A 115,343-nucleotide genomic window follows, 5' to 3' on the forward strand; every position below is an offset into this window, starting at 1 on the left:
CCCCTTCCGGACACAACGCCAGAACTTTGGGCAGATGCGGATAGATCGGGAACAGATGGAAAAACTGATAAAACCGCTGTGAAATCAGCTGAGTCATGAAGTGTTCCTGAGCCACCGAAGCCCTGCCTTGCTCCCATGCATCTCCAACCCGAACCAGTATGGGAACCAGCACATGATAGAACATCGAATCGTACCCGTACATGGTGAAACCAAAATCAATCAAACCATTGGCACGTTCACCCTGAAAGTTGTAGAGCGAGTCATAGATCTGATCTGCCATCCGTTCGTATGCTTCTTCCATTGAAGGCACCGGAGCCATGATCGGAATAGGCGCAGCTGCCTCGGGTGGGTTTAATTTGTTTACTTTCAACATCCGTACCGCTTCCGAGATATTAGTCTGATGCAGCTCTACCTGTTCTTTCAACCAGCGCAGATCCTCAACATTCTCTTCGGTATACATTCGATAACCCGATTCCGTCCGCTCAGGGGTGACCGCATTATACCGATTCTCCCAAGCCCGGATTGTTACCGCCCTGATATCGAGCATGGCTGCGACTTGTTTGATGGAATACACCTTATTACCCACTTTCTTTCCTAATTGTCCAGATTTCACAGGTTATATCCTTGGTTCCCCGTCCTTGTCAGGCATATGAAAACCCTAACATTCTACAAAAATAATACACTCATTATACACAACGCTCAGACACCTGTCGATTGCATCCTGCCAATTTGCTATATGTACTATACGCCTACATTCGTTATTCTACCGGGTTATCCTGCGTCAACGTTATCATCCGTGTGGTAATAGAACTCAGCACGTACAGAAAGGGGAGTCCACCGTTGGTCTCATTGCGCCGCCATACATCAGACCGCAAGTCTTCACGCGGCAAATTTCCATACATACGAACAGGGATCGCCCTATTGGTCCTATGGCTCATCGCCGTCATGCTCTATCAGACCTATAAACCATTGCCACCGGGCATTTCCTACGAAAGCCCGGAGTATCATGTGGATCAGGTCGAATTCCTGCATGACCTGACCTATCCTTCCTCCGACGGACAGATGCAGCATGAACAGCAGATCTTTCAGCGCATGATGCAGATTGTGGAGGAAGCAGAGCAGTTTGTCCTGGTCGATATGTTCCTGTTCAATAATTATCAACACAAGGGACAGAACTTTCCTCCCGTAAGTACTGAATTTACCGAAGCTCTGGTCGCCAAAAAAAATCAGCATCCTGATATGGACATTTTGTTTATTACAGATGAAGTAAATACCAACTATAACTCAGCACCGAATCCGTTGCTGGAACAAATGAAACAAGCAGGCATTCATGTAGTCATTACGGATGTGGACCCTTTGCGTGATTCAACTCCGGTATACTCTGCGGTCTGGCGAACCTTCTTCCAGTGGTTTGGCCAATCCGGGGATGGCTGGATCAAGAACCTGATGGCCACAGATGGTCCAGATGTCACTGTGCGTTCCTATCTCAAGCTGCTCAATGTGAAGGCGAATCACCGCAAAGTTGTTGTTAGTGAAAAGACGGCGATTGTCTCTTCCGGCAATATCCATGATGCGAGTGCTTACCACTCGAACATTGCATTTGAAGTAACAGGTCCAGTCATAGGGGATATTCTGCAATCAGAGCAAGCTGTACTTGATATCTCGGGCGGAGGCCAGGTTCCTGCCTACACAGCTCCTTCGAAGGATTCAAACACGGGAGATTTGCGAATACGCTATTTAACTGAAGGCAAAGTGAATGACGCTGTTCTCCATGAAATCAATCAGGCTGGCAAAGGTGATACCATATGGATGGGCATGTTCTATGTGGCCTCTCCGAAAGTATTGGAAGCCCTGCTCGAAGCCGAAAAACGAGGAACCGACATCCGGCTTGTACTTGATCCTAATGAGAATGCTTTTGGTCAGGAAAAAATCGGCATTCCTAATCGCCCTGTTGCCGCCGAATTGCATGATAAATCCAAGGGTAAAATACAGATCCGCTGGTATAACACCACCAAGGAGCAGTACCACACCAAGATGATCTATATTGCCAAGGCAAGCGGAGATCATATCGTGCTCGGTGGTTCAACCAACTTCACACCCCGAAACATGAATGACTACAATCTGGAGAATGATCTATGGGTTGCTGCACCTCCAGACAATAAGTTCACGCGCGATATCGCGAATTATTTTGAGCGTATTTGGAATAATGATGATGCCGAGTTCACGTTGGACCTGGATGAGTTTCAGGAGAAGACCACGTTCTTGAAAGGTATCCTTTATAAGTTACAGCTGATTTTGGGTCTTACGACCTTTTAGACAAGCACCATATTCATACCTGTATCCGCCTGTACTCTCGTGTGCAGGCGGATATTTTCATCTTGACAGGTGATGTGAAGTGTGAAAATATAATTACCTAACGACCGTTAGGAAGGTGATCTAATGACTGCACAATCCATTCGGGATGCAGCCCTGTTCCATTTTGCCAGAGATGGCTATGAGGGGGCTTCACTACGAGCTATAGCTGATGAAGTCGGGATTAAAAAACCGTCCATATATGCACATTTCAGCTGCAAGGATGACTTGTTTTTGCACACCCTGGCGTTTGCTTTTCACGAAGTAACACGGCACACACTCGAATATTTCCGTGATCATGAGGATCTGCCATTGGAGCAGAGGCTGAAGGGTTTGCTGATCTGGTTCGAACAAGAATACAATGCACACGCCTCTGCTCGCTTGATGCTGCGCAATTGTTTCTACCCACCACTTTCCCTTTATAGCGAAGTGATGGATCTGGTGTATCCGTTTATCGATGGTATGGAACGTGCGCTAACTCGTTTGCTTCAACGGGCAATACGTCATGGGGATATTTCACCCATTCCCGCGGAGCAGGCCGCCATTGCATTCATGACGTTTCTCGACGGGATTACCGTTGAGATCATCTATGGAAGTTCCCGTCGGTACAAGAGACGGTTGGAAGCATCCTGGCCTGTCTTCTGGCATGGCATTCATCATCTGAACGAAGAGGCACGAAGTGTTGTGCCGGAAGGAGATTCAACATCATGAACCGCAACTGGTTATATGTATTTGTCGGTGGCATTATTGAGATTGTCTGGGTAAGCGGACTGAAACATGCCTCGAATGCCTGGGAGTGGACTTTGACGGGGATTGCCATCGTGATCAGCTTTGGACTGATTATTGCTGCTTCCAAAAGACTGCCTGTCGGTACGGTGTATGCCGTCTTTACGGGAATTGGTACGGCAGGTACCGTCCTTACGGAAATGGTCTTATTCGGCGAACCGTTCCGCTTGGCCAAAGTATTGCTCATTGGATTGTTGCTCTGCGGCGTAATCGGACTGAAACTGGTTACGGATCAGCAAGAAGCCAAAGGAGGTGCAGTATAATGGCTTGGATGGCAATTGTAGGTGCAGGCATATGTGAAATTTTCGGAGTAATCGGTATTAATGGTGCTTCTACTCGTAAAGGCTGGCCTTATATCGTACTGATGCTGGTATCGTTTGTGTTTAGCTTCTCGCTGTTATCTTACGCCATGACGTCCATTCCCATGGGCACAGCGTATGCGGTGTGGACCGGAATCGGGACGGTAGGCAGCACGTTAACAGGCATGTTCCTGTTCGGTGAACGGAAAGAAGCGAAGCGTATCCTGTTTATCGCGATGATTTTGGTTGCAGCGGTTGGTTTGAAACTGATCACGTAACGGAACAACTGAATTACACTTTATAACTCCGATTGCAATACCACTTTCCGACCGCTGTTATCCCCAGATTTCTTTGATTTCCTTTGAAGAGTGATAAATCCGGTGATAGCATATGCTTCCGAAGAAGCTTTCTTACAGAAAGCTTTAAGGCGAACACTCCGTTTCTTCAAGTTGGTTCTGTAATCTCCGTTATCGTGTACTTCTTAGCTTCCATTAGGATATCTATTAAATTCTGTAAAATAAAAAAGACGACTTCGATCAGGAAGTCGTCTTTTTTCGGATATGATAGAAATAGGGAACCTCCCTATACACTGCTACGTAAGAAAGGAGGGTGTAATGTTGAAAAAATTATTGGCACGCTTTGGCTCTTATACTGGGTATGCCCTGCTGATCGGCATGGCTATCTTCTATCTCATCGCGCTAGTCGCCATTATTATACTCGCCTTGTACGCCTTCACTGGAGGAGCCTAAATTAAACGTTCTTGATAGCAACACCCCATCGTACATACAGGCTACACCTTGTTACATGTTGTTCTTTTTCCCTTTGATCATCCTCTTTCCTCCATATTATTTTTCCAATTTACTCCCATTTGAATTCCTTTAACGAGATCGTTTATACTTGGTTTGACCTTAAAGTCAATTCAAGAACTCACAAGTTCCCTGATGAGGTGAATGTATCGTTAATGAACCCTATACATGAGATGAATGAGAAGAAAAAACTCATCATTACTACAGCACTCAAGCTATTCTCATCCAAAGGCAGTGCTGCAACATCCATGCAAGAGATTGCTGAACTATGCGGGATGTCCAAAGGCAGCCTTTATATCATGTTCAAATCCAAAGAGGAACTGGAAGCCAGTACGCTGGAGTACTGCATGTACACGCTGATGGACGAGATGACGCAGATTGAGCATGAAACCAGCCTCTCCCCGCGAGAACGCCTGCACAAGCAGATTGAAACTCTGCTCATTCATGTAGCCGAATTCAAGGAATTTTTGCGGGTACAATTGCGAAGCATGATGATGGATGATGAACAGCAACGCAAGGAACAATGCCATCCACAGCAAAGAGATCTGGAGATCCGTACCTTACATTGGTTCAAGGATAAGCTGGAAGAGCAGTATGGACCGGAGATTGAACCATATACGATTGATCTTATTTTGTTGACACACGGACTGTTCCTCTCCTACGTCAAAATCTGGTTTACAGAGATGCCTTCTCTCACCGTTACCAAAATGGCAACAAACTTGCTGCAAATGATGGATTATGCCGCACATGGATTCCTTAACCAACGACCTGAGCCTTTGATTCCGTTGGAGGAATGGCCTGCCTGGATTACCGAGGCCCATCCAGATTCCACGGTGATGCGACATCCTATCCATATCATCAAACAAATGCAGGATGTCGCCGCCTCCGATTTGCCCGCAGGGCAACCGAAGAATGATGTACTTGAAACCATTGCCATTCTCAGACAGGAGATGATGGAATTCACGCCGCGACGCGCCATTATTCTGGGCATGATGCACAATCTGGAGAACGTAACTGCCATTCAACCCTTGCATTCCGAGCTTCAGCATATTTTGGATGCCATGTATAGCCGGTTCATCCCTGCTGACTCGTCACACACATAAACAGGAGAAACAGAGAGGAGAAGAAACCATCGTATGAAAGGTATTATTAATTTTTCACTGAACAACAAGTTTGCGATCTGGATTCTGACAATCATCATCTCATTCGCAGGTTTGTACAGCGGATTGACGATGAAGCAAGAGACCATTCCGAACATCAACGTACCGTTTCTGAATGTCACTGCCATTGATCCGGGGGCTGCACCGGAGGGAATTGTTGAAGATGTCACGAAGCCGCTGGAAGTAAAACTGCGGAATGTTGATGGCGTTAAGACGGTTACCTCCACGTCCATGGAGAATGCAGCATCCATCACACTCGAATTCGATTATGGAACAGATCTGACCAATGCAACGGCAACCGTTCGTGAGGCACTGAATGAAGTACAACTGCCTGACAGCGTACAGAAGCCGACCATTTCCAAGTTCAGCATTAACTCGTTCCCGGTCGTATCTCTAAGCCTGTCCGACAAGGACGGTGGTGACCTGGAACAATTGACACGACTGGTTGAATCGGATATTCAGCCTGCACTCGAAGACATTGAAGGTGTAGCTCAGGTTCAGGTGTCAGGTCAATATGTAAAAGAAGTTCAATTGAAGTTCGATCAAGCCAAAATGGCCGAGCTGGGCCTAACGGAAGACACGGTAAACGGCATCGTTCAAGGTTCATCCATTCGTGTGCCCCTGGGACTGTTCGAACTGGATAAATCCCAGAAAGCCGTTGTCGTAGATGGCAACATCGTCGACATCGATGATCTGAAAAACCTTGCCATTCCAGTCGTACCCGGCGGTGCTGGCGCTTCTGCAGGCAATGGCTCAAGCGCAGCTCCACAAGGCTCTGGAGCACCAACAGGTGAAGGCTCCGCGGCTGGTGATGCAGCCCAAGGTACAGCTCCTGGCTCTGCACAAGGAACAGACCCTGCCGCAGGCCAAGCTACTGGCGGTAACGCCAGTGTAGGTAGTCCTTCTGGTGCTGCCAATGCGCCGGGCATTCCAACTGTAAAACTAAGTGAAATTGCCAAGATCGAAGTCATCGGTCAAGCGGAATCCATTTCCCGGACAGACGGCAAGGAATCCATCGGTATTTCCGTTGTAAAATCCAACGATGCCAACACGGTTGATGTCGTGAATGCAGTCAAAGACAAAGCGGAAGAATTGCAGAAGCAGTTCAAAAATGCAGACCTGACTGTACTTCTCGACCAAGGTAAACCGATTCAGGACTCGGTGAACACGATGCTGGGCAAAGCTGTTTTCGGTGCTTTGTTTGCTATCCTGATCATATTGCTATTCCTGCGTAATATCCGTTCAACCATTATCTCCATCATCTCGATTCCGCTCTCCTTGCTCATGGCATTGACTGCACTCAATATGATGGACATTACCTTGAACATGATGACGCTCGGTGCCATGACGGTGGCCATCGGACGGGTTGTCGATGACTCCATCGTTGTTATCGAGAACATCTACCGCAGACTAACACTCAAAGGTGAGAAACTGAAAGGCCGTGAATTGGTCCGCGAAGCAACGCGTGAAATGTTCATTCCCATTCTTTCCTCTACCATCGTAACGATTGCGGTATTCCTGCCACTGGCATTGGTAAGCGGTATGGTGGGCGAGCTGTTCCTACCATTTGCATTGACCATGGTATTTGCCTTGCTGGCATCCCTGATCGTTGCCATTACCATCGTGCCGATGCTTGCGCATTCCCTGTTCCGTAAAGGGCTGAAGAACAAGCAGAATCACGAAGAAAAACCAGGCAAGATGGCCGAAGGTTACAAACGCCTGCTGAACTGGACCCTGTCACACAAACTCATCACGGTTAGTATTGCAGTAATTCTGCTGGTCGGCAGTTTGTTCCTGTACCCATTCATCGGTGCAAGCTTCTTGCCAGAACAACAGGATAAATATGTGACGATTACGTACAGTCCACAAACCGGATCTTTGCGTGAGGATGTAGAAAAAGAAGCACTCGTTGCCGAGAAGTGGTTGTTGAAACAACCAGGTCTGGAGAAAATGCAATATTCCATTGGCGGCACGAATCCACTGAGCAGTATGGGAGGCGGTGGCGGAAACTCAGCGCTATTCTATATTGAATATAACGAAGATACGAAGAACTTTACTCAAGTGAAGGAACAGCTTGTCGAAGGTTTGAAAAAAGAAGTTACCGTAGGAACCTGGAGTGAGCTCGACATGTCCGGCGGTCTGGGTGGCAGTGGTCTGAGCCTATCCATCTATGGCGATAATGTAGAGCAACTCAAACCTGTATCGGACGAAATTCTGAAACTGGTTGAAGCGGATACGGATAATTTTGAAAAAGCAGACACAACACTAGCTGACACCTACGGGCAGTATACGCTCGTGGCAGATCAGGAGAAATTAAGTTCCCTGGGCTTGACTGCAGGCCAACTGGCTATGGCATTGAGCCCGGCACGCGAACGTCCTGTGCTCACGGAAGTTGATATTGATAACAAAACGTATAAAGTATATGTAGAAACCGACGATAAAACATTCAGCAGCATTAATGAGATTGAGGATGAAACCGTCACTTCACCGCTTGGCATCGAAGTACCGATCAAAGATGTTGCCAAAGTGGAAGAAGGTACATCCCCGAACTCCATCATGCAAATTGACGGTAAGGTTGTTGTACAAGTGACAGCCAACATCCTGGCTTCGGATGTAACGAAGGCTTCAAATAACTTACAGGCTGAGATCGACAAGTTGGATCTTCCTGACGGCGTTGAAGTGAAGTTCGGCGGTACAACCGAACAGATTAATGATACCTTTACTCAGCTTGGTCTCGCCATGCTGGCAGCTATCGCCATTGTATACTTCGTGCTTGTTGTAACATTCGGCGGCGGTTTGGCACCATTCGCCATCCTGTTCTCCCTGCCATTTACGGTGATTGGTATTATGGTAGGTCTGTTCATCGCTGGGGGTACGCTTGATGTCTCCGCCATGATGGGTGGATTGATGCTCATCGGGATCGTGGTCACCAACGCCATCGTGTTGATCGACCGAGTTATTCACAAGGAAAAAGAGGGTATGCCTACCCGTGAAGCTTTGCTGGAAGCCGGTGCAACTCGTCTGCGTCCAATTCTGATGACCGCTCTCGCAACGATCGGTGCCCTGTTGCCATTGGTTACGGGCCTCGAAGAAAGTGCAGGGATCATCTCGAAAGGACTCGGAATTACCGTAATCGGCGGTCTGATCAGCTCCACGCTGCTTACGCTGGTTATCGTACCGATTGTGTATGAGTTCCTGATGAAATTCAAAAAGAAAAGAATTGAAGATTAATAAGTAGAGAGTTGTTCTCATATAACGGTTCGAGTACAACTTCGATACAGACTATACGTTCTAACCTCTTGCCCCTTAGCGCATATTGGAATGATTGAATTCCGATGTAATGCTAAGGGGCTTTTTTATGTAAATTCAAACGAGATATTGACCTTCAGAAACATAGACCTCGCTCTCATTGGAGTAGAGAACGCGTCACATTGAATGACATAGAAACATATCTTTTTAATCAAAATTACAAAAAGAAGAGACCTATTTGTCATTTAAAACAAATGAACGTGAGATTTCAGCCCATCTCCTGTAAATCGACTTATAATATGGATTAATTATGCAAGTTAACGGATTCCAGCTCCAGATAGATCACATGTATTGGGGAAGGACGGTGGTTGTGTGGGGGAGACAACGCTTCATATTCAAGTCAGAGACATGTTAAAACGTCCCGTGTTTCGCAAGGCAGAGGTTCTGGCCAGTGATCGTGCGCTGGAGCGGTATGTTCGCTGGGTTCATATTATGGAAGTACCTGAGGTTGGGGATTTGCTCAATGGCGGGGAATTGGTGCTGACAACAGGCATTGGCTGGCAGGAAGGTGAGCAGCAAGGTCTGTCTTTCCTGCGTCAGCTAATTGCACGTGGGGCTGCCGGACTCTGCATGGAACTGGGGGATCACACCAAGTCACAGCTCGGTGCCATGAAAGAAATTGCAGTCGCAGCGGATTTCCCATTGATCTGGTTCCACGAACAAGTCCGTTATATTGATATTACACAAGACCTGCATTTCACCCTGATTCGCAGTCATCAGCGGATGATCGCCGAACTCGATCATCTCACCACCTCGTTTAACCAACTTCTTCTGAATGGAGATGGCGTACAACCCTTACTTCGATTGCTATCACGAACAACCGGATGTGCCGTGGCGTTATACCCACTTGAAGGGGAAGCAAGTAGCGTTCCCTATTGCTCGCCAGAGCAGCTGGAGACTCGGCGGCAGGATTGGTTTTTGCAGCGAGGACGATCGGATCAAGTAGATATTTCGAAGGAAGCCCCACTAACCAGGAACGCTTGCCATCTATACTATCTGCCTGTTCAGGCGTTGGACTACACCTTTGCCGACCTTGTGCTGATGCACCAAAAACTGCCGGAGCATGATTCAAATATACCTATCAATCCTTCGGATGAATTCGTCATTCAGGCACTGGAACGTTGCGCGGCAGCGATCGCCCAGGACTGGATGCGAACCAAATACATGGAAGAGAAACGTCGCTACAAAGAAGATATGTGGGTCATTGACTGGCTTAACGGACATCACTCCACGAAGGAAATCCATGAATATGTCTCCACGGTCAATCCCCTTCTTGCAACGAGCAAAGCGAACATCATCCTATTCGACAGCAACCCCGCATACACAGATAGTCTCAGACTCCAGAAGATATTAATCCAACGCAACATCGTCGCCCGTTCCGTGTTCGCCCGGGAGAACTTCACCCTCTACAGCACCGTTCTGAACCACCAGATCATTCTTATCATTCTCGACCCACTACCTGGATCTCAGCGCAAAAGCAGTCTCTGGCGCTGCATTGAACAATTGCAGCAGCACGAGCAGGAACAGACCCATCGTCTCTTCTCTGGTCTGTTCGCTATCGGTCATAGCTGCGCGAATCTCTCCCGTCTAAAGGAAAGCCTGGAATCCGCAAAAGAGACACTGCGGATTCAGAAGGACATCGGCGAGATGCAGCAGCCCTTTTACAGTAATCTTCATTGTTATCGCATCATTGCCAACATGAAGCAGAGCGGTAATCTGGAAGATTTTATCGAAGAATATCTGGGTCCTCTTATCCGTTACGATATGGAGAAAGGAGGCCAATTACTGCGCACACTCAAGCAATATTTCGTATTGTGCTGTTCCAAGCAAGAGACGGCTACCGCTCTTTATATTGTCAGACAGACACTCTATCACCGTTTGGACAAAATCGAAGCGCTTCTGGGAGAAGATTATATCCTCCCCGAAAAGCGAGTTGCGATTGAGCTCGCGATCTATGCGTATGAGTATGTTCATGGCCCCTTAGGTTGATCTGTTCTAAGCAATTCCAGCTCCCCGCTGCTCCTGAAGCTGGCGAATCAGGATATGACTGAACCACTTCCGTCCAGATGCTGTACCCACGTATTGCTCTTGTTTCTCCTCGGGAAGATCCGGGTGCTCCCATATGACATGAGCACCCTCCAGATGTTCCCGTACCGCATAGATTCGATACCCCTGCGCAACCATTCGCTCGATGGCGATCCTCTCGGCCTCAAACACATCATGATCCGACATCAGCTTATCCCTCCATTCACTGCCGCCACAGGCTGTTTCAATGGCATGGGTACACCTGCATCATATTTGTTGCGCTTCACATATTGCCCTGCTCCCGCTGTCCCGGCATACTGCCGATCTCGAATGACATACTCCCCACGGCACAACACCGTCACCGGACAACCCTGTACCTGCATGCCTTCAAATGCACTGTAATCAACATTCATATGATGCGTATCTGCCGAGATCACCCTGTTTACAGAGGGGTCAAAAATAACGATATCCGCATCTGTCCCTACAGCCAGAGTCCCTTTCTGCGGAAACAATCCAAATAACTTACTTGCTCTTGTCGAACATAGATCAACCCATTGATTGAGCGTAATCCGCCCTTTGACTACACCTTCCGAATACAGAATACTGAGGCGATCTTCAATGACAGGCCCTCCGTTCGGAATTTTGCTGAAATCATCCTTGCCCAGATCCTTCTGCCCTTTGAAATTAAACGAGCAATGATCAGAGCCAATCGTCTGCAACTGACCGCTTTTCAATGCATTCCATAGTACTTCCTGATGCGCTGCTTCCCGCAGCGGCGGTGACCAGACATACTTTGCACCCTCGAAGTCTGGCTGATCCATGATCGACTGATCCAACGTCAAATACTGAGGACAGGTCTCCCCCCAGATTCGGTAACCCATTTCACGCATACGCGCGATCTGCTCCACAGCCTCCGCACAGGTCACATGCACCACATACAACTGTGAATCCGCAAGTGCAGCCAGTCGTGCTGCTCGGCCTGTCGCTTCTCCCTCCAGCATGGATGGACGAGTCAGTGCATGATGAATTGGCTCCGTGCGCCCTTCGGCGAGTGCTTGTCGAACCAGCAGGTCAATAACATCCCCGTTCTCGGCATGCACCATGACGAGTGCGCCATACTCTTTTGCCTTTTGCAACGTCTGGAAGAGAATCCCGTCATCGGCTTGAAACTGGTTTTTATACGCCATGAACACCTTAAAGGATGACACACCCTCTTCTTCAATGATCTGCGGTAACTCCCCCAACACCTGATCATTCATCTCCCCGATCATCAGATGGAAACCATAGTCGATAACGGCTTTACCCTCGGCTTTGGCATGCCATTCCTGGAGAGATTCGATTAATGGACGGCCTTTTTGTGTCAGGCAGAAATCAATAATCGTCGTTGTACCGCCAAAGGCTGCCGCTGTCGTTCCCGTTGCAAAATCGTCCGCTGTTACTGTTCCACCGAATGGCATATCCAGATGTGTATGCGGGTCGATACCGCCCGGAATAACGTAACAGCCGGCTGCATCCACCATTTCCGTTCGTTCGTCAGGCACCAGTCCGATGCCAATCTGTGTAATTTTACCCTTTTCGATCAAAATATCTGCTTCAAAGGTATCTGACGCTGTCACCAACACACCATTACGAATCAATTTGCGGGTACTCATGATATCGCCTCCTTGGTTGATTGATCTCTGACCGATTGCAGCATGGCAATCGCAGACTGACGTTCATTCCAGGTTACAGGTTCCTGCTCAGGCACAAGCTCCACCATCTCAATCGCCCCATCCACCGGGCAAACGATCGAACACAGATTGCAGCCAACACAATCCTCCTCCACCACTTCCAGATAGGCACCGGACGGGTCGGTCAACATATCAATACACTGGTGCGAAGTGTCCTCACACGCAATATGGCATTTGTTGCAATTAATGCAGACATCGCGGTTGATGCGAGCGACCACTTTGTAGTTCAGATCAAGATTGCCCCAATCCGAATATCGCGGAACCGTCTGGCCTACCAACTCTGCTACGCTGCTCAGACCCTTCTCATCCAGATAGTCATTCAGCCCATCAATCATGTCCTCTACAATGCGGAATCCATGATGCATCGCTGCGGTACATACCTGAACCCCTGTAGCACCCATAAGCAAAAACTCTGCCGTATCCCGCCAGTCGGATATGCCACCAATACCCGAGATTGGCACACCCACCTCCGGATTACGTGCGCACTCGGCAACCATGTTCAGTGCAATTGGCTTCACAGCTGGGCCACAATACCCGCCATGCGCTCCTTTGCCGCCTACATGTGGCACGGTATTCCACGAATTCAGATCCACACCTGCCAGGGAGTTAATCGTATTGATCAGGGAGATCGCATCTGCGCCGCCGCGAACAGCTGCCCGGGCGGTTGCCGTAATATCCGTGATATTCGGCGTGAGCTTCACAATCACTGGTGTGGTCGCCACTTCCTTCACCCACATCGTCTGTAGTTCGACCAGGTCAGGTTGCTGACCAGAGGCGGCTCCCATACCACGTTCAGCCATGCCATGCGGGCAGCCAAAGTTCAGTTCCAGACCGTCGACGCCGACGGCTTCCACCTTTTTCACAATCTCATGCCACTTCTCCCGCGTAGGTTCCACCATCAGTGAAGCGACAACCGCGCGATCTGGGAAGCGTTTCTTGGTCTCGGCAATCTCCCGCAGATTCACTTCCAGCGGACGATCGGATATCAATTCAATATTGTTAAACCCCGCCACCCGCTGTCCGCCGAAATGAACCGCCGCAAAACGCGAGGATGTATTAATAATCGGCTCACCCAGTGTCTTCCACACCGCGCCGCCCCAGCCCGCTTCGAACGCACGCTGAACCTGATACCCCGTATTGGTCGGTGGTGCAGAAGCCAACCAAAATGGGTTGGGTGATCGAATACCTGCCAGATTAATGGATAAGTCAGCCATAACGATCCCTCCTTGGTGTTTGACCTTATTAGTTACACTGAACAATCCGATGACAGAACAACCTTCCGATCGCTGTTATTCCCAGATTTTTTTGATTCCTTTTCTAAAGGGAAAATCCGGGAATAAAGGCGAGCACTTCGTTTCTTCAGGTCCTTTCTGTCCTCTCCGTTTCGTGTAAATGTTTAGTTCAATGTATACCGTTGTATTGGATATTTGGTCGTGCTCAGGATCTCTGCGTAGTATCGGTGTTGCTGGATAGCACCTGTAATCTAACGAACCGTACACCTCTTATTCGACTCATTTGCGGCACTTTCAAAATCTAACGAATCGTAGAAAGCTTATTGGGCTGTAATCGCTCATTTAGGCTTTATTTCGACGGTTTTTTGTCAACATAAGACGTGTGAGATTCGTTAGATTTTTCAATCCTCCATAATTGCCTCCATAAGGTGTGTAAGATTCGTTAGCGCATCAGGGACACGAGGATGCGGGGGTTCGATGCACCACTTACGCCGTCTCTTCCACCTGCCCAGGCAATGCCTTCATGACTGCGGCGGCGGCCAACTTACCCTGCTGGGCAGCCGAGACAACCATCGCCTCACCCTGGCCCTGACCAAAAATAACATCTCCTGCCGCATAGATCTGAGGATGCGAGGTACGGTACGTGTGCGGCTCAATCTCGACAACGCCCCAGTGATGACGCAGTCCAAACGCTTCGATTAATGGTAATAAACGATGCTGTCCAATCGCCCGAATGACCGTATCACATTCAATCATGAACTCCGATCCCTCCACAGGCACAGGCAATGCACGCCCACCTCCAGGCGGAGTAATCAGTTCCATTTTCACACATTCTACAGCCTGAACCCGACCGTTCTCGTCTCCAATAATACGCTGCGGCATCGTAAACCAGCGGAACTCCACACCTTCCTGCTTGGCAAACGTATATTCAAACGCATACGCCGTCATCTGGCTTTCCCCGCGCCGATATAACATCTGCACCCGCTCGGCACCCAGACGCACCGAACAGGTCGCTGCATCTACCGCCGTATTGCCCGCGCCAATCACGGCGACCTTCAGACCATTCAGTGCCGGCGGAACACCCTGCTTCGTAGACTCCACCAGTTCAATCGCATCATAGACACCTTCCAGTGTCTCTCCTTCAATGCCCAGCATGGGCACCGATCCCATGCCGCAAGCCAGAATGACCGCTTCATGCTGCTCCAGCAACTGCGTAGCAGGAATATCTACACCAATGCGCACCCCGTAACGGATCTGCACACCCAGCGCTTCCACCTGCTCCACTTCCCATAACGCAACCGATTCGGGCAGACGGAAGGATACGATGCCGTACGTGTTTAGCCCACCGCCTTTGGGTTTGGCTTCATAGATCGTCACCTCATACCCTGCGCGCCCCAGTTCACGTGCCGCCGACAGTCCAGCTGGCCCCGCTCCCACAACAGCGACGGTTCTCCCATTGGCAGGTGCCGCCTGGAATAACGGCTCATTCTTCGCCCGCGCCCAGTCGGTGGCGTAACGCTGCAAATCACCAATGCGAATCGGCTTCGACGATTCATTTAGCACACATGCGCCTTCACACAGTTCCTCTGTGGGACAGACACGTGCGCAACTGGCTCCAACCGGATTCGCATCCATGATGGTGCGGGCCGATCCTTTCAGGTGCCCTGTTGATATTTTGCTAATAAAAGACGGGATATTAATGTCGGTTGGACAAGCCTTGATACAAGGTGCATCGTAACAGTACAGACAGCGGTTCGATTCCTCCATCGCTTCCTTACCTGTCATGGCGGGTTTCATCTCGGCAAAATGACTCTCCCACCCATAATCGGATAACGTTGTTCCTGAGCTGTTCATCAATGTCATGCACCTCCTGGAGAATGATCTACGCTATCTCAAACTCGAACAAACTTGCGTGCATTATACGTTCAACCCCGCTGACAGAATCACTTACCGATCGCTTGTTGCCGCTTCCTACAGGCTAACCAGATGTTCGTACGTTTCCGGCCTGCGATCACGGTAGAACTGCCATACATTACGTACCTCACGAATCATCTCCGTATCCATCTCGCCAATGACGACCTCATCCTGATCCCTGCTGCCGATGGCAACCATTCTGCCTCGTGGATCGACCAAGTACGACTGCCCATAAAATTCACCCATATTCCACGGAGCTTCCACGCCGACCCGGTTGATGGCTGCCACATAATAACCATTAGCTACTGCGTGAGCGGGTTGTTCCAGTTTCCACAGATATTCCGATGTGCCTGCAACCGTAGCCGACGGGTTAAACACAATCTCCGCCCCTGCCAGCCCGAGCAATCGTGCCCCTTCCGGAAAATGACGGTCATAACAGATGTACACACCAACTCTGGCGTAAGCTGTATCAAATACCGGATACCCGAGGTTGCCTGGTTTGAAATAATACTTTTCCCAGAACCCATTCGTACCCTCACCTGCTTCCACATGCGGGATATGATGTTTGCGGTATTTGCCCAGATACGTACCATCTGCATCAATAACGGCTGCCGTATTGTAATACGAAGCAATGCCCTCCACCTCGTACACCGGCAGAATAATCACCACCGCAAGCTCCTTCGCCAGCTCCTGAAACAGCTTGGTCGTAGGTCCTTCCGGCACGGGTTCAGCGGATGCATACCATTTGGGATTCTGCTCTGTACAAAAGTACGGCCCATAAAATACTTCCTGCAATCCAATGATCTTGGCCCCTCTTGCAGCCGCTTCACGGACCAACGTGATGTGCTTCTGAACCGCAGCCTCTTTGTGAACTTCAACGGGAGCCGAACCTTCAATCTCATGTGATGCCTGGATTAATCCGATGCTGATTTTTCCCATATCGTCACAACGCCTCCTCAGGTAAAATGGTTGGTTGGTTCACTCCACCGCACATCCTTCGAATGGTTCGATACAGCACTTCCGTGCCGAGTCCAATATCCTCCGGAGAGGAATATTCGCTGGGATGATGACTGATGCCGTCCTTGCTACGGACAAAGATCATGCCATAATCACACACACGTGAAAGGGCCAACGCATCATGGAACGGACCACTCATCAGTTCTGGCAAAGTAACCCCGACCTCTGCCGCAGATGAACGAATCACCGATTGGATTGACTCTGCACAATACCTAGGCTCACTGTTCGTATCCTCGGTCAGCGAATACGTTAGACCATATCGGGAACTCACTTCATCCAAAATGTTCATCAATCGGGCTTCCAGCCGGTTCCTGCGTTCCATCTCCATGTCTCGTAAATCAACCGTGAAGCTGACTTCCTCGGGGATGATATTACGCGAATCCGGAAACACTCTCAGACTTCCTACCGTACCTACCGTTGGAGCTTCCGGGTCTTCTCTCACCATATCGTCAAAAGCGGAAATAACTCTGGCGCTGCCTGCCAGAGCATCATGCCGCATGCCCATCGGAACAGAGCCGGCATGACCCGCCATACCTTTCATCGTAACCGTAAGCCACAGCGGGCCCGAAATGCCCGTCACCAGACCTATCGGAGCATTCAGCGATTCCAGCACTGGCCCCTGCTCAATGTGCAGCTCCAGATAACTGCCTATGGAATCTGGCGGATAGATCGCTTCTTCAAAATCCGAAGGAGAACAGCCGAAGGCTTCCAGCGCCTCCCGGCGAGTCACACCGTTTTTATCCTGCCGCTCCAGTTCGCCTTCTTCCAACTGACCGGTTATACCACGCGAGCCGAACAGGCCTTTGTTAAAACGGGAACCTTCTTCATCGCAAAAGGCAATCACCTCAATCGGCATACGGGGCTGAATGCCATTTTCGATCAGGCATTGCACGGCTTCGAGTGCACCGAGCACACCAATCGCTCCATCATATCGACCGCCGTAAGGCTGAGAGTCGATATGGGAACCAATCATGAGGATCGGCAGCGCCTGATCCGCACCTTCCAGACGACCAATCAGATTGCCGAAAGGGTCAAGTCGCGTCGTCAGACCGGCCTTTTCCATCCACAGGCGAACCTGTATGATTCCGTCCATATCTTCTGGGGTCAGGGCAAGTCGACAGACGCCCGTCTCTGCGATTCGCCCAATCTGTGATAACTGCTCAATTCGCTCATTCAACCGAAGCTGATTGATGAGTTTGCCTGTTGTGGTCTGCATCGTCCCTCACCTCCTTGTGCATTGTTATCACATCATGTGTTGAAACACTTTATTTTGCTTAATTTTGCTTGCCAACACTTCTGTCGTACTTGTCGTACATGTGTGTTCTCATCCATATCCAGTTACTAACTCGCATCCAGACTTCGCAACGCAACGAACAAACTTCCAGCGATCAGATCCAGTTCTTCCTCCGTGGTGACAAACGGCGGGGAGATCGTCAAAATATTCGCAAACCCTGGCACGGTATCTCCGTTCTTGCCGATCAGAATGCCATCACGCTTACAACTGGCGAGCACCTTCATTACTTTATCCGCTTCCGCAGGAGACCCGTCTGCTTCAATCAATTCCACCCCACAGGCGAATCCGAATGAACGGATATCCCCCACAATGGACAGCTCCAGCAATGGTTCCAGCTTCTCACGAAGCAGGTATCCCAGTTCCTCCGCCCGGCTGACCAGATTCTCTCGTTCCAGAATTTCCAGATTCGCCAGCGCTACCCGACAGGACACCGGATTCCCACCAAATGTATTCACATGACGAAAATGCGCATCTGTTCCGGGTTGCCGGAACGTGTCATACAGATCGGCTCGCACCGCCGTTGCGGATAGCGGTGAATAGGCACTGGTCATGCCTTTTGCCATCGTCACCATATCTGGCTGAATACCATAGTTCTGATGACCAAACTTCTGCCCCGAGCGGCCAAAACCACAGATGACCTCATCGACAATGAGTAGCACGCCATAGCGCTGACAGATCTCTTGCACGGTGCGCATATAATCCGGCGGAGGGACAATCATGCCACCCCCAGTGATCACCGGCTCCATAATCACTGCGGCAACCGTCTCAGGACCTTCCCAACGAATCACCTCTTCATAGATGGTTGCACACTCGAGTCCGCATCCATCCTTGTTTCGCCCAAACGGGCAGCGGTAACAATACGGTGGTGGAACATGAGAGAAACCTACGCCGAGCGGTTCATATTTGATCTTGCGGGCGGCTTGCCCGGTGGCGCCCAGTGCCCCCATGGAGTTACCGTGATAGGCACGGTGACGGGAGATGAATTTGTGCCGAGTAGGCTCACCATTCTGATGGTGATACTGACGGGCTATTTTGAAAGCCACCTCATTCGCATCTGAACCCGAGTTGGAGAAAAAGATTCGATACTCTCCCTCCAACCAGTCATTCAACTTCTCCGCCAGCAAAATTGCCGGTTCGTGACTCTGCGTCATCGGTACATAAGCGAGTGCTTTCATCTGTTCGTAGGCACTTTTCGCAATTTCCTCACGGCCATGCCCCACATTCACACACCACAGTCCAGACATTGCATCCAGATAACGTGTACCATCCTGATCGGTAATCCAGCTGCCCTCCCCGCTTACTGCAATCATCGGATGATCGTTATGAGGCGAGATGTGATGCCATACGTATTTGCGATCTTTCTCCAGCCATTCTTCCTTCGTACCGCCAAGCGGCTGAGGCTGCTGATCCACAGAACTCATTCGTCATCCTCCTCCACACGTTTATTTCACCGCTTCTTCATAGATGCTTTTCTCCAGTGCTTCATCCAGGTTGGCGGCTTTTTTAATCAGGCCATATTTCAGCGCAATATCCGCAGTTCGGGTAAATGATTCATCTACAAAACTGCCGACTTGCTGCTCCGTAAATCCTTCCGGGCGAATCAGCTTTGCAATCTCTTCCAGCATCGTGACCTGATGCTCACGAGTGGTGCTGCCCTCCGTCACATTACTCATCACGATATCCACTGTCTCATTCTGATTGTCGATGGCGTAATTCCAGCCCTTCAGAATGGCACGGGTCACTTTGACCGCAAGCTCACGATTGCTGTCTACCCAATCTTTCTTGGCAATCAGCGTATCCTCCAGCATGCCAACACCGGCATCTTCAATGTTGAACACATCCAGATCGGATTCTTTTGTTCCACTTTCCAACACCACGTGGTATTCGTTATAGATCGTTGCTGTCGCCACATCTACCTGGTCATTAAAAAACTGATCCATCGTGAACCCTTGCTTCACCAGTTCAATATCTTTCTTCGGATCCAAGCCGTTCTTCTCCATGAACGCGAGCACTTGAAACTGCTGACTGCCGAACCACGTACTAACCTTCTTGCCTTTCATCTGAGCGGGATCGGTAATACCTAGCGACTTCTTGGCGATCAAGCGATAACTGCTCTTCTGTGAGATCTGGGCGAGTGAGACGAGTGGTAGACCGTTATCCCGGCTGACCAGCAGACTGTCCACTCCGGTGATCCCTACATCGGCGGCGCCATTGACCACCTGCTGCTCAATCACGATATCCGGGCCACCCGGAATAATCTCGGCATCAATGCCTTCATCTGCAAAAAAACCTTTTTCCTTCGCTGCATAGATCCCGGCAAATTGCGCCTGAGGCACCCATTTCAGTTGAATTTTCACTTTGGTTAAGGGTTGATCTGCTTCGCCCGCCCCTCCTGAACTTGCAGCAACAGGTTCAGCGGCCGGCTCGGACTTCGTAGAACATGCACTCAGCATCGTAACAACCAACAGGACCAATACCAGCAAACCCGGCTTCAACGTTTTGTACATGGACAGAACAACCCCCTGTTTATATACGATTTATCAATCATCAGTCCGTGTTCAAAAAAGTCTGGTTTTCAGTACCGTGGACTTATTGAACAACCTCAATCACGTATTACGATCTATGGTTGATACCCTGATGTACGTTAGTGATCTGTGCGTGCACGATTCCACGGAATGAGTCGCTTTTCTGCCAGGACAACCGCTTCATACAACACAATACCGAGCGCGGCGGCGATGACAATGCAGGACCAGGCCAAGGGCATGTTCGCCAATCGAATCTGATCGGAGAGTAAGTACCCCAGCCCCTGGGAGGCGATGAAAAACTCACCCACAATGGCCCCGATAATACTGGTCGACATGTTGATCTTCAGACCTGCAAAGAGGGAAGGTATAGCATGAGGCAGTCTCAGCTTCCAAAAAAACTGCATCCTGCTTGCGGCGAGGCCACTCAGCAGATCACTGTACTGCGGCTGAATGGAGGTCAGCCCCTTAAACAAGCTGACCGCCATAGCCGCCATCGTAATGACGGTGATGACTGCAATACGCGACCAGATCCCGTCACCGAACCAATTGTTCATAATCGGGGCAAGAGCCACGATCGGAACAGCGTTCAGTGCCGACAGAACCGTAACCGCCGCCCTGCCACTTGTGGGAAAGAACGATGCACCCGCTGCCGCCAGAGCGCCCAACAGGGAACCGAGCAGGAATCCCCCCAGCATTTCGGTTCCACTGTACATCGCATATCGAAAGAGCATATTGGCATTTTCCTGTATCGATGCCGCAATCGCGGAAGGCACAGGCAATTGGTAACTTTCCAGCGAGAATATCCAATGAAACAACCTGAGCTGCCAGAGGGAGAGAAACAATACACCCGCACCCCAAGGAAGCATGCTCAGTGCAATCGATCGCCTGCGAACGCCGGTGCCCAATCTTTCCTTTTCGGCTTGTCCCGGTTGTCCATGGATTTCCGATCCGGGAGCAGATGTCATCTGTGAACCAGGGAGGGGCGTAGCAGTTCCCGTTACAGCAGCAATTGCCACACCTTCATCACGTTTCCGCTGCATTACCCTACCTTCACTCATGTGGCATCGCCCCCTTTGGCCCTGAATTCAGGCTGCCAGGGGGTTAGCCAACGTTCGGCCAGACTGATGACCAGATACGAGATCAGGCCAATGCCAATGCTAAGCATGATGGTTGCCCAGAACATGCCCACTTGGGCATGGCCGTAATATAACGAACTAACCATCAGGACACCGAGTCCGTCAGGGGCACCCATCAATTCCACAACGATAGAGGAGGTCACCGCCAGCGGAGCAGCTATTTTCATACCTGAAAATAATCCCGGCAGTGCTGAGGGCAACAGACATTTGATATATCGTGCAGTCAATGAAGCTCCACAGGAACGCATCAGTTCCAGATGCTCTGGCGCTGCACTTTTTAATCCTTTCAACGTATGGATGATGATCGGGAAGAAAGTTACGTACGCCGCCATAACCATTCGGGCCCATTCCGCGTTGTGAATGATGCCGTACACAATTGGTGCGAGACCAATAACCGGAACCATCTGTGAGGAGACTATATATGGCGATAACGTGCGCTCCAGCCATACAGCTCCGCTCATGAGCAGAGCCAGACCCAGGCCCAGCAGCGTTCCCCCTGCAAAACCAATGGCCGCATTGCCAAACGTGACCGCCCCCTGCTCTGCCAGCGTACCCGAGTAACGAAACAAGGCTGCAAGCACATCATGCAGATAAGGAAGGCGAGACGCCGCCTGCTGGGGTGACAGGAATAGTTGGAGCATCCAGGCGATTCCCTCCCACAGCACCAATACGGCCATAATCCAGATGACGACCCAGGATCGATATCCCGGTTTAAAGAACCGCAGGGACATGAGATTCATCACGCTCCTCGTAGAAGCAATTGCGAATGGTTGTGATCATGTGGTAGAAAGCATCCGTTTCTCTCAGTTCGCTATGGCGTTCAGAGGACAGATTAACAGAATGAATGGAATGCACTTGCCCTGGATGTGCAGAGAGTACAATGATTCGGTCGGACAGAAATACGGCTTCAGGGATGCTGTGTGTGACAAAGAGGAAGGTCTTGCCTGTTGAGCGCTTGATCTCAAGCAGCTCCAATTGAAGCTTTTCTTTGGTGAATTCGTCCAATGCGGAGAAGGGTTCATCCATGAGCAGCAGTGGCGGATCAAGCGCAAGGGCACGTGCAATGGATACACGTTGCTGCATGCCTCCACTGAGCTGCCACGGATAATGGTCGGCGAAGCGGGTTAGTCCTACCATTTCAAGCAGTTCACTGCTAATGCGGCGGCACTCCTTCCGGCGGGTACCCAGCAGTTCCAAGGGCAATTCCACATTGTGACGAACGGTGCGCCAATCGAACAAGGCGGGTGTCTGGAAGACAATACCGAACTGTCGCTGTAGTCGAGCCCGCTCAGGCTCCTGACCGGCAATGCGAACGGTGCCTGAGGTGGGCTGAAGCAGATCACCCACTAACCGGAGCAAGGTCGACTTGCCACAGCCGGAAGGGCCCAGCAGAGAGACAAACTCATTGGACTCGATCTGGAATGTAACATCCGACAAAGCAGTGACTTGTTGTGTACCTGTGCCAAAGACAACGGACACATGATCTACATCAATATGGCAGGCTCCAGGGACTGTAGCTGAGGGTGCGGAGGACATGGGCATTCTCCTTTGTGGAAGTTATTTTCATGGCACACAAGGCTGAATGGGAGGTTTATATACACGAACGTAACAGGTTTGCTTGTTAGATAATACTATATCGCTTTGGGCGGGGATTACATTATACAGTGTGTTTTGAGTATGGGCCTGTTCATGTTACACAATGTAAAATGAGATGTATTCTCAGATATATCCATGTGAGTTTTCCTCGTATTTAGCTAACATACATTTCACTTAACAACAAACGCACGATCATTTGTATTTATTGAATAAATATTCGGAAAATATGACATATGCCCTCGTATTCTTGTCCATTTTCTTGTATAAAGATTGAATAGACGTACAAGGGCTGCACCTCCACGTGTCACGGCTCCTGAATGATGAAGGCGGTATCACTATTCCGGATCAATCACCACGCAGGCTGGCTTCCTTTGTCATATATCACTTTGAAAACCACATATGTAGGTCTATCCAAAGATCAGTAGAACGAAGCTTTCAAATCCAGAAATCGGGGTGGTCATGATGTTTGATTGGCTGGGATGGAGAAAAGGATTGCCGCTGTGGCGATCGTATCGGTTGAACGCACATATGAAGGAAGATGTGGAACAGATTTTTGAGGGAATTGCCGAAACGAGACGGCAGATTATGATGGACTGGGCAGATGAACAGTGGAACCACCTGGACCGTTTGCTTCAACAGATACAGTCGCTTCAATTACAGGATGTATTACAAGGTACACCGCAAGGAAGCAAACTAGATGCATGGTTTCAAGCCAGTTATATTCGAGCTGTTGATAGTACGGAGCTATTCATGCTGAACGAACAGAATCAGGTGGTATTCTCTACATATAAGAAACATATTGGACAGATCTATGAGGATCACGAAGCTTTAATAGGACCAGGATTGAAGTACTCCAGAGCAGGTCAGCAGGAAAAAAAATGCTTGTTTGGTCCTTACTCTGATCCCCTGACGCTGGATATTGGTCCACGCTCGTCCGCTTTTCACGATGATGTCACCTTGCTGTTTATCTCCCCAATTCTGCAGGAAGGTCGCTATGTCGGTTCGTTATGCAGCCGTGTCCCCGGGGATGTACTGGGTGACCTGATTCAACGAGAGTCCGGTCATATCTATCCTGATTCCGGTGACAATTACCTCTTTATGGCCGAGTCGATATTACGGCCTCATCTGCAACCCGGCACTGCCTTATCCCGAAGCCGCTTCGAAGACCGTACCTTTACGCATGGGGAAAACCTCAAAGATGGCGTCACCACCGAATGGGGCATCGTTTCCGTTAAAGAGCATACCGAGCTGGAACTGATGTTCACCGATCCATCGACCGGAGAACTGCACCCCGGAGTAGCAAACACCATTCAGAATGGTTCCAATCTGTTCGTAGCCTTTCCCGGCTACTCGGATTACCGACATATTTCTGTAATCGGCAAAGGCATCACCTTCCAGCTGCCACACTGTCCTGATCGCTGGGGCATGATGTGTGAAGGGGATTTAGAGGAAGTGTATCGGATACGAAATATCGGCTGGCGCCAGTTCAAGCAGCATAGTCTCTTCACGCTTTTGTCAGGCGTTGCAGGAACTGCCCTTGTCTATGCCTTCACCGGAAGTGGATGGAGCGCTGCAGCAATAGCAGCATTTAACGTGTTATTCGGATTCTTCACTGCATTGCAGCTGCATCGTAGCCAATTTCGGCGGGTTCATGAAGACTTGCGGCGCATCAGCCGTTTTATTCGAATTAATGCGGAAGGCAGGGGGGATCTGACCCAGCGCCTGGACACGTCTTCTTTTGCCCAAGACGAATCGGGTGAACTGGCGAAATGGATCAACAACATGATTGACTCTCTGGAGGGCATTATGCTGAAGGTACAACTTGCCACCGTAGACGTTATGGACAACCAGGTTCAGATGCGAACTTCAACAGAGACAACCCAGGGCACGACTGAGCGTGTGAACCACAAGCTTGGTTCGATGATTCAGGCCATTCGCACCCAACTGGAAGATCTGGATCAGGCCAGAATTGCTGCCGATCACATGCGCATAACGCTGCAACAACTGGAGACTTCTGCAACCGAACAGATCGGCGTGGCCCAGCAGGAAGTGGAACGAATCGGCGATAAAATGACCCAAATCTCGGGAGCGGTATCCGATACCAATCGTACCATCCTGTCCTTTATGGATACGATGAAAGAGATTTACCGCGCACTGGCTGTCATTGACGAAATTTCAGCTCAGACCAATCTGCTGGCTCTGAATGCTACCATTGAAGCTGCACGCGTGGGCGAACATGGCCAGGGCTTCTCGGTCGTGGCAGGGGAAATTCGTAAGCTGGCTGATTTATCCCGTTCTTCTACTGAAAATATTCATCAGATTCTGGACCGAATCTCAACAGCAGCAGGAGCTGCGTCCCAATTAATCACAGAGGGTGATCAGGTACTTGCTGAAGGAACGACACTGGTTCAGGCCGCTTCGCAACTTCTGAAAAATGCTACCGCTGAAGAACCTGAGCGCACACAAGTCGTAGATCAAGTGGTCATGCTGATGGAAAATATCGCTGCAATCAGCCATCAAAATCGGGCGACTTCCGCTGAGGTAGAAGCCGAGATGATGGAGCTGATTCGTGATATGTTACAGGTTCAGCATTCTTCGCATAATGTGGAAGCCATTACAGTCTTTCTGCAACAACTCGTGGGACAATTCCACCTGAACCACCCCGCCAAAAATGCTGTCATCTGACGTTATCGTTGACGCGGATTGGAGAAATAGCTAAAATTTGATGCAACTGTTCCTTTTGAAATTGTCGTATCATTTATAATAGAAGATTTCCAATCTGAACCGATGAAAGGGTGGTCTGCATGGAATTGCTTCAGGATTCATTTGGCCGAATACATGACTACATCCGTATTTCTGTTACGGACCGCTGTAATTTACGCTGTGTGTATTGCATGCCCGCAGAGGGCATGGAGTTTGCTCCACATGATGAGATTATGAGCTACGAAGAGATCGCACAGGTACTGAAGGTGCTCGCTCCGATGGGCATGCGTAAAGTTCGGCTCACCGGGGGCGAACCGCTGGTGCGCAAGGATCTGCATAAGCTCGTCGGCATGATCTCAGCGATTGACGGTATTGACGATATTGCACTGACGACCAACGCTCTCCTACTGGATAAGCAAGCTCAAGCATTGAAGGACGCTGGATTGAACCGGATTAACATCAGTCTGGATTCCCTACGCGCTGATCGTTTCTCCATGATTACCCGGGGCGGGGATGTGAACAAGGTACTGAAAGGCATTGAAGCTGCAACAGCCGCTGGCCTTGCTCCGATTAAGCTAAATGTCGTGCTAATGAAGGGTATCAACGATGATGAGATCAAGGATTTCATTGCAATGACGATGGATCAACCTCTTCATGTGCGTTTTATTGAATATATGCCGATTGGACACGCTTCGGATTCATGGCGCAAATCTTATTTGCCGCTGGAAGCCGTGACAGATGTATGCGCTGAAGCAGGCTGGACGGTAGAAAATACAACAGGCCCTGCGGGCAATGGCCCATCACGCAATATGAAAATTGTGGGCTCCGAAGGCACATTCGGATTGATTCATCCCGTGAGCGATCACTTCTGTGATAATTGCAACCGACTTCGGTTGACCGCTGACGGACATATCAAAGCCTGTCTGTACTGGTCGGATGAGTATAATGTTCGCCGTTTCGTGGATGATCCGGATGCCATGGCGGCACTCTTCCTCAAAGCGCTGGGTACGAAACCGAAGAATCATGAAATGGCTCTGGCTTTGGAGCAAAAAATGCAATCTCATACGCCGACTGTACGACGCATGTCCCAGATTGGCGGATAATAAAGCAGACGAGAACTTGATTGTTCTCGCCTGCTTTTTTGTCATGTTTTCATAAATTTCTGAAAATAATCCAATCTCCTGTTTCATTTATTAAAATTTTAATTAATATATGTTATTGCCCTTGTTGGGTCTTCAAGATTCCGCTAATTCTGACGATGTATATACAATACATCTAGATGATATGCACACATACACTATAGGAGCTGAACCTTATTGAACATTGTTGAAGCACTCGTTGCAGCGAGTCCGTATTTTAAAATTATGCTCAAAGAACACGATATCATGATTGCAGTAACCGATACGGAGAAATTCTGGTATTATGTTCCCAGCAACGAGCTCGATCTGGGGATCAAGGCCGGAGATCCCGTTTCCCTCGATGACCCTACACTCCGCCGGGCACTTATACACGGAGAGACTTCAGCAAACCGAATTGATGCAAAATTCTATGGCACATCAATCAATTCGGCGGCCACCCCACTTCGGGATGAGCAAGGAAATATTGTGGGCACACTTGCCATTGGTTTCTCTCTTCAGAATGAGGAGAAACTGGAGTATTTCACTGAATTAATCGGTGGGATCAGCGGCAGATTGACGGATATGGTACAGACGGTAGCCGCTCAATCCGAACAATTGACAGCCTCATCTACACAGATTTTGGACAATACGCGTATGGCAGTGCAGAACTCAGGCGAGGTTAACAAAGTCGCCGCATTCATCCGTGAAATCTCAGAACAGACCAATCTACTCGGTCTGAACGCGGCTATCGAAGCAGCCCGAGCAGGCGAAGCCGGTGCCGGATTCAGCGTCGTTGCATCTGAAGTGCGCAAACTTTCTACAGGTACCAAAGAAGCCACGGTAAATATCGAACGTTCCTTGAAGGATGTGCAGCATTCCATCCAGCAGATGGAGCAGGAGATCACTTCCATCTCACAGTCTAGCAACCAACAGGCTGTGATGGTAACCGAGTTCAGCGAGGTCATTGATCAGTTGAATAGTGTAAGCCGTGACCTGAAAGTGTTTATTGAATCCATGCTGCTGAAGGCAGAATAAATTCGAAACGATGACCCTTACTTAAATGATTAACCATATATAAAAGACGCAACACCGAAGCGTTATCAAGCACTACATGTTTCATATCAATAACCAGGTCAGCAGGCATCTATTGATAACCAAATTCAGCACCTACATAAAACTCCCCATGTGATTAACGTCACGGGGAGTTTTCTAATTCCAAACAAAATAAGCCACATCACGTCCTTCTATGCATAGATGAGTTTCCACAGCATCATAACGGCCAGCCCGACCATGACCACAGCGGACAATCGATTAAACACCAGACTGATGCGTCCAGTTCGATCCGTTCTCCCAATCACCCTACCCGCACCTGCAAGTCCCAGAAACCATATCCAAGATACAACTGCGGCTGTCAGGGCAAAATACATACGCTCCACGCCCACATACTGAAGTGAACTGGTGCCAATCACGGCAACCGTATCCAGTAGCGCATGGGGATTGAGTAGAGATACGGATGTAGCGAACGCAATCTGTCGTCCCGCTGACATTACCGTCTGCGAACCTTGCACAGATTCGGACGACCTCCAGATACTCCATGCCATATACAGCAAAAACAAACTTCCTGCGGCATACAACACATTCGCCAGCATCGGCCATTGCAGCAAAATAAGCGACACCCCTCCAACGGCTGCCCCGATCAACAACGTATCACTGACCCCTGCGGTTATTACAGCAGGCAGCGCATGTATATAACGCCTCTGGCTCATGCCCTGATTAAAAATAAATACATTCTGCACACCCAGTGGCAAAATCAGCCCAAACGCCAGAATCACTGCGTGAATAACAACCTCCATCGTTCTTCCCCCTTATCTCTGTATTCCATGGTAGGGCAGATAATGGCTGACGTAACCAACCACTTGGATGGCATCAGACCCAACCAAATGTTATAGTGTTGGTTAAAAAGACAAACAGAGGTGATTCTGCCTGTCATGGAACGTTCTGATTCTCGACTAAACATGGGATGGAAGCCAAATCCTTCTCTCGACTTGCCCTTATATCGCCAGATTGAAGCCTATATCCGCCAGAAAATCACAACAGGTGAATGGTCCGCAGGATACCGTCTCCCCTCACAGCGAATATGGGCTGAGTCCATGGGGGTAAACCGCAGTACATTGGTCACTGCCCTTGATAATCTGGCCGCCGCGGGTCTGATTGAAGGCAGACATGGCGGGGGAACTTATATTTCTGGCTCCGGTTGGCATGGCATGGCTCACGGAGCGATGCCCAACTGGAATGAAGCCATTGAGGAGGGTTGGTATTATCCCAACCTGCCTGAGATCCAACAGATTAATCAGGCTGAATTTCGGCTTGGCATCATACGTCTTGGTACAGGGGAGCTTGCCCCGGAGCTGATGCCTCAGGATGCTTTTAACGACATCCTGTATGACCTGTCCCAACGTTCTCGTACACTGAACTACCTGGAACCTCAGGGAAGTCTGGAGCTTCGTGAGGCTTTATCCGTCCATTTGCAGACAGCTGGCATTCAAGCCTCTCCAGATTCCATACTGATCGTATCCGGGTCTCTTCAGGCATTGAACTTAATATCGGTCGGACTGCTCCCTCGCGGATCAGCAGTTCTATTGGAAAAACCATCGTACCTGTATTCGATTCACGCCTTTCAATCGGCAGGGTTGAAAATGAGCGGAATCCCGATGGACGATGAAGGACTGCACATTGCACGCCTGGAAGATGCCTCACAGCATGTCAAAGCTCAAGACCACATCTCGCTTCTCTATACTATTACGAGCTTTCACAATCCCACGGGCTCTGTGATGAGTGATCCCCGCCGGGATAAACTGATGGCCACCGCTCGAACGCTAGGCATCTCCATTCTGGAGGATGCGGCCTACAGTGATCTGTGGCTGGACAACCCACCTCCGCCATCACTGAAGGCACGTGACCAGGAAGGACGGGTGCTGCATATGGGAACCTTGTCGAAGGCAGTCAGTCCCGGCTTACGCCTCGGATGGCTGGTAGGGCCAGAGCCGGTCATACGCCGGCTCGCAGACATCAAGATGCAGACCGATTATGGTACCAGCTCACTCGCGCAAGAAGCCGCTGCCTTGTGGTTCGCAGAAGGACATCATGCAGAACATATGGAACGCCTTCGCCCTGAGTTACGCAGACGCAGAGACTTCATGCTGGATCTGTTGCAACGTCACTTTCATGGAATTGCGGAATGGAAAATACCTGCTGGCGGCTTTTATATCTGGCTGCAATTCACTGTGTCCCCTCTCTCTATCCGCCAATTGTTCCATACCTGTCTGGAGCAGGATGTGCTTATCCACCCGGGCTACCTATATGACCGGCTGGATGCGAGTCACATTCGGCTGTCTTACGCCTATGCTTCTTCTGAGGAGATGGAGCGTGGACTACAATGCCTTGCAGAAGCTGTACACAGGCTCATGGATTCTGGTTCCTGAATTCGAATGTGGGTTCCAGATTTCACAACCAAAAAACAGCCTTGACCTGAAAGGACCGAGTCCTTTAGATCAAGGCTTTTTGCGTTAGTTTTGTACATTTGGACGAATACCAAAAGCGGGTCGATACCAATAGCGCTCTGGGATTTCATCGTTTCATCCTGCTATTCGCTATCCTTTTACAGCACCCTCTGCAATCCCCTCCATAATGAACTTCTGGAAGAACGCATAGATCAGGATAACCGGGATCGCAGTCAGAACCAAGGATGACAGAATCAAAGGCCATTCCTTGTTATATTCACCAAACAACATGTTCGTGGACAGAATCAGCGTATACCGATTCACATCAGTCAACATGAGCAGTGGCAACAAGAAGTCATTCCAGATCCACAGGAAGTCCAGAATCGCGATGGTGACTGTGATTGGAAGCAAGAGCGGGAAGATAATCTGGAAGAACGTCTGGAACTCGTTACATCCATCAATCTGAGCCGATTCCTCCAATTCACGCGGAATGGACTTGACAAACCCGTGATAGAGGAAGATGGCCATGTTCACACCAAGCCCGATATAGATTAAGGCCAATCCGTACGTGCTTCCCTGTACACCCATGCCTTTGGCTACCCGTGTCAGCGGAATCATGATCGAATGGAACGGCACTAGCATGGATGCCACAAACAGGAAGAAGATCAGATTGCTCAGTCGACCAGAGGTACGTGACAGCTTGTATCCAGCCAATGAGGCACAGAAGACGATACCACCAATCCCTAGAAAGGATACAATCGCCGAGTTCATCGAACTACCCAACAGATTGATTTTGTTAAATGCGTCCGAATAATTCTCCCAGTGCAGCGTGGTCGGCAGTGCGATAAAGGATTGGAACATCTCTCCTTGTGTTTTAAAAGAGTTCACTACCGCCATGTAGATCGGCAGCATGGCCACAAGAGATCCCAAGATCAGCAGCAGGCGGATCAGATAACTGTTCAGTCGTTGCATCCTCATGCTTCCACCTCTTTCTTCTTCATGACGGTGATCTGGATGAGTGTGAAGATGAGAACGATGATGAACAGCACAACCGATTTGGCACTCGCATAGCCGTACCTGAAGTTATTGGAGAACGCTTCTTCATAGATATTCATCGTGATAACCTGTGTAGCACGGCCCGGTCCACCACCAGTCAGTCCATACACCACTTCAAACACTTTAAATGCTCCATTCAGCGTCAGGAAGAAACAGATGGTCACAGCATGAGTAATCATTGGCAGCACCACATTGCGCAGCACTTGGAACGCGTTGGCGCCATCAATGACAGCCGCTTCCTTGAGACTTTTTGGCACACCTTGGAGAGCGGCCAGATAGATGATCATCATATACCCCACACCGTTCCAGAGCGATACGATCAGAATGGAGTAAAATGAAAACTTCGGATCTCCCAGCCATTGCTGGTCCAAGAATGAAATGGCCAGTTTCTGTGCGAGCTGTGGCAGCACCTGAGAGAAGATGAATGTCCACATGAAGGCACTAATGATTGTACTGATCATGTTAGGCATGAAGAACAAGGTCCGGAATAGCCCTTTGCTGCGCGTCCGTGATTCGATCAACACGGCGAGCAGCAAGGCAATTCCATTTTGCAGAATGAGCATAAATATTACATATTTCATCGTGAACCACAGGGAGTTCAGAAAGTCCGGATCTTCTTTGAACAATTCCACGAAGTTGCCCAGACCGATAAAGCTGTAATCCCGATTAAGTCCGTTCCAATCCGTCAGACTATAGAACATGCCACTAAACGTAGGGTACAGCAGGAAAATCGCATAGATGACAAAGGCAGGCGCAGTGAACGCAAGCAATGACAGATACTTCTTGAACACATTCGTAGCCATAGGTTCTCCCCCTTTTCACTCGAAGCGGATAATCGATTGTAAACGGGGGAACGAAGAACGTTCTGCCAGCCGTTTCATCTGCTTGGGCCTCGCAGCTCCTTACTTGTTGACTTTGTTGTAGGATTTCCACGCTTTGTCGAGCGCATCGATAACCTGCTGTTGATTTAATTGCCCGGAGTAGTAGCCTTGTAACGCTTTGCCTGATTCATCTTTAACTGCTTGAGGGATAGAAGGGTCCTGATAGGCTTTGCCTTCGTTCACATATTTCAGTGCATCGTCTACCCATGGGAAGCTCTTGAAGTCATGGATCTTGGCAACCGGATTGAATTTGAGTGCTTCATAGAAGGCACTTGAATCCTTGTCATCGAGAATGTAGTTCACGAAATCGAGTGCCACTTCTTTATTCTTGCTGGATGACGATACTGCCAGTGAAGTGGACGTACTCAGATTGATTTTAGTATCATCCGGGTTATCATTGATCGGCATCGGTGCCACACCAAAGTTCAGGTCCGGGTTGGATTTCAGAATCGTCTCGGCAAACCATGGTCCCTGAATCCACATCGCTGCGCTTCCTGAAGCGAAGGCTGCTGAACCATCATCTCCGCCGACTTCCAGCGCTTTCTCTGTACCATTCGCATTGACCAGATCGAAGACATCGAACAACGCTTTCATATCCGAGAAGGAGCCTTGATCCTGATTCATCTTGTCGATGAAGTCTTTGTGCTCCGACTGTGTTAAAGCCCCCACAGTGAGCGGCAGGAATAATTGCGGAATCCAGGATTCTTTGTAGGACAGTTCAAACGGTGTGATGTTGGCTGCTTTCAGTTTCTCCACGACCGCCTTCATTTCTGTTAACGTTGTTGGTACTTCCAGCCCTTGCTCTTCGAAGATATCCTTGTTGTACAGATAGCCCCATGATAACGTTTCCAATGGAACAGCTACGACTTTGCCCTCCGCATTGGTTACGGAAGGTTTCACCGAATCCAGTAATTTATCGACAAAAGGTTGATCCGACAGATCTTCCAGATAACCAGCTTTGCTGAACGGTGGAATCTCATTGACTGCATGCAGGGCGAACACATCCGGTGCATCATTGGAGGCGAGACGTGTCTTCAGAATCTGAGGTGCATTGTCTGCTGGCGGCATCTCCAGTTGCACGTTCACCTCAATGTTTTTCTCTGCTTTCTCCTTGGCTTTGAACTGTTCTATATATTTATCGTAGTGTTCTTTCAGCCGAGGTTGTGCAACGAATACTTTGAGGGACACCGTGCTGCCTGATGCCGATTCTTCCTGCCCATTGTCCGTTCCTGCATTGGAACCGCAACCTGCGAGCAGAACACTGACCAGTACCGCACTTGCTACGCTTTTCCATACTTTCATCTCTTATGACCTCCCGGTGTGTGACTGGTTTGTCTTTCATAGGCTCATTATATATCAGAAAATGAAAGCGCTTCATTGGACAAAATTAGACTTGTGTATTGGATTATTTTAAACCTTAATCCAGCCCAAAGGGCTTTCTTGAACGGCTCATTGCGTGCCACTGCTTGAATTGCCTGGCATACGCGATAGTCCCTTGCGCATCTCCCCCGGTGAAACTCCGAAATGTTTCTTGAATACCCGATAGAAGTAGGACACATCCTCATACCCCGCCATCTCGGCAATATGTTTGAACGGAATCTGATCATCCATCACCCATTCCTTCGCTCGTGTCATGCGTAACTGGACGACATAATCGGTCACATTCACCTCATACTCTTTCTTGAATACCTTGCTGAGATATTCCTTGCTGACAAAAAAGATCTGGGCGAGCTGCTCCAGCGTAATCATCTCCATACAGTGCTGCTCCATGTATTGCTTCACTTCCTCCAGGTTCAGCTTGTTCTTGAATTTGCGCTGCGCAATGAGTTGCTCGAGAGCCTGGTAATATGGGGCGGATATCCAGGCAATTGTGGATTCTATGGAAGCCAGCGCTGTTGAAGGGGGTAACACCGTTGCTTCGCCCCGCTCGTACAATCCATTGGAGACACAGAGTTCATCCAGCAAAGCCTGTAGTTCATAGGCCACTCGTCCAAGCTGCCGGGGTCTGTTAATCTCGCTGCGTTCCAGCTTCTGCTGCAGTTGCTGGAACCATTCCCGCAGACTTTGAATGTTCAGGTCATTAAACCGCAAACGAGCCTGCTGTTGAAACAAAGAAAAATCACCAGCAAAGGAAGGCGGATACGCTTCCCATGATTCCGGCGCAGATTGAACCTTTTCCAATTCTTTGGCACATTTGGCTAGTACACCATTCAGTTCATCCGGATTCACCGGTTTGAGCAGATAATCCGCAGCCCGATGGCGGATCGCATGTTTGGCATAATTGAAGTCATCATATCCGCTCACCACGATCACCTTGATCTGTGGGTACTGTCCGCTCAGCGTCTGTAGCAGCTCCACACCGTCTGTGCCGGGCATGCGCATGTCCGTAATGATAATGTGAGGCTGATGCTGCTTGACCAGTTGTATGGCCTGCTCACCATCCTCTGCTTCACCTGCAACCGTCATTCCGAGTTCACTCCAATTCCCCAGGTTGCGCAAAATATCCCGGTTCCACGGTTCATCATCCACCAGCAGTACTCTGTACAGTTCCTTGTTCACAAGGCTTCGCCTCCTGTATTGCAGGGAATTCGTACTGTAACACTCGTCCCCTGTCCGTATTCACTTTCCATGCTCATCCCGTATTCAGGTCCAAAATGCATTACCATTCGTGAGGCTGCATTAACCAGTCCAATACTCGTCCCTGAACTCCATACCCGATCAGCCTCCCAGGTAAGTCGCTCCAGCCTGGACTGCATCTCCGCTAGTTTCTCAGCATCCATACCCACACCGTTATCACGAATTCGAATCGTTACCTCTTTAGGTTCACAGACGACCTCAATGCCCAGCTTCCACTCCCCCGGTTTCTTCTCCAGACCATGCAAAAATGCATTCTCCACAATGGGTTGCAAAGACAACTTGGGAATATAACACGCCCGAAGTTCTCCGGTAATCTCCAGTGTATATTCAAGCTTGCCCCCAAAACGCTGCTTCTGAATGAGCATATAATGTTCCAACTGATCGAGTTCAGACTGTAAAGGGACAAGTCCATCCGGCGCTCTCACAATATAACGAAACATCTCGCTCAAGGCTCGAATGACTTTATAACTGTCTGCCGGTTTTTGCGAGTAGACCATGCCGCCAATCATCTGCAACGTATTTTGCAGGAAATGCGGATGGATCTGGGATTGCAGAGCTTTGAGCTCCGCCGTCTGCTTCTCCAGATTCATCAGGTAGTTGTCCCGAATGTGTTCCCGTATACGGCTTGACATGCCATGCAGATTTTTCTCCAACAGACCAATTTCATCCACCCGGCCGCTTCGTACCACTTCTCTGTCCTTAATCAACTGAATACCCTTCATGGAATTGGCCAGTCTGACAATGGGCTTCGATGTACGCCAGGCCACGAGCGCAGCTATTCCCACAGAAATGACGGTTGCCAGGCCACCTACAACCAGTCCGTATTTCATCGTTTCCAAGGCACTCTCGTTAATCACATGGGCAGGTACAATCTTGATCACACGCAGTCCTGACGGGTCGATGGAATGATAGAATACGTATTCCTTGGCTGTACGGATGAAACCGGAACTTTCTTTGGCGCCTGCCAATTGTTCCAATGCTTCAGCGGACGGCTGGATGTTTTGATTCGGCTGATAGACCGGGTTGCCCGCACTGTCGGCGATGTATACTGCATAATCCCCCCTGCTATCCAGCAGCTCAAGGGTCTGATTGAACTCAGCCCACTTGACCTCCAGACTGATGGCGCCGATCTGTGCCTGATCCTCGAAGCGATTCATGCTGCGAGTCATGTGAAACTTTTGCGGATCGTCCGGATCATTGATAATTGTAAAATCTTTATGTTGTGCAAAAAGCTCATGATACCCTTCTGGGATTTCCGATACCGTTTTGATGCGAGAATCCATGGAGTTGAAGGTGAACAAGGTGTCCAGTTCCTTCAGATACAGTTCAACGCCAAACACATAATTGCCAGCGGAATAATATACACTGTTCAGCATATTGAACATGGCCTTCTGTTCGTCAAATCGGCTGGCTGCTGGCGCTTCCTGATTCAACGCCAGATACTGATGCAATTCGTCACTGATCTGAATCGAATAGATAATATTGTTCATGCGAGCGAACTGTTCGCCCAGATAGATGGAGGCCCAGTTCATATTGGCACGGTTGGTCTCCATAATCTCCTCTTCCATGGAAGAGCGGGTATTCTCAGCTGCCATAGCGGTCATGGCAATGACGGGTAGAACAGCCAGCAGCGTCATGGTAAGAATCAATTTATTACGAATGCTGCGTTTGAAAGGATCTGTCAGCTTCCGATAACATTCAGTAAACACAGCGCATCCACTCCTGAGCTAAAATAGACAAACGCCCCAGCATGGAAGCCGAGGGCGCTTTGGTCTTGATATTCATTTTGATATGTTAAAATATCACGTTATACACTAGAATGAATGGTTACACGAGATCACTACGCGGTCAGAACAACCCTCTGATCGCTGTTATCACCGGATTTTTTTGATTCCCTTTCTAAGGGGAAAATCCGGTGATAAAGGCGAACGCTCCGCTTCCTCAGGTTATTTCTGCCCTCTCCGTTAACGTGTACATGTTAAATTCATCTTATATACCTATATTTATTATTTCCTATTATTGTTCGATAATCCGTACGCCCCATGGTTCCAGTCCGATCTTCTCTCCCGCAGCAATCGGAATTCCTTCCAGAAGTTCGGTCCCTTCCCCATAGGCATTCACGAAGGATGTCGCCTCATCCGCATAATTGAAATAGTAGCGAATCGTATTTCCCTGATCGTTCACACCTGTCTTCACAATGATTGGAAAAGCCAGTTCCTGCTCAGCTCCCCATACACCCGCTTCCTTCATGACACGTTCCAGTACCTTACGGATCACCGCAGAACTGGTGTAACAGCCGACATAGGTTGCTTTGCCTTTTCCATAGGCATTCTGGGTAATTGCCGCATATTCACCCCAATGTGGATGATCATACCAAGCAAGTACTTCAGCCGTTGTCGGTGTAATTAATTCCATCCAGGTGTGGATCTGATTCTGCTCTTCACCAACCCCAAATGGATCATCCCGCAGCGAAACATGTTTTGGCTCTACAAAAAGGTTATAGCTGATTCCGCATGCCTCACTGATTAGGCCAGGCTGGCGGCTAGAGCGTACCTTGATATGCTCATTTGCAAAGCCGCTCTTGAACGAGTAGACGATATGTCCGCCATCCTGTACGAATTGATTCAATTTTTCCAGCAACGCATCCGATGCAGCATACAGAGCAGGTACAACGAGCACGTCATACGCCGCATAATTCTCAACAGACGGGTCGATCAGGTCACAGCCAATATTCATTTTATATAATTCATCGTACATCCAGCGAACCACATCATTATAATTCTTGTCACTGGTGAAGTTAAAACCAAACCACTTGATTGATGTCAGGGCCTCATTGCTGAACAGCACAGCCACCCGATTTTTTTTCTTCAGATTAACGAGCTTTGGACTCAGACGGGCAAAATCCCTGCCAATGGTCTTCGCTTCGTTGTACACCGGATTCGGTTCAAAGTCATGACTGAGCAATCCTTTCCAATACGTCTCAAACGAATTATGCAACGAATGCCAGTGCCAGTAGGCGACCATGTTCGCTCCGGATGCCAGATGACTGAATGCCTGCAACCGAAGTTGTCCCGGATAGGGAACCCAATGCCAGAATGCCTGCGCTTCGGTCTCCAGTACCAGATAATTGGATTGTTTGGTGGAACGAGCCACATCCCCGCCGAATGAAATCTCAATGCCTGTCAGATCATCCTGGGAAGGATGGTAGATATCCACACTGGTGATGTCAAAAGGTTTCGATGCGGCAAAATGATCCACATCCCCTTGAATGCCGTAGGAATATCCACGCCAATCGAAATCAAAGTTCTGGGTAACAAACTGTCCTTCCTGTTTGTATTCATTCACGATCCCCACTTGCCAAGCCAAAAAGTTGGTTACCAGCTGCCGCTGGAACTTGGCAAACTCAGCACCCAGACTACCGTTAATCGTTCCTACAACAGACGGGAAGTCTTCCCAGCTATTGATCCGATTACTCCAGTAATCGAGGCCAAATTCCTTGTTAAGCTCATCCAGAGAGCTGAACTTGTTCCGCATATATTTGACGAATTGCAATTGTACATTATCTCCGGCCGTATTGTAATGTTTCGTCTCGTTATCCGTCTGATAACCGATGACCGCTGGATGTGTGCTTACCCTTGATATCAGCTTGCGGATGATCCGCTCGGCATAGAATAGATAGGTTGGATGTGTAATATCCATGATCTGTCTTGCACCATATTTACCAGGTCCCTGTGAGGTAGTAGCCAGCACGTCTGGATGTTCCTTGACCATCCACGTTGGAACAGCATACGTTGGTGTTCCTACGATGACCTGAATCCCCGCTTCATGCATGGCGTCCAGCACACGGTCTACCGAAGAGAAGTCAAATACGCCATTCTGCGGTTCATGAGTACTCCAGGTTGATTCTGCAATGCGGACTACGTTGATCCCGGCATCCTTCATCATCTGAATGTCTTTGTCCAATCTTTCGTAAGGCATATATTCATCATAGTAGGCCACACCATATAATAATTTGTCCATGATTTAATCTCCTTTTTAAGTGGAAAATATAATGATCTTGACGTGTGCAAGAGTTGACATATTCCAAGTTGGAATGGTAGCGTTTACATTATTATCGGTTGAAGAACTTGGATTGTTCAGTAACCTCTTCAAACGCTGATATGTTCCATGGATTATCCATGCTGGCGTTAAACTGATTATAATGAAGTATACTAAGGGTGCCGATTGTATAAGGCGAGTTGTTTTTACCCTTTTCCGAGGTGAATATTATGGATATCCGATCACAGCTCCGAGAAATGCCTCACCATACGCTAGCCCACTGGCTGCCTATTATCGACTCCAACATCAAATTCTATGGTGCGCACAGCCAACAAGTACCCCATGGATGGGCGATGCCGGAGGAATCACATCCGGGTTTTGAGATTATGTTGATCATCCAAGGTACTCAGGAGAGTGTGATTCACGGTTATACCTATACCGTGGAGGAAGGTTCCATTCTTCTCATTCCTCCCGGGTTCAAACATACGAATCAATGTGTATCGACGGAAGGCATGACTTATTTTAGCGCTCACTTTAATGTGGATGATCCGGTCTTTACCCTGAAGCTAATGTCACAGCATAGCCAAATCTACGCAGCAGGTACGGCCGTTAATCGGAAGATGCGCGTTGTGCTGGAGAGTTGGATGAGCATGATTAATGTATCCGAAGCCTACACATCCACGGACAAAATGATCATGCAGGCACGCATGTTTGAACTGTTCGCCCTGTTGTCCCAGGCCGCTGACAATGAACCGGAATCCACAACTTCCGTTGCTGCTTCACATGCACCAGCTCCAACAGCCATGCATTATGCGGGAGCTATAGCGGAGGCAATCAAGCAGGCATTCCATGCCCAGCTTCGAACCAAGGAAAGCAGTGTATCCACGGTCAAAGTAGAGCAGATTATATCCTCGTTTGGCATCAGCCCGGGATATGGTCTACAGGTCTTTCGCAAGGTGTACGGGCGATCACCCAGGGCTTACCTGTCCAGCTTGAAATTGCAGGAGGCCAAGGTACTGATCGAACAGCCTGAGCTGTCGCTCGGGGAAATTGCGTGGAAGCTCGGCTACACCCATCTGTCCCATTTCAGCAGACAATTCAAACGTTGGACAGGCCAAAGCCCGCTGCAATACCGCAACCATCATGCAGATGAATCAGGTGATCCTGTATCCTATAGATCTGAAGCAAGTCCGGAATCTTGATTGCGTATACGCTCATACTCTTCCGGCGTGTTCATATTACTCATTTGCATCGCTACTTGATGGACACCTGCGCTCTCAAGCTCTTCCACTTCCACATAGCGGCAACCGATCTCTTCAAGCCATCGCATGACTCGAAGATGATCCTGGTTCAGACGCTGCTCCAGATCAGGGAGCACTCGCTTGTGGTAGGCCCCTGCAAGAGGGTGGACATGCCCATCCACGCGTGGAACGATAGCAGAATATGAGTTATGCGATTCGACCAGCTTTTTTATTCCATCGAAAAAAGACGTTTGCAGGAGCGGCATGTCGCAAGCGCATACCAGATTCCAGTCTGTATCGGAAGCTTCCAGCGCCGCGTGAAGACCGGCGAGTGGCCCCTTCCCCGGATAGTGATCCTGAACGCAGTCGTAGTCCATTGCACTGTAGGTTGTCACATGGGGTCCGGCAGCCACGATGATACGCGATACTGCGGGTCTCAAGGCCTTTGTGACATGTTGCAGTACAGCAGAACCGTTTAGTTCCAGCATGGCCTTGTTGGTCCCCATGCGGCTGGATAAACCTCCTGCCAATATGATGCCTGTCCATTCCCTTGAGTTCATGATGGCTTGTTCCCTCCTGGTAACGATATGAGCTTGTTAAATCAATGGATCAACATTTTCTATAGATTGAATCCCCTTTCAACAAATGATACATTGAACAATATGCATTTGAAAGGAATGGCTTAATTGGACAGACCTGTACCTTCAAAAGGTAATCCCTCATTGGGATCTCTGAAACTATATAACTTTTTCATATATGGCGCCATCTCCATCTTTGCCGGATTCCTGCAGTTATATCTGCAAGAGATTGGCATGACCAAACTGGAGATTGGCAGTCTGATGGCGATTGGACCTTTTGTCTCCTTGTTCGCCAACCCGTTCTGGGGTTTCTGGAGCGATAAATCCCGCAATATTCGCATCATTCTGATGATTATGATGGGAGGCACTTTTGTGCTCGCCCAAGGTGTATTCTATGCGCCCAGTTATACATGGATCTATGTAGCCATGATCTTTTTTTATTTTTTTCAAAGCCCATTATTTGCTCAAACCAATAGCCTGATTCTCGGATATATCGATGGCACAACCCAGAAGTTTGGATCATTCCGGCTCTGGGGTTCACTCGGTTGGGCACTGACTGCCGTTGCAGCCGGCCCGCTCATTGACCGTTTTGGTATCGGCAGTGTATCGATTATCTTTGCGTGCATGATTACTGTCGCCTTCGTGTTATCCGTGTTCCTGCCCAGACAGCCTATTGCTTCCGATACACCCGTGGTGACTTTTCGGCGGTTTGGCAAAGTCATGTTCAATCCGTATTTTATGACATTTATCGGTCTTGGCGTACTGGTCTCGGTACCCAATGCCATGAACAGTACATTTATGTCCTTATATATTGTAGAGATGGGTGGCGACAAACAGATGGTCGGCTGGGCCATCTTCACCTCATCCATTCTCGAAGTCGGTGTATTCCTGCTGCTCGACCGCTTGCTCAAACGCAAAATGAGCATGCTTCTGGCCTCTCTCATCCTGATCAGTCTGCTGTTTGCACTGCGCTGGCAGCTTATGGCACTGGCCAGCAACCCGATGGAGATTGTATTCATTCAGCTGATGCATTCCATCACGTTCGGTGGGTACTTCTATGTAGGCACCCAACTGACCATGCTGTTCATTCCAAGACCCTATCGTTCCTCCGGTCAAGCGGTCTATACGATGGCCTGGGGTGGTCTCTCAGGGGTTATTGCAGGTCTGTTTGGCGGCTGGCTGTTCCAGAACTTCGGGGCGGAAGTCATGTACAGTATTGGCGTATTCTTCTCGCTCATCGGTGCTGTTGGATTCAGCATCATGTGGTTGTCGAACCGCCGTAACGGCTATCAGCCGGTTGTGTTGACGGAGATGGGCAATATGGATGAGGACAGATAATCTTTTGTTAGAAAGAGTTGAGAGATAGAGTTACACTAGAGCACTACGATGACAGAATACCCTTCCGATCGCGGTTATCCCCGGATTTTTTTGATTCCCTTTTCAAAGGGTAAAATCCAGGGATAAAGGCGAACACTCCGCTTCTCCAGCTTTCTTCTGTCCTCTCCGTTATCGTGCAAATTAACGTTCAAACATTCAAACAAAAGATTATGGATAGTAGTAGTAAAGAGAAAGGAGTCTAAGGTTTGTGTTCCTTACGAACCTTAGACTCCTTATTTGCATCAATTTCACCTAATGCTAAAGCTAAGGAATCTCAGTCACGTTATATCGCATAAAAAACACTAAAAATCTCGAAAAGACAGGATAAATGAGGAAATAAGGTGTCTACGATTCGTTACGTTGCTGGAATGCCCAAATACACTTAAATAGCGTGCCCTCGGTTCGTTAGATTTTTACCACATGCGTACATGTATGCTTCAGCTCATGTTCATGCCATATTATATGCTCGGTCTAAAACTAACCTAACTATATGTTGAAAAACAAAAGGGCATCCTTCGCCATGATCATGACGAAGGATGCCCTTGCTTTAACATATCATTTGTCTGCTTGCCAGCACTCCGATGAACAGAGCTTAAGCTGATTCATCGAGCTTATGCCTTCGGCAGTTGGAATGAGCTTTTCAGGGATACAACCCGGTTAAATACCGGACGACCTGGCTCGGAATGTTTCGGATCTACGCTGAAATAACCGTGACGGAAGAATTGGAATTTATCCTGAGCGTTCGCTTCCTTCATCTCTTGCTCCACATACCCGTGAACAACCTCAAGGGAGTTCGGGTTCAGTTGATCCAGGAATGTTTTCTCCGGTTGCTCTTCCACAACCTCCGTTTCAGCCCCAGCTACAGCCACTTCAACCTCAGCTTCTGGTGCTTCATCCATGATCAAAGGCTCATACAGACGGAATTCAGCAGGTACCGCTTGAGTCGCTTCTACCCAGTGAATCGTACCTTTAACTTTACGGCCAGTGAAGCCACTGCCGCTCTTCGTCTCCACATCATAGGTACAATGAATCTCGATCACATTGCCTTCTGCATCCTTGATTACATCGTTACATTTGATAAAGTATGCATGTTTCAGACGAACTTCGTTGCCAGGGAACAAACGGAAGTATTTATTCGGCGGATTTTCCATGAAATCGTCTTGTTCGATATAAATCTCACGAGAGAACGGAATTTGGCGATTCCCCATCTCCGGGTTCTCCACATTGTTCTCTGCTTCGAGCCATTCCACTTGCCCTTCCGGGTAGTTGGTAATAACCACTTTGAGCGGGTGCAGGACAGCCATCGTGCGTGGAGCTTTCAGTTTCAGGTCTTCACGTACAAAGTGCTCCAGCGTTTGCAGGTCGATGACCCCTTGGCTCTTGGAAATGCCTGTTTCGAATACAAAATCACGAATGGCTTCCGGCGTATATCCCCGGCGGCGCAGACCCGAAATGGTCGGCATACGAGGATCATCCCAACCATCCACATGGCCTTCGTCCACGAGCAGTTTCAGCTTCCGCTTGCTGGTCACCATCTGGGACAGGTTCAGGCGGCCAAATTCATATTGACGCGGTTGGCTCTCCATCTCACATTCTGCAATAACCCAATCATAGAACGGGCGTTGGTCCTCGAACTCCAGGGAGCAGAGGGAGTGTGTTACACCTTCAATGGCATCTTCGAGCGGGTGAGCGAAAGCGTACATCGGATAGATGCACCATTTGTCGCCCGTGTTATGATGATGTGCATGTGAAATTCGGTAGATCACCGGATCGCGCAGGTTGATATTCGGTGCAGACATATCGATCTTGGCACGCAGTACTTTCTCCCCGTTCTGGAATTCGCCTGCACGCATACGTGTGAACAGGTCGAGATTCTCTTCCACCGAACGATCACGGTACGGGCTGTTCTTGCCCGGCTCTGTCAGCGTTCCGCGCATTTGACGAATTTCGTCGGCGCTTTGGTCGTCGATATAGGCTTTACCTTTTTTAATTAACAAGACCGCACGGTTGTACATCTCATCAAAATAATCCGAGGCAAAACGTTTCTCGTTCCACTCGTATCCGAGCCATTTCACATCTTCCTGAATCGATTGAACGTACTCTACATCTTCCTTGACCGGGTTCGTGTCATCAAAGCGCAAGTTCGTTTTGCCGCCAAATTCGCCGCCCAGCGTAAAGTTAATCCAGATCGCCTTGGCATGGCCGATATGCAGATAACCGTTCGGTTCCGGAGGAAAACGGGTAATAACTTCCTGGACTTTCCCTGACCGGAGATCTTCGGTAATAATATTTTTGATAAAGTTAGGTGGGGTTGTACGATTGTCCACAGGTATCAAACCTTTCATGAATTGATTGGAACTTTCAGTAATTGCAACGCGTTTCATTTAAATATACCTTTAACGGGGGAGGAGTTCAATAAAGAAGGCACCAAAGTCAGGTACAGCTGCGCATAAATAGGCCCAAAACCATTTTGACGGGTTCGCTCGAATCATGTAGCATGATAGTAAAATAAAATTAAAGGGAGGGTTTCCCATCACATCAAATTCGCTTAAACTGACCAAAGAACAGCAGGATGAAGCCATTCGTACCATCCAGTCGTATTTCGAAGAGGAACGTGGCGAAGAACTGGGTGATCTGGCCGCTTGGGGTGTCCTCGACCTGTTCATGACACAGCTCGCTCCCTACATATATAATCAGGCACTCCGTGACGCGCGCACAACGGTCAATCAACGCATGGCATCGATGGAAGAAGACCTGTTTGCACTGGAACAAAAGTTACCCAAGACTTCCCGTTAATTCACTAATTTATGAAGAAAGAAGGTTGCATTCATGTTTACCTATTCATTGGATGAATATACCGAACTCCGGCCGCTGGCCATGGAACACACCAAACCGCTGTTCGAACTCACGGATCGTTCACGGGATCAACTGAGACATTGGTTACCGTGGGTTGATCATGTGACAGAAGTGGAACACACCTCAAACTTCATTACTAATGCATTAAAACAAGGTGCTGAAAATGGCGGCTTCACCGCCGGTGTGTGGTTAAAAGGTGATCTTGCCGGCATCATCGGATTCCACGAGATTAACTGGACCAACCGCTCGGTGAGCATCGGATATTGGCTTGGGAAAGGTTTTGAGGGTCAGGGCTTGATGACAAGCGCTTGTCGCGTTCTGGTTGATTATGCACTGGTCACACTGGATCTGAATCGCGTCGAGATTCGCTCGGCAACGAACAACAAACGCAGTCGCGCTATCCCGGAAAGACTCGGATTCGTTCTAGAGGGTGTCATTCGTCAGGCAGAGAAGCTGCCTAAAGGTTACGTGAACCATGCAGTATACGGCATGCTGCAGCATGAATGGGAACTTTTACGCTAATTTGTTTACATAATTGAGTTAAAATTTAACTAAGACCAACCGTATGCCCCTTTCCTGTGTACATTTTAAACACGGGTGAGGGGCATTCTTGGTTATTGATCCATTTTTTACTGACAATTAAGGTTCCTCTCAGCCTCCCTTCATTCTTGCTCTCTAATATAACGTTGTGGGTGAACACCCATACACCCATACCAACCTACAGAAGAAAGAAGGATGATCCAGGATGAAGAGAGCCAAAACATCAAGAACAGTAGTGGTTACCAGCGCAATGGCTATGACGATTGCACTCGGTGGAGGCATGTTTGCACATTCAGTAGCTAATGCAGATCCGGCAGCAAACCCTTCAGGCCAGACGGACAACGCTCCTACAATAAATTCACATAAAATAAAACCAGAAGACGGGGTTAGAGGTTTGGGGCCCGGGCTGGAGCGCTATTCGGACGAACTTACCTCCGTGCTTGGCGTGTCTGCCGATGAGCTGAAAGAAGCGCGCAGGTCAGGCAGCACCATTGCCCAGATTGCAGCAACCCAAAATGTAGATGTACAGACCGTCATTGATCAACTGGTCGCAGCGGAGAAAACAGAACTCCAGCAGCAGTTGACCAATGGCAAAATCACACAAACCCAATACGATGAGCGTGCAGCTACAATTACACAACGTGTGACTGACCTGGTAAATGGTAATAAGAAGGACGTTGGAGCAGGTGGGCGTGGTCGGGGTGGATTTGGTGGACCAGGAGCAGAACGTTATACCAAGGAACTGACCTCCATCCTCGGGGTTACAACGGAAGAACTGAAGGAAGCCCGTGAAGCAGGCAGCACTATTGCCGAGATTGCCGTCACCAAGAACGTGGACGTGCAGACGGTTATTGATACACTCGTTACTGCCCAGAAAGCAGAACTGCAACAACAGTTAACCGACGGCAAGATCACACAAAGCCAATTCGATGAGCGCGAGGCAGACATTACTCAACGAGTTACTGACCTCGTCAATGGTAAACAGCCAGAAGGTCCAGCAGGTCACATCCATGATCATGGAGCAAAACCAGACGGCAAACCCAAGACAGTGCCGATTCCGGATTCCGGCAAAGTCGACAAGTCAACTAATGACAGCAGCAAAGACTTATCTTAACAAAGGATTAGGCCCAGAACGCTAGGCAAGCACAGGCTTGTTTATACACCCGGTTTAATGCATGAATCAAGATAAAGCCCCTCCTACTCCACAACAAGTGGACATCAAGGAAGGGCTTTGTTTGGATATCGCAATCCGTTTCCATATCACTTTAAATCTGTTGATCAAACTTCTCCCTTAGAGGGCTCGGACCATACCACCATCCACGATCAATGAGGTTCCGGTGATGTACGTATTGGCCCCGGATAACAGGAATACCACCGCTTTGGCAAACTCCTCTGGTTGACCATAACGGCCGAGTGGAATCTCCTTTTGGAACTGTTCCGAGACTTCATCCTCACTGACTCCGTTCTGCTCTGCCCGTGCAGCGTCCAGCTCACGAATGCGGTCTGTGGCAATACGTCCTGGCGCCACCGTGTTGATTAAAATTCCGTATGGAGCCAGCTCTTGGGATAACGTCTTCGCCAATCCAAAAACGCCGGTACGGAACGTGTTGGACAGCACCAGACCCGGAATGGGTTGCTTCACGGAAGTTGAAGCGATATTCACAATGTGTCCTCCGCTTTCTTTCATATAAGGAAGAGCACCGCGAATCAGCCTTACATAACTGAGTACATTTAATTCAAATGCACGCTCCCAGTCTTCATCCGTCAGTGACTCAAATGAACCCGAGGGTGGCCCACCCGAATTGTTCACCAGAATATCAATCTGCCCGAACAGCTCTGCTGTCTTGTGAATCAGCGCCTCAATATCTTCCTTACGTGTCACATCGGTTGCATGATATTCCACACGTCCACCACCACCAAGCGCCAGAAGCTCCTGCTTCACGGCTGCGAGCTTTTCTTCGCTCCGGCTGGCGAGCATGACGTCAGCACCTTCTGCTGCCAATTGAGCGGCTACCGCTTTGCCCAGCCCGCGGCTGGAAGCCAGCACCAGTGCTTTTTTACCTTGAAGTCCCATGTCCATCGTTGTTCCTCCTCCTCAGCTACGTTTCTATTTGGTTTGGATAAAATAACCCATATGAATGTCGTCCACATCCTTGCCGCCGATATAAAACTCGGACACCAACCTGCCTTCCGTCACAAATCCACACTGGGTATAAAACGTAATCGCTCCCGGATTGCTGGAGAGTACACGCAGCCTGAGCTTACGAACGCCTTGTTGGGCCGCATGCTGCTTGATAGCATCCATCAAAGCAGTAGCGATACCACAACGCCGATCATGAGGATGAACTGCAATATGAATCTCGTAAACGTGACGGTTGACGGGCATACCTGTCGCTGGCTGAAAGCCCACATAACCACATACCCGCTCTCCCTGCACCGCAATCAATTGGCTGCCTGGCGGACAATACTGCAGGTATTGCTGTCTGGAGCGCCATTGCATCGGTGCAGGAGAGGTGTATTTGTCCCATACCAGGGTGTCCAACTCCATGAGCTGTGCTGCATCTTTAATCTCGGATGGACGAATCGTAAATGTATGGCTGGTAAGCATAATGATTCAACCTTTCGTGCTATAGTCGACAACGCTGTACGTTACAACGCCGGAAGTTAAGCGAGTGATGAGTTAGAAGTTAGGAAACCATGATTCGTTAGCGACACTGTCTAACTGGCTTTGTTCTATATATTGTAGCATAGCCTCAACGTTGACTAAAATTCCAACCGGGTTTGAACCTTTTCGCATAATGAAATGAAATAAACGTTTAACCTTGCCGTAACGTCATGGTTTATACTGGTTCGATAAGGAGGGGACGCATGATGAACATCAAAGAGGCAGCAAGCAGGCTCGGGATATCGGCGAGAGCCATTCGTTTTTATGAGGAAAAAGGATTAATTCTACCCGCCAAACAGACCACTAACGGGTATCGCACCTACACAGAAAATGATATTTGGCGGCTTCAAACCATTGCTGCGCTGCGTGAGATTGGCATGTCCCTGCAGGATATTACACACGCGCTCGGAGAGATCGATCAGGGGAATCAGCGGCGGCTGGAAGAATATCTGGAGCTGCAACAGGCCGTCATGTATGCCCAATGGATTGAACTGAAACGTATGATGGATACAACCCAGCGTATGATTGATCTGAATCGCCAGGACGGACCGCTGGATGTCAGCCATCTGCACGATCTCGCAGACAGTGCGCGGCGTCTGCGTGAAGCACGGCAGAACTGGCATGATCGGTGGAATTATGACACACAGGCAGCCATCCATGATCAGCGAGTGCAGGTAGAAAGCAAAGTCAATACTGGACAAGAGCAAACCAACCCAAAGGACAGACATCGTTTGGACGACGTCTCGCTCATAAACGGTAAGAGTGAAGTATCACATCCATATCATAGTGAAGATCAGCACACGTCGAGTGATTCCAATAATACGATACAGTCTTCCTTTTATCTGTATCACAACTATGATGAAGGGCTTGAACAGACGGTTCAATGGATCTCGCCTGCTCCTGGTGAGAAAGGACTCGATATCGGTACAGGTACGGGTAATCTCGCAGGAAAACTACTACAGTGCGGCGCAGACATGACTGCAATCGACCAGTCCCGGGAGATGCTTCGCAGATGTCGTAGCAAATATCCCGAGATGCATGTGAAACTTGGTAATTTTCTGGCGCTGCCTTTTACAGATCAATCCTTTGACTTTGTTGTATCCAGCTTCGCCTTCCATCATCTGAGTCCAGATCAGCAACTACTGGCCTTACAGGAGATGCAGCGAGTTCTAACCTCGCGCGGACGTATTGGTCTAACCGATCTGATGTTTGTCGATGCTGCTCACCGCGAGGCGTATGTCCGTGAAGCTGAGTTATCAGGACACGAGGAACAGTTGCGCGCCTTGCGTGACCGTCACTTCCCTCTGCTGGGAGAGCTATGCCGCTGGCTGGAACAAAAGGGCTACGTCACAAAACATGTGCGGCATAATGAGCTGTTGCACACGTTGCTGGCGGTTCCGCTACTGTGAGCAATACATCATGAACATATACCAAAAAGGCCATCCCGCCTTCAAGAAAGGAGGATGACCTTGGTGTGCATCATGCTACGAAATTACATATAAATATCAACAACCGTACGTTCAGTTGCACTGCGTGCCTGTCTGAACTCATCCAGTGAGATGCTTACCCCACCCTGACGGTAACGGTTCGCTGTACGCTCGGTGCGAATGTCCTTGCCGTTCACCGCTACACGGCTCACAGCACCTTCGTTCAAGTGATAGATGAACGTTACCGGCTCACCTGCATACTCGAATTCGAATTGCATGCCGTTCAGCTCAGCTGGCAATACCGGGTCAATGACCAGATCGCCGCCCTCTTGACGAATGCCAAGCGCATTGGAGATCAGCTGGTTCATGTAGATTCCAGGGCCGCTGGAGTAGATTCTCCATCCGCCTTTCACCTGTACAGTCCCTTTACGAAGCTGGTCAAAATGCTCCTGTGCCTCGTAACGCGTATTGAACTTGCCGTCGGAACTACTGAAGTACGAGTTCGCTTGACGAATCTCCGCGTTAGGCACAACCTCTCCGATGCCAACCGGGTTGATCATCGCAAGGCCATTCCACACCTGATCTGTCTTGCCGAGCTTCGCCATCGCTTCCACGTAACGGATATGGGCGTGTACATATTGCAAACCAATCTCACGTCCGAAGTTGGATGCTTGCTCTGCACGTTTGAAGTGTGTGCTTACACCGCCAGCATATTGAGCTGGACGATTCATCAGACGCACGCCATCCGGGCACAGGAACTGTTCACGGATCAATGCGTAATGTGATTCTGCTTGCTCCGCATTCAACAATTCACCGATCATGCTGCGCGTCATTGGCAACAGGCGATATTGAATGCCTGTCTCTGTGTCCGTTGGATGAAGCATCAGCTTCGCTTGGTCGGCTTCTTCCATGTAGACAAAGCCTGGAATCACATCTGTGCCCAGCATGTAACGGTTAAAGTCCTCACGAATGCCTTGTGCGAGTACGTCAAGCTCCTTCGCAAAGTCTGCATCCTTGAATTTCAGCGCTTGCGAGAGCACATTCACGGACTGATACGTCAATGCCACCGTCCAACTGCTCACCATGTATTGCTTGAGCTGTGCATTGGCTGGTTGGAGCGTATCATCCCAATCGCCATCTCCGTAGGAAGACAGGAATGTGTCGTGCAGGAAGTGCGAACGGATATATTCGATCTCTTTTTTCGCGTGATCCAGTACCGTTGCCGTCTCTTCCGTGAACCCGAAGCTATGCTTAACGGTATAAGGTACTTTCTCATCCAGAATCGCATAATCGCGAGTCGCTGTCAGGTAATCCGCCAGCACTTTCAGCGGCCATACGATGATGTCACCATGACTTTCTTCCTGTTGAATCGCAAAGTATTTATCAAACATGAACCATTGCGGCCAGTTGCCATCATCTTCATATTGGTGGGTATAGACCATTTTGATGATATCGCGAACTTGCTCATATTTTTGCGTTGCCATAAAGTATTCCACCGGACCTTGGCACACATCCCGTGTACCCCAAGCCGCACCGCCGTATTGCTCCAAACCGTGAGGTACGGAGTAGTGAACCAGCATGTTGTGAGTGTACCACCAAGCCAGCGCATTCACTTTGAACAGATCCTCTGCACTTTGACCTTCTCCACGGGACAAACGGAACCCGTTCATCACACCTGCGAAGAACTCGCGATATGCCTGCACTTCCTCTTCAAACGTCAGACTCGAACCTGCTGCCGCGCCGCTATCCGCTTGGCCTTCCAATACCCCTTGTACCTTCAGCGTCCATTCAGTACTCGCTTCCAGACTAAGTGTAACCAGCGATGCGGAACCACTGCGGATACCACTTGCCAGCAACGTCTCGTCACCTACATTGACAGCTGCGCCGTCCACCGACATGCGGTATTGAAGGTCTGGATACGTTCCTGCACTAATCGCTTGTGGATCAGCCTTGAAGATCAAAGTATCGCCATCCTGCGTCATATGCAGCGGATACTCGTATTCATTGACATTCATCGTAATTTGGTTCGTTACCAGGTAACGGTATGCCGTACCACTTGTGGAGCGCACGTTCATGCTTACTTCCGTCGTATGTGCACCTGTGTAATTGGTCACGATGATCGTATCGGATTCGGTTTTGTAGATCCAGCGTGCATAGTTGAAGCCAATCTCGAACAGGGATGGCATTGTCAGCAGGCGATATTGTCCGTCCATTTCCACATAGATGCGTTGTCCAGCCGTCTTCGGCACGTTCAAGGCATTGCGGGCATTACTGATCATTTTATTAAAATTGGTGTTACCAATAACGAGCTGTGAGTTGAAAATACCGTACATATACGATGTCGTTGTAATAACCTGTGCCCCAAGTTGCACGTTGCCACCACTCATCAGAATGTGACCGTGCGGACGCTCTACAAGCAATTCTTTTGCTTTCAGTACGATGTGCTCATAGCTGTCTGTGAAGAAGGATAACAGTTCCTCACCACTATGCTCTTCCTGATGACGATCAGGGAACAGATCATGAATCTCATCTTGCGTCAGATCAAGCGTTACCAGAGGTTCACCCAGGAAGGAGGACAGTTTCACCTGTTCCAACACGTCGCCATTTTCCACAGTCAGAGCCTGTACTTCATTCCAAGCTGCTGTAACTTCATCTCCGAATTCCAGTGCAGAGATTCCTTCAGCATGATTAGGCTTCGCCAGTCCATAGAAGACCACTTGAGCCTCTCCGTTCAGATTCAGCAGTTCCGATTGCAATGCGGTATAGGCAAACTCATACTGATACGTCTCATTCGCCAAGGTTGGGCGATTCAAGCTCTCTGGTTGATTCGTTTCCTTGTACGACAGACCGAAGAATTGGAATCCATCTGTGGAATAACCGATTGCTTTCGTCAGGGAACCTTGTTGCATATACGGAAATGCACCGCCCTGAGGCTGGTTTTGACGGGAACACACCACATAACCTTTTGCTTCATCTTGGAACACCGTATGGTCAATGTATTGTGACAGATAAGCTTCATTGCTGCGTACCGCCCCTGGATCAGCAAGACCCACATCCTGTCCATACACCACGTCTACGTTCTGTTGTTGTCCTGTGAGCTTCACATCCCAGAACCAAACACCTTGTGGTGTAGCCGTAAATACGACCTGATAACCAATGCCTTGTTCATTACCTTCCAGCTGGACTGTGCCCTCCCAGATCAACTGGTTGCTTGATTGTGCCTTGCTTGTAATCACCTTGCTGTTCGAACGTACACCGAGCAACGGGAACGAGCTGATGTTCTCTCCCTCGTGTACACGCAGGTACAGGTTGTTCAGAGATCCATCAATCTGGTTGCTGAGCAACTGGTTCAACATTGTTGTACCAGATGTAGCCTGGTATAGGTCGCCACTGTTCAAAAAGGTAAAGGATAACTCCCCGGCATTCAACCGGATCGGTTCATTAATCATCGTTGTCATAGGGTTCACTCCTTGAATTAGTATAAAATCGAAACGTTTCGATAAATCTGAAAAAGAATAGGGGCCTCTTCAAACCGGCCTTTTACAGCCCGTCCGGACGATAACCCCATCATTGAACTTTCACTTCAGCATGCAGGCATTTCCTTGGTTGTCAGACTCGGCCTAAACCGAACTTACAGAGCTGCGCTCGATCAGATTAATCGTTAACGTATATGAAGGGTCAACCGCTTCGCCATTGAGCATCTGGAATAACAGATGTCCGGCGAGCGACCCGGCTTCATGCTTCGGCTGGCGTATCGTTGTCAGCGGTGGACGAACATATTCCGACAACTGAATATCATCAAAACCGATCACGGAAATGTCATCCGGCACCGATATACCACGCTCTTCCAAGGCTTTCAGGCCGCCAATGGCCATCTCATCGTTACCGTAAAATACCGCTGAGGGAAGATCGCCCTGCATCATCATCATCTTGGTTGCACTGTATCCACCCTCACGCACAAAGTTGCCATTCAGACGCCATTTGGACTTTTCTTCAAGTCCCGCTTCCCGCATCGCTCGCAGATACCCTTGGTAACGGAGTGCGTTGTCATACGAGTTGGATGGGCCACTGATATAAGCAATCTTCTGATGTCCAGACTGGATCAGATGGTGCGTGGCAAGATAACCGCCTTGCTCTCCATCCACCAGCACGTTGACCAAATGGTCACTCGACAGTTGACGATCCATCACAATGATCGGAAAGCGCTGTCCGGCAGATTCCACCAGAATATCATCATGGATGTTATGCGCCAGGATGATGGCTCCGTCTACTCTTTTTTCACGCAAAAATCTCACTGCCGTTGAATCCCGTCCACCCATGGAGCTGCACGCAATCAAGTCATACCCATTCGTGAGGGCTACATCCTGTACACTACGGATCAACTCCGAGTAATACGGGCCCGACAGATCGGTCAGGATCAAAGCGATCGTGTTCGTCCGGCTCCGCTTCAGGTCCATGGCAAAGCCGTTCTTGCGGTAATTCAGTTCTCGTGCTGCCTCAAGCACCTTAGCCTTGGTCTTGGCACTAACCTTGCTATCCCCGCTCAGCGCATAGGAAGCAGTCGAGAGTGCTACACCTGCCAGCTTTGCCACATCCTTAATCGTTGCCATTCCACGTTCGCTCCTTCTAAACTAGAACAAATTCTAAGGTTATCTACATTTTATACGATACATGGTTGGAACAACCACTTCATCCTGTATTATCGTTTATTAATCTTTATACATATCATAGCTATGGATGTCAATCGAAACGTTTCGAGGTGTTCTCAAAAAAAATCCTTGTCTCCATCCTTACGGCACCATGGTTGAATGTGTCCCGTTCCAGTCCGTACCATTGTCCACACCATTCGTGATGGTTATGACACGTCTTTCAATCTGACGCGCTCTGGACAGTTTATGCCTAACGCAATGAAACTGGCAGTAAACGCCAGATTGAAACGTTTCGACATTTTCATTATAGTCGGTGTTGATAGCGATTTCAACCACTTTGTCCATTTTTCACAGAAAAAGTTGAATTGTCCAATCTGTCCATCCACGTCACTTCATTTATAGTATATACTGCATAATAGTCGAGATCCGAGAATTACGCCAGTATACAAAGGGCATGAATCGAATTATGCCCCTGCTGACATATGTAAGGAGACAGTTATCTAATGAATATTTCCAAGCCCACGTATCATCAAAAATCGCTGTCCCGCTCCATTTCCTTGCAGAAGATTCAGTCTGTACCGGTTGCCCTGTTCAAGCTGTGTCATCTGGTGCAGCTTCACGACCGCGAGGCATTCTCCCGCATAGATGAAATGTGGAACACACTTCATGTACTATACGTTGTTACCGCTGGTCAGGCCAGGATAATTAGTGCAGAGGGAAAACTCACATTAAATGCAGGATCCGCAGTCGTTCGGCAAGCCGGAAACCTGCTTCAGCACGAGAACAAGCGCGGCTCTCTGTCGCCCATACAGGGCATTGCGATTGCATTTGATTCCACTGAAAATGATCATCTGTCCTGGCCTTTCGGGTTACCAGCCCCCATTGTGAGCCGCAATCTCGCTGACAAGGCAGTAGAACTGGTCCAAGCCTGTTCGAAAGGTCAGGATTCCAGTCCTTTCAGGCCACATATGTTGTTCTATGAGTTACTGGACATCTTGCAAGATCATGTCACCCACTCTGCTCCTGAAGATCACTCCTGGCTCGATAACGTGCTCAGACATATCCATCAGATGTATACACATTCGCTGACCCGCGAACAATTGGCACGAGATGCCAATGTGAGTCCCGAGCATTTCTCGAGGGAGTTCAAGAAACATACTGGTCTTACTTTTGTTGAATATGTGACTCGTCTCAGAATCAGGATGGCCCAAGAGCATCTGTTGATCGCGAATCCTACGCTACAGGAAATTGCACAATTGACAGGCTACAGGGACACGTTCTATCTAAGCCGAAAATTCAAACAGATGGTTGGCTCAGCACCAACTCACTATCGGAAAATGCCCAAGAAGATTGTATCGTTGACTTACAACTATACAGCCTCACTTCTGGCACTGGGCCACACTCCTCACATGGGAGCGGTAGCAAGCTGGATGGAAGATAAATGTGGTGAACCTGGTCATGAGGGTCATGAAACATTTGAGCAGCATTCCGAATATGAGCTGGTTAAACATCCAGAGCTGATTGCAAATGCTCATCCTGATGTCATTATCGGATATGCACCACATCCCGGTTCAGATGAACTACGTGTAATCGCCCCAACCATTCTGATGCCCTTTGAGGAACTCGATTGGCAGGAGCAGCTTCTTCATCTGGGACGAGTTACCGGGCTTGAATCCAATGCACGGGGGTTATTAGATCGTTATCATCAACTTGAGCAAGAAGCCAATCATACGTTGGATCAATGGATGGAAGGAACACGCGGGTCCGCCGTTTGCATATTTATGATCGGAGAGGACGGCGCTTATATCTATGGTCATGGCTGGGGCAGAGCTTCACATGTGCTGTATCAATCCCTTGGTTTCACCCCACCCTCACAGATGGTGCAGGATGGGCAGTTACTGACAGGGTACGTTCATGTTCCGTTATCCGAGATTCACTTGTATGCAGCAGATCACATGTTTGTTGCCTACCCTGAGGAACCCTCCGAGCGAGAAAAGCTGGATAACCTGCTGAATCAGGAATTCTGGGGTACCCTCTCCGCCGTTCGGGAAGGACGTGTATACGAGATCGATGCCGACACGTTCTACGGATTTGATCCTTTGTCCGTTATGAAGCAATTGCAGCATATCATGCATCACCTAACATCATAATTGTCCATGCGATAGTGATCATAGTTGTCCATGTACAAAACTCACGTCTTCCTCTATGTTATTAATGAGAATAATAATCATTATTGATTATACATAGGGGGAACAAGAATATGTTTGCTGCAAAAAAACGATTTTCCGGCTTGCTGCTTATGCTTGCCATCATTATGATTCTGGCTGCCTGTAGCAGCGGAACGGGCTCCACTGCCACCGAACAGACATCGGCAACGGGAGCTGAAACGACAACGGCCTCTTCGGAGACGAACACAGACACGTCGTCCGGTTCGGACAATTCGAATGCTACGCGAGTCTACAAGTCATTAAGTGGGGATGTTGAAATTCCGGCTGAACCGAAACGAATCGTGACCGATATGTACGTAAGTGATCTGCTCGCGCTGGGCGTGAAGCCCGTTGGTGCTGTTCAATATTATTTGGAAAACCCGTTCTATGCGGATCAGGTGGAGGGCATTGAAAGTATCGGTGATCGGGCAGCGGTATCGATGGAGAAGGTCATTGCCATGAACCCGGATCTGATCATTACCTACTCTGACCAAGCCAGTGAAATTGAGAGTTATCAAAAGATCGCACCTACCGTAGTAATTCCTTATGGTACATTCACCAATGTACATGACGAAATTCGGGGATTCGGAGAGCTGATGAACAAATCCGAAGCAGCCGAAGCTTGGCTGAAAACGTACGACGAACGGATTGAAGCCGCTCGTGCCAAGGTGAAAACCGTCATCAAACCGGAGGAAACCTTCTCCATCCTTGAAGTATCTGACAAGAGTTATTATGGATATGGAGATAATTTTGGTCGAGGCGGACAAGCGGTCTACAGTGCTTTGCAACTTGCCCCACTCGAAATCACCAAAAAAGAACTGATGGGTGACACCCAATGGAAAGAGATTTCGCGTGAAGTTGTTGGTGATTATGCAGGGGATCATATCTTCTTGACCGTCGGAGAGAACAATAAAAATTATCAAGGCGACTCCATCTGGCAATCCCTGCCGGCTGTGAAAAACAATCAGGTGTACGAATTGCTGGAAGACCGTTACTGGTACTTCGACCCGATTGCAATTCAAGGTCAGGCTGAAGAATTCGCCGATATGATCGTAGAACGTGCGGAGCAAAATCGCAAATAACATAAGCATGAATACAGGTGTCCGGACAGGCTGATTTAGCCTGCTCGGGCATTTGTGTCATATCAAGGAGGACTTACATATGCTTCGCCGTTTCATGTCTTATTATCGTCCTTACAAAAGGCTCTTTATATTAGACTTCTCCTGTGCCATCGCCGCCGCGCTGCTCGAGCTGGCCTTTCCACTTGCCGTTAACCGGGTAGTCGATCAACTGCTTCCGGCTGGCAATTGGTCCATGATCTTGGCGGCATGTGCCTTTTTGCTCGGCATCTACCTGCTCAGTTCCTTTTTCCATTATGCCGTCACCTATTGGGGCCATAAGCTCGGTATTAACATCGAATCCGATATGCGTAGAGAACTGTTCACACGTGTACAGAAGCAGTCCTTCCGCTTCTTCGACAACAATAAGACCGGGCATCTGGTCTCCCGTATGACCAACGATCTGATGGATATTGGTGAGATCGCGCATCACGGACCTGAGGACTTATTCATTGCCTTCATGACACTCGCCGGGGCTTTCGGTATTATGCTGGGGATCAACTGGCAGCTCGCTGTGATGACGTTTATCATTGTGCCGCTGATGATCTACCTGTCACTGTATTTCAGTCGCAAAATGTCCAAAGCATTCAAACGCATGTTTGCAGATATCGCCGATTATAATGCACGGGTAGAGAACAATGTGAGCGGCATCCGTGTGGTTCAGGCTTTTGCCAATGAAAAGCATGAAGTAGGCCGTTTCGTTGAGAACAACGAACGTTTCCGACTGACAAAACTAATCACCTACCGCATTATGGCCTGGAACTCTTCACTTAGCTTCATTCTGATGAAATTTGTATCCCTGTTTGTACTGGTATGTGGAACCTGGTTTGTCATCCAAGGAAGTATGACTTACGGGGAGTTCATCGCTTTTGTAATGTTATCCAATGTATTCCTTGGACCAATCGAGAAGATTAACTCCGTCATTGAGACGTATCCCAAAGGCATCGCCGGTTTCAGACGTTATCTGGAGCTGCTTGAGGCCGTACCGGATGTAGAAGATACACCACAGGCACAACCGATTTCGGATGTGAAAGGCGATATTGCCTTCCATAACGTCACCTTTTCTTATGGAGAGCATAAACCTACGCTGTCTGAGGTCAACCTTAATGTTCAGGCAGGCCAGACAGTTGCTCTGGTTGGACCTTCAGGAGGGGGCAAAACGACGCTATGCAGTCTGATCCCACGTTTCTACGATGTGGATGCTGGACATATCTCCATTGATGGCATTCCCGTGAAGGACATGACGCTGGAATCACTGCGCTCCCATATCGGGATTGTGCAGCAGGATATTTTCCTGTTTGACGGAACGATTCGTGAAAATATTGCATACGGCAAGCTGAATGCTTCCGATGACGAAATCTGGCAAGCCATTCGCCGGGCCCAACTGGAAGAACTGGTACAATCCCAGCCAGATGGACTGGACACCATGATTGGTGAACGTGGCGTAAAACTCTCCGGCGGACAGAAGCAACGTCTATCCATCGCAAGAATGATCCTGAAGAACCCGCCTATCCTCATTCTGGATGAAGCCACCTCCGCACTTGATACCGAGACGGAAGCCGCCATTCAACTGGCCTTGTCCGAGCTGGCTCAGGGACGTACAACTTTGGTGATTGCCCATCGACTAGCAACTATTAGACATGCGGATCGCATCGTGGTAGTGGAGAACGGCAGCGTTGCTGAACAAGGTAGTCATGAAGAGCTGCTCGCACGTAAAGGCTCGTACAGCCGACTGCATCAAGCCCAGTTTGGTTAAGTAGCATGCCCTAACAATAGCAACCATCGAAAAAACCAAATACGGAGTAAAACAACCTTCCCTCTGCAAACGAGGTGAAGGTTGTTTTATTCATTTCAGATATCCTTTGGATTTCCAGAATCGCTTCGCAAATGATTCAGCAGCGTACGGTGGCTCCCCATTCAGTAGATCCTCATTCGCTTGAATGAGCACTTTGCGTCCACGTTCCAGCAATTGAACGGCATGCAGTAACTGAGAGCCGCCAATATAATGAATTTCAAGCAACAACGGTTCTTCTTCCTCATCCTCGTTATTCTGAGCCGAGTATTCGATCAACACACTTTCCGAGCCGTCTGCATGTTGGTGCAGAGTATAATAGTATTTCTCCACCTGCGTCTCCCCTTGAGCATCCACATACTCTCTTCCAATACGTAGCATGGCTGGCTGGGGAACACCATTAGACATCTGACCTGCTTGTCGAAATGCAAAATACAACTCTCCAATCCACAGTCCGTGCCGATCATCATCATAATAATCGTCATATGGCTCCACGACAGGCAGTGCTAATAAATCATGGATCAGTTGGTGCGAAATTAAGGAACGGGCATACTGAACATTCGATACAGACTGCAACAAGGTATTCCATCCTTGCTCGTTTAACTGCTGAATATCAGCAGGTGAGTTCTCCGAGAATACATTCCATTCCGAATTCTCATTGTGCAGATAACGATATGCCCCTGAGATCATCCAGACAGGTTTACCCTGCTGTACGATATGTTTATCAGGAGAGTTGGAACCTTGATCTGATGGCTCCATCTTAAGCAACAATGCACAATTGTGGTCATCCTGAAAATACAGACTGCGGAAATACCCCTCCGTATGCTCATCTCCATAGACCGATACTCGGCAAAATTGCTCGTCCAACCAAAATTCATAGCTGTTCAGTAACTCATCCTCCTCTCTTACAGGCAACAAAGATGGATGAGTAAGACGCTCTATGTTCTCAGCGGTAATCCGATGATCTTCGAACCAATCCGGCACATCTGGCTCTGATTGTTCAGCATGAATGTACTTTCGGTTGATTACAGGTTGTCCTTGCTGCAGCCTCCTTAACATTTCTTCTCGCCAAGGAAACGGCTCTGTATCTTCATCAATCACACATTCAGGAACCAATAACGTCAACATGTCAGAGCCCCGCCATGGTCCGAGATCCTCCCATTCTTCTAGCTGACGCTTCACATTACGCTGTCCTTGAACCTGAATCTTATATTGCTCGGTACTTACCAGCAATCCACCTTCTACATTCCCTCTCACTGTCAATTCTCCATGGTTATAATCCCCCCAGAACATATCCTCCACATAGAGATTACCTGTAATATATATTTCCTGCCCACCCACGATCATATAGGGCGTTATGAGATTCCCAAGTACAACCAGATTGGAACTGGCCGCGTCGGAACTTGTATTTCCAATATAACGATCCACTGTCAGATTTCCGTCAACCAAGATCAAGAAAGGTCCTTCATCCAACAACAGTTCACTGATATGAAGATCGCCAGAATGTAACCATACTTCCTCGGCTTCAAATTCACCGTTGTGCGCTTCATTCTGAGTGTACATCCAACTTTTCTGAGGCAATTTCGTATGTATATCTGCAAAAGACACCTTGTGACCTATCTGATGTATGGACATATCCTGACACTCCTCATCCATTAGTATATGGATAGAATCTATCTAATCTACAGATAGGACCACTACCCATTTTTATTATACTAGAGGAAATATACACCATACCATAACAAAAACCCTCATCCGAGTAGGATGAAGGTTGAGCTTGTGAACGACAACAGCTCCAAGCCTATTAAATACATATATGATCTAGTCCATTTTTATCACTTTCCACCCAGAATTGCGTTTGCCCGCTCACGGAAAATTTTCGCCGCCTGCTCAGGTGTAATTTTGCCAAACAACAGCAGATCATACAACTCCCGCAGCACCGCAGTGACCTCGGGTGCACCTACAGGATCAGGCGGGTCCATCTGGCTACTGTGATCGGCAACCCAATCAATATAATCAAACACCTGCGCCAGCTCTGGTTCAACCACCAGCTTCATCCGCTCTTTAACACGGGATGAGACAGGCACACCCCGCTCTCCTTTCAGCAACAGATTGGCATCCAAATCATTTACGAAGAAGCTGATGAACTTGGCCGCCTCCTCCTTATGTCTGGAATTGCCCGCGATGGAGAAAAACATGCCTGGCTTCAAAAACAACCCATCCTGGCTGTTTGGCCCAGGCATCGGGGATATCGTTAAGGGTTTGCCATAACGCTGAGTGGTGCTGATAAATTGGTTGGAATACCCCCAGCTAAACAAAGCCTCTCCCAGATAAAACGGGTCGTTGTCGGGTTGGCCAATGTCGGATGTCCAGATATCCGGTGCAAAAATAAGTTTCTTCTCCGCGAGCTGCTGCATCCTGCCAAAGTAATCAATAAACAATCCATCATCCTCATAACCCAACCTCTTGCCATCCTCGGCGTATAGCTTGGAACCATACTGTCTCAAGTAATACGCAAAAAACTGTTCCGGCGTGAAATAAGTTCCCAGATAAATGCCTTTCCCCAGCAATTGCTCGCCCATACGGTCAAAATCCGCCCATGTCCACGTATCCGTCGGCAATTCAATATCATTGGCCTTCAACACTTCCGGATCATAGATACTGAGCATGGCGTTAACCCCCAAACTGAGACCATAGGTTTTGCCATTCAGGCTACCACTCTCCAGCTGTTCCTTCTCAATATCTGTCGTGTCAATCAGTCCGTTCTGCATGTACGGCGTTATATCCTCCAACAGTTGCAACGAGCTGTACTGGGACAGATAGGAGATGTCCATCTGGATAATGTCGGGCAACGCATTGCCTGCTGCATGTGGGGCAAGTTTTCTCCAGTACTCGTTGAAGCTGCTATATTCGTATTCAATGTTTACATGTGGGTTCAACTTCTCATACAGATCGATAACGGCGATTGTTGCATTGTTGCGAAACTCCCCACCCCACCAAGCGATTCGCAGCGTTATCGGCTCTTCGTCAACGATCATGCCTGGCCTTTGATCCAGTTGGCTCACGCAGCCAGGAAGATTCAGCAGAAGACAGATCATGCCTATGGATCGCAATAATCTTCTCATGGCCTATCCTCCTTACCTGGTGATGGGGGTGGCAGCAGCACCGTTACTCTCGTTCCAAGCCCTGGCCTGCTCTCCAGCAGAACATCATATTCTTCGCCAAAAGCCAGACGTACCCGCTCCCTGATATTCAGCAAACCAATACCTGTTCCTCTGGTCTTCACTTCACCACGCAGCACTTGTTCCACATATTCGGGTTCCATACCGGGACCGTGATCCTCCACGATCAGGGCCAGCTTGCCACCTGAAATCTCGGCACACACTCGAATCAGACATGATCCAACCTGTGGTTCCAATCCGTATTGAATGGCATTCTCCAGTAATGGCTGTAGGGTTAACTTGGGAATGGCACATTCCAGATAAGGAGCGGGCACATCCAAGCGAAAATCCAGCCGCTGCCGGAAACGGTAGGTCTGAATGGTGATATAATGGCTGACGATCTCCAGCTCTTCGGCAAGGGTGATGATATTTTGCCTGAAGCTGATGGAGGAGCGTAGTAAATACCCGAGTGACAGCACCATACTGGAGATTTGCTCCTGCCTGTTCTTTTTGGCGAGCCAATGGATTGAATCCAGCGCATTATACAGAAAGTGTGGATTGATCTGCGCCTGAAGCGCCTTAAACTCCGTTTCTTTAATGACCAGCTGGCTTGCATAATTTTCTTTGATCAATGTATTGATATGTGTAATCATCATTCGATACGTACGCTGTAATAACCCCAATTCATCCATGTGCTGGTGTGTTGGAATGGACAGATTGGCATCCATATTCTCCAGATCCCCATACTGAACCTCCTTCATCTGACTGATGAGCTGCCTGATCGGCCTTGTCAGACTGCGTGCGAACACCATACCAAGCGCGAGGACAACCAGAATGGCGATAAGATATACGACAATCAGACTATTTTTCAACCATATGATACGTTCAAAAATCTCATCATAAGAGGCCATATTATAATAAACCCAGCCGGTATAGGCGGATTTTTTCTGGGAAAGGAATATCTCCCTCCCATCCAGATTTTTGACCTCATATCCTCCACTGCCTGGAAGAGGATTCAGTCCTGCGGAAACCGCATCTGGAAGCTGGCGATAAGGATAGACCACCTCAGTGCCTGCTTTTAAAATAATGTCACTGTCCCGGCTGTCCATGCCCGCATACTCTTCAACGAGTCGCTCAATATTAATACGCAGAAACAGTATGCCTACCGGTTCCAGGGTCATCGGTTCGTAGGCTCGCACCTGACGCACCATAACCAGCATCGGGTCATCGTCATCCGGGTACAGCCAGCGTACTGCACCATTAGCCTGCTCCGCCGCCTCAATCATCCGATCATATTTTTCAGGGGATACGGTTAGTGTTTCGCCATATTTATTCACTCTTCCTCTGGAATCAATCAGATGAACGGACTGCACATATCGTGCAGCCCCACTAATATGCTCCCATAGCCGATCTGTGATCTTCTTCCGTTCAATAAAGCTTGAATATGCGCTATCATCATCCAGCAAAGACTTCAAGGCCCTTTGAATCTGTGTATCAGAGATCATGTTCAGTGATAACGCTTCCAACTTTTGAAGTTCAACATCCACTGTAGACGAGGAAAGGTTCAGAAGACGAGACGACTTATCAAACAGCTGTTTGTCATACACCGAATACGTATAGTACAAGGAACCAAACGCCAGGATGATGATAAACGCCATCATGACCATGATCATCAGAAACATTTTCATTTTGATGCTGAGTTTGCGGTAGGCTGTCATGACCAAAGCGCTCCTTTGAACCACGTGATACTACTAGGTATATCACATACAGGAAGGTTTTCCCAAAGTTTTAGCGCTCGATGTCTCACGGTTTATTTGGACTGATATCGGTCATAAGCCGCCTGATGAACCTCAATCGCCCGCTCAATGTCCATGCTCTTGATGGTGTCGGTCATCTTGTCAAATTCAGTGATTGGTTTCTGTCCGCTAATGATGGCTGTCATCGTCTCATTCAAATACGTATTCACCTGGCTCATGATGGACGTACTTGTGGTTACCTCTTCTGTGGACAAGCGAATTGGTGGGAGTGTTAAGGCCGAGCTTGCTTTCATCCATTCCGCATTCGCTGCACGCTGTCCGTCGTCAAATAATAAGGCATCCAGGTAACGGCTATCCTGATTGATTGGACCGTCCATAATGGACAAAGCATAGGAAGCCAATGCCTGATCATACGTCAGACCGTTTGCATTATCAATGATGGTATCTGTGAATTTCACACCGTCTCCGTCCCGAACATAACTGTCATTCTCGATACCAAAGTTGAATAGATCACTACCCTCTTCGCTATAGTTGTAGTCCATCCACTGCACAATATATTTCAATTTATCTTCGTCTGCAGAAGCCGTAATAGCCTCACCATAACTTAGGACCTTATTCTCCAGATTAAAGGTAGCATACGAAGTTCCATCCGCAGATACGGGCCACGGTACACCGGTTAGGTTAAAGTTCGGATCGGTATCTCTCATCAGATTAAAGTATTTCCCCATACCACTGAATACACCGCCCTGATATGCGCCTGCCAGATTGCTGGTGACCTTATAGTCGAACGCTTTGCCGTCATTGGTCATGATCTCGGGATCAATCAGCCCTTCCTTGTACCACTTGGCCATGGTCTCCAGGAAATCACGGTAGCCCGGCTGAATTGGTCCGAACTCCACCTTGTCTCCATTCAACTGGAAGCCACCAATGACACCAAAAGCCGCCGCAAAATCATGGAGCTTGGTCAGGTTGCCCGGTCCCCAGTTTCCGGTGAATGGCAGTTCATCTGGCTTGCCATTGCCGTTAGGGTCCTGTTCCTTGAATGCCTTGAGTACCGTATACCACTCATCGATGTTGGTAGGTACCTTGAGATTCAGTTTATCGAGCCAGTCCTGGCGCATAATCAAACCGGAAGTGGCATTCAGTTTCAACGCATCCAGCTTCAGCAGTGGGAACATATAGATCGTTCCATCGTCGAGTGCAATCTGCTTCTTCACATCCGGATCGGATTCAATGATCCGCTTCAAGTTCGGTGCATAACTGTCGATCAATTCATTCAATCGGATGATCCGGCCGTCCTTGATCATTTTTTCCGGTCCGCCAACCGCATCGGCCCAGTTATAATATATAACGTCCGGCAGCTCTTTTGTGGAGATCAACAGATTGAATTGGTCACGCTGTTGTCCAAGCGGAGGATGTGTGAACTTCACTTGGATGCCCGTCAACTTCTCTTTTTCCTTGTAAGCGGCCATATCGCCAAAGTTGTTCAAGGAAGCCGTTAGTTTGGCGTCATTGGCGCGCCAGTAGTCAATGGTAAATGGCTCACTTGTAATCGGCAGCGGTATCTCGGTCAACGCCTGAACCGCAGGTTCTGTTCCTTCTGCTGGCTCTGCGTTACCTGGTTCATTATCCCCCGTACAGCCCGCCAGCAAAGACATGGTAAGTAATGATGACAACAGGATGGACCCCATTCTTTTTTTCACGTAATTCGCCTCCATAGGATACATTTTTTATTGTTTCACAGCACCGATTAAAGCGCCCTGAACAAAATAACGTTGGATGAACGGATATACCAGCATAATCGGCAGTGTGGAGATAATAATGGTCGCATATTTGATGTTCTCCCCAATGGCGAAGCCGGTATCGGCGCCAGCACCCATGGCCTCCGTACTGCTGCTGATCAGAATATCACGCATAATAATCTGAATCGGATATAACTCCTGACTGCGTAGATAGAGCATTGGCCCGACGTAATCATTCCAATGGTCAACTGCATAATACAGCATCATGACCGCCAGGATTGGTTTTGACAAAGGCAGTACGATTCGGAACAAAATCAGAAAGTCATTGGCACCATCAAGCTTCGCCGATTCGATCAGACTGATCGGAATGCCCTCAAAGTTTGTTTTCATAATAAGGAAATAGAATGTGCTGATGGCACCCGGAATAATAAGCGCAAAACGGGTATCCACCATGCCCAGATTCTGAATCAGCAGAAAAGTTGGAATCATACCCCCGCCAAAAAACATCGTGAACGTAATTAATTTCATCAACGTTTTTCTGCCCATCAGATCACTGCGTGATAACCCGTAGGCTGCCAGCGAAGTCATGAGCAGATTGATGGCTGTACCCACCACAACATAGAACAAGGTGTTCATATATCCCGTATAGATGCGAGTATCCTGAAATACCGACTTGTACGCTCCCAGCTGGAAACCTTCAGGAATGAGCATCAATGACCGGGAACGCAGCATCTGATCCGGATCACTGATGGAAGAATTGAACACGTACAGCATCGGGTAAAAGCATAAAATCATGATGACCAAGAGCAGCAGTGTATTGAATACATCAAAAACTCGTTCCCCTATAGACTGTTTCATCGCTTCACCTTCCAATTACCAGAGACTGGTTGAGTTAAGCTTTCTGCTGATCGCATTTGCGATGATGAGCAGCGCGAAATTAATGACACCGTTGAATAGCCCGATGGCGGTTGAATACGTATAGTTCCCCTCCAAAATTCCGGATCGATAAACAAAGGTGGAGATGACATCGGATGTCTCATAGGTCGGTGCCGTTTGCATCAGCAATATTTTCTGAAAATCAGCATTCATGACCGCCCCCATGCGCAGAATTAACATGATCACAATCGTTGGCATGATGCCCGGCAGTGTAATATGTAACAGCTGTCTCCAGCGGCCTGCACCGTCAATTTTGGAAGCCTCATACAACTGTGGATCAATGCCACTAAGTGCTGCCAAAAAGATAATTGAGGCCCATCCTGCCCCCTGCCATATGTTGGACAGAATGTACATCGGACGGAACATATCCTTCTCCGCCAGGAACATGATTGGCTGCAGATCGAAAAAGTCACGAATGACATTAAACAATCCGCCATCCAACGATGAGAACGTTTTCAACATTCCAACCACGACCACAACCGAGATGAAATGTGGCATGTAACTGATCGTCTGTACCGTGCTTCTGAACCACTTTTTCCGTACTTCATTCAGTAACAGGGCCAGGATGATTGGAGCCGGAAAACCAAACACAATGCTGTAAAAACTCAGAATCAGTGTGTTCTTAATCAGTCGCCAGAAATAATAACTTTCGAAAAACATGGTGAAATTGTCAAAACCGACCCATTCGCCTGCCAAAATTCCTTTGATCGGGCTGTAGGATTCCTGAAATGCCATCAGCAGTCCGTACATCGGCCCATAACTGAAAATCAGATAATAGGCTACAACTGGAACGAGCATCAGATATACGTATCTGTTGCGTACAAGCTCCTTTTTCACCGAACTCCATTTGCCAGCTGGCTTCAAACGCCCAGGTTCAATCCCCCGGCTTCGATTCAGCTCCATCCACTCAACCTCCACTCTCGATGTTCATACATTCACTTGACACTTCTAATGATAGAATCGAGCGGCTTTTCTTCCCATGCTCATTTCCGTTAAATGCATGTTCAAAACCGAGTTCCGTCCGACAAAAAAAGACCCTGCTGCCGTTGACTGGCACACAGGGCGTGATCATAAATCAGATGTGAGTCGCATGTGGATTAGGATATACAGGACACTATGTAGAAGCGACAGCATCGCTGTCTAGGGTACTTTTTTATACTCGGAGGGGGAGAAGCCCGTGTATTTCTTGAACATTTTGCTAAAATAAGGCCAGTTGGCACCAAAGCCCGTCTGTTCGGCAAGCGAGGATACCGTGCAGGTCCCGTCCTGCTCCAGAAGCTCCAACGCTTTGCGAATGCGGTAGCCTAACACATAGTTCGTAAATTTCTCACCGGTTTCTTTTTTGAACATTTTGCCAATGTAGTCTGGATTCATGTATATTTCCCCGGCGATGGATTGGAGCGTCAGAGTTTCGTCCCTGTAACGCTTCTCCACGATCTGCTTCACACTGCCCACCATCTGTGATTGTCTGGAGCGGTGCTGTTCGTAGCGGCGCAGCGTGATTTCCTTGGCAACGGCAAGCAGAAACTGTTGAAAAGAGTGCAGGGTGCTGGATTCAATCATGCCCGGCAGCTGATCCATATACCTTTTCATCTCGGCAGAGCCGCTGAGTCGAATCATTTCCATAAATATTTGAATAAGATAGGACTTCGTTTGAGAAATATCGTATCGCAAGCTGGCAAGCATCTGAAACATCCGGTTCAGCTCTGTTCCGACTTCCTGCCAGTGTCCAGCCTTCATCGCAGTAGCCATCCGCTCTGGATCATATTCGAATTCGGGAAGAGTACGCTCCCCGGGGGAGTAGACATCCCGCTCCATAATAAGACTGCCCTCACCAAGGTAGAAACGGTAATTGAGGTAAACCAGCGTCTGCATGTACAATTGCCGCGCCTGTGGAAGATCTCCTGGTTCGCTCAGGGCAATCGTAAGATCATCATGATAATATCGGGTAAATGTGGTGCGAATCTCATCGATATTACGGAACAACTGTGTTTCAGACAACTTGTCCTCCATCATCAATAACACATGACCTCCAACCGTGGTACTTAAGATCGGATTGTGAAAAATATCCTCGGCAATGTTCTTGACCGCGAACAAGTGCAAGTACTCATGATCCCCCTCAATCTCTACCAGCAGCAACCGCACACGCTGATCCTGAAACTGTACATCGAATAATTCCTCGAAATACTTCCATTCCTTGACCCCATAGGTTCTGTTGGTCACCAGTTCTTTCAGAAAATATTCCTTGGCATGCGGCAGTACACGCTCCAGATTATATTGGATCGATTGTACAAAACGCTCCTGATCAGTTAACTCCCGCTTCTCACTGACCAATTCACTGATAGCCTCGACGAGGTGTTCTTCACTACAGGGCTTGAGCAAATAATGCTTCACCCCATACTGCATGGCGGTCTTCGCATATTCAAACTCCGTAAACCCCGTGAGCATGATAAATGAAATATGCTGATACTTCTCTGCCACAGCTTCAACCAGCTGTAACCCATCCATTCCCGGCATGCGAATGTCCGAGATGATGATATCCGGGCGCTGTCGATCGATTATAGCAAGCGCTTCCAATCCATCTTGAGCAATGCCGATCAGCTCTGTTCCTAATCGCGACCAGTTCACAACACTAGCGATCCCGTCCGAGATCATAAATTCATCATCGACCAACAAAACCTTGTACATCGTATGCAGCCTCCTGCCTTTAACCAGATCCATTCTATTATATGAGCATTATGCACAAATAGAGGGGAGCACATGGAATGACATGGAATTGAACGATAACAAGTCTGATTTCTGAACAGTCCTTTCTCATCTCATCGTGAAAATCATTCACTAGCCGGCAATTGAAGCTGGTCTCTCTAAAGACAAAACAACCCTCACCCCGCTATAGGGTGAAGGTTAGCATCTACTATGCAAATACGGGCTATATTGGTGACCATACTTGCCGGATCGATTTATTTTTTTACTGCGTGAATGAAATGTATCGTTTCAAATGCACTTAGATGATCAATTCGATCTTGGAAAAACTGTTCCTGAATCGCCTCCGGAGTGAGATGCTCATAAATAAGCAGCCCTGCTTCTTCAAGCATGGCCTCCATCTCCACATATGCGTAGCCGGATTGCATGGGCTCACCGCCCATTGCAGCCAATTTAACCATATTTTCAACCCGATTAAATCTCCCTTTTTCCTCAAAAAGGTGTTCATCTGCATAATCCAGAACTATAGAGCTTCCAGATGGCAGGTTCGCAAACACATGACGAATCACGTTAAATAGATCATTTTTGGGCAAATAATACGAAACCCCCAAGAGACTGGCCAACGTCTTACGTTTCTCCAAACCTTCAAGAGTCAAGCTGTCATTTGAAAGCTCTCGCGTAAAATCCATGGGTACAAAGTGAAGATTATCCGGAACAGTCAGCCTCGCCTGCTTCAGCCGCTCCTTCTTGAATTGCTGTGTAGCCGGATAGTCCACTTCAATGATATCCAGCGTGTCCTCCAATTCCGGATGCCTCCAAGCAAACGTATCCATTCCGGCGCCAAGAATGACTACCTGCTTCAATCCCAACGTCACTTCATGCAAAAGTACATGCTCACAGTAAGCGGCTCGAGCCAGAGTTATTGGAGATAATTGTATCTGGGTTATCCATTTTAGAACCTTTTCCGGGTCGTCCTTGAGCTGGTGGGCCATATCCGGGTTGAAAAAATGAATGCCTTTAACCATGTTATTGCTGATATCTGAAAACTCTTGAGGAGTGATAAGGGCACTAGCGATAAAATCATTGAAAATAAGAGGTGTATCATGTTGGCAATGATAGGCTCGGCCAAAGGTCGAAATCAATGATGTGATACTGGATTCATTTTGCTTCATACTTATTCCTCCCGTACAAACAAAAATAAGATTCTCCCTGGCCAGGAGAATCTTATTATATACGGAATAATTTTATATGTAAATTATAGCATAAAAACATTTTTTTGTCAACCATAGTTTACGGATGAGGAGACAGATTAAAGTGGATTTACCGTCCACTTCAACCCGTTCTTCCACATCCTGTTCAACCCGATTGGATCTGTTACGTATCCATCCCATACTCCTTCACTTCACGATTACGGTTCAACACCGCATGCAGCACAAAACCCATTACCGCAATTGCCGCTGTGCCCGTTGCCAGCCACGCGACAGGTATAAGTCCTTGCTTGTCATACATGACCCCCATCGCATATGGGCCGATAACCCGTCCAACCGCACCGATTCCACCCGATATCCCGATGTAAAAAGGGGCCGCCCTGCCCGCGTGCTCCGAGATAAATGCAGGGGTTGCAGGGGAAATCAGCATCTCTCCAAATGTGGCAAGTACCATGGCGAGCACCATGCCCGGATAGCTGTACATGGTAATCATGACAATGTAGGCCATGCCATAGAACACCGCACTTGCGGTCATCTGGGCCGTTGAGGTACGGGCCATGGTCCGTTTCACCCAACTGGTGAAAGGTTGGCCTACAAAGATCAGCACCCCGTTCAGGGTCCAGAGCAGACCGTACATTCTTTTTTCCATCCCCTCAGAGATGATGTACGGTGACACACCTGTGTTCCAGATGGAATTGCCGAATAACAGGAACAGCACGCCCAAGCTCATAAACAGATATAATCGGGTATTGCCCAGCAATGCCCAGACGCCCGGCCCATCGGGGACGGTTTTGCGTTTCGTCAGATGTACTTCCCCCTGATCCGGTTCAACCCGCGACAGATAATACCAGAAGAACAGCGCAAATCCGGCTGAAGTCACTCCGTTCAGTACAAAGCTGAGGTGATAGGAAAAGTCAGCGAGAAAACCACTCAGTGCCGTACCAATCGCCACCCCGATATTGTTCGCTACATAGATAATATTGAATAATTCACCGCGTCGCTCCGCAAACCGGAAGCCGATAAAAGCCTGAATCGCTGGCAGCGACAATGAACTGAACAGACCGATCCAGCCCATGGCACATATAAATATAACCCAGTACGCGCTAATCCAGGGCAACGCAAACAAACCTAACGCATTCAGCGCCAGTGAGCCAATAATCAGCTTCTTAACGCCCACCCGATGGTACAGTGACCCTCCAAGCAATTGTCCGAAGATGCCACCTAGGGATTGAATAAGGATTACAAAACCCGCGTTAGCCATCGTTCGTCCTAGCTCATCAAACACATACATGGTGGTCAGCGGCCACATTAAGGCACTACCGGTTGCGTTAACCAGACTTGCCAGCAAAAAAACTTTCACTTCTTTTGGATAGTTATCCAGCCATCTCATCATCTCTAGTTCATTCTCCTTAATACGCTACAAACGTGTTCCCATACCAAAAAAACCTTTGCCCTGACGGCATAACCAGCCAGAGCGAAGGCCTTTGGAAGTGTTACCTGTATTGCTCTTTATATCCAGCTACATTCTGTTCTTTGTTCATCTTACCTCAAAAAAATCGCGCTGCAAGCACACTCATTGACGCTTCACTTCGACAGTGGCCGAGAAGAAGGTAGCCCCGTTACCCATGTCCGACAACCGATTGGACGTCAGCGAATTCGCCCGTTGCTTCTTGCCTTCACCATCCCACCATAAGCCTTGGCTGATGACGGTTCCCGGCAACATGGCTTCACTTACTTTGGCGGTAAGTTCGATACGCCCACGATCATTCCATACGATCACTGCATCTCCATCCTCCACGTTTCTGCGGTTAGCGTCCTCAGGGTGCATTTGCAAAAGAGGCATCTTTTCCAAACGCTGGTGTTTGGCTGAATTGCCAAAGGTGGAGTTCAGAAAATTATGGTTCGGCGGCGAGAGGAACATCAGCGGATACGTATCGGCAGGTCCAGCCGGATTCTCCCCATCATATCCTTCAATCAGAGCGCTATAGGTAGGGAGCGGCGGAAGCCCTCGCTGTTCCATTGTCTCCGAATACAACTCGATTTTGCCTGAAGGCGTAGGCAGCTGATCCAGAAATGCAGCATGTGGTGTCATATCCAGCTTCATGAATCGGTGTTCCTTCAGTCCTTCTAACGTAACTCCATTCATGTAAGGATTGCCTGTATCCTGGAGTGCATCCTTAATCATCTGCTCCGGTGTTTCTCCGAAGATTGCAGTATCGTACCCCATGGCCTGCCCAAGCAGAGAAAACAGTTCCACATTGCTCTTGCTCTCTCCAATCGGTGCAATTACCGGCTCTTGCAGATGAACATACTGATGCCAATAGGAGGCATACAGGTCCGTCGCTTCAAATGAAGAGGTGGCCGGCAACAAGATATCTGCATATTTTGCCGTATCCGTCATGAACAGATCATGCACAACCGTGAACAGATCTTCCCGTGCAAAACCTCGCTCCACTCGTTCGGTATCCGGTGCCACCACCAGTGGGTTGCTGCAGTAGACCATCATGGCCCGGATCGGCTGCTCCGCTTCCAGCAGCGCTTCACCAATCCGGTTCATGTTCACCACCCGCGGCTCCGAATTCTGCCGCAGTTCCGGACGTTCCAGCGCATCGCTATTCGTGCTCGCGTAGCTGTTGGTACGCACGGCACCGCCGCCTTGCTTCAGCCATTGCCCTGTAATGGCAGGCAGACAAGCTACGCTACGCACATTCATGCCCCCATTATCATGGTGCTGGAGGCCATTGCCGATGTGAATATGGGCTGCCTGTGCGTTGCCATATAGCTCGGCCAGCTTCACAATGGTCTCCTCCGGCACGCCCGTAATGCGCGCAACGCGTTCAGGTGTGTAGCTGCGGACATGAGCACGCAGTGCCTCATGTCCCACTGTATACTTTTGCATAAATGCTTCATCCGTCAGTCCTCGTTCGAACAACACATGCATCAGGCCCAGCGCCAGTGCACTGTCCGTGCCCGGGTACAGCGGAATAAACCAGTCGCCCCATTGAGCGGTACGATTGCGATGAACGTCGATTACGACGATCTGGGCGCCCTTCTTGCGGGCTTTCTCCGCCAAAACGACCTGGTGCATATTTGTACTGACGATATTGCCGCCCCACACCAGAATAAGATCCGCATGCTCCGTATCTTCCGGGACCGTTCCATGGTTAGCGCCCATCGTATATTTCCAGCCCGTATTTCCGGCCGCATTACAGATCGTCTGCTCTAGCACACTTGCACCTAGTGCATTGAAGAACCGTCGATCCATGCCGTCTACGCCGAGAATGCCCATGTTACCGTAGAAGCTGTAGGGCAGGATGCTTTCCGATCCGTAGGTCTCGGACAATGCAGTGAACTTGGTCGTAATCTCCCTGATTGCTTCATCCCAACTGATTCGTTCGAACTTGCCTTCACCCTTGGCTCCAACACGTCTCATCGGATATTGCAGACGCTCGGGGTGATATACCCGCTCCGTCATATTTCTAACTTTATTACAAATGGCACCCTTGGTTATCGGATGGTCCGGATTGCCTGCCACCTTCACAATTTTACCGTTCTCTTTATGTAGTAACAGACCACAAGTGTCTGGACAATCGAGCGGGCATACCGCTGCAAATACCCCATTCTCCTGATCGATCATCGTATGGCTCCCCCTCTTCAAAAGCTATCCCTATATCATATCTTCTTCGAGGTTATCACGTAAAGAGAGCAGTATTTTTTTGCTTCATATTCACCGCTATAGCGGCTTCAAAATATTTTTAAAAAAATGTTATGCCAATTGATTCAACTTCAGAATTCAGGGGTAAATTAAAAACAAGGCATTAGGCTAGTGTTTCCCCACTTCCTCCTCATGCCATATCATGGACCACTCCCGAAATTCGCCATGAACAGGTTTCGTTCCCCCGAACCTTTTCATGGCGAATTTATTTTGCGTTAAAATCGAACAAAGACACCACAAAAAAGACTCCGACCTGCTCCTTCACAGCATCTTCGCCATGAAACGGAGCAAGATCAGAATCCTCTTCACTTCTAAGTGATATGAAGCACAAGTTTCGGGTCGTGCATTGTAATGTTATTCCGCTACGCCTGCTTGCTCAACATCACTCTAGCCTCCGTCTCCACAGGTTCAATTGACGTCGCTACCTCTGGTTTCACTTTAGGCTCAGCTTGGCGCAGGTACACCACCCAATAGGCTGCAGCTACAAACAGAGCACCTCCAGTCAGATTCCCAAGCCATACCGGAATGAAATTCATTACATATTGGCCCCACGAATAATGCCCTTCAAAGATTGCCGCCGGGATAAGGAACATATTAGCCACAACGTGCTGGAATCCAATGGCCACAAACGCCATCGTTGGAAACCAAATGCCCAGTACCTTGCCACTCATCGTATCCGATGCATAAGATAGCCACACGGCCAACGCGACCAACCAGTTACAGCCGATACCGGAGATAAAAGCCTGCAGGAATCCGTCATGCAACTTGTGACCAGCCATATCCACCACTTTAGCCAGATATACCCCCTCTCCAGTCAGACCAAGTACATGTCCAAACGCGTACGCGACAAACAAAGCTCCAACAAAGTTACCAATCGTCACTAATGTTAGATTTTTCAACATGCTACCTACGGATAACTTTCGAGCAATCGTCGCGAGCGGAACAGCCATCATGTTACCTGTCAGCAGCTCTCCACCACCTATGAGTACTAGCATCAATCCAACCGGGAACACCGCCGCACCGATCAGATTAACCAAGCTTCCCCACTCTGCCGGCGCAGATGCAATCACCCGAATATCCAGTAGAAAACCCAGCGCAATAAAAGCACCTGCCAGAAAACTAAGCACCAGTACAGAAGACACCGGATTTTGAGCCTTCTTCATGCCTGTTTGCGCCGTATATTGAGCAACCTCAAGAGGTGTTTTTGCTGCCATATCATTCATCCTCTCCTTCATTGTTCTTCGTGGAATAAAACACCTGAACTTCTTTGTTGATACGTTGAATGCCATATCTCAATTGTATATGGGTCTAGCACGAAACTTTGTGCAAATTATCACAATGTAATTTAAAAATATGCTTTTAAGATCGTCTTCGAAGTTATGACAGCAAGAGTATATTAAGGTCTATTTTTAAAAAAAATCACAAAAAGACTGACGATATACTCGCCAGTCTTCCTTTTCCTTTATGATCGTCTGCCTTGTTTCGTAAGCTCGGCAGTTATTGTACATGTCGCATTTTCGGACAACCCTGACTTATCCTCGTATGTCGTCTGTCATGCTCATGCTTAGCATGGATTCTGCTTCCTTACACCATTGCTGGTGCTTTTACTTCTACCGGTGGCAATGCTTGCAGACCCGCCGTGTTCAGGAAGTTCCACGGTTTGTTGTAGTGTGGCTGGAAGAAGAAGTCGATGAAGGCCAGCTCATCTACGGTCATATTGTTTTGGATGCAGACCGAGATCGTATTAATCGATTGGGTCAGATCAACCTGGGACATCACCTGTGCTCCAACGATCCGACGAGTAGCCTGCTCATATACCACTTTGAGCAACAGTTTCTCCGCCGTTGGCATGAACTCCGGACGATAGCTGTCTTCCAGTACTACCGACTCCACAATCAGACCTTCGTCAGCAGCAGACGTTTCCGTCATCCCCGTACCAGCAATATTTTGCTCATATATTTTGATACCCGATGTTCCTTGTGTACCCATATACGGTGTCGTAGGACGAACCAGGTTACGGGCTACGAGTGTACCCATCCGCACGGCGTTAGTCGCGAGTGGAATGTAAGATGCTTTACCTGTCGGGTTGTAATGAATGGCGCAGCTGTCACCCGCAGCGAAGACGTCTTTTTGACTCGTTTGCATATATTTATCCACGATGATTGCGCCGTTTGGCAGCATATCCACTTGGCCTTTGAGCAGCTCGGTATTTGGACGGAAACCAATGCAGAGAATAACCAGATCGGTTTCGAACTCTCCTTTGGACGTAATCACCTTGGTCACTTTGCCATTCTCTCCAGTAAACTTCTGTACCGTTTGACCGAGAGCCAGCTTGATGCCGCGTCCAGTCAGCGTATCTTCAATTGCATCTGTGAACTCAGGATCCAGATATTTGTTCAAAATCCGGTCCACACTGTCGATCAGGGTAACTTCCTTGCCGTTCATCTGGAAAGCTTCCACCAATTCAACGCCGATATATCCGGCACCTACAACGGTAACACGTTTGGCATCTTTGGCTTTTTCAATAATTGTGTTGGAATGATTGTAATTTTTACAAAGTAAAATGTTGTCCATCTCAATGCCTTCAAGCTTCGGAACGACAGGCCATGAACCAGTGGTCACGATCAGTTTGTCAAACGTATCTTCAAATTCTTCCCCGGTTTGCAGGTTTTTAGCCTGAAGGGTATGGCCTTTGGCATCAACTGCTGTAACTTCATGAAGCATCTTGGTTTCAACACCAAGCTCTGCCAACTGATTAGGCGAAGAATAAAACAAGCCGTCAGGATCTTTCACAACCCCACCTACGTAGAGCGCAATGCCACAAGATAGGAAGGAGATGTTGTCATTGCGCTCATACACGGTAATGGTAGCATCCGGGTACAATTTGGCGGTATTTACGATGGCTGCGGTCCCTGCATGTGTACATCCGATAACTGCGATTTTCATTAAAAGTTCCTCCTCGAAATATATAAATGAGTTTGAATATAACGTTATTATAGTTGTGAAATATTTCACTTCCTGTTCGAGACTGTGTATGTGATTTATTTCACTTTATACACTCATTATAATGTGATCTTTTTCACATTGCAATAGGTTGAGCAAAAAAAAATTGTCGAAGGAGGTCACTCGCTTTATTTTAAGCCTTTCTTCCCTTCATTGTATTGATTTCATTGTCCCCGAATTTAGGTTGGTTTATGCTATGCAAATGGCTACCGCAACTCCTTGTCGTTCAATGTTTGTCGTACTCTGCGTGGTTCCTGTCTCGCTTGAAGTCCCCCTGATGAGAACTGCAGGAAATATCCCCTATGCTGCTCTGCTGCTCCTGCCCATTCTCCACACCCGATATGATTAAAACGGATGTTTCTCCTCTCTAACAAGCCACGTATATAAAATAATCAAAGAAGCCTGTCCTTGCACATGCAAGGACAGGCTTCTCAAACAATCATGGTTTAACCGAGCAATTTCTCAATATCTGCGATCATTGTCTCCGGAGATTCTTTCGGTTCAAGACGACCGACCACTTCACCTTCACGGTTAACAAGGAACTTGGTAAAGTTCCATTGGATGTCGCTCGTTTCACCTGCGCCAGGTTGTTGCTCCTTGAGGTATTGGAACAGGGGATGTGTATCCTCACCATTCACATCTACCTTCGCAAACACCGGGAAATTCACACCATAGTTAATCTGGCAAAATGACTCGGCTTCCTCGCTTGTACCTGGCTCCTGCCCTCCAAACTGGTTACAAGGGAAACCCAGTACAACAAGACCCTGATCGCGATAACGATCATAAAGTTTTTGCAATTCACCGTATTGCGGAGTAAGTCCACACTTGCTAGCTGTATTGGCAATGACCAATACCTTACCTTGATACAGATCCAGTGAGACTTCCTGGTTCGCGGTGGTTACCGCTTGATATGAATATACGGACATGACTGATTCCTCCCATGACAAGTGTTGGTTTGGGCTGCTCCGAGCACGTTAATATAACCAATGAACATACAGCCTATCTTATTATTATAAACCTGATCCGATGTGATTACCAAATTCCGGGTCTGCACGTTCCCCTTCGCTCCCATGCGTTGCAAATTCCCCATGAACGCAAAAGAGCCGCCTGCGATAGCGCATAGCGGCTTCATTCTATAATGTAAGGACCACATATGGCCCATTTGTTAACTTCCTAACGCTTGAACGCGCTGTTCTGTCCGTCCTCCAGCATGAACCATAGCACTGTTCATAACCATCTGCTCCGGCTGTTTCGGTTGCTGGCGTTCGCCTGCAAGCGCGTAGGGCAAGCAGAGTGGTACACCGGAACGCGGATCAATCACGATATCTGCTTCAATGTTGAATACTTCACGAAGCACATCCGAGTTCATGACTTCCAGAGGTGAACCCTGAGCAATGGCTTTACCTTTTTTGATACCAATCATGTGATGTGCATAACGGGAAGCATGATTCAAGTCATGTACAACCATAACAATGGTACGGTTAGCTGTGGCATTCAGCTGCTCAAGCAGTTGCAGTACTTCAAGCTGGTGAGCCATATCCAGGAACGTTGTTGGCTCGTCCAGGAACAGGATATCCGTCTCTTGAGCAAGTGCCATGGCAATCCAGGCACGCTGGCGCTGTCCACCGGACAGTTGATCAATCGGACGATCGTGGAATTCTGTCATACCTGTCACTTCAATCGCCCATTCAATCATGCGTTTGTCTTCTGCCCGCATGGAGCCAAATCCTTTTTGATAAGGAAATCGACCATACGATACCAGTTCAGTAACGGTAAGTCCTTCAGGAGCGGTTGGATTCTGTGGCAAAATCGCAAGTTGCTTGGCAACTTCACGCGTGGATTGTTTATGGATGGACTTCCCGTCGAGTAATACATTACCTGCTTTTGGTGACATAATACGTGCCATCGTTTTCAGGATGGTTGACTTCCCTGATCCATTGGCTCCAACAAGTGCTGTAATTTTTCCTTGGGGAATCTGAATATTCAGATCCTCTACAATTAGTCTTTCCTCATAAGCGATATCCAGCTTGGTCGTCTCCAGACGAAACATGCGATCATCCCTCTCTCATTTATCCCGATTATGTAATCCGGCTATGACAACGAAAACGAAATTATAATTCTGTGTATTTCCGACGCAAATATCTTCTACACTAAAGATACTGATAATCATTATCATTTGTCAACATGAAAATGCAAATCTTCTGCTTGTTCCAAGCTTAATTTGGACCTTTTTAAGCAAATTAGAGTGGTTCTTTACGTTTACATATGAGAGCTTTTCTCATTCATCACGCGCATTTCATCACTTCTGCTTATCTCCCAGGCACTTGAATCATTGATTTTGTGTCCGAATTGTGAATGTATCAATTTTTTGTCGTGCGATTGCTGCATCTGGGGTGTGAATCAAAAAAAGATGACCTTGAAATCTAAAGTTCAAGGTCATCCCACATACACGTTTAATAAGATATGAAGTCAGCATATTTCAATATTTGATCAAAAGGTACTCAATGAATCTATGCAACAGGGCCAAATAAAATAACTTACAGCTTCGGCTGCGGCATCAATTGGATGACGGTCATCCCGCCCAGCGTACTCTGCACACTGGCAATACTCTCAGCATCAAGATCTGCTGGAAGATCAATCTGCAATCCATACGGATAGAGACGATCTGCATCTCCAATAGACATCTGTGCAGGATTGGTCGCATTCTCTTCATTGGATACGGATGTGTCAGGTGATGTCGAACCTGTAGTAGCTTGATCTACATCGGTGCCTTGATCCGTGCCTCCACTCGCAGCATTAGACGATGCATTCGTCCCTGTATCCGTTGTTGTATCATTAGCAGGATCTGAAGTGTTATCACCCGATGTTGATGGGTCCGCCTGCTGATCGCCATCCTCCGCCTGCTCGTTGTTCCCAGCGGTTCCCGCTGACGACCCATCCGTGCTTCCTTCGGAAGTACTTCCTGAACTACCATCAGAAGGCTCTTGGTTATCCGGCTCTTCATTCCGATTAAAGCTCTCCCACTTGCCTGAGGTATCCAGCTCCTGGGTACTGCCATCTTTCATTGTCAATTGGAGTTTGCCTTGCTCAAACTCAGTGCTTTCCGTATCGTTTCTGAAACGGATCACCAGTTGAGCAGGTGATTGGGTACCCTCCTGTTCACTGGGAGGAATTATATAAGCAATCTGCTCCGCGAGCTGTACCTCGGGCTCAGCCGGTATGGCAGGCTCCTGGTTAGATGGAGGAGATGCCGCTGGCGGCTCTACAGAATCTTTCATCCATGCATATGTACCGCCAGCAATACCCAGAACCAGGATCAAGAGGAGCAATCCGAACAGATTCTTCCTTTTGCCTGTTAGCATCCTCATCAATGTGGATGACAATTCTGTCTTGGCACGGTCATAGACCGGCTTCATTGCCTTGTTCGCTCTCGCATAATACGGTTTAAAAGCCGACTTCGACTTGAAAGCTTCACGGTCATGGGCCTTAAAATAGGCCACAAGGGCATCCGCATATCCTTTATGCGTATTGGAACCCCGAACAAACATACGTTGATCTCCTGACCATTCGAAAAATGGATACAGCCCTTCAACCCGACTTGCATTGGTGCGGACGAACTCAATCAGGCCAGGATAATCCAGTCGGTTGCTACCGCTTCCGCCCCGATAAAAAGCCATCGGCAACGCTTCATAGGCCGCGATCCCCGGATGAGCCTGGAGCTCCACAGCAAGCCAGCGACGTGTCCAGCGTTGAAGATCATTGCGTTCCGGAAGGGAAAGTGCCTCCAATGCCTCATCTTCATTTCCCTCGCCACTAAGCCACGCTCTCGCAGCCAGCATCATGTTCGTTCGAGCAGATACATCAGCGCCCTGACGTGCTGCCCAATCCCGAACCTCATTGCCATGTTGCAATATATCAATGCTGAGTAGCTGCTCACGGTTAACCCGTTCCAGATCCAGATCCTGAATCATAAACAGGTTAATGACATAAGCAAGCTTGTCTGCCAGGCGGGTTAACTCCTCCTGATATGCCGGATCTTGACTGACAGACAGAGGTGCTCCTTTTCGATTAGGGCGGGCTGTAGATTCAGACTGACCAATCCGTGCCGTAATACCTTTATCATACATACCTTCAGCTGGTACCTGATCCAGTATGCTAACGCGCTGGAGTGCTTCATTCGCGGATTGCACCGGACTCGGTGCAGAACATAACCGTTCACGCAGCTCACTGGTTGTCCGCTCCAGCAAGTAGCTGTAATGAATCGCAGATGGATGAGCTGTAACCCATCTTCGGATCACTTCCACGACATTCCCTGCCGATTCGGTGCGTTTCAGCTGATTGTCCAGATAAGGATCGAACAATAACTTGGTGAGCGATTCATTGGCCAGCACTTTATCGAAGAAAGCCCGATTCAGCTGGGTATCCCGATCCAACACAGCATACAATTCCTGCACCGCACGCATACGCTTCTGGGCTCGGGCATTATTGACACCGTATATGAAATAGTCCACTATCCAGGATTGCACCACAGGCGCGGCAACACGGAAGTATTCTCCAATGCGAGCAGCAACCGCTTCTTCGGGTACGTTCTCACGCTTCACGCTGTCCAGTTCCCGGCTGAGCAAGGTCAGGAACAGCTCGTTCAGACGGGAACGCTGCCGTGTTCCACCTTCCGGCTTCAGATAGGTCAACAAACCACTCAGAACATGACTTTTGTTATCCAAGTACAGATCTTCCCTGCCTTGTTCAAGACCATAGAACACCGCGAGTTCGCCATAGGCTTCGATGGAAAGCTCCCGTCCAGGTTCCATGCCAGACAACATCTCGTCTGCAAATGTGTAGAATGCATCCGCAGCACCGGGTTCCTGCAATAAGGCCCAGGCGAATTCCGCATAAGGTAACTTCGCCACAGATGCATCCGCATGCGTCACTCTGCCGGATACCATATCAAAGGTGAAGTCCTTCTCCGTATTTCGGTCTTTCGGACGTAACGTCCCCCGCTCTACAAATTGGATATGGATGCCCTTCTTGGCCTGCGGCTCCTTGGCAAACGTCATGAATCCCAACTGCCGCCGGAATGCGTATGGTAACGCTGTGTACAGCAAACGCAGCAATCCTTTGGCCCCTGCGGTCACTTCTTCTGCGGGAAGGTCCAGTGCAATGTATACTTTTCTGCGTGTCGCTACAGACTGCATTACCGCGTAAAGCAGTCGCTTGAACAGCACTTCGTTCATCTTCAAGGCGTTCAGTATCTGGTGTGGCGATGAATCTGCACTCAGACTGGCACCAGGCTGAGCCCATCCTTCTTGTCCAGCAGCTGCATCTCTTGCCGCGCCCTGTCCACTTCCAAGTGATGTAGGCAATTCAGCAAGCGTAGGCAGTACTGTACCTTGTTCGATGTCATAGGACGTGGCGAACATGGCATCCAGCCAGCCGCCTTGCTTCATCTGCTCTTCCGAGCGCTCGGGAGACAAGACGTAGTTATGAGCAAAAAAGGCACTGCGCAGCCCCGTGAAATCCGCAGACTGGTATACATTTTGCCCAAGGATCGTCTCTCCACTTTCTAGATGAAGCAGGTGAATGGAAGCCGGAAACTTTGTCTCGTCCTTCTCACTACGGCCTATTAGCTCCGCCGGAGCGTCATAGACACAGTAGGGGTGAAGCACTTTTTTGATAAAAGAAGGGTCCAGTCCCGGCGATGCCGCAATCGTATCAAACCCCTCTGTTGTGCGAAACACCCCGCGGCGCTCTCGGGTATACAACTGTTGTTCAATGGGCGGGGTTACGGAAGAACGCATCATCCCACTCTCCCCTCAATGTACTTCAGCTTGTACAACAGCCACAGGAAGGGTTCATCCACGCGGATCGGGCTAACCACACCCTGCAATTTCATCTCCACCGGATTGCTGCCCAGCGCAGATACGGCGAAATAGGCTGTATCCTTGAAGTACACATCCATCGTGCCCTTGAACGGACGATCCACCTTCTCGATAAAACGGCGGATCTCTCCGTCGATATTCTCGAACTCAGTTAAGTCGAAATAATCGCGGTGCACCATGTTGCGAAAGACGTTACTGTTAGATTTGATATAATCCCCCTCTTCATCCTTGAGGGAATGCAGCATGTCGCTTTTTGTGAGCACCACGGCTGTTGGAATATTCGTCTTGGCTTTGTCCTGATACGCGATAAAATCTCCAAACATCGTGAGCACCACGTCGCGCGGCTCATCGTATCGCGGTGTCCACTCACCCGGCTCGTTGCCGAGATTAATGCGGATTTTGTCCCGAATCGAACGAATCTGAAGCGGGTCCACCATAAACAGGATACCTGCCGAGTTTTTGATGTGCTGCCCGTGAAGTCCGAGATAATCCTGCTCCACCATACCTTCACCCGCAACGTCAAAGAACACCAGGGTCAGCGGTGCCTTATCTTCGTCCTTGAATACAAATTGGAAGATAAACGGCTCCTGCAGCTTCTCCTTCTGTGTGGAATCGAGCAGATCGCCCCGTTCGAACAACGGTTCTTCATAATCCGCACGGAACCGGCGGCTGATCTCCGCATTCAGAGGCATGCAAGCCGCGTCAAAATGATCCGCTGTATAATGCTGCAATGTATGAATTAATGAAGTCATGTAGACGGATTTCCCCACCTGGGATGCACCGATAATGGAAATGATATTGCTGGGTGCTTTACCTGCCGTAACAGGTAGCTCGTTATGACATTGCGGGCACAAACGGCGACGTGTAACGACACCGTACCGATCGTTCAGACCCATCACGATATTATCGGAATAAATCCGATGTTCCTCCGGTACATCATGCGGAGCCAATACGGCCTCCATATCAAATACCGTGTCGAGTCCGAATCGTTCGCGATACCGATTCAACTTTGCATCTTCCCCGAGTGCGTAGTCCTCATCATCATCGCGATGATGGGCGGCGCGGAACACCACCTCTTCCGGTGAAAACTTGCTGAAACAATAAGGACAGACAATATCGTAAAACAGCGGGCGTTCCTCCGGCTGTTGTCTCTTCAAAAACCGACTAAAAAAGCTCATAGCCACTCCCCTCCCCTAATCAGTCAGACTAAGATGATTTACAATCGCACTACGATGACAGATTAATCTTCCAATCGCTAGTCCAACGATCTAGTCTGATATAAGCCGATAGGCGGCTCCATATTTCGGTCCGTCCGTGAAGAATAATCGCACATAATCATCCTTGGCGACTTCAACGGGCGGCATCTCATTTCTTCCGGGAGCAAAATCACTCACAAAAGGATACACCGTACCATCTTCCTTATTCAGCGGCACCCCGCCCTGCTTGCGAACATAACAGAGGGCTTCCTTCGGAACAGGCACCTCCGCTGTGACGGTGATCAATACACTTTTTCGTTTCTGAAAAAAACCGCTCTTGTAGCGAATGGAGAAGCGGATGTCCGCCTTCCCAGCGCTTGCAACCACCATATTGTATTCATCTCGTTGACGGATCAGCACAGGCCCATCTTCCTGCATCTGACACACATACACCGTGTACTTGATGGCACCAAAACCCGTGATCCGATCCGTGTAACCGTTGCTCGCCTTATATTCCTCTCTTGTGTACAGCTTCAGCTTGCCCTGTGCAGACTCTTCCCCAGTACGATCATCGCTCATCATATCCAGCTCCAGCCGTTCCACATACACAGCTTCAACCCGTTCCGGCCAGAGCCAGCGAAGTGTACAACGCCCTTCGTCCACCGCAAGTGTCAGTTTTCGAATCAAGGGTGTCGAAGGGTCAGCATCCGTAAATCGCATTTCCATTGACCTCCCGACGTTAGAATCCTTTGCTGCGTGAATCTCTTGCTCTCTGACCGAATCCTTCAGCTGAAGAAGTTCCTCCGCCAGCTTCACGGCGTCCCCTACTCTTCCGCGGCGTGTTCTCCTTGATCGGAACAATCCAGGAGAAGAGGGTCAATACGCCAGATAAGATGAGCATCGCACCAAGTCGTACGAAGGTATCCCCCACGTTCGAACCGTCGAGGCCCCATTCCAGCAGAAGCCCTGCTAGTAGACCCGACACCGCACCACCAATACCAAAGCTGAGCGCGAGATGACGGTTATCGAATACGAGTCCAAGGGATACACCCAATGCTACTCCAATCAGTAACACTGCTGCTACACGGAAAATCGCCAGATAAACGCTATGCTCCATCATACCAGTGCGCTCCGTCACCAGCGTCCGTTCATCAATCGTATCGTAGATCTGCTGGAATGCCAGATTCAGACCGCCGGAATCCGGTACATCATAGTACATGCCACACGTTTGCTGGGCAATATTACGCAGCAGATCCGTACCCGATGGGTCCACAAGGCTTAGGCCGACTGTATTAATAGAAATCTGTTCATTGGTATACTGGGACAAAATATCGGCCGTATCCGCTTCACTGAAGCCATCGGATAACAAGATGACAACCGTACCGCGTTTCGGGTCCTGTTTGCCCTGAATCTGTTCCATGCCTTCCCGCAGCACGGCATCAAAATTGGTACCGCCTGAAGTCGTGACAATGCCATCGATTTTGCCATAAACCTCATTCTTAGCCGCTTCACTATCCAGCGCAATAAACGGCTGTAACAACTGTGGCTGGTCATCAAACGTAATGACAGCTACCTGTTTGTCACTCTCCATTTGACTGATCAGTGTCTTGGCTGCTTCAAAGCGTCCGTTATCCGGATCTGTCTCGCTCATGCTGCCCGAGTTATCGATCATCAGTACGATGTCCTTCACTTGCTTCACACCGCCCGGATTGATCTGGTACAGCAATTGCAGCGCGAGTCCAACAACAAACAACAGAGCGAGTGTTGCCGGAACAAGCAATTTCCACGACAGTCCCAGATATCGGAGCTTCCATGAAGCACCATTCAGCTTGGGTGAGATCATCTCTGCGATCAAACAGAACAATCCAACGCTCAGCGCCAGTACGCCAAAGTATAAGCCCATCAGCAACAGACGTGGCATCTCTCCAAGCCATTGACGCAGCATGATTTCTCCTGCCGCAAAGCCCACTGCTCCGCCAATCAGGCTGAACAGGACCAGGAGAAGATTGATTTTTCGCTGCATGTCCACATGCATCCTTTCCATACCAGCCTTAAGCAGGCTGAGTTAATACAAGATTGTAGCAGGGTGTCATGACACAGCCAGACGCCTTAACGAATGGGGGACAACTTTTCCACCAGACCTGCGGGGTGAAGTTCATAGCCATTCTCCGTGTACGAGTCATAATATACCTTGCCGTTCCGATACACCATGAGATCCTCCAGATGGAAACCGCCCATCAGATTCAGCTTCTCCACACCACTGCTGCGTTCTTCGTACACCACACCCAGCTTGTAGATGCGTGATGTCTCTTCGGCATGTGCCGCGTAGTCCATGAAAGCACTATGATGGTCACCAAAGAAATACTTCTCTTCATACCGATGTTCCTGCGTATAATCAAATACCCGTACCCGAACGACCGCCTGATCCTCCAGCGTGTGGTACAACCTGCGGAACAGGTCATCCCGGGTCAATACGTCTTTATCTCCGTAAGCAATCGTAACGTTGGCCCGCTGCAACAGCTCTTCTTCAAATGGTAACCGCAACGGCTCGGCTGTAAGCAGCAACGAGTGACATACCTCCATCAGACGTTTGAGCAGACGGTCATCGCCTTCTGTCGCAAGCCGGTTCATATCTCCCATGTAACGATCCTCGAACCATACATCCCGTCCGCGCTTGGCTTCCAGGTCGATGATTAGCTCTTCTGTCACTTTGCCGTAGTACTCCATCACGTTCTGACCGATGTATTCATCCGCAGCGGCGATACTTTGGGCAGCTGTCTCTCGCAGTCTACGTTCCAGCGCTTCAAGTGCCGCTGTGACGTGGCCACTGAATTGGTGAAGCTCTTCCATCTCCGTATCGTAGATGCGGAGCAGTTGTAATTCATTTTCCAGTCGCAGCAATTCTACCTTCGGTACGTACACTCGTTCCAGCATACAGTCAATCAGATTGCGTACATTCTGTTTATCACGGAACAACGCTCGTTTGAACGACTGATCTTCCACCCGCTCTTGCTGACGTTGCTCTAACAGTGCACGTGCCGATTCAAGCTGCATCGATTTATCCCGAATCAGTCCGAGCAGCGCTTCACGTACACTGCCAGGCTCATTGTCACTCCAGGCTGCCCATTGGAAGTACCCAACCTCTGGATGCTCCGCGCGGGATTGTTCTGCCTGACGGCGAAGAGAGCCGCCAGAACTGCGCTCGCGCACACGCTCTTCAACAAGCCGGACGACGTTATCACGGAAGTACGCTTCAGCGCCTTGTCCGAACAGCGCTCTCTCCGCTTCACGAAGCGAGAGCGGCTTCAGATCGGAGAAACTGACGTTATGCGTCATGATGCCACTCATGCCACTAACCAGATCTTCACCCGGCAACAGACCTTCAACTTTGCGTTCCACCGAGGCCGCGTCCAGTCCGAAGAAAGCAAGCTTGTCCTTGATGCTCCAATCCGGCTCCTGCCGCATGCGTGCGAGCAGGTACCGATACATGTGATATAAAACCGCCAGTGCTATCGGCTTGTTTGGCCGCCTGATCTCGGCAAAACCCGCACTTGCATAACCATGCTGATCAGAGGTGGTGCGAATATTGTTTTTGAAGGATGTATTGTTGTACGTGTTCGCTCCCGTGCTCGAAACGGTACCCGAGTGATTCGCATCCTGCTTCCTGTTCTTCAACAGGCAGATCCGGCAGATGATCTCGGCATTTTCAATCCAGCCACCGGGAACGCCGGTTCCACGCTCATTTTTGTCAGACAACAGATATACCAGATCATACAACGGTGACGCGTGATGTGTAACCGGAATGGAGATCCCATCCTCCGTCACCAGCAGATTACCGCTGAACGTGTAGTCCAAAGATTGCATATAATCCAGTTCACGCAGAAAAGCAAGACCTGCTGCGCTGGCATACCCGAAGGAATCCACCTGTTCCATCTCGCTGACCAATACATGCAGGTCTGTCTGCACCGACTTGAAGGCTTGGGACAAAATGATCTCCGTCAGCTTGGTGAGCTCTGGCAACAATACATTCAATGGATCATCGGCTCTGGTTACCACCGTAACGTAAATCCGATCAAATGACGAGTACAGCCGTCCATATTCGGCAATGCGGTTACTGACCCGCCGAAGCGTACGATTCAGGTCAAAGAGCGCCTGATCCGATTCGTGGAAACTGCGATGTACATCCTTACGCCGCGTTTTGGACGGCCGCTCCGTCTGCCCAGCGGACAGAGGCAAGCGATGACGAGTCACCTGGCCATCATCGGACGAGCCACCATTCCTCGTTTCACCCGAACCCGTTTCCTGATCGTCTGTCCCGATCTGAATGTAGACCACACCGTCTCCGTTATCCCATTTCAGCCGATTGATCTCCTGCACAGCAGATACGGCAGGTGCAACCGAATCACCCACGAAAAGGAACAAAGCCGGGTAATGGATACTGCTGCGTCCATCCCCCAGGCTGCCTTGACGCTCCTGCTCTATTGCATACTGCGCTGCATACTTCTCCAGATCACGCTTCAGGGTATTGTTCGAATTGAACTCCATCCCGGCCGCCACCCTTACTTCAGCCTTCTACGAATGTCGTTCAGCTTGGACGACATCGTTCTGTAGAACTGATAGATGTCTTCTCCGTTAGCCAGTTCTACCCGCTCATATTCGAGACGATCACGTGATTCCATGAACAGCGCAGCCAGATCATCCAGCTTTGTCAGCAATGGAGTGATATCTTCTGAAGCCGTCAGATCATTATCGCGGCGGGAGGCTTTGCGCAGCAATGTACTGCGATCCTTCTCCGCCAGACCGCGGAAGTTGCCAAACACTTCATACTCGGCAAAGTTACGGCTCTTCATCAGGTTCGCAAACGGTTCCCAAGCGTCTTCTTCCGGGTCACGGTCATAGACGTAGAGCGCACCTTTTTTGACGATGGTGTCTGTATAGAGTGCTTCGATGAAGCGATCGTACCACTGCTCTTCGTCCTGGTACTGGGCAAGAATGCCTTCGAGTTCGGCAACTTTGGCCGAGATGGCATTCATCTTCGCCAGTTCCTCACGAACGCGTGCGATCAGCTGCGGAGAGCGAACCAGGTTTTCTTTGGCCATATCTTCATTAATACTGCCGAAAATATCCTTAACTCCTACACGTGGCAACCCTTCGGATTGCAGACGTTTCAGCTCCATCACGGCCCGCTTCACTTCGCCGAGGTTCGGCGTGGTGGACGTCAGACGCATGTCATAGGCTGCCAGTTTGGCGGACAAGTCAAAAGCTTCTGTTGTCACAATCGCATACCGGTTACTTGTATTCTCATCAATGGATTTGGCTGTCACAATGTTGTATCCGAGCGCCTGCTCGAATTCGTTACGCACACGGGCATTATACTGTTTCACACGGGCGTTCTCGTACACATCTCCCCATGATTTCTCTGGAATCGGAGATGGCAGATAGGTCCAGTTGTTTTTCTCCGTTTGTACCAAATGACGACCAATGCCTTCTTTGTCCAAAATGGTACGTTCATAACTTTCCTCATATACTTTGAGCGGTGTATACACAAAGAGTGGTACCCCGTTGCGGGTATTCAGCCAGAAGATCCGGTTACGCACTTCACTTTCCTTCACGGTAAAATGAGATTTGCCTACCGCATTGTTCTGATAATTGCGAATCCCTTTCAGAATACCTGGCGCCTGTGCCGGTACGGATACAAATCCCCATGAAGGGAAATGCAGACTGCCTGTACTGTTGCTCAGATTGAACACCGGAACGGCCTCATCATCCAGCTTGCCGGCAATAAAACGTTCCACGAATTTCTCGACCGACTCATCCTGACCGTATTTGATCACGAGGAAATCTTCCATGGAACGGGTAATCAGATCACCGAATTTCTCACTCAGGAAGTCGGAGATGGAGCTGACGATATCAATCTCGTTCTCTTTCACCCACTGGCTGGAGTTTTCCAGCAATTCACGAGAGAAGTCGCGGATCAGATCATCTGTATCACGCTTATCCAACAGCCCGTCCACCACACTGACGATATCCGGTACACTTACGACGTTCCAGTAGTATGTCTTGTTGCCTTTGTGATCGGATTGTTCCTCGCCGCGTGTCAGCAGGTCGCCATTCTTCGCGAATATCGAGCTAAGGGCGTTCAGCGTCTCGGTAAATACGTTATAAATGCGGCTGTTTTCCTGATTCAGCAACTCATACAGATCTTCATAGAACTCGATCATCTGATCGTTGCGTTCCACGTCGGCGTGAAGCCAGTACTCATGAATTTTTGCTTCAATATAAGCATTCTTTTTCTTCTCTTTGGAGACAAAAGCGCTCTTCGCATCGCCCAGCTTCTCTTCGGACTGCTCCTGAGCTGCTTCAATATCACGCGGAATGCGGAAGGCATTCTCACGCAGGGTTTCGATATACGACTGAATCATCTTCAGTACACAGAACCCTTTTTCCGTATAAATGAGACGAGATACATAGAACGGACCTTGTTCAGGATGCAAAAACATTCGACGGATCTGTTCGGTAAACTGACCGGCAATCTCACCCGGCAGTTGTTTCTTGGCCTTGATATATTCTTCACGGGCACGTGCCAGGAAGTTCTGCTCCAGTTCGGTGTCCATATTCACAACCTGGGATTTCACCACATTGCCATAGGATAGGCGCTCGCTGTTCTGATAACCAGGCAGCGGTTCTGGCACGCGCGCTTCGAAGGACTTGACCACACTTTCGAGATCAATGCCCAGCTTGCGGGCAAACTTCTCGGTATCCTCCTGGTTCGGCGCTTTGGAGAACATGGTATTCATTTTGTCGAACATGCGATACGCCAGATACGTGGTCATCTCTTCAATCGGCAGTACAGCCGAAGAGGCACCAATGATGTTGTAATCATAGTTGGCCGGGTACACCTTGTTCATCTGTGCAATGTTCGTGCGAATGTTGCTGATATAGTCATGGATCGCGAACTCCTCACCTGACTGCTTCTCCTCACTTGCCATGAAGTTGGTAATGTTCTCGGCCGTGACGTTCATGCAGTAATCGTAGGCGTTCTCCAGCAGTTTGCCTTCGGTATTCGTCGCAGAGATCAGATGACACAGGTTAAATGGTGGCAGTGGTGAGTTGACGGTTAAAATATTGCCGTACTTCTGTGTAAACCGCTCACCGCGGCTGTCCACGTTCATCCAATAATCCAGCTCTTTGAGTGCCGCATATCCGTTCTTGCGAATGTATTCGCGTGTGTGTTCGCTCAAGCTTTTGTTGGACAGGTTCACGTCTGGCGTGAACAGGTAGCCCAGCGTATTCACGCGGTCAATCCCCGCAGAGCCGTGATCCCGTTCGATAATGCCGCGCACGATATAGGAAATATCGAGAAAACAGCCGCTGCCTGTACCGCCGGACAGACCTGTCAGCAGGAACACCATCAGTTTTTTGTTGGTGCCTACGGATAAGGTTTTGATCTTTTTGTCGATGGCCTGAACAACCTGATTAATCTTGGTGAACAAGAGTAGACGTCCAGCCTGACGCACACCTGCAGCGCCATTCATGCCGTCCGTGATGCTCAGTTCGGGAGACAGCCAGTCCGTAATATACGGTTCCAGCACGCTGCGGTTCTGTAGCAGTCCGCCAATCTCGGCATTGGACAGCAAGACGAATTCATTGATCGGATCAAGTCCTATTCCTTTATACTTTTTGGCGCGATCCTGTTCGTTTGTCTCAAAAGCCAAAAATTCCACATTGTCCGGCTTGTCCATTTTTTTCTTGGATACCGGGTCCTGCGGCAGCTTGAAACGACGGTTGATCTGATATTTCAGTCGCAGCAGTGCATCAATTCCCGTTCCTCCCAGACCAATAATCAGAATGGGGTTATCAATGGTATCAACTCTGATCTTCTCACTGACAATGCCTCCGCCAAGTGATACATCCAGTTGCTGAATATGTTCTCTAACAATCGGTTTCATTCCATGTCCTCCCTTTAGTTAGACCAGTTGGGCACAAACTCATTACACTTGCCACTCCGATGACAGAGTAACCTTCCGATCGCTGTTATCCTCAGATTTTTTTGGTTCCCTTTTCTAAAGGGAAAAATCTGAGGATAAGCGTATGCTTCCGATGCAGCTTTCTTTCAGAAAGCTTTTAGGCGAACGCTTCGCTTCTTCAGGTTTTCTCTGTCCTCTCCGTTCTCGTGTAAACAATTATATCCAACTTAAATTTGCATTCCTTTTAAACCAAACAATTAACTTACACCAGATACTCAATTAAAATGGTCTTGTCCGCCTGTTGCAGCGGGATGCTCAGTCGGTCACCGTTCTTCAGTTCAACGCCTGAGCTTGCATCGACTGCACGACCGGATTTCTCCAACGTACCGCCTGCGGTGTTACGAATGATAATTCGATCGCCATTGCTGGGCGTAAATACATATTTTTCGGTTTCCTTCAGCTCAGGGTCCAGTTGCAACAATTGATGCAGATGGAATCGGCCCCGGAAGGATACCAGCTTTTTATATTGTGGATATGACTTGTCGCCCGTGTTCTCATCACGAATCTCAACAATCATCTGACCGACAAAGCCCCGGTTTTTGCGTTTCAGCCAACCCATCAGGAACCAGACACCCACACCGACCACAATCAGGGCTACTACACCCAGAATGACAGGTAACCAAGGGAACGACTTGTCCTGTTCACCGCCTGGCGAGGTCGGTTGAGCACCGCTTCCGGTTGCTCCGCCTGCGTTAATCGTGATTGGCGCACTTTCACGGTAGAAGCTGTCTTCTTCCGCACGGATGACCAATTCGTAGTTATGATTGTCCGGTACTTCAAATGTTCCGGCAAAACCAGAACCTGTATTGTCCAGCGATTGTTCTTCACTTTTGCCTGTATCGACATCTTTCACAACCAGCGTGGCCTTCATATCTGCATACAGATCATTATCCTGAAGTGCCTGACCGCCATTCTCCAGTTTGGCAGCAAGATCAACCTTGTCCCCTTTGGTATAGGACTTGGTCTTAATCGGGTCCACAACGAGCTGAAGATCATAGTTGAACAGCAGGTTGATATCGATGCTGTCTTTCGGAGCCCCTTTTACCCGAAGTTTCCAGTCTCCCTCTTGGGGTTTCAACAGCTTCACGAGCGAATAACTCTTCGATGTCGAGAGCTTGGCTGCATCCGAGTTCAGGTCCACGGCTTGTCCGGAAGGGTCCATCAATTGCACTTCCACCGGCTTCGAGGACATAATCGAGATGTTTGCTTCCAGTACACTGTCATTTGGCACGTTCACGGTAACTTCCTGATAACTGCCGTTTCCTGTCACAGAGGGCAGCTTCACCACATTGAGTTTGGCATGATCGGCGAAGATCTCACTCAGAATCTGTGGCAGATCATCCGGCGTATCGGTAATGAATGACTTGCCTCCGGTCTGCTTCGCGAGGTCTGCGAGTGCATCCTTGTTCAACTTGCCATCTGCGTTCAGTCCTATTGTATACACCGGGATACCTTGATCCTGTGCTTCCTTCACGGATTTCGCCAGATCAGCGTCGGATTGTGCCTGTGTACGGCCTTTGGTTTTGTTAAAGTCATTGTTGCCATCCGCCAGCAGCACGATCATTGGCGAGTGAGATGGGTCTGCACCATGATTCAGTATGTTCATGGCTTCGGCGACACCAACTGAGACATCGGTGTATGGCCCCCGGCCGAGCTGATCAATAAAGTCCTTCAGGCTGCTCTTGTCCGCATCGGACTGAATCGTAAGCATTGCCTTTTCCCGCTCCACCTGATCGGTATAAGCGACAATCCCTACCTTGTCCCCTTGGACGGGCAGCATATCAATAAACATTTTCATGGCTTCATTACTGATCTTGTCACGGTCACTTGTATTCATTGAATTACTTACATCGGCTACAAGTACCGCATCGATTCCGCTCGTCTGTGCCTGAGCCGCTGCAGCGTGTGGCAGCAACGCCTGAGGTAGCAGTAGCGTTAGAATGGCCAGCAGAACCATCGTTCCGCTCAGCCAGCGTATTTTGCGTGTCCGCAGCATTGGGTGTACTCCTTCACGTTTGAGATTAAAATGGGAATAGTTTATTATAGGCGTCAAGCCTTAAGGAAATCTTAACAGTCTACTAATAAATTCTGAAAAGCACCCCTATCTTGAGTTACAGTTTTGTAATGACTGACAAAAATCGACGATTTCATGCCTTGAACTGGCACAAAAGTACCAACTATGGAAATATGATATAGTTATTGCCAGCAAACTGCAATATAACAGCGCTTGTTCACCAAGCCATAGAAGGGAACGGATTATGGTTACATACGGATGCCTCGCCATATTGTTTCTTTTTGTCATCATAAAGGTAATTTCACTCCAGCTTCATCGGCGGAAGCCGGTTTCCCGCGAAGACACGGATCGTACCCTCTACACTATTCTGAATGGTGAGCGTGATTGAGCATGAGTACTAAACTAGTCGTATCCATAAGACCATTTCATCGAACGACCTATGCCTATGAAAAGTTGCAAGTCTGCACACGTTGCGGACAGTATACCTGCCTGTGGGAAGATGAGTGCACAGCCTGTGGCAGGGGTACCCTGATTTCCGTTCAGGCGAAAGCGACTTCCCGTGTGAAACGTCGAATTGCACGCGACCTGTTCATTACCTTATTGTTCGGTGCAGCGGCCACCTATTTTGGTGAAACCATAGATCAGACCATGGCGGCAGCCAGCGTTTCCCTGTTGCTTCTGGCATTGCTGATCTTCATGCAGAATCGTTCGTTCGAAGTAGAGCAGCAGCGCGAGTTGAAGCGCATGTTGCAACAGGATGAGGAGCTCATCCGTCAGGGCATCAACCGCAACTGGGCTCTGGTCGCCGAAGCCCGCAAGCAGGATGAAGCACTGGCCTATGAGATGCTTCGCGAGATCGGCTCACTCGTCTTCAATGACCGGATTCGACTGCAACAGGTTGCGCTATTACAATCCTTTGTCCTGCGCAGTGATATGGACTTGCAGCTCAAACCCTTGCTGCTACGTAGCTTCGAGCGGCTGCTGGCTGAATATATCGGTGAGATTGCACGGCTTAAGCCGGAATTGATCCGGGAAGACGCGATTCGTTATATCGCAACCTATGAAGTGAACATTTTACAGCTCCACAATGGAATTCAGATTCTTACAGCCGTAGCTGCTGCTGCCGTGCGCAAGAGTAAATATATTGAGTTATTCCCTAGTCTTATTACCCGCTACGCTCGCTTTATGCCCAAAGATCGATTCATGAGACTTTATCACACGATTGAACGCTATCCGAGCAAAGCACGCGGAGGACTGGCGGAGTCGGTGGGCCGAGTGTATAACGAGAAATATCGGGATCAGTACGCAGATATTCACATGTAGGGATGACATACTGGAACTGAAAAAACGTAGTTTAGTGCAAACTCACTCCGTGTATATAGACGATTGCAATTTCATCCATCCCTGCATGCCCATCAACACCACGAATCAAAGGTTATGCTTCTAATGATATAAGAATTCAGCCAAAAACACCCCATCCTTAGGTCTAGGATGAGGTGTTTTGAATTTTATGGAAGTTTGCCGAGTGTTGTCCGCAGTACACGGTCAAAAGAAAAACTAGGTGGCCAATATCTAAATGGCATTTTCCATGGATCAAGCAGGCTTGCCAACAGGCACTCGCAGATGACAAAAAGAATAAGCGGAAAGAATCATCTGTCCTGTTGAAAAAGGGCCGCGACGTGGTTCCGCCCGCGACCCTTGATCTGAGGGGTTCGGTACATCTGTACCCGAACCCTCTCATATATGCCATGCCAAACGCTGTGGCATGGCATAGTGCCTGCGCAACTGCGGCTATATCGCCGCTTGCGCCAAGGCTTTACCGTCCGCGACGAGAATCGCGACGGTCGCCCTTCGCCGGTCCGCGTCCTGCGGATTCCGGACGGCGAGAGCCTTCGCTACTGCGCCCGGAGGTGCGCTTGTCAGCACTACGGCCAGCCCAGCCGCTGCTGCGCTCATCGCCACTGCGACCTGCACTGCGTCCGCCTTGGCTCGCACCGCGGCTACTGCTGCGGCCACCTTGGCTTGCTGCGCCTCGACTGCTGTCGCTGCTACGCGCAGAGCCACGGCCTGCACTGCGCTCGTCGCCACTGCGGCCACCGCTACGACCACCACTGCGTCCACCTTCGCCACCGCGGGAACCACGACCCCCACGTCCGCCATCTCTGCGATCGTTACGGCCTGCACCGCGACGTGCGCTGCCTGTTCCGGAAGAGCGCCCGCCTCGTTCGTCATCCCCCTGACCGTTGATGGAACGTCTAGCTGCTCCTGTTGATGCGATTGGACCTTCGCTCGTCCACTGAATACGGGACAGCTTCTGGTCGATCCCTTGTTCAATACGTGCAAGTTCAGGTCTGTCGTGCTCTGTTGCAAACGTTACAGCAAGACCTGTACCGCCTGCACGGCCCGTACGACCAATCCGGTGGATATAACTTTCCGCATCATGCGGCATATCGTAGTTAAAGACATGCGTTACACCTTCAACATCAAGTCCACGTGCAGCTACGTCTGTAGCAACCAGCACTTGCAGTTTGGCATCGCGGAACGCTTTCATGACGTTCTCACGCTTGGATTGGGACAGATCTCCATGAAGTTCATCACTTGCATAACCTGCTTCACGCAGATCTTGGTTCAGCTTGGATGCACGACGCTTGGTCCGGCAGAAAATAATCGCCAAGTATGGGCGATACGTATCAATCATGCCGCGAAGTGCTTCAAGCTTGCCGCGATCCGTACATTCCAGCACCTGCTGGCGAATTTGTTTGATCGGGATTACCGATTGCGAGGATACTTTTACATCTTCCGGATCTTTCATATAGGTCTTCGCAAGGTGGCGAATACCCTTCGGCATCGTTGCGGAGAACAGCATCGTTTGGCGTTTGTGTGGCAGCTCGCTAAGAATCGTCTCCACATCGTCCAGGAAGCCCATGTGCAGCATTTGGTCGGCTTCATCCAGCACCAGTTTTTTGACATTATTCAGCTTCAACGTGCCCCGGCGCAAGTGATCTAGGAGACGACCCGGTGTACCGATAACGATCTGGGTGCCGTTCTGCAATTTACGCAGTTGCTTGTCCACATCCTGCCCGCCGTATACGGCAAGCACATGCAGTTTATCGTCGTTTGCCGTGAGCTTCTTCGCTTCTTCCGTAATTTGCAGCGCAAGCTCACGCGTAGGCGCGATAATCAACGCTTGCGGCGAACGGTCAGATACATTAATTTTCTGAATAATCGGCAGCAAAAAAGCCAGCGTTTTCCCTGTACCTGTCTGTGCCTCGGCGATAATATCGCGTCCACCCAGCAGTACCGGAATCGAACGCTCCTGTACCGGAGTCGGCACGGCGATGCCCTGATGTTTCAGGATCTCGCACCATTCCGGGCGAATGCCCAGTTGTTCAAAGTTTGCCAATCGTTACACCTCTGTATATTCATTTAGATAAGTCCATTTCATAATGACTTCAGTATCAGTATCTGCCATTAAGACTAGTTTTCCTTCGTTCAATCATGATTATGAAATGAATTTTTTAAAAAGCAATCCACTCGTTGCTCTTCTTCTCCATACCCTGTAGTTTACACGTTAGTCAAGCAAAACAAAAGGGGATACAGCGTTACACCCCCAAGTTGTAGCACAAAACCGCTTAACTTGTATCGACCAAGTGAGTTTGAGTCAGGTAGTAAGAGACTCTAAGTCTGCCTTCAGGTTGCTGATCTGTGGATATAACCGACCTAGCATGCCTCAGGCTCAAAAAAAAACAGCGATGCCCTCTCCCCGATTTCCGGAAAAAGTGCGCCGCTGATTATAAATCATCTTTTTATGTTATCTATTCGCTGTTTACTTCGTTCCAACCAAGTTACGAACCGTGTCCGCTAGCTGTGGCAAACCCACTCCGTTCAAGAATACGGGAGCTTTCCTCGTTTAACCCACGCAGGTGCACGGTTTTGCCCAGCTTCGCGTATTTAAACTTCACTTTGCCAATGGCCACAACCGCGGTATTATCCCAGATATGTGACCCTCCGAAATCAATCGTGATCTCCTTCGGATCAGCTTCTGCATCGAATTCATCCACGAAGCGGGACGAAGATCCAAAGAAGAACGGTCCGTGAACCCGGTACACCTTCTGCCCTTGTTCCTGGCTCGCCTGTACGCGAATCTTGGTCTGTTTCCAGCCAAAATGCAGCACACTGAGCACAACGCCGACCATGACCCCAATCGACAGATCGTGGGTATAGACCACAATCGCCACGGTCACGATCATGACAAAGGCTTCCGCGCGTGGAACGCGAGCAATATTTTTGATGGAACTCCAGTCGAATGTTCCGATACACACCATAAACATTACACCGACGAGCGCACCCATCGGTACCTGCTTCACCACACCGCTGAACAGCAGCAACAGGATTGCGAGAAACGCACCCGCAGTAAACGTGGATAATCTTCCACGTCCACCAGACTTCACATTAATGACCGACTGCCCAATCATCGCACAGCCGCCCATGCCGCCGAACAAACCGTTCACAAAGTTCGCAATACCCTGACCACGCACCTCACGGTTCTTGCTGCTCTTGGTCTCGGTCATCTCATCCACGATGGTTGCGGTCAGCAGGGATTCCAGCAGCCCAACCAGTGCCATGGTAAATGAATAAGGCAGCAGAATCATCAGCGTATCCCAAGTCCATGCAATATTCGGCAAGTGGAACATCGGCAGGGTACTTGTGAGATTTCCCATGTCCCCTACTTTACTTACATCCAGATGAAATACCACCGTAATAATCGTCATCACGATGATTGCAATCAATGGAGATGGAGCAGCTTTGAAAAAACGTGGCAAAATATAAATGATCGCCAGCGTGCCCGCCACCATCGCATACATAATCCAGTTCGCTCCCGTGAAGTGAGTTAACTGCGCCATAAAGATCAGGATCGCCAGTGCGTTCACGAATCCGGTCAGTACCGAATGAGGGACAAACGTAATAAATCGCCCAACCTTAAATATGCCTAGTAGAAACTGGATAACACCGGTCAGTATCGTAGCTGCAAAAAGATATTCCACACCATAATCCTTGACGAGTCCAACCATCAGTACCGCCATTGCACCCGTTGCAGCCGAGATCATACCGGGTCTTCCACCTGCAATCGAGATCACAATCGCAATGGTAATCGAAGCGTACAGCCCGACCATGGGATCGACTCCTGCAATGATGGAGAAAGCAATGGCTTCCGGAATGAGCGCCAGCGCTACCGTAATGCCTGCCAGCACATCTCCGCGAATGTTGCCAAACCATTGTTGTTTTAAAGTATTCATATGTTCTCTACCGTTCCTCCTACATGTCATTACTCAAATTGGAAGATGACCCTGAAGCGTAACGGAAGCATTCATCACTGATCAATACACTCAGCAATTAATAACAGTGTGTGAGACAGCACAAAATAGCGGAATCTTCTCCGCACAATTGCCTATGCATCTAAGTTACATGCTCATTCACCACCCCTATCGTATGGATAGTTGGGTGAATCATCATGTCTGTTTTCCGTTCCAGTGTTTTGCTTCTGTTCCGTTACAACGATCAGTTATCTTCTTTGTGTGACATCCTGGTCTGCTCCAGATGCCCATGGGTTTCCCTCTCTCAGAAAAACCGGGTCCGTTATTCTACTGACCTATTATTATAGTCACTGGGATGAATATGTACTAATACAGTTAAGCCTTAAAAATAAAACCTTATCTCCTATTATCTTAATATTTCTGTGATATACTCATCCATCCTCTATTCACGAAAAATAACCCGCAAAGATCCTTTGAAGAAGGTCTCTTTACGGGTATTCTCGCGATACTATGTTAGAATCTTCCTGATTTGAATATCGAATATAGCAGGAAAGCCACCATCAGAATTGCCACCAGGAAACCAATCTCAATGACCGGAATATCCCATAGCATCGTGGACTGATGACTGATCGACGAACCGATAATCAAGCCGACCATAATGATACAGAAGGCAAGTAACACGATACTAAAGGACAGCCGATTACTAATCTGGTCCATTCTGCGCATGAGTGCATCCAGTTCAGGGACACTGATCTCCAGCCTCAGCTTGCCTTTGCTAATAATGGATGATAACTGTCTTAACTGCCCTGGCAGACCAATGACACTCTCGGCCATATCAGCCGCACTGCGGAACAACCGATTCTTGATTCTTCCTGCGCTAAAACGTTCCTTGATCAGCTTCCGCCCAAAGGGCTCGGCCATATCAACAATGCTCAAGGAAGGATCGAGATGTTCAATCACACCTTCCATCGTCAGCAACGATTTACCAAGCAGGAGAATATCGGCAGGCATCACCACCCGATGCCTCTGGGCTACGCCGAACAGATCATTCAACGCCTGACCCACACTAATCTTGGAAAAGGGAATATCGTAATATTTGGTACGCAACTTGTCCAAATCCACATGAAGCCCACGCAGATCCATATCATCCGGCATCATGCCGAGCTTCTCAATGGCCCGGATCATGCTGTCCGTATCTTTGCGCATTAACCCAATAATAAGGGAAGCAAGCTGCTGTTTCATCTCATCGCTAAGGCTTCCAACCATACCGAAGTCTATAAAGGCAAGACGTCCATCCTTCAATACCATCAGGTTGCCCGGATGTGGGTCAGCGTGGAAGAATCCATGAATAAAGATCTGATTCAATAATGAGTCCACCAACCGCTCAGCAATATTGTTCAGATCATGGCCGCGTCTGACCAATTCATCACGATCATTGAGCTTGATCCCTTCGATATACTCCATAGTCAGCACACGTGAAGACGTCTGATCCCAGTAAATTGTCGGGATTTTCACCTTGTTGTCCTGTTGGTATTGCTGTGCAATCTTTTCCGTATTTCGGCCTTCAACCGTATAATCCAGTTCAGCCATCAATGCCTGAGCATACTCTTCTACCATCTGCGGAATCTGATATTGCTTCACCCAATCCCAGCGCTTCTCGGCCATGGCTGTCAGCTCACGCAAAATATCCAGGTCACGCTGCACAATACGCGATATACCGGGCCGCTGAATCTTGATCGCTACCGATTCACCGCTTCGAAGTTTGCCCAGATGCACCTGGCCAATGCTGGCCGCAGCTACAGGGGTATCCTCGAACCGGGAAAAGATCTCCTCCAGCGGTGTATCCAATTCCTGTTCCAAAATACCCCGTGCCGTCTCGGAAGAGAACGGCGGGACCTGATCCTGCAACTTCACCAGCTCGCGAATGACAGACTCAGGCAATAGATCTGCCCTTGTGCTTGCGAGTTGCCCCAGCTTGACGAAAGCCGGCCCCAGCTCCTGCAGCACAAGCCTGATGCGTTCACTCAGCGTTTTGGTGGTATGTGCTTCACGCGACATCCACCGTCTGGGCAGAGCGAGCAACTGGAACAGCCCCAGCTCCTCGACCATATAACCGAAGCCATGACGCACCAGCGCCATGGCAATTTCACGGTATCTGCCGACATGTTTGATTCGCACGGCCATCTACTCGATCTCGTTTCCTTTGAGAGGAGGAGGAACTTCAAGTGGAGCCGGGGATTCATCAGGTTGAAGCTGTGGTGAGTGGCCCAGTTCGGCAAGTTTTTTCTCCAGAACGGCAACTCGCTGTTCCAGACTGGTTACATCGCTTTCGGATGCCACACCCGCTTCCTGAAGCACGCGCTTGACCTGTTCCTGAATCACCCGCTTGAACTGGCCTTGCTCTTCATCGCCCCGTTCCATCAGGCGTTCAACCAAAGCTTTGGATTCACCGGGCGCAAGTTCCCCGCGCTTGACCAAATCATCCACGGTTTTCTCAATTTTTTCTTTGCTTACGACAGTAAGTCCAAGCCCTAACGAGATCGCCTTTTTGAACAAATCGCTCATTTTTGTCATCCTCCTCTTCGTTGATCTCTATATTATACTCCTTCTACTCCGCATGCAAAAATGTCCATCCGATCAGACGTAACGCGCAGCCCATTTGCCTGCTTGCAGAAGTAATTTACGGTACGTTTCGTGTGCAAAAGACGGTACATGGTGACCTGGCATAAGATAAACAATACGTCCAACACCATATCGATGAGCCCAAACCGCAGGCTTCGGTCCATCTTCGGATTGATATTCCAGCAATATTTTCGTTTCGGCAAAAGAACCAAACTCGAACTGATACGGCTCTTCTTCCATTGTGAAATTAGAGATACCCTCCGTCACGGGATGGCTTTCTCCCGTTACAGTGAATTCAAGTGGTGCATAAGCCGGATGATGCAGGAACTTGGCACCGATCATCTGTTTGAGTTCATAACGATTTTGGAGCGAAATGCCGTTATGTATAATGACCAGTCCACCCCCATTACTCACATAGGACAACAAACCTGCTGTCTGCTGTGGAGAGACTTTCCCCTTCCAATCGTCCATGTAGGAGATACACACATCAAATCCGGTTATATTTTCTTGCAGCAACATATTTCGATTCTCACTGCATTGTACAGTCATCGTATCATGGAAAATCCGGCTGATCTCCGCATCTACACCCTGAAGCGGGTGCCAGTCCGGATGTGTATAATCGCCTAGTAGCAATGCTTTTTTACGTTGATCCATTCAATCAATCTCCTTTCTTGTTCACCTCACTGTATAAAAACCAACTACCAGGGGAGTTTCTCTCCCTTGTAGTCCACATATGCGGGCTGATCTCCTTTAAATTGTTCATGGCGGTCGATAAGTACAGCGATATGCTGTGCAGATTGCTCGGGCGTGAGATCCGCAGAAGCATCCAGTTCACCCCGCATATAACTCTGTACCCAACCAGGATGTACAAGCATCACTTGTCCGCCTTCATCCTTCAGACCATTGTGCACAAGACGGGCCTGCATGTTCAAAGCAGCTTTGGACATGCAATAGGCAAACCACCCATCCCGACTGCATTGCTCTATGCTTCCAGCCTCGGAAGAGATATCAACAATCAGTTTGACCTGTCCTTGAAGAAGGAGGGGTAACAGGGAATGAGTCACGCGCAGTGTACCTAAGGTATTCACATTAAATACTTCAGCCATCTCCGCCATATTCATCGGCCCGCGGATATGATCCGTAATACTTCCTAGTATAGCCGCATTGTTGATCAGCATATCCAAATGATTCGTATCCAGCTTCAATGTCTCCGTGAACAGAGCCACCGACAGGTCGTCCGCAATATCTAATTCGATTGCGCGCAGATGGTCAGGATATCCTTCTGCAAGCATGCGAATTCCCTCGGAATCTTCCACGTCCAGACCGGCCGCATACACGAGATATCCTCTCTTCAGCATCTGTGCCGTCAAAGCGAGCCCCAATCCCCGAGCAGCTCCGGTTACACATACAGTTCTCATCCTGATGTCCCTCCCTCGCATAATGATTCTGTCTTTAACTCATTCCACATATTCATCTGAAAACCTTTAATTCGGAAATGGGATCGCCAACTTCACGACCAAAGACTCATGAGATAAAAATCAGATTAGAGCCATTTTGCTTATTGAACTCAGCCATCGTTTTGAACTGTCTAACCGTTGCTTTCACTCCTGAATATATCGCTCCTTCCGATAAGCCTGACAATGCTCCACCCATCTTCGTGCGGCTGCCGGGTAAGAGCCCAGATGAACGTGCGTATACCCCGCCACGATGTTGCCTGCCGCATATCCTTCTTGCTTCAAGCCACGTAACCCTTTGGTCTCATACGCATAAGGGATCGTCTCTTCGTCACGATAGCTCATCGTGGAATAATGAAATTCATGACCCCGAAGTACCTCACCCTTTTTCAGCAAAAAGGAATCCTGAACGCTGCTCACTTCACGGTATCCAAGCGCAGCTCGCTTCTTCTGCATCTGCACCTGTGCGGGGATAATGCCCGCCATCTCGAAGGTAAAACCATCACGGTCGGTCAACGTTTCTCCGAGCACCATGTAGCCCCCACACTCAGCAAATAATGGCATGTTGGATTGTGCTGCCTGACGAAGCCCTTCCAAAAACCCTTGGTTACCCGCAATGTCTGCTGCGAATTCCTCAGGAAATCCACCACCCAAATAGATGCCGTCCACATCCGTTGGAATACCTTCACCAGCGAGTGGACTGAAATATTGTAATCGAACCCCGGCTGCTTCGAGCAATTCCAGATTGTCGGGATAATAGAAATTAAATGCCGCATCACGCGCAACGGCAATAACAGGCTGTAATGCATATGATACTTGTCGATTATTAACGTTAGTCATTGAATCGGAATGTGAATCGTAATTTGAGATTGATTCAGCATGATCTGAATCCGTGTGGACAGCGGTTGAAGGGCTCATGTCTTCTGCATTGAGCGGTGGAGCACTTGCCGCCAGTTCAAGCAGAAGATCCAGATCAGTGCCTTCCATCAGCACATCGGCAGCACGTTGGAATAACGGTTCCAGTTCACCGCGCTCAATGGCAGGCACCAGTCCCAGATGTCTCTCCGGGATGGACATGTCTTCGTCTCGCTTCAGCCAGCCAACCACCGGAATGCCGCACATCTGCTCAATGGCTTTTTTCACAATCGTATAATGCCCCGCACTTCCACACCGGTTGACGATCACTCCGGCAATATTTAATTCAGGCTCCAACTGTTGAAAACCCAGTACAATCGCGGCCGCACTGCGAGCCATGCTGCGTACGTCCACAACCAGGATCACAGGGGTCTGCGTGACCAGAGCAATCTCTGCAGTTGAGCCTGTATTGCTGAGCGGATCTTTGCCATCATAGAGGCCCATAACGCCTTCTATAATGGAGATATCATGTCCTGCCGATGCCTTCTCAAACGTATCTCTCACATACGTTGGCGATGTCATCCATGCATCCAGATTACGTGACGGTCTGCCCGTAACGGCGGTATGATATGTCGGATCAATATAATCTGGGCCGCATTTGAACCCCTGTACACTCAAACCACGCTGGGCGAGTGCTCTCATCAGCCCCAAAGTTACTGTCGTTTTCCCTGCACCACTTCCGGTGCCTGCGATGATCAGTCGGGGCCTGGCGTTACAATCTGCAATGGTCATTTTCAATTCCACCTTTTCTTGCGATATCGAATATCGAATCCTTCAGTTCCGCTGAGAACGTATAAATTCTATAATCCAAACAAAACCGCATCACATAGCGATGCGGTCAAGATTATTGCACTCTCTTTATTCATGAAATGAATGTTACACAATAATGGAGAGGACAGAAATAACCTGAAGAAGCGACGTTAGAAGTTTTCTGAAAGAAAGCTGCTTCGTAACATACAACTCACCTGTATCACCGGATTTTATCCTTTAAAATAGGAATCAAAACATCCGTAGATAACAGCGATTGGAAATGGTATTCTTTCATCGCAGTACCTGTGTAAAGTAGATTCATTTCATGCATATCTCTACTAAAATAAAACGCGTGCAACGGAGATCGTCAGATTGCCGCTCTTTTTCTTCTCCAACAGCCAATGATCCGCTCCGGAGGAAAGCAACGCCGCAGGTTCACTTACGCCATATGCTCCCGTATATTTGAATACCGTCTCGGATGGATTCGCAAGCTTCACTGTATTCAGTTCCTCAGGGGTGTAGGTTACGAGTTCCCAGCCATATTTGGCACAGAGAGCCAACAGGCCTTCTTCATCTTTTTTCAGATCAATTGTGGCAATGTTGCGCACACTCTTTACGGAAAGGGATAACTCTTCCAAGGTAGCAAGAACTTCCTGCTCCAATTCCTCGACAGATGTGCCGCGATTACAGCCCATGCCGAGCACGAGGCTTTTCGGACGATACAATACACCATTGGTAAGAAAACGTTGCTCTTCTTCTGCCGAAAGCAGACGGTCACTAACGACCAGCGCAGCATTGAACGGGAAGGATTCCGTTTCCTCCAGACTGCTGAAGACACGGATATGATCGGGCACGGGTTTGTTATATCTCCACCAGTTCCGCTCCCCCGTCTCCTGAATGAGAGCCACAGGTTCTTCATTCACAACAGCCGCACTGACAGGGGTTGCCTTGTCGAAGCTGTCTACGATCCAGCCCAACTCCCGCCCAAACATGTCCACCGGAATGGTGCCTTGCACGTCTGAAGCTGTCGTGATAACAGCACGTGCGCCGAGTACCTCCGCAACCTGACGAGTTAACTCATTTGCACCGCCAAGGTGACCAGACAGCACGCTGATGACATTTTCGCCGCGGTCATCAATGACCAGGACGGCAGGATCGACTTTTTTGTCCACCAGGATCGGAGCGATCATCCGCACAACTGCCCCCAGGGAGATAAACAGAATGATGCCATTATATCGTTTGAACAAATCAGGCAAAATCAGCTTCACCGAGCCTTCGAACAACTCAAAACCCAACTGTTCCTCATCGCCACGAGCAAACTTGCTCATATAATACACGTCTGTACCCTGGAACTGCCCTGCCAGATTACGCACCATCTCCACACCATGCTTCGTGATGGCAACAGCTGCAAACGGATTACTCACCGGACTTCACTCCCTTACGGTAGCCATGAGTGAAGGATTTATCATACAGCTTGGAACGGTGGGCATCGCGGTTCACGAGATCCGGATCAAGCGCCCAGCCTGCCAAGATCATCGCATGCATTGTAATGCCGGCGGCGCGCAGATCGGCGGCCAGATTAGCAAGCGTGGTCCGTACAATCTTTTGATCAGGCCATGTTGCCCGCTGCACAACTGCCACAGGTGTATCTTCGCTCCAGCCTGCGGCGAGGAATTCAACCACGACTTTTTTCGCCAAAGTTGCACTCAGGAAGAGCGCCACCGTACAGTGATGGGATGCCAGATCACGCAGTTTCTCCCGTTCAGGCACTGGGGTACGGCCTTCTGCACGTGTCAGAATAACGGTCTGCGTCAGTTCTGGTACGGTAAGTTCAGCCCCCAATGCAGCTGCTGAAGCAAAGACCGAACTCACACCCGGAATGATCTCATATTCCACGCCCTGCTGTTTCAGAAGGACCATTTGTTCCAAAATTGCGCCGTACATCGCCGGATCACCCGTGTGCACACGAGCTACACTGCGACCCGCACGAGTGGCTTCACACATCAGCTCAACCTGACGCTCCAGATCCATGCCAGAGCTTTGCAGCACTTCTGCTTCGGGCTTCGCAGTTGCGATCAGTTCATCGTTCACGAGGGAATCCGTATACAGCACCAGATCTGCACTTCTCAAAATGTTGGAACCTTTTACCGTGATCAAATCCGGATCGCCCGGGCCCGCACCTACAATGTAGACTTTCGCTTCCAATGTCTTCATTTGCTCACCACCATCAGGCTTAGATATTCCAGCTCCTGCCCTTTCAATTCACGGGCATCGCGCCAGACCAGTTCATATGGAGAAGTGACCTTGGTGACAACCGACGCTTTGCCGCCGAGTCCCATCTCGTCCAGCAATTCCAGCATCGGGTCAAGCACCTTTGCCACTTTGATAAATATAATCGTATCGTGATGCTCAATTGCCTGCCGCATCGCTTCTTTATCTGCCGTAGCCGGGATAATGCCTACCTGCTCATCTCCATCTGCCAGATGGATATCCAGCGCTGCCGCTGCACCCAACACGGATGAAATGCCCGGGATCGAACTAATCGGCACTTCAGGATGCAGCTCTCGCATCAGCCGGGCCAGATGAATAAATGTGCTGTAGAGGTTCGGATCTCCCTCGGTTACAAAAGCAACATCCTTGCCTTCCTTGAGCGCCCCCCAGCATGCTTCAACCGTCTTGCCCCACTCGCGTTCAAGCACAACCGGGTCCTTGGTCATCGGAAAGATCAGGCCAAGCATCTCTTTTTCTTCCGGGTTCACATACAGCTCCACAATCTCGTGGGCGTAGGATTTACCGCCTTTACGTTTCTTGGGATATGCAACCACCGGACATTCGCGAATCATCCGGTATGCTTTTACGGTGATCAGTTCCGGGTCTCCCGGTCCGACACCGACGCCATACAGTGTACCGATGGCTTTGTGATCCGACGATTTATGTTCCACTGGTTCTGCGGAAGTGCTTCCCCACACAGTATTTCCTGTTGTGCTTGCAGTTGTTGTGCTAATGCTGCTCTCCCCCTTGTTCATTCATTGAAAAATCACTCTGCTCCGTCTGCGGATTCCGTTTCTTCGGTTACTGTGTGTTGTCCTGTGATCACGTAAATCGGATTCAATCCGTCAAAACGGGTCATATTCAGGATCGGCTTGCTGCGCGCCGTCTGCAACAAGGTCACGGAGGCGTCCATGCCTGCTTCGCGCATCGCCTTCATGCTGTCATGCAGCGTCTCGATGGTCGCTGCATTCACTACGAGGCGTCCCTCCGGGCGCAGCCGGGACGCACACAGGGCGATCAGCTGGCCGAGTTCGCCGCCGCTGCCGCCAATGAACACCGCATCCGGATTCGGTAGTTCGTCCATCCCTGCTGGTGCTTTGGCATGAAGGACGGTGAAATCGGTCCGGAATTTGATCCGGTTGGCCTCGATGTTCACGAGGTCACCTTCGTTCTTCTCGATGGCGAAGACCTGGCCCCGCGGCGCCAGCCGCGTGCACTCCACCGCCACCGAGCCTGAACCTGCGCCGATATCCCACACGATGCTGTCCTCGCCCAGTTTCAGCTCGGACAAGCTGAACGCGCGGACTTCACGCTTGGTGATGAGGCCTTTTTCGGGTTTGCGCTGATGGAATTCCTCATCTGCAAACCCGAAGCCTTTGCGCGGCGCGGGTGCATCCTTGCGGCGCAGCAAAATCACGACGTTCAGCGGGCTGCATTCTGCTGCCGCCAGCTCGTCGAGGGTGTAATGGCGGGCACGTTCGTCTGCCCCGCCCAGATTCTCTGCAACGTAGGCATCATACTCGGTCATGCCGAACTGTTGCAGATAAGCCCCGATCGCAGCGGGGCTGTTGTGCTCATCCGTGAGCAGCGCAATTTTGGCTTTGCCATCGATGCGCTGGGCGAGGCCTTTGAGCGGGCGACCGTGCACGCTTTCGAGCACGGCATCATGCCAGCTCTCGCCAAGCTGGGCAAATGCCAGCTGCAGCGAACTGAGATTAGGCCGGATCTCCAGTTGATCCGGGCCGATTTGGCGCGCTAAATACCCGGCGATGCCGTAGAACAGCGGGTCACCCGAGGCAAGCACAACGACGTTGTGTGTGGCCTGCAACGCTTTTATTTTCACAACGAGATCGCTTAAACCGCTCTTAATCGCTAACTTCTCACCTGCAAATGCGGGGAAATACTCCAACTGGCGCTCTCCGCCAACGAGTACATCTGCCTCCTGAATGAGATTCAGGCTATCCGTTGTTAATCCTGCCGCGCCTTCTTCACCCACGCCGATAATGCGGATTTTACGATTCTTTGCTCCAGTTGCTGTCTTCGAGTTCACTAATTTCCGCCCTCCCCAGTTCCATTCCTTTCATTGTTACCAATACTACTTCCACCGTCACGCCGCCTCCGGCATGTTCCAAACAGTGCCGACAGGCGTACGTACATAACTTTTCAAAATAGGGCAAGTACCCGGCTTCGGTCATCATATCTGCCACCTGAGTCGCCGTGTTGGCTTCCTCGATCGCTTGCGCCAGTTCATCCCCAGCTCCGGTCTCGCGGGCCACGGACGCAAGAAATCCAAAATCCACCGGCGCACTCTTAGAGTGCACCATCATGACGCCTTGGGCCACTTTGGCAAATTTGCCTGGCATCCCAACCAGCGTGATGCGTTTCATGCCCAACCGTTTACCGTGTTTGATCGCAAAGCCGACAAAGTCGCCCATCTGGATAAAAGCTTCCTCCGGCAGTTCGGGCATCATCTTCATGGCATATTTCTCACTGCTGCCACCCGTTGTCAGCACAATATGTTCACAGCCGGATGCCTGAGCAACTGAGATGGCCTGCACCACACTGGCTCTGTAAGCAGAGGTGGAGAACGGAACGACCACGCCGCGTGTACCTAAAATGGAGATGCCGCCCAAAATGCCCAGACGGGAATTCAGTGTCTTCTTCGCCATCTCTTCGCCGTCCGGCACGCTGATCACAACCCGCACGCCTCTGGCTGTGCCGTGTTCGGCGAGCACCTGAGTGACGGCTTCGGTAATCATGCGGCGCGGAACGGGATTGATTGCCGCTTCGCCTACAGGCACGGGCAGTCCAGGCTTCGTGACCCGGCCTACGCCGATGCCCCCATCCAGCTCCATGCCTGGCTCGTCCCGCCAGGACACATGTGCGATGATCTTCGCCCGATGCGTGGCGTCCGGGTCATCTCCGGCATCTTTGATCGTGGCACAGGTCGCTACGCCATCGGTCAGTTCCTGCTCGATCAGTTCGAACGAGTGGTCAAAGCCCGCGGGCAATGAAACCACGGCCTGCGCCGGAATCATACCTGTTAACAGGAGCTGCGTGGCCCCTTTGGCAACGGCTGTGGCACACGCTCCTGTGGTGAAGCCGGAACGCATGGGTTTGTCGGGATCTGGTGTATTGCCGCCTTTCATGGGTTTTGAACCTCCCGTCCTTTAATTAGCTAGGTGGCATTACGCTCTGTGCTTGCGTGGTGGATTTTGGCGCTTGGTGACCGCTACGGGTACGGATCGTTCTTATGATCGCTGTTGTCTCCAGATTTCCTTGATTCCCTTTTGTAAAGGGAGAAATCCAGAGACAAAGGCGAGTGTATGCTTCCGAAGTAGCTTTCTTGCAGAAAGCTTTGAGCTCCGCTTCTTCAGAATCGATTCCGTCCCCTTCGCTGCTATCTGCTTCTGCATCCACCTGGCACAGTGCATAGTGCCACCTCTTGGGCTAAACAATGCCCTGAGGTTTTTTTGGGTAACTAATCATTCCATGCCCGTAGGACTTGGCATGGAATGTAGTTACTTGGTTTGTGTTTGAGCGTGTGCTGTTCTTTTTTCTAGTTGCTGATACTTGAGGATTGACCACCCTATGACGGTGAACCATGCTTACCCGTACAATCCGTTTCAGTCATGCGGCATGAATGCATGCCTTTTGATGACATCTACATTTCTAACGAATCGAGAAGACGTTATTTGGGCCAAATTCCACAAACAAAAATTGTAACGAATCGTAGTGACGTTATTTCATTAAACAGACGTTGTTTTCACCACTTTTTGGCGTGTTTCACCGGAATAGCGTTACTAAGATTCGTTAGAATATGAAACGGATGATAATCCGCAATATAAGGCCTGTGAGGTTCCTTAAAGTCCTTTAAGGTTCGTGGTACGTTAAAGCTCGCTAAGGACTATTAAAGCTCATTACGTTCGCTAGAATTCGTTAAAGTTTGTAACGCTCGTTTGTTTGGGTCGCGATTGCCTCTATTCACCTGTGGTCGTTACTTAAAATTACTTAAAATGACTACGCCTTCACGGCCATCAGGGAGATGGCGTTCAGGGCGGCCACGACGATGGTACTTCCGCCTTTGCGACCGATGTTGGTGATAAATGGGATGTCGAGTTTGCGCAGCTCGTCTTTGGATTCTGCTGCGGATACGAATCCAACCGGCATACCGATGATCAGACCCGGTTTGGCTTCGCCTTCTTTGACCAGACGGATCAGTTCCAGCAGTGCTGTTGGTGCGTTACCAATGGCGTAGATTCCGCCTTCGTATAATTGATTCGCTTTACGTGTCGAGATGATGGCCCGAGTGGTGTTCAAACGTTTGGCTTCCTCCATCACATCGGGATCGGAAATATGTACATGCACATCTCCGCCAAAACCGCGAATGCGATCCTTGCTTACGCCAGCCTGAATCATCTGTACGTCAGCGATGACGGATTGGCCGGCACGAAGCGCTGCAATCCCTGCTTGAATGGCATCCGGGTGGAACACCATGCTGCGGCCCAGTTCGAAGTCAGCCGAGGCGTGAATGACACGCTGTACCACTGGATATTGCTCAGCCGTGAAAGGATGCTCACCCAGTTCCTCCGTGATCATCTCAAAGCTTTTCCCCTCAATCTCCTTTGGCTGTACGGTCAACGGTTTAAATTCCGTTTTGAAATCCATGTGCATTCCACTCCTTCTACTCGTTGTGTCATTCAAAAATTCATTATTCAAATTAAAACTATTGGGGTGCTCTACTGCACCAATACACGCTCCAACTCATCCAGTACACCTTCAAAATGATCAAACACCGTTCCGAATTCAGCTTCAGGGCGTGAAATCAATACGACATGAATGCCCAGCTCCAGTGCAGATTGGATTTTCTCATCCACCGCTCCGGTCTTGCCGCTCTCCTTGGTAACCATTACCGTCGTCGCATAGTGCTTGTACAAGGCTTCATTCATTTCACGGGAAAAAGGTCCCTGCATCGCAATAATATTGCGCTGTTCAACGCCAAGCTCACCGCATTTCTCCATATTATCGAGACGTGGAAGCATGCGGGCAACGAGACGAATGTCCGGATCACCGAGCAGGTGCTTGGTGAAAATCTGTAACGTTTTGCTACCTGTCGTCAGCATGACCGAGCCCTTCAATTCTTTGGCCTTGAGTGCCGCTTCATCGTAGGAAGACACGACATGCAGCAACGCATGATCATCGTACGCGAGACCCGTGCGCTCGTAACGAATGTATGGAATGCCCGCCTGTTTGGCTGCTTCCATCGCATTGGCATGTGCTTCTTCGGCAAATGGATGACTTGCATCCACGATGGCACGGCTACCTTTTTCACGCACAAGTTCCACCATCGCTTCCACGGTCAAACGGCCTGTCCGAACAGGTAATCCGGCCTCTGTCAGGCTATGGGCAGCACTGTCGGTTACGACAGAAGTCAGCACTTCTGTACCTTGCTGCTGGATCTGTAGAGCGAGTTCCCTGGCATCACTCGTACCACACAACATGAAGATCATGGACGATTCACCTGCTCCGAAGTTGCTGCAACCTGTGACTGATCGGGAGAAGCCGCTTCTTGTACGATTCCTTCTGCGTCACCCTGGTTGTTCCGATTATCTTCGTGCTCGTGATGCGTATGATGCAACTCTTCATCGTGATCATGATGATAATCGAGTGACGTTTGACGATCGCCGGCAGTATTCGCGTGATCATGACTGTGGTCATGTTTATGTGTATGGTCATCGTGTGCATGTACATGCTGGTGGTCATGCTCATCATGAAGATGAGAGTGATCATGGTCCGAATGATCGTGGTTGTGCGCATGATTGTGCTCATGATGGTGGTCGTGACTGTGCTCATGTCCATGATCGTGATGATGGTCGTGGTCGTGATCATGCCCATGGTCGTGATCATGATGATGGTGGTGGTGTTTGGCTGCTTCAAGTCTGAATTGACAGTTATCACAGTTGGCTGTTACCCGTCCGTATAACCCCTCATGGGCCCGCTCCAGTACCAGTTCAACCAGCTTCGGGTGGAAGCCAAAATATCCGCCAACCTCAACCTGAATGCCTGGATGCGCCGCTGCAAATTCTGCGGTCATTTCATCAATACGCTTGATCAGTACACCTGTGAACAGGAAATAAGGCATGATGATGATTTTCTTCGCGCCCAGCAAGAGACAGCGTTCCAATCCATCCGGGAAAGAGGGTTGAGTCACGCCGATGAAGCTGCTTTCCGTCCACTTGTAGGGCAGTTTCTCCCATAACATCCGAGTCATTTTGAAAAAGTCACTGTTGGCATCCGGGTCACTGCTTCCCCGTCCAAGCACCAGTACGGCAGTCTCTTCATCCGTCACCGGAGCAGGTGGAGCCGCTACCGCTGTGCCACCTTGGGATGCGACAAGTACAGGTTGTGCTTCTTGCAGACGGGTCTGCATGATCTGGACAACTTTCTCGTGAACACCGATTGGACGACCGTATACGAACTCCACCTGCGGATAACGTGCCTTGGCGCGGTCAATGGCGTTAGGAATATCAATCTTGGCATGACCGGCAGCAAACAGAATGATCGGCACCAACACGACACGTGTGGCACCTCGGTCCACACAAGCGGTAACACCATCAGCAATACTTGGTCTCGTTAATTCCAGAAAACAGGTCTCAACCAACGTATTTTCAGGTGCCTTCGCTGCTACCTCATGTGCAAACTCCTTCAGTTCCCGGTTCCCCTCGGGATCACGGCTCCCGTGTCCCACCAACAATATTGCATCCATCTTTGTTATTCCTCCCCCGTCTGACCCGCAGATCAGACTTTTCATATTCATTCAGCACTCCAGTTCATCCGGCTAAAACTGCGCCAAACCAGTCATTCCATCCATTCACTGCATTACTCGTAAAAATCAATCCATCTATGTCAGCTGAAATCCAGCGAATATTGCAAAATATTAGATAGGTCCTGACAAGCTGTACCCTCATGTCTCCACGAAAGAAGTCGTTCAGGCAGGGACTTAATTAATGATTACTCAAGACTTATTTATAAAAAATTTAGTAAGGAATTAAGTATGGAATTAGTCACCACATATCGGGTTTACTTCCACAGTGACCGGTGCATCTACATG

84 protein-coding genes (2 of these 84 only partly in view) are annotated in these 115,343 nt (G+C 49.1%); 22 read left to right on the top strand and 62 right to left on the bottom strand.

Translation table 11 applies throughout. The features are described from left to right. A protein-coding gene (locus MKZ12_RS27290; RefSeq protein WP_339257711.1) for a MerR family transcriptional regulator crosses the window boundary here: on the bottom strand, window positions 1-613 show its 5' portion. The gene continues 374 nt to the left of window position 1, outside the view; only the first 613 of its 987 coding nucleotides appear in the window; it begins with the start codon at window positions 611-613; its stop codon lies beyond the left edge, outside the window. A gap of 227 nt (window positions 614-840) precedes the next feature. Here MKZ12_RS27290 and MKZ12_RS27295 point away from each other — a divergent pair, with 227 nt between their 5' ends. From MKZ12_RS27295 to MKZ12_RS27330, 8 genes are all read left to right on the top strand, one after another. Then, complete coding sequence (locus tag MKZ12_RS27295; RefSeq protein WP_339257712.1) at window positions 841-2,316, top strand: phospholipase D family protein; 1,476 nt, start codon at window positions 841-843, stop codon at window positions 2,314-2,316. Between the two features lie 123 nt (window positions 2,317-2,439). Beyond that, window positions 2,440-3,063 carry a TetR/AcrR family transcriptional regulator gene (locus MKZ12_RS27300; protein ID WP_339238242.1) on the top strand — a complete coding sequence of 208 codons (624 nt, stop codon included), beginning with the start codon at window positions 2,440-2,442 and terminating at the stop codon, window positions 3,061-3,063. Continuing rightward, window positions 3,060-3,401, top strand: a complete 342-nt coding sequence (locus MKZ12_RS27305) for a multidrug efflux SMR transporter (RefSeq protein WP_339238244.1) — start codon at window positions 3,060-3,062, stop codon at window positions 3,399-3,401. Before MKZ12_RS27300 ends, MKZ12_RS27305 begins: the two co-directional genes overlap by 4 nt. Beyond that, complete coding sequence (locus tag MKZ12_RS27310; protein ID WP_062836933.1) at window positions 3,401-3,715, top strand: multidrug efflux SMR transporter; 315 nt, start codon at window positions 3,401-3,403, stop codon at window positions 3,713-3,715. The genes MKZ12_RS27305 and MKZ12_RS27310 overlap by 1 nt, the downstream gene beginning before the upstream one ends. Window positions 3,716-4,051: 336 nt before the next feature. Further along, on the top strand, window positions 4,052-4,186 hold the full coding sequence (locus MKZ12_RS27315) for a hypothetical protein (protein WP_339238245.1): 135 nt from the start codon (window positions 4,052-4,054) through the stop codon (window positions 4,184-4,186). Between the two features lie 212 nt (window positions 4,187-4,398). Further along, window positions 4,399-5,346, top strand: coding sequence for a TetR/AcrR family transcriptional regulator (locus MKZ12_RS27320; protein WP_339257713.1), 948 nt, complete (start codon window positions 4,399-4,401; stop codon window positions 5,344-5,346). Window positions 5,347-5,379: 33 nt separating this feature from the next. Next, window positions 5,380-8,634, top strand: a complete 3,255-nt coding sequence (locus MKZ12_RS27325) for an efflux RND transporter permease subunit (RefSeq protein ID WP_339257714.1) — start codon at window positions 5,380-5,382, stop codon at window positions 8,632-8,634. A gap of 390 nt (window positions 8,635-9,024) precedes the next feature. Next, entirely contained in the window at window positions 9,025-10,701 is a 1,677-nt protein-coding gene (locus tag MKZ12_RS27330) for a PucR family transcriptional regulator ligand-binding domain-containing protein (protein ID WP_339257715.1), read from the top strand. 6 nt (window positions 10,702-10,707) lie between these two features. On the opposite strand, the gene MKZ12_RS27335 is transcribed toward MKZ12_RS27330, so the two are convergent. The 11 genes from MKZ12_RS27335 to MKZ12_RS27385 form a co-directional block, all read right to left on the bottom strand. Next, window positions 10,708-10,944 (bottom strand): hypothetical protein, encoded by a 237-nt coding sequence (locus MKZ12_RS27335; RefSeq protein WP_339257716.1) that lies wholly within the window; start codon window positions 10,942-10,944, stop codon window positions 10,708-10,710. After that, a complete protein-coding gene (gene hydA / locus MKZ12_RS27340; RefSeq protein WP_339257717.1) occupies window positions 10,944-12,389 on the bottom strand; it encodes a dihydropyrimidinase in 1,446 nt (481 codons plus the stop codon). The genes MKZ12_RS27335 and hydA overlap by 1 nt, the downstream gene beginning before the upstream one ends. Then, window positions 12,386-13,681 (bottom strand): NAD-dependent dihydropyrimidine dehydrogenase subunit PreA, encoded by a 1,296-nt coding sequence (gene preA, locus MKZ12_RS27345; RefSeq protein ID WP_339257718.1) that lies wholly within the window; start codon window positions 13,679-13,681, stop codon window positions 12,386-12,388. The genes hydA and preA overlap by 4 nt, the downstream gene beginning before the upstream one ends. Before the next feature lie 504 nt (window positions 13,682-14,185). Continuing rightward, window positions 14,186-15,553: an NAD(P)-dependent oxidoreductase gene (locus MKZ12_RS27350; protein WP_339261531.1), complete on the bottom strand. Its 1,368-nt coding sequence runs from the start codon at window positions 15,551-15,553 to the stop codon at window positions 14,186-14,188. Window positions 15,554-15,670: 117 nt separating this feature from the next. After that, window positions 15,671-16,552, bottom strand: a complete 882-nt coding sequence (locus MKZ12_RS27355; protein ID WP_339257719.1) for a nitrilase-related carbon-nitrogen hydrolase — start codon at window positions 16,550-16,552, stop codon at window positions 15,671-15,673. 4 nt (window positions 16,553-16,556) lie between these two features. After that, window positions 16,557-17,846 (bottom strand): M20 family metallo-hydrolase, encoded by a 1,290-nt coding sequence (locus MKZ12_RS27360; RefSeq protein ID WP_339257720.1) that lies wholly within the window; start codon window positions 17,844-17,846, stop codon window positions 16,557-16,559. Window positions 17,847-17,971: 125 nt separating this feature from the next. After that, window positions 17,972-19,345 (bottom strand): aspartate aminotransferase family protein, encoded by a 1,374-nt coding sequence (locus tag MKZ12_RS27365; RefSeq protein ID WP_339257721.1) that lies wholly within the window; start codon window positions 19,343-19,345, stop codon window positions 17,972-17,974. Between the two features lie 21 nt (window positions 19,346-19,366). Then, window positions 19,367-20,431, bottom strand: a complete 1,065-nt coding sequence (locus MKZ12_RS27370) for an ABC transporter substrate-binding protein (RefSeq protein ID WP_339257722.1) — start codon at window positions 20,429-20,431, stop codon at window positions 19,367-19,369. Between the two features lie 137 nt (window positions 20,432-20,568). Beyond that, complete coding sequence (locus MKZ12_RS27375; protein ID WP_339257723.1) at window positions 20,569-21,507, bottom strand: ABC transporter permease; 939 nt, start codon at window positions 21,505-21,507, stop codon at window positions 20,569-20,571. Then, entirely contained in the window at window positions 21,504-22,325 is an 822-nt protein-coding gene (locus MKZ12_RS27380) for an ABC transporter permease subunit (RefSeq protein ID WP_339238268.1), read from the bottom strand. Before MKZ12_RS27380 ends, MKZ12_RS27375 begins: the two co-directional genes overlap by 4 nt. Then, on the bottom strand, window positions 22,297-23,121 hold the full coding sequence (locus MKZ12_RS27385) for an ABC transporter ATP-binding protein (RefSeq protein ID WP_339257724.1): 825 nt from the start codon (window positions 23,119-23,121) through the stop codon (window positions 22,297-22,299). The genes MKZ12_RS27380 and MKZ12_RS27385 overlap by 29 nt, the downstream gene beginning before the upstream one ends. 519 nt (window positions 23,122-23,640) lie before the next feature. Between MKZ12_RS27385 and MKZ12_RS27390 the strand changes: the two genes are divergently transcribed. The 3 genes from MKZ12_RS27390 (at window position 23,641) to MKZ12_RS27400 (ending at window position 28,037) form a co-directional block, all read left to right on the top strand. Further along, window positions 23,641-25,866, top strand: a complete 2,226-nt coding sequence (locus MKZ12_RS27390) for a methyl-accepting chemotaxis protein (protein WP_339257725.1) — start codon at window positions 23,641-23,643, stop codon at window positions 25,864-25,866. Window positions 25,867-25,985: 119 nt separating this feature from the next. After that, the gene (moaA, locus tag MKZ12_RS27395; RefSeq protein ID WP_192134940.1) at window positions 25,986-26,987 is read left to right on the top strand and encodes a GTP 3',8-cyclase MoaA; all 1,002 of its coding nucleotides are present in this window, start codon (window positions 25,986-25,988) and stop codon (window positions 26,985-26,987) included. A 213-nt stretch (window positions 26,988-27,200) separates the two neighbouring features. Next, entirely contained in the window at window positions 27,201-28,037 is an 837-nt protein-coding gene (locus MKZ12_RS27400; protein ID WP_301290204.1) for a methyl-accepting chemotaxis protein, read from the top strand. A gap of 209 nt (window positions 28,038-28,246) precedes the next feature. Here the strand turns inward: MKZ12_RS27400 and MKZ12_RS27405 are convergent, their stop codons facing one another. Beyond that, the gene (locus MKZ12_RS27405) at window positions 28,247-28,855 is read right to left on the bottom strand and encodes a LysE/ArgO family amino acid transporter (protein WP_339257726.1); all 609 of its coding nucleotides are present in this window, start codon (window positions 28,853-28,855) and stop codon (window positions 28,247-28,249) included. Between the two features lie 135 nt (window positions 28,856-28,990). Between MKZ12_RS27405 and MKZ12_RS27410 the strand changes: the two genes are divergently transcribed. Next, a complete protein-coding gene (locus MKZ12_RS27410) occupies window positions 28,991-30,484 on the top strand; it encodes a PLP-dependent aminotransferase family protein (RefSeq protein ID WP_339257727.1) in 1,494 nt (497 codons plus the stop codon). Between the two features lie 168 nt (window positions 30,485-30,652). Here MKZ12_RS27410 and MKZ12_RS27415 read toward each other — a convergent pair whose 3' ends face one another. From MKZ12_RS27415 to MKZ12_RS27440, 6 genes are all read right to left on the bottom strand, one after another. Next, window positions 30,653-31,480 carry a carbohydrate ABC transporter permease gene (locus MKZ12_RS27415; protein WP_062836914.1) on the bottom strand — a complete coding sequence of 276 codons (828 nt, stop codon included), beginning with the start codon at window positions 31,478-31,480 and terminating at the stop codon, window positions 30,653-30,655. Then, the gene (locus MKZ12_RS27420) at window positions 31,477-32,361 is read right to left on the bottom strand and encodes a sugar ABC transporter permease (RefSeq protein ID WP_124116573.1); all 885 of its coding nucleotides are present in this window, start codon (window positions 32,359-32,361) and stop codon (window positions 31,477-31,479) included. Before MKZ12_RS27420 ends, MKZ12_RS27415 begins: the two co-directional genes overlap by 4 nt. A 99-nt stretch (window positions 32,362-32,460) precedes the next feature. Beyond that, window positions 32,461-33,741 (bottom strand): extracellular solute-binding protein, encoded by a 1,281-nt coding sequence (locus MKZ12_RS27425; RefSeq protein WP_339238285.1) that lies wholly within the window; start codon window positions 33,739-33,741, stop codon window positions 32,461-32,463. Window positions 33,742-33,888: 147 nt separating this feature from the next. Continuing rightward, window positions 33,889-34,998 (bottom strand): response regulator, encoded by a 1,110-nt coding sequence (locus MKZ12_RS27430; protein WP_339257728.1) that lies wholly within the window; start codon window positions 34,996-34,998, stop codon window positions 33,889-33,891. Next, the gene (locus MKZ12_RS27435) at window positions 34,995-36,785 is read right to left on the bottom strand and encodes a sensor histidine kinase (RefSeq protein ID WP_339238289.1); all 1,791 of its coding nucleotides are present in this window, start codon (window positions 36,783-36,785) and stop codon (window positions 34,995-34,997) included. Before MKZ12_RS27435 ends, MKZ12_RS27430 begins: the two co-directional genes overlap by 4 nt. Before the next feature lie 307 nt (window positions 36,786-37,092). Beyond that, on the bottom strand, window positions 37,093-39,096 hold the full coding sequence (locus MKZ12_RS27440; protein WP_339257729.1) for a beta-galactosidase: 2,004 nt from the start codon (window positions 39,094-39,096) through the stop codon (window positions 37,093-37,095). 248 nt (window positions 39,097-39,344) lie between these two features. On the opposite strand from MKZ12_RS27440, the gene MKZ12_RS27445 reads away from it, so the two are divergent. After that, complete coding sequence (locus MKZ12_RS27445; RefSeq protein ID WP_339257730.1) at window positions 39,345-40,316, top strand: AraC family transcriptional regulator; 972 nt, start codon at window positions 39,345-39,347, stop codon at window positions 40,314-40,316. Here the strand turns inward: MKZ12_RS27445 and MKZ12_RS27450 are convergent. After that, window positions 40,286-40,915: a molybdenum cofactor guanylyltransferase gene (locus MKZ12_RS27450; protein ID WP_339257731.1), complete on the bottom strand. Its 630-nt coding sequence runs from the start codon at window positions 40,913-40,915 to the stop codon at window positions 40,286-40,288. The two genes, MKZ12_RS27445 and MKZ12_RS27450, sit on opposite strands and share 31 nt — an antisense overlap. Window positions 40,916-41,041: 126 nt before the next feature. Here MKZ12_RS27450 and MKZ12_RS27455 point away from each other — a divergent pair, with 126 nt between their 5' ends. Beyond that, on the top strand, window positions 41,042-42,271 hold the full coding sequence (locus tag MKZ12_RS27455; RefSeq protein WP_339257732.1) for an MFS transporter: 1,230 nt from the start codon (window positions 41,042-41,044) through the stop codon (window positions 42,269-42,271). Between the two features lie 650 nt (window positions 42,272-42,921). On the opposite strand, the gene MKZ12_RS27460 is transcribed toward MKZ12_RS27455, so the two are convergent. After that, on the bottom strand, window positions 42,922-44,655 hold the full coding sequence (locus tag MKZ12_RS27460) for a glutamine--tRNA ligase/YqeY domain fusion protein (protein ID WP_339261533.1): 1,734 nt from the start codon (window positions 44,653-44,655) through the stop codon (window positions 42,922-42,924). A 208-nt stretch (window positions 44,656-44,863) separates the two neighbouring features. On the opposite strand from MKZ12_RS27460, the gene MKZ12_RS27465 reads away from it, so the two are divergent. The 3 genes from MKZ12_RS27465 to MKZ12_RS27475 all read left to right on the top strand — a co-directional run bounded on the left by MKZ12_RS27465 (window position 44,864) and on the right by MKZ12_RS27475 (window position 46,820). Then, window positions 44,864-45,106 (top strand): DUF2164 domain-containing protein, encoded by a 243-nt coding sequence (locus MKZ12_RS27465; protein ID WP_244988428.1) that lies wholly within the window; start codon window positions 44,864-44,866, stop codon window positions 45,104-45,106. Between the two features lie 33 nt (window positions 45,107-45,139). Next, window positions 45,140-45,688, top strand: coding sequence for a GNAT family protein (locus tag MKZ12_RS27470; RefSeq protein WP_253441402.1), 549 nt, complete (start codon window positions 45,140-45,142; stop codon window positions 45,686-45,688). 223 nt (window positions 45,689-45,911) lie between these two features. After that, window positions 45,912-46,820, top strand: a complete 909-nt coding sequence (locus MKZ12_RS27475) for a hypothetical protein (RefSeq protein ID WP_339257733.1) — start codon at window positions 45,912-45,914, stop codon at window positions 46,818-46,820. A 177-nt stretch (window positions 46,821-46,997) separates the two neighbouring features. Here the strand turns inward: MKZ12_RS27475 and MKZ12_RS27480 are convergent, their stop codons facing one another. Both MKZ12_RS27480 and MKZ12_RS27485 read right to left on the bottom strand, forming a co-directional pair. Next, complete coding sequence (locus MKZ12_RS27480; RefSeq protein WP_339257734.1) at window positions 46,998-47,786, bottom strand: SDR family oxidoreductase; 789 nt, start codon at window positions 47,784-47,786, stop codon at window positions 46,998-47,000. A 27-nt stretch (window positions 47,787-47,813) separates the two neighbouring features. Further along, the gene (locus MKZ12_RS27485; protein ID WP_339257735.1) at window positions 47,814-48,314 is read right to left on the bottom strand and encodes a GNAT family N-acetyltransferase; all 501 of its coding nucleotides are present in this window, start codon (window positions 48,312-48,314) and stop codon (window positions 47,814-47,816) included. A gap of 260 nt (window positions 48,315-48,574) precedes the next feature. On the opposite strand from MKZ12_RS27485, the gene MKZ12_RS27490 reads away from it, so the two are divergent. Further along, window positions 48,575-49,780 (top strand): methyltransferase domain-containing protein, encoded by a 1,206-nt coding sequence (locus MKZ12_RS27490; protein ID WP_339257736.1) that lies wholly within the window; start codon window positions 48,575-48,577, stop codon window positions 49,778-49,780. 83 nt (window positions 49,781-49,863) lie between these two features. On the opposite strand, the gene MKZ12_RS27495 is transcribed toward MKZ12_RS27490, so the two are convergent. Together MKZ12_RS27495 and MKZ12_RS27500 are read right to left on the bottom strand one after the other, a co-directional pair. Beyond that, the gene (locus tag MKZ12_RS27495; RefSeq protein WP_339257737.1) at window positions 49,864-53,256 is read right to left on the bottom strand and encodes a cellobiose phosphorylase; all 3,393 of its coding nucleotides are present in this window, start codon (window positions 53,254-53,256) and stop codon (window positions 49,864-49,866) included. A 162-nt stretch (window positions 53,257-53,418) separates the two neighbouring features. Continuing rightward, complete coding sequence (locus tag MKZ12_RS27500; protein ID WP_339257738.1) at window positions 53,419-54,408, bottom strand: LacI family DNA-binding transcriptional regulator; 990 nt, start codon at window positions 54,406-54,408, stop codon at window positions 53,419-53,421. A 542-nt stretch (window positions 54,409-54,950) separates the two neighbouring features. Between MKZ12_RS27500 and MKZ12_RS27505 the strand changes: the two genes are divergently transcribed. The 3 genes from MKZ12_RS27505 to MKZ12_RS27515 all read left to right on the top strand — a co-directional run bounded on the left by MKZ12_RS27505 (window position 54,951) and on the right by MKZ12_RS27515 (window position 59,528). Further along, on the top strand, window positions 54,951-56,597 hold the full coding sequence (locus tag MKZ12_RS27505) for an ABC transporter substrate-binding protein (protein WP_339238312.1): 1,647 nt from the start codon (window positions 54,951-54,953) through the stop codon (window positions 56,595-56,597). A 110-nt stretch (window positions 56,598-56,707) separates the two neighbouring features. Beyond that, window positions 56,708-57,736 (top strand): ABC transporter substrate-binding protein, encoded by a 1,029-nt coding sequence (locus MKZ12_RS27510; protein ID WP_339257739.1) that lies wholly within the window; start codon window positions 56,708-56,710, stop codon window positions 57,734-57,736. A gap of 79 nt (window positions 57,737-57,815) precedes the next feature. Further along, window positions 57,816-59,528, top strand: a complete 1,713-nt coding sequence (locus MKZ12_RS27515) for an ABC transporter ATP-binding protein (protein ID WP_339257740.1) — start codon at window positions 57,816-57,818, stop codon at window positions 59,526-59,528. Between the two features lie 90 nt (window positions 59,529-59,618). On the opposite strand, the gene MKZ12_RS27520 is transcribed toward MKZ12_RS27515, so the two are convergent. The 21 genes from MKZ12_RS27520 to MKZ12_RS27620 form a co-directional block, all read right to left on the bottom strand. After that, a complete protein-coding gene (locus tag MKZ12_RS27520; RefSeq protein ID WP_339257741.1) occupies window positions 59,619-61,199 on the bottom strand; it encodes a hypothetical protein in 1,581 nt (526 codons plus the stop codon). 200 nt (window positions 61,200-61,399) lie between these two features. Then, entirely contained in the window at window positions 61,400-62,689 is a 1,290-nt protein-coding gene (locus MKZ12_RS27525; RefSeq protein WP_339257742.1) for an extracellular solute-binding protein, read from the bottom strand. Next, window positions 62,686-64,443 (bottom strand): sensor histidine kinase, encoded by a 1,758-nt coding sequence (locus MKZ12_RS27530; RefSeq protein ID WP_339257743.1) that lies wholly within the window; start codon window positions 64,441-64,443, stop codon window positions 62,686-62,688. The genes MKZ12_RS27525 and MKZ12_RS27530 overlap by 4 nt, the downstream gene beginning before the upstream one ends. 92 nt (window positions 64,444-64,535) lie before the next feature. Next, complete coding sequence (locus tag MKZ12_RS27535) at window positions 64,536-66,185, bottom strand: ABC transporter substrate-binding protein (RefSeq protein WP_339257744.1); 1,650 nt, start codon at window positions 66,183-66,185, stop codon at window positions 64,536-64,538. A gap of 27 nt (window positions 66,186-66,212) precedes the next feature. Next, on the bottom strand, window positions 66,213-67,082 hold the full coding sequence (locus tag MKZ12_RS27540; protein WP_105600198.1) for a carbohydrate ABC transporter permease: 870 nt from the start codon (window positions 67,080-67,082) through the stop codon (window positions 66,213-66,215). A gap of 15 nt (window positions 67,083-67,097) precedes the next feature. Further along, entirely contained in the window at window positions 67,098-68,063 is a 966-nt protein-coding gene (locus tag MKZ12_RS27545) for an ABC transporter permease subunit (RefSeq protein WP_339238325.1), read from the bottom strand. Window positions 68,064-68,300: 237 nt separating this feature from the next. Then, on the bottom strand, window positions 68,301-69,848 hold the full coding sequence (locus tag MKZ12_RS27550) for a response regulator (RefSeq protein WP_339238327.1): 1,548 nt from the start codon (window positions 69,846-69,848) through the stop codon (window positions 68,301-68,303). A 272-nt stretch (window positions 69,849-70,120) separates the two neighbouring features. After that, window positions 70,121-71,035, bottom strand: a complete 915-nt coding sequence (locus MKZ12_RS27555) for a class I SAM-dependent methyltransferase (protein ID WP_339257745.1) — start codon at window positions 71,033-71,035, stop codon at window positions 70,121-70,123. Between the two features lie 202 nt (window positions 71,036-71,237). Continuing rightward, window positions 71,238-72,461: an MFS transporter gene (locus tag MKZ12_RS27560; protein WP_339261535.1), complete on the bottom strand. Its 1,224-nt coding sequence runs from the start codon at window positions 72,459-72,461 to the stop codon at window positions 71,238-71,240. A 183-nt stretch (window positions 72,462-72,644) separates the two neighbouring features. Continuing rightward, entirely contained in the window at window positions 72,645-74,708 is a 2,064-nt protein-coding gene (locus tag MKZ12_RS27565; RefSeq protein ID WP_339257746.1) for a molybdopterin oxidoreductase family protein, read from the bottom strand. A 440-nt stretch (window positions 74,709-75,148) separates the two neighbouring features. Further along, entirely contained in the window at window positions 75,149-76,000 is an 852-nt protein-coding gene (locus MKZ12_RS27570) for a formate/nitrite transporter family protein (protein ID WP_339238333.1), read from the bottom strand. 370 nt (window positions 76,001-76,370) lie between these two features. Beyond that, window positions 76,371-77,732, bottom strand: coding sequence for an FAD-dependent oxidoreductase (locus MKZ12_RS27575; protein WP_339257747.1), 1,362 nt, complete (start codon window positions 77,730-77,732; stop codon window positions 76,371-76,373). Between the two features lie 503 nt (window positions 77,733-78,235). Next, window positions 78,236-78,715, bottom strand: coding sequence for a glutathione peroxidase (locus MKZ12_RS27580; RefSeq protein WP_339257748.1), 480 nt, complete (start codon window positions 78,713-78,715; stop codon window positions 78,236-78,238). 239 nt (window positions 78,716-78,954) lie between these two features. Then, complete coding sequence (locus MKZ12_RS27585; protein WP_339257749.1) at window positions 78,955-79,839, bottom strand: ABC transporter ATP-binding protein; 885 nt, start codon at window positions 79,837-79,839, stop codon at window positions 78,955-78,957. Window positions 79,840-80,326: 487 nt separating this feature from the next. Beyond that, the gene (locus MKZ12_RS27590; RefSeq protein WP_339257750.1) at window positions 80,327-83,590 is read right to left on the bottom strand and encodes a hypothetical protein; all 3,264 of its coding nucleotides are present in this window, start codon (window positions 83,588-83,590) and stop codon (window positions 80,327-80,329) included. Then, window positions 83,587-84,846 carry a hypothetical protein gene (locus tag MKZ12_RS27595; RefSeq protein WP_339257751.1) on the bottom strand — a complete coding sequence of 420 codons (1,260 nt, stop codon included), beginning with the start codon at window positions 84,844-84,846 and terminating at the stop codon, window positions 83,587-83,589. The genes MKZ12_RS27590 and MKZ12_RS27595 overlap by 4 nt, the downstream gene beginning before the upstream one ends. Window positions 84,847-84,936: 90 nt before the next feature. Next, window positions 84,937-85,584 carry a beta-mannanase gene (locus tag MKZ12_RS27600; RefSeq protein WP_339257752.1) on the bottom strand — a complete coding sequence of 216 codons (648 nt, stop codon included), beginning with the start codon at window positions 85,582-85,584 and terminating at the stop codon, window positions 84,937-84,939. Between the two features lie 19 nt (window positions 85,585-85,603). Continuing rightward, window positions 85,604-86,887: a vWA domain-containing protein gene (locus MKZ12_RS27605; protein ID WP_339257753.1), complete on the bottom strand. Its 1,284-nt coding sequence runs from the start codon at window positions 86,885-86,887 to the stop codon at window positions 85,604-85,606. An 86-nt stretch (window positions 86,888-86,973) separates the two neighbouring features. Then, on the bottom strand, window positions 86,974-89,409 hold the full coding sequence (locus MKZ12_RS27610) for a transcription initiation factor TFIID (protein ID WP_339257754.1): 2,436 nt from the start codon (window positions 89,407-89,409) through the stop codon (window positions 86,974-86,976). Between the two features lie 14 nt (window positions 89,410-89,423). Beyond that, complete coding sequence (locus MKZ12_RS27615) at window positions 89,424-92,813, bottom strand: tubulin-like doman-containing protein (RefSeq protein WP_339257755.1); 3,390 nt, start codon at window positions 92,811-92,813, stop codon at window positions 89,424-89,426. Window positions 92,814-93,093: 280 nt separating this feature from the next. Then, window positions 93,094-94,887: a vWA domain-containing protein gene (locus MKZ12_RS27620; RefSeq protein WP_339257756.1), complete on the bottom strand. Its 1,794-nt coding sequence runs from the start codon at window positions 94,885-94,887 to the stop codon at window positions 93,094-93,096. Window positions 94,888-95,295: 408 nt separating this feature from the next. On the opposite strand from MKZ12_RS27620, the gene MKZ12_RS27625 reads away from it, so the two are divergent. Beyond that, window positions 95,296-96,228 carry a hypothetical protein gene (locus MKZ12_RS27625; protein WP_339238355.1) on the top strand — a complete coding sequence of 311 codons (933 nt, stop codon included), beginning with the start codon at window positions 95,296-95,298 and terminating at the stop codon, window positions 96,226-96,228. 493 nt (window positions 96,229-96,721) lie between these two features. Here MKZ12_RS27625 and MKZ12_RS27630 read toward each other — a convergent pair whose 3' ends face one another. From MKZ12_RS27630 to cobJ, 16 genes are all read right to left on the bottom strand, one after another. Then, the gene (locus tag MKZ12_RS27630) at window positions 96,722-98,308 is read right to left on the bottom strand and encodes a DEAD/DEAH box helicase (protein ID WP_339257757.1); all 1,587 of its coding nucleotides are present in this window, start codon (window positions 98,306-98,308) and stop codon (window positions 96,722-96,724) included. Window positions 98,309-98,750: 442 nt separating this feature from the next. Continuing rightward, the gene (locus tag MKZ12_RS27635) at window positions 98,751-100,202 is read right to left on the bottom strand and encodes a SulP family inorganic anion transporter (protein ID WP_339257758.1); all 1,452 of its coding nucleotides are present in this window, start codon (window positions 100,200-100,202) and stop codon (window positions 98,751-98,753) included. Between the two features lie 531 nt (window positions 100,203-100,733). Then, on the bottom strand, window positions 100,734-102,404 hold the full coding sequence (locus MKZ12_RS27640) for an AarF/ABC1/UbiB kinase family protein (protein WP_339238360.1): 1,671 nt from the start codon (window positions 102,402-102,404) through the stop codon (window positions 100,734-100,736). Further along, window positions 102,405-102,785 (bottom strand): phasin family protein, encoded by a 381-nt coding sequence (locus MKZ12_RS27645; protein WP_253441470.1) that lies wholly within the window; start codon window positions 102,783-102,785, stop codon window positions 102,405-102,407. It lies immediately after the preceding gene. Between the two features lie 72 nt (window positions 102,786-102,857). Further along, a complete protein-coding gene (locus tag MKZ12_RS27650; protein WP_339238365.1) occupies window positions 102,858-103,496 on the bottom strand; it encodes a ThuA domain-containing protein in 639 nt (212 codons plus the stop codon). A gap of 44 nt (window positions 103,497-103,540) precedes the next feature. Continuing rightward, window positions 103,541-104,260, bottom strand: coding sequence for an SDR family oxidoreductase (locus MKZ12_RS27655; protein ID WP_339238367.1), 720 nt, complete (start codon window positions 104,258-104,260; stop codon window positions 103,541-103,543). Window positions 104,261-104,443: 183 nt separating this feature from the next. Beyond that, window positions 104,444-105,943, bottom strand: a complete 1,500-nt coding sequence (locus MKZ12_RS27660) for a cobyrinate a,c-diamide synthase (RefSeq protein WP_339257759.1) — start codon at window positions 105,941-105,943, stop codon at window positions 104,444-104,446. Between the two features lie 356 nt (window positions 105,944-106,299). After that, the gene (locus tag MKZ12_RS27665; RefSeq protein ID WP_339238370.1) at window positions 106,300-107,385 is read right to left on the bottom strand and encodes a cobalamin biosynthesis protein; all 1,086 of its coding nucleotides are present in this window, start codon (window positions 107,383-107,385) and stop codon (window positions 106,300-106,302) included. Continuing rightward, a complete protein-coding gene (gene cobM, locus MKZ12_RS27670) occupies window positions 107,378-108,175 on the bottom strand; it encodes a precorrin-4 C(11)-methyltransferase (RefSeq protein WP_339238371.1) in 798 nt (265 codons plus the stop codon). Before cobM ends, MKZ12_RS27665 begins: the two co-directional genes overlap by 8 nt. Beyond that, on the bottom strand, window positions 108,172-108,987 hold the full coding sequence (cobI, locus tag MKZ12_RS27675) for a precorrin-2 C(20)-methyltransferase (RefSeq protein ID WP_339257760.1): 816 nt from the start codon (window positions 108,985-108,987) through the stop codon (window positions 108,172-108,174). Before cobI ends, cobM begins: the two co-directional genes overlap by 4 nt. An 11-nt stretch (window positions 108,988-108,998) precedes the next feature. Continuing rightward, window positions 108,999-110,282: a precorrin-6y C5,15-methyltransferase (decarboxylating) subunit CbiE gene (gene cbiE, locus MKZ12_RS27680; protein WP_339257761.1), complete on the bottom strand. Its 1,284-nt coding sequence runs from the start codon at window positions 110,280-110,282 to the stop codon at window positions 108,999-109,001. Next, window positions 110,245-111,381, bottom strand: a complete 1,137-nt coding sequence (locus MKZ12_RS27685) for a cobalt-precorrin-5B (C(1))-methyltransferase (protein ID WP_339257762.1) — start codon at window positions 111,379-111,381, stop codon at window positions 110,245-110,247. The genes cbiE and MKZ12_RS27685 overlap by 38 nt, the downstream gene beginning before the upstream one ends. 871 nt (window positions 111,382-112,252) lie before the next feature. Beyond that, complete coding sequence (locus MKZ12_RS27690; protein WP_339257763.1) at window positions 112,253-112,900, bottom strand: precorrin-8X methylmutase; 648 nt, start codon at window positions 112,898-112,900, stop codon at window positions 112,253-112,255. 71 nt (window positions 112,901-112,971) lie between these two features. Continuing rightward, window positions 112,972-113,742 carry a precorrin-6A reductase gene (cobK, locus tag MKZ12_RS27695; protein WP_339257764.1) on the bottom strand — a complete coding sequence of 257 codons (771 nt, stop codon included), beginning with the start codon at window positions 113,740-113,742 and terminating at the stop codon, window positions 112,972-112,974. After that, window positions 113,739-114,998: a sirohydrochlorin chelatase gene (locus MKZ12_RS27700; protein WP_339257765.1), complete on the bottom strand. Its 1,260-nt coding sequence runs from the start codon at window positions 114,996-114,998 to the stop codon at window positions 113,739-113,741. Before MKZ12_RS27700 ends, cobK begins: the two co-directional genes overlap by 4 nt. Before the next feature lie 294 nt (window positions 114,999-115,292). Then, on the bottom strand, window positions 115,293-115,343 hold the final stretch of the coding sequence (gene cobJ / locus MKZ12_RS27705; protein WP_339257766.1) for a precorrin-3B C(17)-methyltransferase. 1,875 nt of this gene lie beyond the right edge of the window; the window shows 51 of its 1,926 coding nt (coding positions 1,876-1,926); its start codon lies off the right edge, out of view; it ends in the stop codon at window positions 115,293-115,295.

The organism is Paenibacillus sp. FSL R5-0713, from assembly GCF_037973325.1.
Taxonomy (GTDB): domain Bacteria; phylum Bacillota; class Bacilli; order Paenibacillales; family Paenibacillaceae; genus Paenibacillus.

What these genes read in the sequence shown, in the direction of transcription:
- MKZ12_RS27300 (WP_339238242.1), top strand. Translation starts at nt 2,440, where the DNA reads ATGACTGCACAATCCATTCGGGATGCAGCCCTGTTCCATTTTGCCAGA.
- MKZ12_RS27305 (WP_339238244.1), top strand. Translation starts at nt 3,060, where the DNA reads ATGAACCGCAACTGGTTATATGTATTTGTCGGTGGCATTATTGAGATT.
- MKZ12_RS27310 (WP_062836933.1), top strand. Translation starts at nt 3,401, where the DNA reads ATGGCTTGGATGGCAATTGTAGGTGCAGGCATATGTGAAATTTTCGGA.
- MKZ12_RS27315 (WP_339238245.1), top strand. Translation starts at nt 4,052, where the DNA reads ATGTTGAAAAAATTATTGGCACGCTTTGGCTCTTATACTGGGTATGCC.
- MKZ12_RS27320 (WP_339257713.1), top strand. Translation starts at nt 4,399, where the DNA reads ATGAACCCTATACATGAGATGAATGAGAAGAAAAAACTCATCATTACT.
- MKZ12_RS27325 (WP_339257714.1), top strand. Translation starts at nt 5,380, where the DNA reads ATGAAAGGTATTATTAATTTTTCACTGAACAACAAGTTTGCGATCTGG.
- MKZ12_RS27335 (WP_339257716.1), bottom strand. Translation starts at nt 10,944, where the DNA reads ATGTCGGATCATGATGTGTTTGAGGCCGAGAGGATCGCCATCGAGCGA.
- hydA (WP_339257717.1), bottom strand. Translation starts at nt 12,389, where the DNA reads ATGAGTACCCGCAAATTGATTCGTAATGGTGTGTTGGTGACAGCGTCA.
- preA (WP_339257718.1), bottom strand. Translation starts at nt 13,681, where the DNA reads ATGGCTGACTTATCCATTAATCTGGCAGGTATTCGATCACCCAACCCA.
- MKZ12_RS27350 (WP_339261531.1), bottom strand. Translation starts at nt 15,553, where the DNA reads ATGAACAGCTCAGGAACAACGTTATCCGATTATGGGTGGGAGAGTCAT.
- MKZ12_RS27355 (WP_339257719.1), bottom strand. Translation starts at nt 16,552, where the DNA reads ATGGGAAAAATCAGCATCGGATTAATCCAGGCATCACATGAGATTGAA.
- MKZ12_RS27360 (WP_339257720.1), bottom strand. Translation starts at nt 17,846, where the DNA reads ATGCAGACCACAACAGGCAAACTCATCAATCAGCTTCGGTTGAATGAG.
- MKZ12_RS27365 (WP_339257721.1), bottom strand. Translation starts at nt 19,345, where the DNA reads ATGAGTTCTGTGGATCAGCAGCCTCAGCCGCTTGGCGGTACGAAGGAA.
- MKZ12_RS27370 (WP_339257722.1), bottom strand. Translation starts at nt 20,431, where the DNA reads ATGTACAAAACGTTGAAGCCGGGTTTGCTGGTATTGGTCCTGTTGGTT.
- MKZ12_RS27375 (WP_339257723.1), bottom strand. Translation starts at nt 21,507, where the DNA reads ATGAGTGAAGGTAGGGTAATGCAGCGGAAACGTGATGAAGGTGTGGCA.
- MKZ12_RS27380 (WP_339238268.1), bottom strand. Translation starts at nt 22,325, where the DNA reads ATGAATCTCATGTCCCTGCGGTTCTTTAAACCGGGATATCGATCCTGG.
- MKZ12_RS27385 (WP_339257724.1), bottom strand. Translation starts at nt 23,121, where the DNA reads ATGTCCTCCGCACCCTCAGCTACAGTCCCTGGAGCCTGCCATATTGAT.
- MKZ12_RS27390 (WP_339257725.1), top strand. Translation starts at nt 23,641, where the DNA reads ATGATGTTTGATTGGCTGGGATGGAGAAAAGGATTGCCGCTGTGGCGA.
- moaA (WP_192134940.1), top strand. Translation starts at nt 25,986, where the DNA reads ATGGAATTGCTTCAGGATTCATTTGGCCGAATACATGACTACATCCGT.
- MKZ12_RS27405 (WP_339257726.1), bottom strand. Translation starts at nt 28,855, where the DNA reads ATGGAGGTTGTTATTCACGCAGTGATTCTGGCGTTTGGGCTGATTTTG.
- MKZ12_RS27410 (WP_339257727.1), top strand. Translation starts at nt 28,991, where the DNA reads ATGGAACGTTCTGATTCTCGACTAAACATGGGATGGAAGCCAAATCCT.
- MKZ12_RS27415 (WP_062836914.1), bottom strand. Translation starts at nt 31,480, where the DNA reads ATGAGGATGCAACGACTGAACAGTTATCTGATCCGCCTGCTGCTGATC.
- MKZ12_RS27420 (WP_124116573.1), bottom strand. Translation starts at nt 32,361, where the DNA reads ATGGCTACGAATGTGTTCAAGAAGTATCTGTCATTGCTTGCGTTCACT.
- MKZ12_RS27425 (WP_339238285.1), bottom strand. Translation starts at nt 33,741, where the DNA reads ATGAAAGTATGGAAAAGCGTAGCAAGTGCGGTACTGGTCAGTGTTCTG.
- MKZ12_RS27440 (WP_339257729.1), bottom strand. Translation starts at nt 39,096, where the DNA reads ATGGACAAATTATTATATGGTGTGGCCTACTATGATGAATATATGCCT.
- MKZ12_RS27445 (WP_339257730.1), top strand. Translation starts at nt 39,345, where the DNA reads ATGGATATCCGATCACAGCTCCGAGAAATGCCTCACCATACGCTAGCC.
- MKZ12_RS27450 (WP_339257731.1), bottom strand. Translation starts at nt 40,915, where the DNA reads ATGAACTCAAGGGAATGGACAGGCATCATATTGGCAGGAGGTTTATCC.
- MKZ12_RS27460 (WP_339261533.1), bottom strand. Translation starts at nt 44,655, where the DNA reads ATGAAAGGTTTGATACCTGTGGACAATCGTACAACCCCACCTAACTTT.
- MKZ12_RS27470 (WP_253441402.1), top strand. Translation starts at nt 45,140, where the DNA reads ATGTTTACCTATTCATTGGATGAATATACCGAACTCCGGCCGCTGGCC.
- MKZ12_RS27475 (WP_339257733.1), top strand. Translation starts at nt 45,912, where the DNA reads ATGAAGAGAGCCAAAACATCAAGAACAGTAGTGGTTACCAGCGCAATG.
- MKZ12_RS27480 (WP_339257734.1), bottom strand. Translation starts at nt 47,786, where the DNA reads ATGGACATGGGACTTCAAGGTAAAAAAGCACTGGTGCTGGCTTCCAGC.
- MKZ12_RS27485 (WP_339257735.1), bottom strand. Translation starts at nt 48,314, where the DNA reads ATGCTTACCAGCCATACATTTACGATTCGTCCATCCGAGATTAAAGAT.
- MKZ12_RS27490 (WP_339257736.1), top strand. Translation starts at nt 48,575, where the DNA reads ATGATGAACATCAAAGAGGCAGCAAGCAGGCTCGGGATATCGGCGAGA.
- MKZ12_RS27495 (WP_339257737.1), bottom strand. Translation starts at nt 53,256, where the DNA reads ATGACAACGATGATTAATGAACCGATCCGGTTGAATGCCGGGGAGTTA.
- MKZ12_RS27500 (WP_339257738.1), bottom strand. Translation starts at nt 54,408, where the DNA reads ATGGCAACGATTAAGGATGTGGCAAAGCTGGCAGGTGTAGCACTCTCG.
- MKZ12_RS27505 (WP_339238312.1), top strand. Translation starts at nt 54,951, where the DNA reads ATGAATATTTCCAAGCCCACGTATCATCAAAAATCGCTGTCCCGCTCC.
- MKZ12_RS27510 (WP_339257739.1), top strand. Translation starts at nt 56,708, where the DNA reads ATGTTTGCTGCAAAAAAACGATTTTCCGGCTTGCTGCTTATGCTTGCC.
- MKZ12_RS27515 (WP_339257740.1), top strand. Translation starts at nt 57,816, where the DNA reads ATGCTTCGCCGTTTCATGTCTTATTATCGTCCTTACAAAAGGCTCTTT.
- MKZ12_RS27520 (WP_339257741.1), bottom strand. Translation starts at nt 61,199, where the DNA reads ATGTCCATACATCAGATAGGTCACAAGGTGTCTTTTGCAGATATACAT.
- MKZ12_RS27525 (WP_339257742.1), bottom strand. Translation starts at nt 62,689, where the DNA reads ATGAGAAGATTATTGCGATCCATAGGCATGATCTGTCTTCTGCTGAAT.
- MKZ12_RS27530 (WP_339257743.1), bottom strand. Translation starts at nt 64,443, where the DNA reads ATGACAGCCTACCGCAAACTCAGCATCAAAATGAAAATGTTTCTGATG.
- MKZ12_RS27540 (WP_105600198.1), bottom strand. Translation starts at nt 67,082, where the DNA reads ATGAAACAGTCTATAGGGGAACGAGTTTTTGATGTATTCAATACACTG.
- MKZ12_RS27545 (WP_339238325.1), bottom strand. Translation starts at nt 68,063, where the DNA reads ATGGAGCTGAATCGAAGCCGGGGGATTGAACCTGGGCGTTTGAAGCCA.
- MKZ12_RS27550 (WP_339238327.1), bottom strand. Translation starts at nt 69,848, where the DNA reads ATGTACAAGGTTTTGTTGGTCGATGATGAATTTATGATCTCGGACGGG.
- MKZ12_RS27555 (WP_339257745.1), bottom strand. Translation starts at nt 71,035, where the DNA reads ATGAAGCAAAATGAATCCAGTATCACATCATTGATTTCGACCTTTGGC.
- MKZ12_RS27560 (WP_339261535.1), bottom strand. Translation starts at nt 72,461, where the DNA reads ATGAGATGGCTGGATAACTATCCAAAAGAAGTGAAAGTTTTTTTGCTG.
- MKZ12_RS27565 (WP_339257746.1), bottom strand. Translation starts at nt 74,708, where the DNA reads ATGATCGATCAGGAGAATGGGGTATTTGCAGCGGTATGCCCGCTCGAT.
- MKZ12_RS27570 (WP_339238333.1), bottom strand. Translation starts at nt 76,000, where the DNA reads ATGGCAGCAAAAACACCTCTTGAGGTTGCTCAATATACGGCGCAAACA.
- MKZ12_RS27575 (WP_339257747.1), bottom strand. Translation starts at nt 77,732, where the DNA reads ATGAAAATCGCAGTTATCGGATGTACACATGCAGGGACCGCAGCCATC.
- MKZ12_RS27580 (WP_339257748.1), bottom strand. Translation starts at nt 78,715, where the DNA reads ATGTCCGTATATTCATATCAAGCGGTAACCACCGCGAACCAGGAAGTC.
- MKZ12_RS27585 (WP_339257749.1), bottom strand. Translation starts at nt 79,839, where the DNA reads ATGTTTCGTCTGGAGACGACCAAGCTGGATATCGCTTATGAGGAAAGA.
- MKZ12_RS27590 (WP_339257750.1), bottom strand. Translation starts at nt 83,590, where the DNA reads ATGATGCGTTCTTCCGTAACCCCGCCCATTGAACAACAGTTGTATACC.
- MKZ12_RS27595 (WP_339257751.1), bottom strand. Translation starts at nt 84,846, where the DNA reads ATGAGCTTTTTTAGTCGGTTTTTGAAGAGACAACAGCCGGAGGAACGC.
- MKZ12_RS27600 (WP_339257752.1), bottom strand. Translation starts at nt 85,584, where the DNA reads ATGCGATTTACGGATGCTGACCCTTCGACACCCTTGATTCGAAAACTG.
- MKZ12_RS27605 (WP_339257753.1), bottom strand. Translation starts at nt 86,887, where the DNA reads ATGCAGCGAAAAATCAATCTTCTCCTGGTCCTGTTCAGCCTGATTGGC.
- MKZ12_RS27610 (WP_339257754.1), bottom strand. Translation starts at nt 89,409, where the DNA reads ATGGAGTTCAATTCGAACAATACCCTGAAGCGTGATCTGGAGAAGTAT.
- MKZ12_RS27615 (WP_339257755.1), bottom strand. Translation starts at nt 92,813, where the DNA reads ATGAAACCGATTGTTAGAGAACATATTCAGCAACTGGATGTATCACTT.
- MKZ12_RS27620 (WP_339257756.1), bottom strand. Translation starts at nt 94,887, where the DNA reads ATGCTGCGGACACGCAAAATACGCTGGCTGAGCGGAACGATGGTTCTG.
- MKZ12_RS27625 (WP_339238355.1), top strand. Translation starts at nt 95,296, where the DNA reads ATGAGTACTAAACTAGTCGTATCCATAAGACCATTTCATCGAACGACC.
- MKZ12_RS27635 (WP_339257758.1), bottom strand. Translation starts at nt 100,202, where the DNA reads ATGAATACTTTAAAACAACAATGGTTTGGCAACATTCGCGGAGATGTG.
- MKZ12_RS27640 (WP_339238360.1), bottom strand. Translation starts at nt 102,404, where the DNA reads ATGGCCGTGCGAATCAAACATGTCGGCAGATACCGTGAAATTGCCATG.
- MKZ12_RS27645 (WP_253441470.1), bottom strand. Translation starts at nt 102,785, where the DNA reads ATGAGCGATTTGTTCAAAAAGGCGATCTCGTTAGGGCTTGGACTTACT.
- MKZ12_RS27650 (WP_339238365.1), bottom strand. Translation starts at nt 103,496, where the DNA reads ATGGATCAACGTAAAAAAGCATTGCTACTAGGCGATTATACACATCCG.
- MKZ12_RS27655 (WP_339238367.1), bottom strand. Translation starts at nt 104,260, where the DNA reads ATGAGAACTGTATGTGTAACCGGAGCTGCTCGGGGATTGGGGCTCGCT.
- MKZ12_RS27660 (WP_339257759.1), bottom strand. Translation starts at nt 105,943, where the DNA reads ATGACCATTGCAGATTGTAACGCCAGGCCCCGACTGATCATCGCAGGC.
- cobM (WP_339238371.1), bottom strand. Translation starts at nt 108,175, where the DNA reads ATGAAGACATTGGAAGCGAAAGTCTACATTGTAGGTGCGGGCCCGGGC.
- cobI (WP_339257760.1), bottom strand. Translation starts at nt 108,987, where the DNA reads ATGAACAAGGGGGAGAGCAGCATTAGCACAACAACTGCAAGCACAACA.
- MKZ12_RS27685 (WP_339257762.1), bottom strand. Translation starts at nt 111,381, where the DNA reads ATGAAAGGCGGCAATACACCAGATCCCGACAAACCCATGCGTTCCGGC.
- MKZ12_RS27690 (WP_339257763.1), bottom strand. Translation starts at nt 112,900, where the DNA reads ATGGATTTCAAAACGGAATTTAAACCGTTGACCGTACAGCCAAAGGAG.
- cobK (WP_339257764.1), bottom strand. Translation starts at nt 113,742, where the DNA reads ATGATCTTCATGTTGTGTGGTACGAGTGATGCCAGGGAACTCGCTCTA.
- MKZ12_RS27700 (WP_339257765.1), bottom strand. Translation starts at nt 114,998, where the DNA reads ATGGATGCAATATTGTTGGTGGGACACGGGAGCCGTGATCCCGAGGGG.